The 115,343-nt window shown below is 42.9% G+C and carries 105 protein-coding genes (2 of these 105 cut by a window edge); 56 read left to right on the forward strand and 49 right to left on the reverse strand.

What is annotated here, in order from left to right:
- Positions 1-1,796 carry the 3' portion of a DEAD/DEAH box helicase gene (locus tag CWC29_RS11210; RefSeq protein ID WP_128726930.1) on the forward strand. It extends 10 nt beyond the left edge of the window, so the window shows 1,796 of its 1,806 coding nt (coding positions 11-1,806); the start codon falls outside the window, past its left edge; the stop codon is at positions 1,794-1,796.
- Between the two features lie 54 nt (positions 1,797-1,850).
- Here the strand turns inward: CWC29_RS11210 and CWC29_RS11215 are convergent, their stop codons facing one another.
- Complete coding sequence (locus CWC29_RS11215) at positions 1,851-2,681, reverse strand: M90 family metallopeptidase (protein ID WP_128726931.1); 831 nt, start codon at positions 2,679-2,681, stop codon at positions 1,851-1,853.
- A gap of 105 nt (positions 2,682-2,786) precedes the next feature.
- On the opposite strand from CWC29_RS11215, the gene CWC29_RS11220 reads away from it, so the two are divergent.
- Positions 2,787-5,123 carry a helicase-related protein gene (locus CWC29_RS11220; RefSeq protein WP_138521178.1) on the forward strand — a complete coding sequence of 779 codons (2,337 nt, stop codon included), beginning with the start codon at positions 2,787-2,789 and terminating at the stop codon, positions 5,121-5,123.
- Positions 5,124-5,186: 63 nt separating this feature from the next.
- On the opposite strand, the gene CWC29_RS11225 is transcribed toward CWC29_RS11220, so the two are convergent.
- The 3 genes from CWC29_RS11225 to CWC29_RS11235 form a co-directional block, all read right to left on the reverse strand.
- Positions 5,187-5,432, reverse strand: a complete 246-nt coding sequence (locus CWC29_RS11225; protein WP_128726933.1) for a hypothetical protein — start codon at positions 5,430-5,432, stop codon at positions 5,187-5,189.
- Positions 5,433-5,506: 74 nt separating this feature from the next.
- On the reverse strand, positions 5,507-8,251 hold the full coding sequence (locus CWC29_RS11230) for a TonB-dependent receptor plug domain-containing protein (protein WP_128726934.1): 2,745 nt from the start codon (positions 8,249-8,251) through the stop codon (positions 5,507-5,509).
- Positions 8,252-8,874: 623 nt separating this feature from the next.
- On the reverse strand, positions 8,875-11,211 hold the full coding sequence (locus tag CWC29_RS11235; RefSeq protein ID WP_138521176.1) for a DNA polymerase II: 2,337 nt from the start codon (positions 11,209-11,211) through the stop codon (positions 8,875-8,877).
- A gap of 167 nt (positions 11,212-11,378) precedes the next feature.
- On the opposite strand from CWC29_RS11235, the gene dinG reads away from it, so the two are divergent.
- The 7 genes from dinG (at position 11,379) to CWC29_RS11270 (ending at position 17,081) form a co-directional block, all read left to right on the forward strand.
- Positions 11,379-13,448: an ATP-dependent DNA helicase DinG gene (gene dinG, locus CWC29_RS11240; RefSeq protein ID WP_138521174.1), complete on the forward strand. Its 2,070-nt coding sequence runs from the start codon at positions 11,379-11,381 to the stop codon at positions 13,446-13,448.
- 2 nt (positions 13,449-13,450) lie between these two features.
- Positions 13,451-14,230 carry a TSUP family transporter gene (locus tag CWC29_RS11245; RefSeq protein WP_138521172.1) on the forward strand — a complete coding sequence of 260 codons (780 nt, stop codon included), beginning with the start codon at positions 13,451-13,453 and terminating at the stop codon, positions 14,228-14,230.
- Positions 14,227-14,826: a primosomal replication protein gene (locus tag CWC29_RS11250; RefSeq protein ID WP_128726938.1), complete on the forward strand. Its 600-nt coding sequence runs from the start codon at positions 14,227-14,229 to the stop codon at positions 14,824-14,826. Before CWC29_RS11245 ends, CWC29_RS11250 begins: the two co-directional genes overlap by 4 nt.
- Positions 14,826-15,731 (forward strand): histone deacetylase family protein, encoded by a 906-nt coding sequence (locus CWC29_RS11255; protein ID WP_128726939.1) that lies wholly within the window; start codon positions 14,826-14,828, stop codon positions 15,729-15,731. Before CWC29_RS11250 ends, CWC29_RS11255 begins: the two co-directional genes overlap by 1 nt.
- A gap of 27 nt (positions 15,732-15,758) precedes the next feature.
- On the forward strand, positions 15,759-16,031 hold the full coding sequence (locus CWC29_RS11260) for a late competence development ComFB family protein (protein ID WP_128726940.1): 273 nt from the start codon (positions 15,759-15,761) through the stop codon (positions 16,029-16,031).
- Positions 16,028-16,186 carry a DUF2496 domain-containing protein gene (locus tag CWC29_RS11265; RefSeq protein WP_138521170.1) on the forward strand — a complete coding sequence of 53 codons (159 nt, stop codon included), beginning with the start codon at positions 16,028-16,030 and terminating at the stop codon, positions 16,184-16,186. The genes CWC29_RS11260 and CWC29_RS11265 overlap by 4 nt, the downstream gene beginning before the upstream one ends.
- A 100-nt stretch (positions 16,187-16,286) precedes the next feature.
- Entirely contained in the window at positions 16,287-17,081 is a 795-nt protein-coding gene (locus CWC29_RS11270) for an NPP1 family protein (protein WP_138521168.1), read from the forward strand.
- A 47-nt stretch (positions 17,082-17,128) separates the two neighbouring features.
- Here the strand turns inward: CWC29_RS11270 and CWC29_RS11275 are convergent, their stop codons facing one another.
- A complete protein-coding gene (locus CWC29_RS11275; RefSeq protein ID WP_128726943.1) occupies positions 17,129-17,593 on the reverse strand; it encodes a hypothetical protein in 465 nt (154 codons plus the stop codon).
- A gap of 286 nt (positions 17,594-17,879) precedes the next feature.
- Here CWC29_RS11275 and CWC29_RS11280 point away from each other — a divergent pair, with 286 nt between their 5' ends.
- From CWC29_RS11280 to CWC29_RS11295, 4 genes are all read left to right on the forward strand, one after another.
- Positions 17,880-20,990, forward strand: a complete 3,111-nt coding sequence (locus CWC29_RS11280) for an efflux RND transporter permease subunit (RefSeq protein WP_128726944.1) — start codon at positions 17,880-17,882, stop codon at positions 20,988-20,990.
- A gap of 14 nt (positions 20,991-21,004) precedes the next feature.
- On the forward strand, positions 21,005-22,078 hold the full coding sequence (locus CWC29_RS11285) for an efflux RND transporter periplasmic adaptor subunit (protein ID WP_138521166.1): 1,074 nt from the start codon (positions 21,005-21,007) through the stop codon (positions 22,076-22,078).
- Positions 22,079-22,214: 136 nt separating this feature from the next.
- A complete protein-coding gene (locus CWC29_RS11290) occupies positions 22,215-22,970 on the forward strand; it encodes a Nif3-like dinuclear metal center hexameric protein (RefSeq protein ID WP_138521164.1) in 756 nt (251 codons plus the stop codon).
- A gap of 31 nt (positions 22,971-23,001) precedes the next feature.
- Entirely contained in the window at positions 23,002-23,805 is an 804-nt protein-coding gene (locus CWC29_RS11295; RefSeq protein WP_128726947.1) for a methyltransferase domain-containing protein, read from the forward strand.
- A 12-nt stretch (positions 23,806-23,817) separates the two neighbouring features.
- Here the strand turns inward: CWC29_RS11295 and map are convergent, their stop codons facing one another.
- The 5 genes from map to CWC29_RS11320 form a co-directional block, all read right to left on the reverse strand.
- Entirely contained in the window at positions 23,818-24,588 is a 771-nt protein-coding gene (gene map, locus CWC29_RS11300) for a type I methionyl aminopeptidase (protein WP_138521162.1), read from the reverse strand.
- Position 24,589: 1 nt separating this feature from the next.
- A complete protein-coding gene (locus CWC29_RS11305) occupies positions 24,590-24,790 on the reverse strand; it encodes a ParD-like family protein (protein WP_128726949.1) in 201 nt (66 codons plus the stop codon).
- Between the two features lie 165 nt (positions 24,791-24,955).
- Positions 24,956-27,229 carry a TonB-dependent siderophore receptor gene (locus CWC29_RS11310; protein WP_138521160.1) on the reverse strand — a complete coding sequence of 758 codons (2,274 nt, stop codon included), beginning with the start codon at positions 27,227-27,229 and terminating at the stop codon, positions 24,956-24,958.
- A 200-nt stretch (positions 27,230-27,429) separates the two neighbouring features.
- On the reverse strand, positions 27,430-27,804 hold the full coding sequence (locus CWC29_RS11315) for a rhodanese-like domain-containing protein (protein ID WP_138521158.1): 375 nt from the start codon (positions 27,802-27,804) through the stop codon (positions 27,430-27,432).
- Complete coding sequence (locus CWC29_RS11320) at positions 27,801-28,289, reverse strand: hypothetical protein (RefSeq protein ID WP_138521156.1); 489 nt, start codon at positions 28,287-28,289, stop codon at positions 27,801-27,803. Before CWC29_RS11320 ends, CWC29_RS11315 begins: the two co-directional genes overlap by 4 nt.
- Before the next feature lie 113 nt (positions 28,290-28,402).
- On the opposite strand from CWC29_RS11320, the gene CWC29_RS11325 reads away from it, so the two are divergent.
- Positions 28,403-28,921 (forward strand): hypothetical protein, encoded by a 519-nt coding sequence (locus tag CWC29_RS11325; protein WP_138521154.1) that lies wholly within the window; start codon positions 28,403-28,405, stop codon positions 28,919-28,921.
- 462 nt (positions 28,922-29,383) lie between these two features.
- A complete protein-coding gene (locus CWC29_RS11330) occupies positions 29,384-31,012 on the forward strand; it encodes a methyl-accepting chemotaxis protein (protein ID WP_128726954.1) in 1,629 nt (542 codons plus the stop codon).
- A 188-nt stretch (positions 31,013-31,200) separates the two neighbouring features.
- On the opposite strand, the gene CWC29_RS11335 is transcribed toward CWC29_RS11330, so the two are convergent.
- The 4 genes from CWC29_RS11335 to CWC29_RS23735 all read right to left on the reverse strand — a co-directional run bounded on the left by CWC29_RS11335 (position 31,201) and on the right by CWC29_RS23735 (position 32,608).
- Positions 31,201-31,461: a hypothetical protein gene (locus CWC29_RS11335; protein WP_138521152.1), complete on the reverse strand. Its 261-nt coding sequence runs from the start codon at positions 31,459-31,461 to the stop codon at positions 31,201-31,203.
- A 275-nt stretch (positions 31,462-31,736) separates the two neighbouring features.
- Positions 31,737-32,165: a TolB-like translocation protein gene (locus CWC29_RS23725; RefSeq protein ID WP_235956564.1), complete on the reverse strand. Its 429-nt coding sequence runs from the start codon at positions 32,163-32,165 to the stop codon at positions 31,737-31,739.
- A 6-nt stretch (positions 32,166-32,171) separates the two neighbouring features.
- The gene (locus CWC29_RS23730) at positions 32,172-32,369 is read right to left on the reverse strand and encodes a hypothetical protein (protein WP_235956565.1); all 198 of its coding nucleotides are present in this window, start codon (positions 32,367-32,369) and stop codon (positions 32,172-32,174) included.
- A 74-nt stretch (positions 32,370-32,443) separates the two neighbouring features.
- Positions 32,444-32,608 carry a hypothetical protein gene (locus CWC29_RS23735; protein ID WP_235956566.1) on the reverse strand — a complete coding sequence of 55 codons (165 nt, stop codon included), beginning with the start codon at positions 32,606-32,608 and terminating at the stop codon, positions 32,444-32,446.
- A gap of 351 nt (positions 32,609-32,959) precedes the next feature.
- On the opposite strand from CWC29_RS23735, the gene CWC29_RS11345 reads away from it, so the two are divergent.
- From CWC29_RS11345 to CWC29_RS11390, 10 genes are read left to right on the forward strand one after another with little or no spacing between them, the layout of a single operon-like run.
- Positions 32,960-34,372, forward strand: a complete 1,413-nt coding sequence (locus CWC29_RS11345) for an AMP-binding protein (protein WP_138521150.1) — start codon at positions 32,960-32,962, stop codon at positions 34,370-34,372.
- Positions 34,357-35,442, forward strand: coding sequence for a LuxE/PaaK family acyltransferase (locus tag CWC29_RS11350; protein ID WP_138521148.1), 1,086 nt, complete (start codon positions 34,357-34,359; stop codon positions 35,440-35,442). Before CWC29_RS11345 ends, CWC29_RS11350 begins: the two co-directional genes overlap by 16 nt.
- Positions 35,423-36,637 (forward strand): acyl-CoA reductase, encoded by a 1,215-nt coding sequence (locus CWC29_RS11355; protein ID WP_138521146.1) that lies wholly within the window; start codon positions 35,423-35,425, stop codon positions 36,635-36,637. The genes CWC29_RS11350 and CWC29_RS11355 overlap by 20 nt, the downstream gene beginning before the upstream one ends.
- A gap of 26 nt (positions 36,638-36,663) precedes the next feature.
- Entirely contained in the window at positions 36,664-37,137 is a 474-nt protein-coding gene (fabZ, locus tag CWC29_RS11360; protein ID WP_039496798.1) for a 3-hydroxyacyl-ACP dehydratase FabZ, read from the forward strand.
- Positions 37,134-38,738, forward strand: a complete 1,605-nt coding sequence (locus CWC29_RS11365; RefSeq protein WP_128726959.1) for a GMC family oxidoreductase — start codon at positions 37,134-37,136, stop codon at positions 38,736-38,738. The genes fabZ and CWC29_RS11365 overlap by 4 nt, the downstream gene beginning before the upstream one ends.
- The gene (locus CWC29_RS11370; protein WP_128726960.1) at positions 38,738-39,157 is read left to right on the forward strand and encodes a hypothetical protein; all 420 of its coding nucleotides are present in this window, start codon (positions 38,738-38,740) and stop codon (positions 39,155-39,157) included. Before CWC29_RS11365 ends, CWC29_RS11370 begins: the two co-directional genes overlap by 1 nt.
- Entirely contained in the window at positions 39,154-39,900 is a 747-nt protein-coding gene (locus tag CWC29_RS11375; RefSeq protein ID WP_138521144.1) for an SDR family NAD(P)-dependent oxidoreductase, read from the forward strand. Before CWC29_RS11370 ends, CWC29_RS11375 begins: the two co-directional genes overlap by 4 nt.
- Positions 39,901-39,911: 11 nt before the next feature.
- On the forward strand, positions 39,912-40,757 hold the full coding sequence (locus CWC29_RS11380) for a transketolase (RefSeq protein ID WP_128726962.1): 846 nt from the start codon (positions 39,912-39,914) through the stop codon (positions 40,755-40,757).
- Positions 40,741-41,709, forward strand: a complete 969-nt coding sequence (locus tag CWC29_RS11385) for a transketolase family protein (protein WP_138521142.1) — start codon at positions 40,741-40,743, stop codon at positions 41,707-41,709. The genes CWC29_RS11380 and CWC29_RS11385 overlap by 17 nt, the downstream gene beginning before the upstream one ends.
- A gap of 11 nt (positions 41,710-41,720) precedes the next feature.
- Entirely contained in the window at positions 41,721-42,638 is a 918-nt protein-coding gene (locus CWC29_RS11390) for an AAC(3) family N-acetyltransferase (RefSeq protein ID WP_128726964.1), read from the forward strand.
- 51 nt (positions 42,639-42,689) lie between these two features.
- Here CWC29_RS11390 and CWC29_RS11395 read toward each other — a convergent pair whose 3' ends face one another.
- Both CWC29_RS11395 and CWC29_RS11400 read right to left on the reverse strand, forming a co-directional pair.
- Positions 42,690-43,151, reverse strand: coding sequence for a 3-hydroxyacyl-ACP dehydratase FabZ family protein (locus CWC29_RS11395; RefSeq protein WP_138521140.1), 462 nt, complete (start codon positions 43,149-43,151; stop codon positions 42,690-42,692).
- Positions 43,148-44,122 carry a YhdH/YhfP family quinone oxidoreductase gene (locus tag CWC29_RS11400; RefSeq protein WP_167815424.1) on the reverse strand — a complete coding sequence of 325 codons (975 nt, stop codon included), beginning with the start codon at positions 44,120-44,122 and terminating at the stop codon, positions 43,148-43,150. The genes CWC29_RS11395 and CWC29_RS11400 overlap by 4 nt, the downstream gene beginning before the upstream one ends.
- Positions 44,123-44,264: 142 nt before the next feature.
- Between CWC29_RS11400 and CWC29_RS11405 the strand changes: the two genes are divergently transcribed.
- Positions 44,265-44,507 carry an acyl carrier protein gene (locus CWC29_RS11405; protein WP_039496786.1) on the forward strand — a complete coding sequence of 81 codons (243 nt, stop codon included), beginning with the start codon at positions 44,265-44,267 and terminating at the stop codon, positions 44,505-44,507.
- Positions 44,508-44,561: 54 nt separating this feature from the next.
- Here the strand turns inward: CWC29_RS11405 and CWC29_RS11410 are convergent, their stop codons facing one another.
- Together CWC29_RS11410 and CWC29_RS11415 are read right to left on the reverse strand one after the other, a co-directional pair.
- Positions 44,562-45,866, reverse strand: a complete 1,305-nt coding sequence (locus tag CWC29_RS11410; RefSeq protein ID WP_138521136.1) for a DUF4910 domain-containing protein — start codon at positions 45,864-45,866, stop codon at positions 44,562-44,564.
- Between the two features lie 172 nt (positions 45,867-46,038).
- Positions 46,039-46,581: a hypothetical protein gene (locus tag CWC29_RS11415; protein WP_128725604.1), complete on the reverse strand. Its 543-nt coding sequence runs from the start codon at positions 46,579-46,581 to the stop codon at positions 46,039-46,041.
- A gap of 213 nt (positions 46,582-46,794) precedes the next feature.
- Between CWC29_RS11415 and CWC29_RS11420 the strand changes: the two genes are divergently transcribed.
- The 5 genes from CWC29_RS11420 (at position 46,795) to CWC29_RS11440 (ending at position 51,210) form a co-directional block, all read left to right on the forward strand.
- The gene (locus CWC29_RS11420) at positions 46,795-47,544 is read left to right on the forward strand and encodes an SDR family oxidoreductase (RefSeq protein ID WP_128725603.1); all 750 of its coding nucleotides are present in this window, start codon (positions 46,795-46,797) and stop codon (positions 47,542-47,544) included.
- A 101-nt stretch (positions 47,545-47,645) separates the two neighbouring features.
- Complete coding sequence (locus CWC29_RS11425; protein ID WP_017216260.1) at positions 47,646-47,993, forward strand: phasin family protein; 348 nt, start codon at positions 47,646-47,648, stop codon at positions 47,991-47,993.
- 62 nt (positions 47,994-48,055) lie between these two features.
- Positions 48,056-49,822, forward strand: coding sequence for a class I poly(R)-hydroxyalkanoic acid synthase (phaC, locus tag CWC29_RS11430; protein WP_138521134.1), 1,767 nt, complete (start codon positions 48,056-48,058; stop codon positions 49,820-49,822).
- Between the two features lie 108 nt (positions 49,823-49,930).
- Positions 49,931-50,608, forward strand: coding sequence for a glycine-rich domain-containing protein (locus CWC29_RS11435; protein WP_138521132.1), 678 nt, complete (start codon positions 49,931-49,933; stop codon positions 50,606-50,608).
- A gap of 113 nt (positions 50,609-50,721) precedes the next feature.
- Positions 50,722-51,210, forward strand: coding sequence for a hypothetical protein (locus tag CWC29_RS11440; RefSeq protein ID WP_128725600.1), 489 nt, complete (start codon positions 50,722-50,724; stop codon positions 51,208-51,210).
- Positions 51,211-51,213: 3 nt separating this feature from the next.
- Here the strand turns inward: CWC29_RS11440 and CWC29_RS11445 are convergent, their stop codons facing one another.
- Positions 51,214-51,684, reverse strand: coding sequence for a DUF4920 domain-containing protein (locus tag CWC29_RS11445; RefSeq protein WP_138521130.1), 471 nt, complete (start codon positions 51,682-51,684; stop codon positions 51,214-51,216).
- A gap of 139 nt (positions 51,685-51,823) precedes the next feature.
- Here CWC29_RS11445 and CWC29_RS11450 point away from each other — a divergent pair, with 139 nt between their 5' ends.
- Positions 51,824-54,052 carry a TonB-dependent receptor domain-containing protein gene (locus CWC29_RS11450; RefSeq protein WP_138521128.1) on the forward strand — a complete coding sequence of 743 codons (2,229 nt, stop codon included), beginning with the start codon at positions 51,824-51,826 and terminating at the stop codon, positions 54,050-54,052.
- A 286-nt stretch (positions 54,053-54,338) separates the two neighbouring features.
- Here the strand turns inward: CWC29_RS11450 and CWC29_RS11455 are convergent, their stop codons facing one another.
- The 4 genes from CWC29_RS11455 to CWC29_RS11470 form a co-directional block, all read right to left on the reverse strand.
- Positions 54,339-56,069 (reverse strand): hypothetical protein, encoded by a 1,731-nt coding sequence (locus CWC29_RS11455; protein ID WP_138522603.1) that lies wholly within the window; start codon positions 56,067-56,069, stop codon positions 54,339-54,341.
- Positions 56,070-56,325: 256 nt separating this feature from the next.
- Positions 56,326-58,290, reverse strand: a complete 1,965-nt coding sequence (locus CWC29_RS11460) for a pre-peptidase C-terminal domain-containing protein (RefSeq protein WP_138522601.1) — start codon at positions 58,288-58,290, stop codon at positions 56,326-56,328.
- An 11-nt stretch (positions 58,291-58,301) separates the two neighbouring features.
- Positions 58,302-58,973 (reverse strand): Lcl C-terminal domain-containing protein, encoded by a 672-nt coding sequence (locus tag CWC29_RS11465; protein ID WP_128725595.1) that lies wholly within the window; start codon positions 58,971-58,973, stop codon positions 58,302-58,304.
- Positions 58,970-60,472 carry an ethylbenzene dehydrogenase-related protein gene (locus CWC29_RS11470; protein ID WP_138522599.1) on the reverse strand — a complete coding sequence of 501 codons (1,503 nt, stop codon included), beginning with the start codon at positions 60,470-60,472 and terminating at the stop codon, positions 58,970-58,972. The genes CWC29_RS11465 and CWC29_RS11470 overlap by 4 nt, the downstream gene beginning before the upstream one ends.
- A 185-nt stretch (positions 60,473-60,657) precedes the next feature.
- On the opposite strand from CWC29_RS11470, the gene CWC29_RS11475 reads away from it, so the two are divergent.
- Entirely contained in the window at positions 60,658-62,496 is a 1,839-nt protein-coding gene (locus tag CWC29_RS11475; protein ID WP_138522597.1) for a di-heme-cytochrome C peroxidase, read from the forward strand.
- A gap of 66 nt (positions 62,497-62,562) precedes the next feature.
- Here CWC29_RS11475 and CWC29_RS11480 read toward each other — a convergent pair whose 3' ends face one another.
- A complete protein-coding gene (locus CWC29_RS11480) occupies positions 62,563-63,672 on the reverse strand; it encodes a GNAT family N-acetyltransferase/peptidase C39 family protein (protein ID WP_138522595.1) in 1,110 nt (369 codons plus the stop codon).
- Entirely contained in the window at positions 63,672-65,120 is a 1,449-nt protein-coding gene (locus CWC29_RS11485) for a RimK family protein (protein WP_128725591.1), read from the reverse strand. Before CWC29_RS11485 ends, CWC29_RS11480 begins: the two co-directional genes overlap by 1 nt.
- Positions 65,121-65,454: 334 nt before the next feature.
- On the opposite strand from CWC29_RS11485, the gene CWC29_RS11490 reads away from it, so the two are divergent.
- On the forward strand, positions 65,455-66,282 hold the full coding sequence (locus CWC29_RS11490; RefSeq protein WP_138522593.1) for a hypothetical protein: 828 nt from the start codon (positions 65,455-65,457) through the stop codon (positions 66,280-66,282).
- Between the two features lie 286 nt (positions 66,283-66,568).
- Positions 66,569-66,934: a VOC family protein gene (locus CWC29_RS11495; RefSeq protein WP_138522591.1), complete on the forward strand. Its 366-nt coding sequence runs from the start codon at positions 66,569-66,571 to the stop codon at positions 66,932-66,934.
- Positions 66,935-67,125: 191 nt separating this feature from the next.
- On the opposite strand, the gene CWC29_RS11500 is transcribed toward CWC29_RS11495, so the two are convergent.
- Positions 67,126-68,094: an AraC family transcriptional regulator gene (locus CWC29_RS11500; RefSeq protein WP_138522590.1), complete on the reverse strand. Its 969-nt coding sequence runs from the start codon at positions 68,092-68,094 to the stop codon at positions 67,126-67,128.
- 121 nt (positions 68,095-68,215) lie between these two features.
- On the opposite strand from CWC29_RS11500, the gene CWC29_RS11505 reads away from it, so the two are divergent.
- Complete coding sequence (locus CWC29_RS11505; RefSeq protein WP_138522588.1) at positions 68,216-69,064, forward strand: sterol desaturase family protein; 849 nt, start codon at positions 68,216-68,218, stop codon at positions 69,062-69,064.
- Between the two features lie 4 nt (positions 69,065-69,068).
- On the opposite strand, the gene CWC29_RS11510 is transcribed toward CWC29_RS11505, so the two are convergent.
- Complete coding sequence (locus CWC29_RS11510; protein ID WP_138522586.1) at positions 69,069-69,980, reverse strand: LysR family transcriptional regulator; 912 nt, start codon at positions 69,978-69,980, stop codon at positions 69,069-69,071.
- A gap of 96 nt (positions 69,981-70,076) precedes the next feature.
- Between CWC29_RS11510 and nfsB the strand changes: the two genes are divergently transcribed.
- From nfsB to CWC29_RS11525, 3 genes are all read left to right on the forward strand, one after another.
- Positions 70,077-70,736: an oxygen-insensitive NAD(P)H nitroreductase gene (gene nfsB / locus CWC29_RS11515; RefSeq protein ID WP_128725585.1), complete on the forward strand. Its 660-nt coding sequence runs from the start codon at positions 70,077-70,079 to the stop codon at positions 70,734-70,736.
- Positions 70,737-71,123: 387 nt separating this feature from the next.
- Positions 71,124-72,236, forward strand: coding sequence for a M35 family metallo-endopeptidase (locus tag CWC29_RS11520; protein WP_128725584.1), 1,113 nt, complete (start codon positions 71,124-71,126; stop codon positions 72,234-72,236).
- A 124-nt stretch (positions 72,237-72,360) separates the two neighbouring features.
- The gene (locus CWC29_RS11525) at positions 72,361-73,422 is read left to right on the forward strand and encodes an endonuclease/exonuclease/phosphatase family protein (RefSeq protein WP_128725583.1); all 1,062 of its coding nucleotides are present in this window, start codon (positions 72,361-72,363) and stop codon (positions 73,420-73,422) included.
- A 108-nt stretch (positions 73,423-73,530) separates the two neighbouring features.
- On the opposite strand, the gene CWC29_RS11530 is transcribed toward CWC29_RS11525, so the two are convergent.
- From CWC29_RS11530 to CWC29_RS11545, 4 genes are all read right to left on the reverse strand, one after another.
- Positions 73,531-75,399, reverse strand: a complete 1,869-nt coding sequence (locus tag CWC29_RS11530; protein ID WP_138522584.1) for a DUF885 domain-containing protein — start codon at positions 75,397-75,399, stop codon at positions 73,531-73,533.
- A 245-nt stretch (positions 75,400-75,644) separates the two neighbouring features.
- Positions 75,645-76,331, reverse strand: a complete 687-nt coding sequence (locus CWC29_RS11535; protein WP_128725581.1) for a transposase — start codon at positions 76,329-76,331, stop codon at positions 75,645-75,647.
- A gap of 409 nt (positions 76,332-76,740) precedes the next feature.
- Positions 76,741-76,929: a hypothetical protein gene (locus CWC29_RS11540; RefSeq protein WP_128725580.1), complete on the reverse strand. Its 189-nt coding sequence runs from the start codon at positions 76,927-76,929 to the stop codon at positions 76,741-76,743.
- A 116-nt stretch (positions 76,930-77,045) separates the two neighbouring features.
- Entirely contained in the window at positions 77,046-77,510 is a 465-nt protein-coding gene (locus CWC29_RS11545; protein ID WP_099031581.1) for a CreA family protein, read from the reverse strand.
- Positions 77,511-77,850: 340 nt separating this feature from the next.
- On the opposite strand from CWC29_RS11545, the gene CWC29_RS11550 reads away from it, so the two are divergent.
- The 3 genes from CWC29_RS11550 to CWC29_RS11560 all read left to right on the forward strand — a co-directional run bounded on the left by CWC29_RS11550 (position 77,851) and on the right by CWC29_RS11560 (position 82,960).
- On the forward strand, positions 77,851-80,298 hold the full coding sequence (locus CWC29_RS11550; RefSeq protein WP_138522582.1) for a TonB-dependent receptor: 2,448 nt from the start codon (positions 77,851-77,853) through the stop codon (positions 80,296-80,298).
- Between the two features lie 54 nt (positions 80,299-80,352).
- Entirely contained in the window at positions 80,353-81,837 is a 1,485-nt protein-coding gene (locus tag CWC29_RS11555) for a tetratricopeptide repeat-containing sulfotransferase family protein (protein WP_138522580.1), read from the forward strand.
- Positions 81,838-81,901: 64 nt separating this feature from the next.
- Positions 81,902-82,960: a hypothetical protein gene (locus tag CWC29_RS11560; RefSeq protein WP_138522578.1), complete on the forward strand. Its 1,059-nt coding sequence runs from the start codon at positions 81,902-81,904 to the stop codon at positions 82,958-82,960.
- Here CWC29_RS11560 and CWC29_RS11565 read toward each other — a convergent pair.
- Positions 82,957-83,538 (reverse strand): YqaA family protein, encoded by a 582-nt coding sequence (locus CWC29_RS11565; protein WP_128725576.1) that lies wholly within the window; start codon positions 83,536-83,538, stop codon positions 82,957-82,959. The genes CWC29_RS11560 and CWC29_RS11565 overlap by 4 nt on opposite strands.
- A gap of 142 nt (positions 83,539-83,680) precedes the next feature.
- Between CWC29_RS11565 and CWC29_RS11570 the strand changes: the two genes are divergently transcribed.
- Together CWC29_RS11570 and CWC29_RS11575 are read left to right on the forward strand one after the other, a co-directional pair.
- The gene (locus tag CWC29_RS11570; protein ID WP_138522576.1) at positions 83,681-84,277 is read left to right on the forward strand and encodes an ACP phosphodiesterase; all 597 of its coding nucleotides are present in this window, start codon (positions 83,681-83,683) and stop codon (positions 84,275-84,277) included.
- 72 nt (positions 84,278-84,349) lie between these two features.
- Positions 84,350-86,575: a tetratricopeptide repeat protein gene (locus tag CWC29_RS11575; RefSeq protein WP_328820781.1), complete on the forward strand. Its 2,226-nt coding sequence runs from the start codon at positions 84,350-84,352 to the stop codon at positions 86,573-86,575.
- On the opposite strand, the gene CWC29_RS11580 is transcribed toward CWC29_RS11575, so the two are convergent.
- Together CWC29_RS11580 and CWC29_RS11585 are read right to left on the reverse strand one after the other, a co-directional pair.
- Entirely contained in the window at positions 86,529-87,974 is a 1,446-nt protein-coding gene (locus CWC29_RS11580) for a serine hydrolase domain-containing protein (protein ID WP_138522572.1), read from the reverse strand. The two genes, CWC29_RS11575 and CWC29_RS11580, sit on opposite strands and share 47 nt — an antisense overlap.
- A 104-nt stretch (positions 87,975-88,078) precedes the next feature.
- Positions 88,079-88,462: a rhodanese-like domain-containing protein gene (locus CWC29_RS11585; RefSeq protein ID WP_138522570.1), complete on the reverse strand. Its 384-nt coding sequence runs from the start codon at positions 88,460-88,462 to the stop codon at positions 88,079-88,081.
- 190 nt (positions 88,463-88,652) lie between these two features.
- On the opposite strand from CWC29_RS11585, the gene CWC29_RS11590 reads away from it, so the two are divergent.
- Positions 88,653-89,534: a LysR family transcriptional regulator gene (locus tag CWC29_RS11590; protein WP_138522568.1), complete on the forward strand. Its 882-nt coding sequence runs from the start codon at positions 88,653-88,655 to the stop codon at positions 89,532-89,534.
- Here CWC29_RS11590 and CWC29_RS11595 read toward each other — a convergent pair.
- Positions 89,512-89,898: an MmcQ/YjbR family DNA-binding protein gene (locus CWC29_RS11595; protein WP_010606232.1), complete on the reverse strand. Its 387-nt coding sequence runs from the start codon at positions 89,896-89,898 to the stop codon at positions 89,512-89,514. The genes CWC29_RS11590 and CWC29_RS11595 overlap by 23 nt on opposite strands.
- A 178-nt stretch (positions 89,899-90,076) precedes the next feature.
- On the opposite strand from CWC29_RS11595, the gene CWC29_RS11600 reads away from it, so the two are divergent.
- The 3 genes from CWC29_RS11600 (at position 90,077) to CWC29_RS11610 (ending at position 91,833) form a co-directional block, all read left to right on the forward strand.
- On the forward strand, positions 90,077-90,394 hold the full coding sequence (locus tag CWC29_RS11600) for a hypothetical protein (protein ID WP_099642794.1): 318 nt from the start codon (positions 90,077-90,079) through the stop codon (positions 90,392-90,394).
- Between the two features lie 32 nt (positions 90,395-90,426).
- Positions 90,427-91,161 carry a helix-turn-helix transcriptional regulator gene (locus CWC29_RS11605; protein WP_128725567.1) on the forward strand — a complete coding sequence of 245 codons (735 nt, stop codon included), beginning with the start codon at positions 90,427-90,429 and terminating at the stop codon, positions 91,159-91,161.
- 117 nt (positions 91,162-91,278) lie between these two features.
- Positions 91,279-91,833 (forward strand): hypothetical protein, encoded by a 555-nt coding sequence (locus CWC29_RS11610; RefSeq protein WP_128725566.1) that lies wholly within the window; start codon positions 91,279-91,281, stop codon positions 91,831-91,833.
- Positions 91,834-92,339: 506 nt separating this feature from the next.
- Here the strand turns inward: CWC29_RS11610 and CWC29_RS11615 are convergent.
- Entirely contained in the window at positions 92,340-93,245 is a 906-nt protein-coding gene (locus CWC29_RS11615) for a LysR family transcriptional regulator (RefSeq protein ID WP_128725564.1), read from the reverse strand.
- Positions 93,246-93,456: 211 nt separating this feature from the next.
- Here CWC29_RS11615 and CWC29_RS11620 point away from each other — a divergent pair, with 211 nt between their 5' ends.
- Positions 93,457-94,176 (forward strand): SDR family oxidoreductase, encoded by a 720-nt coding sequence (locus tag CWC29_RS11620; RefSeq protein WP_138522566.1) that lies wholly within the window; start codon positions 93,457-93,459, stop codon positions 94,174-94,176.
- A gap of 434 nt (positions 94,177-94,610) precedes the next feature.
- On the opposite strand, the gene CWC29_RS11625 is transcribed toward CWC29_RS11620, so the two are convergent.
- Entirely contained in the window at positions 94,611-95,642 is a 1,032-nt protein-coding gene (locus CWC29_RS11625; protein WP_138524990.1) for an IS110 family RNA-guided transposase, read from the reverse strand.
- Between the two features lie 379 nt (positions 95,643-96,021).
- Between CWC29_RS11625 and CWC29_RS11630 the strand changes: the two genes are divergently transcribed.
- The 4 genes from CWC29_RS11630 (at position 96,022) to CWC29_RS11650 (ending at position 100,611) form a co-directional block, all read left to right on the forward strand.
- Positions 96,022-96,771 (forward strand): hypothetical protein, encoded by a 750-nt coding sequence (locus tag CWC29_RS11630; RefSeq protein WP_138522315.1) that lies wholly within the window; start codon positions 96,022-96,024, stop codon positions 96,769-96,771.
- Positions 96,772-97,529: 758 nt separating this feature from the next.
- A complete protein-coding gene (locus CWC29_RS11635; RefSeq protein WP_138522317.1) occupies positions 97,530-97,817 on the forward strand; it encodes a hypothetical protein in 288 nt (95 codons plus the stop codon).
- Positions 97,818-97,992: 175 nt separating this feature from the next.
- Positions 97,993-98,430, forward strand: a complete 438-nt coding sequence (locus CWC29_RS11640; protein ID WP_138522319.1) for a hypothetical protein — start codon at positions 97,993-97,995, stop codon at positions 98,428-98,430.
- A gap of 699 nt (positions 98,431-99,129) precedes the next feature.
- A complete protein-coding gene (locus CWC29_RS11650) occupies positions 99,130-100,611 on the forward strand; it encodes a sensor domain-containing diguanylate cyclase (protein WP_235956567.1) in 1,482 nt (493 codons plus the stop codon).
- Between the two features lie 3 nt (positions 100,612-100,614).
- Here CWC29_RS11650 and CWC29_RS11655 read toward each other — a convergent pair whose 3' ends face one another.
- Positions 100,615-100,797: an alternative ribosome-rescue factor A gene (locus CWC29_RS11655; RefSeq protein WP_010606219.1), complete on the reverse strand. Its 183-nt coding sequence runs from the start codon at positions 100,795-100,797 to the stop codon at positions 100,615-100,617.
- 211 nt (positions 100,798-101,008) lie between these two features.
- Here CWC29_RS11655 and CWC29_RS11660 point away from each other — a divergent pair, with 211 nt between their 5' ends.
- Positions 101,009-102,016, forward strand: coding sequence for an alpha/beta fold hydrolase (locus tag CWC29_RS11660; protein ID WP_138522323.1), 1,008 nt, complete (start codon positions 101,009-101,011; stop codon positions 102,014-102,016).
- A gap of 247 nt (positions 102,017-102,263) precedes the next feature.
- Positions 102,264-103,808, forward strand: coding sequence for a basic secretory protein-like protein (locus CWC29_RS11665; RefSeq protein ID WP_138522325.1), 1,545 nt, complete (start codon positions 102,264-102,266; stop codon positions 103,806-103,808).
- Positions 103,809-103,894: 86 nt separating this feature from the next.
- Here the strand turns inward: CWC29_RS11665 and CWC29_RS11670 are convergent, their stop codons facing one another.
- The 5 genes from CWC29_RS11670 to CWC29_RS11690 all read right to left on the reverse strand — a co-directional run bounded on the left by CWC29_RS11670 (position 103,895) and on the right by CWC29_RS11690 (position 108,248).
- A complete protein-coding gene (locus tag CWC29_RS11670; protein ID WP_138522327.1) occupies positions 103,895-104,212 on the reverse strand; it encodes a hypothetical protein in 318 nt (105 codons plus the stop codon).
- A gap of 9 nt (positions 104,213-104,221) precedes the next feature.
- Positions 104,222-104,944: a subclass B1 metallo-beta-lactamase gene (gene bla, locus CWC29_RS11675; protein WP_128725556.1), complete on the reverse strand. Its 723-nt coding sequence runs from the start codon at positions 104,942-104,944 to the stop codon at positions 104,222-104,224.
- Between the two features lie 120 nt (positions 104,945-105,064).
- Positions 105,065-106,195 (reverse strand): sodium ion-translocating decarboxylase subunit beta, encoded by a 1,131-nt coding sequence (locus CWC29_RS11680; RefSeq protein ID WP_138522329.1) that lies wholly within the window; start codon positions 106,193-106,195, stop codon positions 105,065-105,067.
- 10 nt (positions 106,196-106,205) lie between these two features.
- A complete protein-coding gene (gene oadA / locus CWC29_RS11685) occupies positions 106,206-107,987 on the reverse strand; it encodes a sodium-extruding oxaloacetate decarboxylase subunit alpha (RefSeq protein ID WP_138522331.1) in 1,782 nt (593 codons plus the stop codon).
- Positions 107,988-107,999: 12 nt separating this feature from the next.
- Positions 108,000-108,248, reverse strand: coding sequence for an OadG family protein (locus CWC29_RS11690; protein WP_128725554.1), 249 nt, complete (start codon positions 108,246-108,248; stop codon positions 108,000-108,002).
- A 440-nt stretch (positions 108,249-108,688) separates the two neighbouring features.
- On the opposite strand from CWC29_RS11690, the gene CWC29_RS11695 reads away from it, so the two are divergent.
- Entirely contained in the window at positions 108,689-109,201 is a 513-nt protein-coding gene (locus CWC29_RS11695) for a YcxB family protein (protein WP_235956568.1), read from the forward strand.
- A 74-nt stretch (positions 109,202-109,275) separates the two neighbouring features.
- On the opposite strand, the gene csrA is transcribed toward CWC29_RS11695, so the two are convergent.
- From csrA to CWC29_RS11725, 6 genes are all read right to left on the reverse strand, one after another.
- Complete coding sequence (gene csrA / locus CWC29_RS11700; RefSeq protein ID WP_010375935.1) at positions 109,276-109,461, reverse strand: carbon storage regulator CsrA; 186 nt, start codon at positions 109,459-109,461, stop codon at positions 109,276-109,278.
- Positions 109,462-109,551: 90 nt separating this feature from the next.
- Entirely contained in the window at positions 109,552-110,775 is a 1,224-nt protein-coding gene (locus CWC29_RS11705; protein WP_138522333.1) for an aspartate kinase, read from the reverse strand.
- Positions 110,776-110,782: 7 nt separating this feature from the next.
- Entirely contained in the window at positions 110,783-113,386 is a 2,604-nt protein-coding gene (gene alaS / locus CWC29_RS11710) for an alanine--tRNA ligase (protein WP_128725552.1), read from the reverse strand.
- Between the two features lie 4 nt (positions 113,387-113,390).
- Positions 113,391-113,879: a regulatory protein RecX gene (locus tag CWC29_RS11715; RefSeq protein ID WP_138522335.1), complete on the reverse strand. Its 489-nt coding sequence runs from the start codon at positions 113,877-113,879 to the stop codon at positions 113,391-113,393.
- Positions 113,879-114,676: a BPSS1780 family membrane protein gene (locus CWC29_RS11720; protein WP_128725551.1), complete on the reverse strand. Its 798-nt coding sequence runs from the start codon at positions 114,674-114,676 to the stop codon at positions 113,879-113,881. Before CWC29_RS11720 ends, CWC29_RS11715 begins: the two co-directional genes overlap by 1 nt.
- 241 nt (positions 114,677-114,917) lie before the next feature.
- On the reverse strand, positions 114,918-115,343 hold the 3' portion of the coding sequence (locus CWC29_RS11725) for a GTP cyclohydrolase II (RefSeq protein WP_128725550.1). Its footprint extends 201 nt past the window's final position; the window shows 426 of its 627 coding nt (coding positions 202-627); its start codon lies beyond the right edge, outside the window; the stop codon is at positions 114,918-114,920.

The following is a 115,343-nucleotide window of genomic DNA, read 5'->3' on the forward strand; positions in this document are numbered from 1 at the left end:
CAGTCACGTTTGAATCTTTAGACCTTTCTCCTGCAATCTTAAAAGCAGTCGAAGAGCTGGGATATAAAACACCTTCTGAGATCCAAGCTCAATGTATACCGTTATTGCTAGAAAGAAAAGACGTACTGGGACTAGCGCAGACGGGTACAGGTAAAACGGCAGCATTTGCACTGCCATTGTTAAACCAAGTAGACGCATCCGTTAAACAACCGCAAATTCTTGTGCTTACGCCAACGCGTGAGCTAGCTATTCAAGTTGCTGAAGCTTTTCAGCAATATGCTAAATATACTAAAGGCGTTGAGGTATTAGCGCTTTATGGTGGTCAAAGCTACGGCATTCAGTTGAGTGCTCTACGCCGTGGTGCCCAAATTATTGTGGCAACACCAGGTCGTTTGATTGACCATATCAACCGCAAGACGATTGACCTTTCTGGTCTAAACGCACTTGTACTTGATGAAGCAGATGAAATGCTACGCATGGGCTTTATCGATGATGTTGAAAGCATCATGGAAAAAACACCGGAAGAGAAGCAAACTTGCTTGTTCTCTGCGACTATGCCTAAGCAGATCCAATCAATCTGTAATAAGTATTTAGACAACGCCGAACAAGTTAAGATCACTCCGCGTAACTCTACCGTATCCACGATCGAGCAAGTTTACTGGCGTGCAACTGCACACAAAAATAAAGCGATCGTACGTTTCTTAGAAGCGGAAGATTACGACGGTGCTATCGTGTTCGTACGTACACGTAATGACACTGTTCAGCTTGCAGAGCTACTAGAGCGTGAAGGCTTCTCAGCTGCACCGCTCAACGGCGACATGAACCAGCAGGCGCGTGAGCGCACAGTAGACCGTCTTAAGAACGGCTTACTAGATATCGTTATCGCAACTGACGTTGCAGCACGTGGTCTTGACGTAGAGCGTCTAAGCCTTGTTGTTAACTACGATATCCCACAAGACTGTGAAGCTTATGTTCACCGTATTGGTCGTACAGGCCGTGCTGGCCGCCAAGGTAAAGCAATCTTGTTCGTTAAGAACAACGAGCGTTATTTACTTAAGAACATCATGCGCCATACGCGCTCTGATATTGCACAGGTTGAATTACCAAGTGCGAAAGTCGTTGAAGAAAAGCGTATTGGTGCATTAGAGACTAAGATTTCTGCAGCGCTTGAGCACAAAGACATTGAGTTCTTCTCAAAAGTGGCGTCAGGCCTTGCACAAAAGCTAGAGCTGAGCCAAGAAGACTTAGCAGCAGCGCTATTGTGTCTGGCACAGCAACAAACGCCGCTGAAAGTTGAAGATATTCAAATTCAACAGCGCGAGCGTAGAGAGCGTGATGATCGTCGTGGAGAGCGTCGAGACAGAGATGGTAGCCGTGGTGAGCGCAAATCTCGTAGCCGTGATCGTGCATCAGGTCCAATGGATACTTATCGTATCGAAGTGGGTCGTGATCATGGTGTTCAAGTTAAGAACATCGTTGGTGCTATCGCAAACGAAGCGGATATCTCAAGCAAGTTCATCGGTGAAATCCGTCTGTTCAATGAACACAGCACGGTTCAATTGCCGCAGAATATGCCAAGTGATGTACTTAGCCACTTCAAGAGCGTTCACATCTGTCAACGCCCTATGAACATGACTAAGAGCACTCATCCTGCCGACCAAGGTCAGGGTAGAGGTGAAGAGCAAAGAGACCGTAAGCGTAGCTTTAAAGATCCACGTAGTGGCGGTGGTGATAAGCGCCGTCCTGAAGGTCAAAGAAGAGAAAAGCGCGAAAGAAAAGAAATTAGCTTTTCTTAATCGACGCTCTTAAGAAAAAACCGCTCAACTGAGCGGTTTTTTTATTTATATGCTTTAATGTCGTTGCCAATCTCTCGGCTCAAACTGATAGTAGTCTTTTAACAAATTATATAGCTCTGGGTTTTCCTGTTTTAGTTCATGGGGCTTTTCAATAAATGTCTCTGTTACCACGGCAAAAAACTCCGCTTCGTTTGTTGCGCCGTATGAATGAATGGCATGGGGCATATTGTAAGACAGTTGCATTTTTAAGTGCTGGTAAGCCTTTGATAGCACCCTCCCCCAGTCTTGGTAACTCATTCCTACAGGTAACGCAGGCGTTCCATTCGTCGCACCAGTTTGTTGGTCAAGTTGATGGGCAAACTCATGAAACACCAAGTTGTGACCATCCTCAGGTAATCGATTTCCCTCAAGTACATCGTGCCAACTCAGCACTAAAGTACCTCCAGGCCAAGACTCACCTTGACGAACGGCTTGGTGAAAACTAACCAAACCGGCACCATCTCTAGAAGTTTGTGGCGCGTAATAGCTACTGGGATAGAGTAATATTTCTTTAACATTGGGATAGAGTGGCCAAGCTTGCTTAAGTACCAATAAACAGGCATCTGCGGCAATAATTAGGGTCATAGGTCTTGATACCGTTAACCCATCTCTACCCAACACCCGTTTCTCGCCAAGAAACCAGACAATATGTTTTTCTAACTGTAAGCGATCGGCATCTGTCATCTTACGGTAGATAGGCATGTATTTTAGCAATACTTGCTTATCTGACGCGCTCAGCGTTTGACCTTGATATTTCCTTTGCCACTGCAGTCTTTGAATTTTTTCCCAATTCCAATACAGAGAAACAAATAGAATAAGGCCGATAATAAGCACTATTTCTATCATGGCTTTTGGCCTTTATTGAATAAGTCTTCAAATATTAATTGGTACTGACTCCGACTTTTTCAAGCAAACTTTGTTACTATGGCGGAAAAATGCAAATGAACTAGTATGTCTCTACCCATTGAATCTTTACACCCTCAGTTTACGCAAACACTAAGTGAACAAAATGCGATTGTTGTATGTGCGACAACAGGTTCTGGCAAATCAACCCAACTTCCACTTTGGGCCTCACAACATGGCAGAGTATTAGTCATAGAACCTCGGCGTATTGCTTGTACCTCTTTAGCTGAGTATGTCGCGGCTCAAAGCGGCTCACCGCTTGGTGATAAGGTCGGCTTTGCAATTCGGTTTGAAGGGAGGTTTTCACCAGATACTCAGGTAGTTTATGCAACGCCGGGTGTAGCATTAAGGTGGTTTTTTGAGAGCAAACTTGCGGAATTCAGCGTCGTGATGTTGGATGAGTTTCATGAAAGACGCTGGGACATGGACTTATTATTAGCGCTCTTGAAGCAGGCTCAATCACACAAGCTAATTGTTACCTCGGCAACGTTAAACAGCCAAAAGCTAGCCTCTTATTTAGACGCCCCTATCTTAGAATCTGAAGGATTTATTTACTCCGTTGAAGAGTATTTTCACGCCCCTGATCCAAGAACTATGCCCCAAAAAGAGCAACTCGATACTCGAGTTTTTGCAGCTTGCCAATACGCATTGGAACATTGCCAGAGCGATATTTTAGTCTTTTTACCTGGCAAGGCCGAGATCCAAGCAAGCTTAGCTAAAGTGAAAGCGCTGCCAGCGACTACCGTTGGCTTATATAGTGGCTGTAGCCCCGAGGCTCAGCGCATCGCACTAACCGCACAAAATACACGTCGAATTATTCTCGCAACCAATGTTGCGGAAACCTCGCTCACTATTCCCAATGTCACTTGCGTGATTGACTCAGGGCTTGAGCGTCGTACTCATTTACGCCTTGGAAAAACCGTATTAGGCTTAGATGCGATTGCAAGAGATTCAGCAAAGCAACGTCTAGGACGCGCAGGACGTACGCAACCGGGACTATGTATCCGGTTATATGGCCAATATGCGCCTTTGATAGACAGCACCCCGCCTGAGATCCAAAGAGAATCACTGGCAGAGCTTGTACTTGCGGCGGGCTGTGCAACAACAGGCGTCTCGTCTATTGATTTTATCGACCCACTTCCTGAAAGCTCACTAAGCAAAGCTAAACAACAGCTAATTACATTAGAAGCCATTGATGAACAAAATATAGCAACTCCGCTTGGCAAGCTGCTGTACCCGCTGCCCATCGATTTTGAGTTTGGTTATGTGATCCATAAATTGGCTTCAAACACGCTACGTCAAGCGGCTATTGACCTTATTTCGCTACTGTCTGTACCAGCTAGAGTTTACCAGTTACCTAATGATGTGGAGCGCTTAACAAGATTAAATAGCCGATTTACTCGAGGCTCAGATATAGAAATCGCTATCGCGGTGGTGAGAGGACAAACTGAAGAATTAATTGATATTACGCCTGAGGCGCTCACAGAAGCACAGCAATTTAGCGCGCAATTGCGTGAAGCATTCGCATTACCGCCTTTGGATAAGGCAGCCAGTTTTGACCATGACAAACTCGTCATTGAGTTAGCTAAGCTAATGCCACATTGGGTTTATATCAATAAGCAAAACCGTCGCAATGGCTTTAACAATGGCCTAGCTGAAGTCATGCCTTCAAACCATACTCGCGTATCGGAACAGGCAGAAGCATTACTGGTATTAGATACTTTTTCACTCGCAGGTAAGGGTACCAAGCAAGCCAAGACGCTCGCGATGTGTAATGCGGTACTAACGAAAAAGCAATTACTTGAAATGGGCCTTGGCAACCAGACATTACGCTCTGCCCATATTGATAATGATGAGCTTTGGGGTGAGTTTATTACACATTACGGTGACGAGGTTTTAGGCCAACAGACTAAGCGTCTTAACAACCCCAAGGATGTTGTTTCCGCCTTAGTATTACTTATCCAAAATAATACGCTATTTTCAGGTTTGGCCAAGCAAATAGAAGCCAGTATTGAGCAAACAGCATTGTTCTACCAATTTCATGGACGCGATGAACTTGTACCCACACTCAACTCCTTTTTAAGTGAGAAACTCACAGCGCTAGGTGTAGAAAGCTATGATGATGTAGCACTAATCGGCGAACAAGACTTGTTATTCAATGAAGTTGAAGCGTGGGAATTAGCACCATTTGTTGAAAAGTTTCCGCTAACATGGTCAATTCCGGAGCTGACAATGGCAGTAAGTTATAATTTTAAAGGAAAAAGAATCGAGCTTACTCACATCAGCGGTACAAGGAAAGATGCACCAAAAAGGTGGGAATTGCCAGCCTGGAGTGGCTTCAAAATACGCTATCGTAAAGCTAGTAAAGTGGTAGATGTAAAGTAAAAGACAAATCATGAGTATTCAGACAACACACTTGAATACTCACTAGTTTACAATATGAAAGAGCTACCTATCAGTCGTTGCTGTGTTATTTTCAGCATCTCTTATCAGGCGCCGAGCATTTTCTCTCTCATATTCAGCCTGCTTTTTATCAACACAACGTTTTCTCTTAAGTTTACTCCCTGTCATAGAACTAACTTCGCAGTTCATTTCAATTTTTTTATTGGCTACGCTTTGTTCTGCTTGGGAGTTGTCCGTTGAGCTACACGCAAATAAAAATGAAGTAGCAGCTACTATTATTATTGTTTTCATATCAAGTCCTTCTTTATTTTTGGTTTATAAACACAAAAAGCGGGGAAAGTCCCCGCTTTATTTAAGTTTATTAATTAAAACTTAAATGTCGCCTTCGCGTAATATTCACGACCAGTTAGGCGGTGAACACGGATAAGAAGACCATTATCACCACGGCTAACATAAGGAGGCTGCTTATCGAATAGGTTGTTAATACCTAGTGATAGAGTCAAGCTATCCGTCGCGTGATAATAACCAGAAAGGTCATTATAAATTACAGAACCAACGCTGTTAGAAAGTGCATTTTCATTTGGTGCAGAATCATCCACGCCACTTTGATATTGTAAAGTGTGTGCTAGACCCCAGTTATCGCGGTCATACGATGTACGTAGGTTTGCACGCCATTCATTAAACGCACCACGTCCACCATTCGCGATATCCGCACCGTATTTACCTTCTAGCTCATCAACAACCAAACCTTCAGCTTCAAGAGAAGTTTGCTCTAGTAGATGTGTACCTGCTAGTTTAAAGCGAAGATTACCACCTAGCGCTTCTGTCGCGTAGTTAAAGTCGAAGTCGACACCCTTAGAAGTAAAGAAACCAAGGTTTTGTGTCGACAAATCAACACCTACAAGGTTGCCATCTAGGTTACGACGAGGGCTAATACCTTTAGTACCGTAAGCTTCAGGACCTTTGATCAAGTCACAAACTGGTGATGAGAAGTCTTTACTTCCGTAACATGTCTCACCGATAGTTTCTAGCGTTAGGCTTGAAATTACGTTGCTGATTTCAATATCGTAGTAATCAATCGTCGCGCTAAAGCCTTCAACAAAATCTGGTGACCATACAATACCAAACGTCTTACTTTCTGATGTTTCTGGACCTAAGTTTGGATTACCACCCAACCATGAGCCCGATTGCGCATTAGGCTGTGACCAATTTGGTGCAAGGCCATCAGCAGCACAGTTTTCTTTTAAGATTGCATTGTCACTAGCGCCATAGTTTACACATGGATCTGTATATGAATTAGCAGACTGAGTATATGGGCGATATAAGTTAGTGATAGATGGAGTACGGAACCCTTCAGAGTAGTTAGCACGAACCATTAACTCTGAATTTGGGCGCCACTCTAGCGCAACCTTTTTCGTTGTTTCAGCATCGTCAATCAAGTTTACTTCTGTGCGACGTGCCGCAACTGTCAAATCTAAACGCTCAGCAAATGGTAAGTCAGCAAGTAGTGGAATATTTGCTTCTACATAAAACGCTTCAGTGTTGTATTTACCTACAGAGCCACCTGGGGCTGTACCATAAATAGCACCAAGGCCTGATGCACCATCTACGATTGCTTCATAAGACGTTGTAAGGTGTTCGTAACCCACTGCCCAAGAAATCACACCAGCAGGTAGTTCAAAATCACCTGTGTCACCTGCAAGGTTAAATTGTAGCTGTGTATCGTCTGAAATATTAGTATCAGTAAGTGGAACAATTACCCAGTCAAGCATATCTTGAGTTAAGCTATCTTTAACAAACGGGTTCCAGATACCATTTGGTGTACCAGCTACTGCGGCAGTACAATCTGCACTTGCAGCACAAAGCTCTGGATCTACCAGTGTATTCATGCGCTCTCTGTGTACACGGCCATCAATAAATTCGTCTTGACGACGGTGGTTTACACCATAGCTAAAGTCCCAATACCAACCGTTTGAAAGCTCACCTTCAAAACCTGTAGTGATTAGGTACTCATATACGTCAAAATCTGTACGACGGTTGCCTGACTCAGCAAGACGACGGTTTACGTTTAGATCGCCACCGGTGTTGTTGTTAGGATGTGACTCTGGAACATTCATAGTCCAGAAAGTACCAACAGGTGCAAGGTTTGTTGTACTGCTACGGTGAGTAAACATAGACTCAGAGAAAAACTCAATAGAAGTAAAGTCAGTTTCTGCTAACTCGTAACGACCTGCTGCGAATAGGTTATATGATTCGCGTGGTTGATAAAGAATACTTGTAGATGAGTGATTATATTTATCACTTGTAACGAATGGTCTTGGGTTGCCATTCTCGTCCATTACGTATCTAGCCGTACCTTCTCCAGGAATTGTGAACGAAGCTGGATAAGAAGTTGTTGAACCACCACATACAATCTTACCGTTTTCTTCTTCACGCGGACAGCTAGAGAAATCGCGGTCGCGACCATATATAGCATCACGACTATCATAACCTGCCGAGATGATTAAGCTACCTTTTTCACCCTCGATACCAGTTACAAAGTTGATTGAATCAGTTTTACCATCACCTTCTGATGTTTCTTGATAACGGAACTCAAGCTCTGTACCTGTGTAATTTTTCGCTGTAATAAAGTTTACAACGCCTGCAATTGCATCAGAACCGTAAATAGTAGATGCACCGTCACGAAGTACGTCAACGCGTGCAATAGCTGCCATTGGGATTGTGCTGATATCACCACTAAAACGACGACCATTTAATAGTACTAGAGTACGTGTTGAACCCAGACCACGAAGGTTCATAGTTACAGAACCATTACCGCCATTGTTTACGTTGGAGCCGTAGCTACCACCGCTAATTACTGGTAGTTGCTGAACAAACTGCTCAAGCGTAGGAACACCTGAAGCTTTAATGTCTTCCATTGAGAAAGAGCTTACTGGCATTGCAGTTTCTAAATCGGTGCGCTTGATGCGAGAACCAGTAACTTGGATTCGCTCTACGCTTTCAACTGAAGCGTCTTCTTCAGCTACAACTGCTGCACTGAATACAGCAGTCGATGCCGCACCAAACGCTAAACCAAGGCGTACGGCCTTGCTTACTTTATTATTTAACATTGATTACTCCCTGATTTTTTTTATATGAAGCAATGCAAAAATTTATTCCTATTAAACATAGACTTGCTACGCCCCTAATTGGACCAAAACAGAAACAAATTGATACATGACGCAGTTATACTACTTTCAGCACCAACATAGGGTCAACATCCATTTTCATATTTTAAACCAACAAGCCCCCAAATTAACAACAAAACACCAAGAAATAGCCATAAAATACAATGGGTTAAAAAATAAGAAATAAGTTCAATTTTTTATAAAATTTTTCTTGGTGCTAATTTAAAAACACAGAATCGGAACATGGGATTAACAAAAAACAAAGAGATTGGTTAGTTTATGCTCAAACCCATCAATTGTTGATTGGAAAAAGTACACCTGAAAAATGTTGTGAGGGATCTACTTTGATACTGGTGTTTATGATCTCACAATATATAAAGCTTTTTTATAAAAAATTAATTTAACACGTGAGTCATCTGCAATGATGATTTATTACTCGTAAAGGTCGCTATATCGACAAAATTGTTAATAAGCCTTCTTTCCCAGTGAGAAGCAAGGCATATCCTATTTGCTCTAACAGGTAGAAATAGATTGATCTTCCAATTCACTTGAAAGGCAAATAGGCTCTAATGCAAATCGAAGCTTTGTTGTCCATCAGAACGAATTGATAATTTTGAAGCATTTGGAAGCATCTGATATATAGGCAAAATTTGTTTTTCAACGTATTGATAATAATCAATATCTACGAGCTTGCCTTGCTGCGCGAACTTTGGCCCATCAGTACTTAAGTAATACGGTATTTGCGCCCCCTTTTTGGCGGTCTGCAACAATCCATCTTCGATAGCCTGTTTCGCCGCTTTTACCTGAGGAGGGATATTTTTTGTATATAACTCAACAGACTTACCAAGTTTCTTTTTGTAAACGAGCTTTTCGTCTACTTTTCCAGCGAAAATCTGATTTATATATTGGTGGGTGATCTCAACCGTGTCGAGCCCATCAAACAGCGCGCGAATAATTGCTTGTTGATATTCTTTGGCGATTTCCGTCCAATCACTACGCACGGTCTCCATGCCTTTAAAAACCAGCTTGTGCTTGCCAAGCTCTGTGATCTGCCCAACATATCGCTTTTTAGAGCCGACTTCTTGACCACGAATGGTAGGCATAAAGAATGGGCTATAGTGTGTTTCAAACTCTATTTCTAAATGACTGTGGAGGCCAAAGCTTTCCATCAGCAATGCGCGCCAGCGCTCGTTAATTTCCATCATCAACTGCTTGCCTATTGTTTGGCATGCTTCGCTACTCAAAGACTCAGGTAAACAGACGAAAGTTGAGTCAGTATCACCATAGATCACTTCATATCCGAGCTCTTCAATCCAAGCTCGAGTTTGTTGCATTATTTGATGACCGCGCATCGTTATTGAGCTTGCAAGACGTGGATCGTAAAAACGACAGCCTTTTGACCCAAGTACGCCGTACAAGCTATTCATGATGATTTTTATCGCCTGTGAGAGCATCATATCTTTGTCTAATTTGGCTTGTTCACGTGCGCTGGAAAGCGCTGCGACTAATCCCGGTAAATGATGTTCCGTGCGACTAAATTTACCTTTATTAAAGCCATCTATAGCATGCTCAGGATGCTGTAACCCTTCTATCAACCCCATAGGGTCTATGCAAAAAGTGCGGATAATTGAGGGGTAAAGGCTTTTAAAATCCAGCACCAAAATATTTTGGTAGAGGCCCGGCTTTGAATCCATGACATAACCACCAGGACTGTCAAAGTTAATGCCATGCTCAGATAAGTTTGGTGCAATGTAACCGCTACGGTGCAATAAGGGTAAATACAAGTTGGTAAACGCAGCGACTGAGCCACCCATTTTCTCAAGCTCCAGTCCCGTCAGCTGAGTTCGAGCGAGGGCAAATTCAAGTAAGTTTAGTTTACTAAAAATGTCTAACACCAATTGACAATCTTGTAAGTTATACGCCGCGAGCGCAGGTTTATCATGATGAAACTGTCTGATGATTTCCTCAAGCCTGTCATCTTGTGCAATAAGCTTGGTGCGACCCAAAATCTTCTCAGCCACAAAGCTCAGTTTAAATGTTTCAAAGTGATAGGTCGCATTTTTCATCATATCGATGCCATCTAGCATCACTCTCCCCGGAATAAACACCCGGGTATAGTTACCTTTGAAGGTCGACATCGCTCCGCCATCTCGCCCTATCGTAAGTGCGACACTGTTAGCCTGCGCGCGTTCCACAAGTATTGCGGCATCGAACTCAATCACGTTCCATCCGATTAACACATCTGGGTCTAAACGATTCACTTGCTTGACCAGCTCTTCTAGTAACGCAATTTCATCTTCAACCCAAACTACATTGACGGCAGCATGTTGCGCCTCACCTATCATGATCACTAGTTTTTCCGTATCGGTCGCTAGACCTACCGAAAATAAGACCCCCTCGCCGTTGCATTCTATATCGATAGAAAGCATTTCAAGGTGTGGTCTATAATCATCGCAAGCCTTAAATTGCGCCTGAGTAATTTCAATGTAGCCCGGTTTTTGCGTGGCTTTACCTTTGACCCAAGCGGCTCCGCGAATAAAGCGCTCCATTAAATAGCGGTCGGAATGGCGAATATCCTCTTCATATAATGCGACTTTATTTTCAAGTAGCTGTTTTGCGTCATAGAAGTGGCTCAAGGTGCGAAATTTTACAACACAGACGGGGGCTTGATCGAAGTGCTTTAATTGACTTGGCGAGATACTACACTGCAACTGAGCGCGACTTAGCAGCTGTTCTACTTCTGTTTTTTTATCTTGTTTAATGAAAAAAAGTGGCTGCTCATCCTCTACCCACACCTTGAGTAACTGGTGTTGCGATTTGAGCCAATAACACAAGCGCAGTTGGCCATTTACCTGCATCTGCTGTCTCGATAAAACAAAGCCCTGATATATCGCTTGTGCCAACTCCAATACCACCCTAAAATAGACGAATCACTGTAATTATATCCATCTGTTTATTGAACATAAAGTCACAAACAGAATAAAACCTATCCGTTAACGCAGTGATTAACTAAAAATCGAGACTCAAGTGGTAGGCTTGCTTTATATCAGGACTCTAGGCTAAATAGATTATGCTCTCAGACAAACTAAAAAAAACCATCCGCCAAGCACATCAAAATGTCGCCTCTGCTTTAGATGGCTTTCGTCCTCGTCCGAGTCAAAATTATCTGGTCGCCGAAATCGCAAAAACACTCTCAGGTGATTATCACCGCACTCAACGTATTTGCGTGATTGAAGCAGGTACAGGTACCGGAAAATCTTTAGCCTATCTACTCGGAGCGCTTCCTGTCGCACTCTCAAGTAAAAAGAAACTCGTCATTTCAACTGCAACCGTCGCCTTACAAGAACAATTGATCAACAAAGAGTTGCCGTTTTTAAAAGAACATTCAGGCATAGACTTCAAGTTTGACCTTGTAAAAGGTCGTCAACGCTACATTTGTGTACAAAAACTGATGGCTGCCGTCAGCGATGATGAGATGCAAATGTCGATGATGCCGACAACCAGCAGCCCACTTTCTCAAATGGAGCAAAAATGCTTAAGAGAGTTAGCACTTGCATACCAAGAAAAGCGCTGGCAGGGTGACAGAGATAGCTGGGAAGACACAATTCCAGATAAAGTTTGGAATGTTATCGCTTGTGATAAACACGCTTGCCAACGACAATTAAAATCTCACCACTTATGTCCTTTTCATTTAGCGCGACAAAAGATCGCGCAAATGGATGTGCTAGTGATTAATCACGCTTTGTTACTGGCCGACTTAGAATTGGGTGGTGGAACGATATTACCAGAACCAGAAGAAACATTTTATGTAATTGACGAAGCGCACCACCTGCCCCATATTACCAGAGATTTTTCTTCCGCCGCGGCGACGATTAAAGGCACTATCGAGTGGCTAGAAAAGCTACTTAAGTTTAGCGGAAAAATGGCAAATACCGTGGTTTCACAAAAAGCCATTGGGCAGAATTTCAAACTGAATGATGCAGCCAATGACGCTGCAAAGTACCTTAGAGCGGTAAGGGATATACTCGATCAGAGCGACTTTACTTATAACGATGACGATACCTACCGCTTTAGTCATGGCGAAGTACCAGAGGCGCTCACTGTAAAAGCAAAAGATATTGCGGATACCACGCAAGATGCACTGCGTTGTCTTACCAAGATGCATGATGCACTATCGGGCGATGTTTCAGACGGCGATGTGCAAGCTTTTTTAGCCGACCCGTTATTGGTTGAAAGCGGTCAATATATCAACCGGCTTGAGCAACTCAACAAACTCTGGTTTAGCTACGCGCGAAAAGGCGACAGCGTGCCTCATGCAAGGTGGATAAAACGCTTAGAATACAAACATCATCACGACCATTTACTTTGTGATTGTCCGATCGAAGTCGGCTATTATTTGAAGGATAACCTCTGGCGTGAGTGTGCAGGCGCGGTGCTCTGCTCCGCAACCCTCAGTGCTTTGGGCACATTCGATCATTTCGCCCACGAAAGTGGGTTGGCAAAAGAGCCAGGTGTTAAATATATCAAAGCTGATTCTCCGTTTGATTATCCCAATCAAGCGACATTGCATTTGCCAAAAACCCAAACAGATCCAACGGATAAAGCCTTTAGCGATTATTTAGCGGATACCCTGCCAACCTATTTAGACACCAATAAGGCCAACCTTGTCCTGTTTGCCTCTTATTGGCAAATGAATCATGTGGTAGAAAAATTAAGAGGTAAAAATCTTAATATTTTGGTACAGGGTGAGCTTTCCCGTGATGCCTTACTCACTCGTCACAAAGCAAATATCGACTTAGGTCGCGGCAGTATCTTATTTGGTACACAAAGCCTATCCGAGGGGCTAGATTTACCCGGCAAATACCTAGAGAACCTCGTGGTGACTAAGATCCCTTTTGCCGTGCCAACCTCTCCTATTGAAGAGGCTCAAGCGGAATTCGTGCAAAGTAAAGGTGGGAATCCATTTTTATCTATCACTGTACCCGATGCTGCAAAGAAATTAGTACAAAGCTGTGGTAGACTGCTGCGTAAAGAATCAGACTCCGGCCGTATCACCATCTTAGATAGACGTTTAGTTACAAAACGTTATGGCAAAGCCATGCTTGATACTCTGCCACCATACAAAAGGCAAATTGATTAATAATGTTTGAACTCGCTTTAGATCCCACAACTTGGGGGTTACTTTGCTTAGTCGCACTGGCTGCTGGATTTATTGATGCAATTGCAGGTGGCGGTGGGCTGCTAACTGTGCCAGCCTTGCTTACTGCGGGCCTTCCTCCACATTTAACCTTAGGTACTAACAAGCTTGCCGCGAGTTTTGGTTCCTTAACCGCGAGCTTTACCTACTACAAAAAGCAGTTATTCAAGCCTAGCTTTTGGATTGGCTCCATTATTGCCACTGCGATAGGTGCCGTATTGGGCACACTACTTGTCGACTTTCTCAGTATCGAGTTTTTAAACAAGCTTATTCCCGTAATTATCATCGCTGTCGCAATTTATAGCTTGTTCGGTAGGCTAAGCCCAACAGACTCCCATACTTTGCCTGAGGCTAACCGAGCACTCAAAATCAAACAATGGACACAAGGTTTGTCGTTGGGATTTTTTGATGGTATGGCAGGGCCTGGTACTGGCACGTTTTGGACTGCGTCCAACAGTATGCTCTATAAAATGAGCTTACTTTTAAACTGCGGCCTTGCTCGTTCAATGAACTTTGTTTCCAACTTTATTTCGCTTATCACCTTTGTAGCCCTGGGTCATGTTAACTTTATGCTGGGTATCACCATGGGCGCATTTTTAATGTTTGGTGCTTGGCTTGGTGCGCATTCAGCTATTAAGTTTGGCAACAAACTGATCAAACCTCTCTTTAACACTGTGGTTATTGTACTTGCGGGCAAGCTTATTTTTGAGGCTTACTTCTCGTGAGTACAGGACTTATCAAGCTTGAGCAACAAGTCAGCCGCTTAAAGCAACAAGCAGCGCAATTTGACTCAGCAAAATGGTTTGATAAGAATCGTTATATGCAGGCACAGCCCAGCTTATTTGATGCCCGTGTATTTCGCACTAAAAGCTTAAAGCTCAGCGACTATGTTGAAGAAATAGTAGAAGCAATGTCCCATCTGCCGCCAAGCGAACAGCGTCACGCCTTTGCATTCGCCATCGAACGAATAGGTTCGCAAATGGAAGCTGTGTTGAAGGTGTTAAAATCAACCCCTGTCTGGGCGAAAGAAAACAAACTGAATACACCAAAAAAAGCCAAAGTGTATAAGAAGGCAGTGCAGAAGATTATGCAGTCGTCCCATGAGTTATATCAGGAGCTGTCGCAAAATCATGAATTTGAGCGTCGGTTGCAAGAAATGATTGACCTCAGAAGACTACAGATGGATAAGGCAGCTCCCTCTCAGGCTGCCAAACTCAATGCCGAAATATTAGCCCTTCATGCTCGTCTTGGCCGCTGTAGAAAAGCCATTTCGGCCACAGAGCAAAAAATTCAAGAAGTTGAGAAAAGTCAGAGCCGTTAATGCTTTACTACCACCCTATTTATAGCGAGCTAAATCTACCTGAAAAGCACCGCTTCCCTATCAACAAGTATAAAAAATTATACCAACGAATAAACGCCAGTAAGTTTGCTAAATTTATCAAAGAACCCGAGCAAAAAATCACAGCTGATGCGCTACAACTTTGCCACGATAGTAATTACGTTGATGCCTTTTTAAACGGCACGTTGAGCGAAAAAGCCATTAAGAAAATGGGCTTTCCTTGGAGTGAACAACTCGTACAGCGCACTTTGATTTCTTTAGGGGGCGGTCTAGCGGCAGCAAAATATGCGCTCGAATATGGATTTGGAGCAAACTTAAGCGGCGGCTATCATCACGCACATCGCGATTTTGGTAGTGGCTTTTGCATATTTAATGATTGGGCGGTGGTCGCAGCAACGCTCATTGCCCATCAACAGGTTGAGCGCGTGCTAATCTTTGATTGTGACGTGCATCAAGGCGATGGCACTGCAACAATCGTTGCAGATAGAGACGATATCATTACTTGCTCCATCCACTGTGAAAGTAACTTTCCTCGCGTTAAACCGCAATCCGATTTGGACTTTGCCTTGCCTGTGAATACACAGGACGCGCAATATGTGGCAACCGTCCGCGAAGCCTTACAACTGGCAGTTCGATTATACCAGCCAGACATCGTCCTCTATAACGCCGGCGCAGATGTGTATCAAGGTGATGAACTAGGACACTTTAGTGTTTCAAAGCAAGGTGTTAGGGCTCGAGATTCGATTGTATTTGAGTATGCGCATCATCTTAATATTCCATTAGCTTTTGCCCTAGGCGGAGGCTATCAGCGCGACGTTGATCATCTTGTAGATATACATCAACAAACCTTTTTGGCTTTGTTCGATAACCCCGCTATTATGATATAAACTTAAAAGGAATGTGCAGGAGGCTGTATGAAGTTACATGATGATATTCATAATTATTATGAAAAGTTAGTAGTCGAACATATCGTCCGTCGTAAGTTAGATAAAATCTATGATGAGGACGTAATGGCTGACTTTTGTTGTACCGTTTTGAACCAACTGCCATCGCGCTATATTCGCTACGATGTAGACATGGAGTTTTACCTGCCTCAGCCCGAGCGTGCGAAGATGGAGCAAGCGGTAGAGCGTGCAATTGATTTTGCCATTGCACAAATCGCTAAAAAGGAACAATTTCAAGTATGAGTACCCCTTTAGAACAAGCACCAACTCATGTAAAACTTGCTGTCGACCTCATTATGTTGTTGGAGGAGCATGATCTTCCTGCGGAGGAAGTCATTGCTGCACTTGACATTGTCAGATCTGATTTTCAAAACAAACTAAACAACCAAAAAACTTAACATTAAATATACATTTAAGTCATACTTCTATTTTAACCTTAGACTCTAATCGTTAGCGGTTGTGCAAAACGGCACAACTGCATTTATTAAGGAAAGCAGTATGACAACAACACAACTCCCCTTATTGTCCCTCGCAATTGTTGCAGCGTCTACACAATACGCTTACGCCAATGACTTTGCGGCATTAGACGAAGCCCTACCAGCACCCTACATTATCAATGGTACTGAACCTGTGTTCGATTTTGACGGTGATGGTTGCCTCCCGAGTGCTGGGATCAGTAGAACTGGCGTGCAAAATTCAGGGCTAAAGACATCGGGGCGCATCACAGGTGATTGCCGAGATAATCAATTTTTAAATACTTCTAATACTGTGCATCGCTACGCTTGTAAAACCACTGCTAGCGGCGAGTATTGTGGACATTTCTATGCACTTTACTTTAAAAAAGACCAAGTGTTTGATTATTTTGGTGGTGGTCATCGACATGACTGGGAATATGCGGCGGTATGGACTCGAGATGGCATAGTTACACACGGTAGCTATAGCGCACATGGTGACTTATTCACTAAACCCGCCAATGAGCTACCATTCGAGAACGGTCATTTAAAAATTGTCTATCACAAAGATGGTATTTTGACCCATGCACTACGCTTCGCCAAATCAAACGAAATCGCTGAAAATAATTATCATCGCTTTGTTACTCCCACAGTCATTAGTTGGAATAAAATGACTGGGGATGGAATTTCCAACTCCGAATTACGAGAAAAGCTAAATCAGTATGATTATGGCTCCGCCACCCTGCCCGTAAAAGATAATCGTTTCCTCAATAACCTCAATCGCTTTAAACCAGGTGACTATCCAACTTACGCGCAAAGTGATGTAGATAACGCTCAATGATCATTACGAGCAACTTGCTTCGCTGACTGGTGAACTAATTCAATGCGTTAGCCAACATCTTGCTGTTGCCTGCGCATTTTTGCTCGCTCTAGTTTATATTGTGCAAAGAAGATACTATCCATTTCACTCGTTTGCGGATCGATAAAATAGGCGATATCGCTTCGGTGTGGTTCAGGTGAAAAGTGCTTGCCATCTTCCCAATAAAGCACAGCATGTTTAACTAACTCACCAAGGTAGGTGTGATCCCATGCATAATGGCTAAAGCCATAGTGTTCCCCCAAATTAGGTGAATATTCTTTTTCAATATATTTCGCCTGCCCGGTATTTTTGTAATCCGCAAATTGTTTAGCATCTTGCTCCGCCGATTGTGGATCAGTGAAATAGGCAATATCACACCTAGGTGGTAAGGCTTGAGGTAATCCAAACTTATCCGTAACACCACTGCACTTTACGACTATCCATTGCACAAAATGCGCTCCGATAATATGGTCCCATTTTAACGCAACGTACATATAACCTCCTTTTGAACATCATTTATCAATTATTGCTAAGAACTGATCATACTCGGCTAAGTTTAGCCACTTCTATTGATCTTACTAGTACAAGTTCATTTGCCTTTAATTCAGATCAAAAAGTTTTTCAAACTACAAAAAAGCGTTACAAGGTATTACAAAAGTACGTTTTATCGCTGATTTTTGCTAATTTATCGCGAACTTTGGTAAACGTGAAATTCATCTTACTGGCACTTTTTTTACATCACACTACAATGCAGAAAAAGCAAGATTGGAAATATACTAAATGAACGTGACACGCAGTTCGCTAAAAAATCCAGCGAGTGTAATTGTCATCTTGGTGTTGATTATTTTATTTGGGCTGTTAAGTATATTTAAACTGCCCATACAGTTGACACCAGATATTGAGCAACCACAGATCACGATTTTCTCGGGATGGCGCCAAGCAGCACCAGAAGAAATAGAATCGGTGATCATCGAACCGCTAGAAAATGCGGTAAAAAACACACCCGGTGCACTTGAGGTTAATACTAACATCAATCGTGGTAATGGCTCTATTACACTAACATTTGCGGTGGGTGCAAATATGCAACAAGCGATGTTAGATGTGCTAACAAGCTTAAATCAGGCCCCACCGTTGCCACTTGATGCGCTAGACCCAGTCGTTTTCGCCGGCGGTAATAACGGTGAAGCAGCAGCCACTTTGCTGGTCACGCCCAAAGACTATCAGTCAAATAGTCTTGATTTTGATATGGCGCAGTTTCAAAAGCAAATCGACGAGTTTATTGAACCAAGACTTGCACGTATTCCTGGCGTAGCACGCGTTGACCTTGCGAGTGAGCGGCCAAAAGAGCTGCGTATTACTTTCGACCCACACAAAGCCGCCGCGCTTGGTATTAGTTTAGATCAAATCAGTAATGTACTTGCGAGCTCTCGCGATACCTCTGGAGGTCTCGCCAACGTTGGACGTCGCCAATATACCGTGCGATTCACCGGCCAATACGACCTTTCCAGTATGGCCCAAATGCGTGTCGGCTATTCTGGGGACAGGCCTATCTACTTAGGTGATATTGCAAGTGTTGAGCGCACCTTCTCAGACCGTTTGGGCATGAGTGGCCGCAATGGTAAACCGGCCTATTATATTCGGATCTCGCGGGCCAACGAAGCAAATACCGTTGCCTTGCTTGATGAGATCAACCTTGCAATTGATGAACTAAACCAAGGGCCGCTGGCTGAGAATGGCTTATCAATTGAACTCAGCTTTGATGCCTCCGTCCACATTCGTAATGCACTTTCTTTAGTAAAAAGTAATTTAGGCCTTGGGGTACTCTTATCTTGTTTAATTCTGTGGCTATTTTTTAGAGGCTTAAAAGCAACCTTGGTGATTGCAGCTACAATCCCAGTTTCATTGATGGTCGCCTTTTTAGCACTTAATATCTTTGACCGTAGTCTTAATGTGATCTCGCTGGCGGGGTTAGCATTTGCAGTGGGCCTTGTACTAGACGCCGCAATCATAGTCCAAGAGAATATCTCACGCTTAAGAGCAGAAGGATTCGATAACAAAAAAGCCGCCTTAAAAGGAGCAGCACAAGTGACCGGAGCATTATTTGCTTCGACAACCACCAGCGTCGCCATCTTTTTACCTATTCTCTTTATGGCAGGTATTGAGGGGCAACTATTCTCCGATTTAGCACTGACACTTTCGATTGCCGTTATTGCGTCAATGTTGTGTGCTATTACCCTTATTCCACTGGCAAACCATTTGTGGCCAGACTCTGAACTAAAGCCAGATCCTTATCATAAATACTGGCAAAAGCTCACCAATTTCATCATGAAGTTGACCAATAATAGAGTAAAGCAACTTACTTGGATTGCCGTATTATTGGGTGGCTCGGTGGTTACAACCATGACCATGCTGCCAAAAACTGACTTTATGCCAAGAGCCCCCACCGATGGCTTTTTCTTTAGCCTAGTGACACCACCTGGAGGCAACGTACAGTTTATGGAAGAAGAATTGCTGCTGCGTGTTAAAAAGCGCTTAATGCCCTATTATCAAGGCGAAAAAGAACCTGGTATTAAAGACTTTAATTTCTATGCGTTTGGTTCTAATGCAGGGGGTTTTATCTACTCAGCCGACCCTCAACGTGTGGAAGAGTTGATGAAAGTGGCCAAAGAAGAAATCTTCGTTGACCTTCCCGATACTCAAGTGTTTTTCTTTCGCGGCTCCATGATCCAAGTCGCCAACGGTGGCGATGGTCGCGATATCAATATTGACCTTACAGGTCCCAATATGGACGACTTAATCTCAGGTGCGCAAGTGGCTTTGCAAGCAGTACAAACCGCGCTTCCAGAGGCAACTGCCAGACCTCAGCCGCGATTGGATATGGCAGAGCCAGAGCTTAGATTAACGCCTAACGATCGCAGGATCACCCAAGCGGGATTAACCCGTCGAGATGTGTCTCAAGCGGTACAAGCTTATACCGGTGGATTATTCGTCAATGAGTATTTTGATGGTAACGAGCGTATGAACGTTATTCTTCGTGGTATCCCTTGGCAAAGCCCTGAGGAACTAAAAGCCTTGCCTATCGTAACGCCTCAGTCAGGAATTCAAACTCTCGGCGAGTTGGCAAATATAGAACGTACGGTTGGCCCAACGCAACTGCGACGTGTCAACGGCCGTCGCACGGTCAGCATTGTTGTCACACCTCCAGCTGATATGAGCCTGCAGCAAGTGCAAACCATCTTGAGTGAACAGGTAATGCCAAAAGTGCGCGCAAGCCTGCCGGCCAGTGCCGGTGCTATTTTGGCGGGGAATGCGCAAAAGATGAATTCCGCAATGGAAGAAATGGCACTGAATTTTGTCCTTGCGTTGTTCATTTTGTTTTTGTTGATGACCGCGCTATTTAAGTCTGCCAAAGACAGCGCCTTGGTATTGTTAGTGATGCCACTGGCTATCGCAGGTGGCGTGCTGGCTCTGTATATCTTAAACCTCTTTACCTTCCAGTCCTTGGATTTACTGACCATGATAGGCTTTATCATCTTGCTTGGACTGGTCGTAAATAACGCCATTTTGCTGGTGGATCAGACTCGCGTTGCGATGGCATCAGGCATGAGCCGTGAAGCGTCGGTCAGACAAGCGGTGTTACTAAGAGCAAGACCCGTTTACTTGAGCACCTTAACCAGTCTGTTTGGCATGCTGCCACTCATGCTCATGCCAGGCGTCGGCTCAGAAATCTACCGCGGCCTTGCGACCGTCATCGTCGGTGGTATGGCTATCAGTGCACTATTTACTTTAGTGTTGATGCCAAGTTTATTGCAACTTGGGCGGCAAACTCCGCCATCCGAAACAAACAAATCAACGGCCAAAGCCCCGCTCAGCCTAGTTGCCAATCAGTGAGTAGTGAGAACAGAATGAAAAACCCGATAAAACAGACACTTCAGGCCCTAGCACTGTGTGCTGGGATCGTTGCGCCACAAGCCTTCGCCGTCGTGCCAGTCACCGTCGCTGAAGTGACAAAAGCCCCCCTCACGAGCGAAATTGAAGTTAGTGGCACACTGTATGGAAAAGACGACGTGACGCTGACTGCAGGGGTTAGTGGCCGTTTGTTGTACGTAGCAGAACCCGGTACCAGCGTCGCAAAAGACGAAATCTTAGTACGTATGGACACACTCCCACTGGAACTCGATAAAGCCCGCCAAGCCGAATTATTAAATCGAGCCAAGATCAATTTACGCTTATATCAACAAGAATTGACTCGATTAAAGAAGCTCGCAAAAACCAGCAGTGCGGCAGAAAGCCAAGTCGATGAAATGCAAAATAAACATGACCTAGCGCTGTCGGATATCGCCTTAGCAGAAGTCGAACTTAAGGTTATTGACGATAAGTTGTCTCGCGCAACGGTCCGTGCTCCATTTGATGGCGTTATCAGTGAACGTTTTAAGCGCGCGGGTCGAGAAATAAACCGCGCCGATGAACTGCTCACCATATTAGATATCCATCATCTTGAGGTTCGCTTATATGTGCCCGTTAAGTACTTGAAGTTTTTGCAAAAAGGCATAGCGCTGCCAATCCGTTCTGGTGATTTATCGCAGCCAGATAATACGTCAGCAAAAGTCACAGCGGTGATCCCTTCAACCGATCCGCGCTCACAAACCGTTGAAGTGCGTGCAACACTTGCAGCAGATCAAACCCATACGTGGGCAATTGGTCAATTAGTTGATGTCGCAGTGCCGCTCACCAGCAAACAAGCCGTATTGCTGGTTGACCGGGACGCCTTAATATTACGTAAGCAAGGCACCCATATCGTCAAAATAGACGAGCAAAATAAAGCCGAACAAATTCCTGTCACCGTCGGTAATGGCAAAGGCCAATGGGTTGAAATTACTCCCCGCACCAGCGATATCTTACATGCCGGTGATAGAGTCGCGGTTCGCGGCGCAGAGCGTCTACAAACAGGACAAGACGTTGAGGTGACAAACCCTTAATAGCACCAGTTACTAGCCCAATGAGCTCACTCATGGACGAGCGGCTCATTTTTCTTTTCTACCCCCACGATATTCTCCCTTTTTGATCTATCGTAAAACCAGTTAAACTAGCGCTATCTAAGAGTTAGGGGGTGTTATGAAACGAACCAAATTAGTGAATCAATTAACGGAATTACTAAAGCCATTTCAAATTAACGATTACTGTCCAAATGGTCTGCAAGTAGAAGGAACTGACGAAATCCAAAAAATCGTCACGGGTGTTACCGCAAGCCAAGCTTTAATTGATGCCGCTATTGAACGCGGTGCAGATGCCATTTTGGTTCACCACGGCTATTTTTGGAAAGGGGAAGATCAATGTGTCACTGGCATGAAAAAGCGCCGCCTACAAGCCCTGCTTGCCAATGACATCAATTTAATCGCATACCACCTCCCACTAGATGTTCATCCTGAATTCGGGAATAATGCACAGCTCGGTAAGTTACTTGGGCTTGAATTTGAAAGACCGCTTGAACCTTGGAATAAAAATAGCGTAGCGGTAAAAGGCAAATTAACGACGCCAATGACAGCTGTTGATTTTGCCGCTTTAGTTGAAGAGAAACTCGGTAGAAAGCCGCTCTTAAATGTTGCAGGCGATCATCCAATTAGCACTATTGCTTGGTGTACAGGTGGTGGGCAAAGCTTTATCGATCTCGCAGCAAGCCAAGGCATTGATGCCTACTTAACGGGTGAAGCATCAGAGCAAACCATTCATTCATCTAACGAGCAACAGATCCACTTTATTGCGGCGGGACATCATGCCACAGAGCGATACGGCGCGAAGGCACTTGGCGAATATTTGGCTGCACAATATGGTTTGGATGTTGAATTTATTGATATCGACAACCCAGTTTAATACCACTTTGCTTAACTAAGTGACCTCGCACATGGCTAGAAAAAAGCAGCAGCAAAAACCGGCACCGACAGATAGAAACTTTGCTGAACTAACGCACAAGTTTAAAAACAATATCTATGGCACCAATAAAGGTAAAATCAGAGAAGCGGTGCTCAAGCGTGACTTAAGCACACAAGTTAACTGGCTAACGCAATCAAGTGGCAAACGCATATTAGATGTTGGCGGCGGACAAGGGCAATTGGCGCTCTTTCTAGCTTCGCTTGGCCACCATGTCACTGTGATTGATATTTCAGAAGAGATGCTCGAACTTGCCAAAACGCGCGCGAATGAAGCTGGACTAAATGACCACCTTCATTTTATCCACGCGCCTCTGCAAGCGCTCGATACGCTGAACTTAGGACAATTCGACTTAGTATTGTGCCATGCGGTGCTTGAATGGTTGGTTGAGCAACAAAGTGCACTTATGCTGCTAAAGGCGCAGCTAAGCAAAACTGGCTTGCTTTCGCTAATGTATTTCAACCATGAGGCGCATCTGATGGCCAATATGGTGTACGGTAACTTCGACTATGTGCAAAAAGATCTTAAGGTAAAACAAAAAGTAGGTCTCAGCCCCAATAAGCCAATTAGCCAAACTGATATGGCAACTTGGCTTGATGAGGCAAAGCTCAACGTTATTCAAAAAACCGGTGTTCGCTGTTTTCATGACTACTTAAGGGAGTTAAATAAGGCGGATGAAGGTTTTGATGCTTTGCTCGCTTTAGAGCTTAAATACAATCGTCAAGAGCCTTATGCGTCTCTAGGTCGCTATACCCACTTGATGTTAAAAAAAGCGTAAGTACAGCACTGCTTACGCTTCTTCCGCTCTTAGGGTTAACACTTCAACACCGTCGTCTGTGACCAGCACCGTATGCTCCCACTGCGCCGATAGCTTTTTATCTCGAGTTACCACAGTCCAGCCATCTTTTTTGGTTTTAATTTTTGCGCTTCCCTGATTGATCATCGGCTCAATGGTAAAGGTCATCCCCGGCTTTAGCGTCATCCCGGTATTTGCTTTGCCATAGTGCAATACATTTGGCGCTTCATGCATTTCTCTACCGATCCCATGACCACAATACTCGCGTACCACAGTGTAACCGGCTTTCTCAGCCACTTGCTGTACAGCCGCACCGATGTCCCCAAGCTTTGCTCCTGGTTTGACCATTTTTATTCCAGCCCACATCGCTTGGTAAGTCGTTGCCACTAATTTTTTGGCCGGGAGTAATGCTTCAGGCATTACGTACATTTTGCTGGAGTCGCTGATAAAGCCATTTTTCTCGAGTGTAATATCGATGTTTACAATATCTGAAGACTTTAAGATTTGCGATTTACTCGGCACACCATGACACACAACCTCATTTACAGAGCTATTGAGGACGAACTGATAACCATACTGACCAAGGCTGGCTGGACGCGCTTTAAGCTCATCAACAATAAAGTTGTGCACTTTGTCATTAATCTCTAGCGTAGAAATTCCGGGTTCAATCCAACTATCAATGTAGCCAAACACCTGCGTAAGCAATCGCCCACTTTCGCGCATCAATTGGATCTCATCAGCGGTTTTGAAGGTAACCTCTTGCATCTCAATTTCCTTTTGGCTGTTGTAACTTTACTCGTGACATCTCTGCCGCAATGATCTCTGTAAACGTAAGCGTTGGATTACGCTCGGCAAGTCGCCCAATTTTAATCCAGAACTCAGCCTGTGAATTGATTGAACGCGACATCACAGTGCTCGCTTCACGGATCTCATCGTGTAGTTCATCTGAAATTTTTACGATACCCACTTATATAAACCATATACATATCATATATACTTTATATAATAACGAAGTTGCGGAACAATGCAAAATCTAATGCCAATTCGCTTATTATTTTGAAGCAAAAAATTTGAGGCAAAAAAATACACCGCTTCGGCGGTGCATTCCGTATTTCAAGCTTAGGTTGACTCACTAAAAGCTATAGCGCATCCCTAATTGCCAATTGAACGGTTCGCCGTGCATTACGTAGCCGTCCCAAGATGAAATACTGTTGTAGTAACTTTCATCCAGTAGATTGTTGAAGTTAAGCGACACACTAAGCTGTTCACTCACTTCATATCTTGCCATTAAATTAAGTAACGCACCGGAAGATTGTGTGATCTTATACGCCTCACTACCGCCGCCCGGCAATGGCCTTTGTGGTATTGCATAAAAGCTACCTTGCCAATTAATTCCAAGCCCCGCAGTAAAGCCGTCAACAAACTCGCTAAAGTCATAGGTGGTATACAGGTTGATCAGCTCTTTGGGCTGATCCGTTAACAGCTCTTTGCCATCTTTTGATTCAGTTTTGTGGTTTGATAGCCCTAAGCTGATATTCCACTGCTCATTGATAGAGCCTGTAAATTCAACTTCAAAGCCTTCTGTCGTATCGCCTTCACCGCGCTGAATATATGGTCTATTGCCCTGCGGAGTTAGATAGCTGTCTGGGTAATTTGGATCGGCAATTGCAAGTCCATTTTCAACATTGCGATACACCGCCGCCGTAAAGTTCAAGGTGTCATCAAGTAGCTCACCTTTTACCCCTAGCTCGTAGCTTTCGCCTGTGCTTGGGTCAAGCATTTTATCATTGATATCAAAATAGGCCTGTGGCTGGAATGCTTCTGTGTAGCTTGCGTAAACACTATATTGTTCATTAATATCAACCACGAGCCCGGCATAAGGCGTAACTTCTGTATCCACCTTTTCATGATAGCGGTTACGAAGAAAATTACCGTTGTTAGGATCATAAAGGTCAATATCGTACTCCCAATTGGTGATCCTAGCACCAACAATAAGCTTAACATCATCATGCGGGTTAACACGCACGGCCACAAACCCACCACTGGAGTCTGTTACCGTCAAACTATCACGGCCTAAATCTTTAAATGGATAGCGCGGCACGTCACCTGTCCAATCATGAAAATTTAACCCTTCCAATGAAATCGTGGTTTGGTCGGCTTCATTACCAAATGACGTACGCTCTCGCTTGAATTGGTTATAGCTAAAAATAACATCATGCGTACGACCAAATAGCTCAACTGGGCCTTGGAGTGACAAGTCTATTGTCTTTTGTTCATCTTCAGAGCTACTTATTACAGCACTGTATCCGAATCCATTATCGCTGCTGCCATCTGGGTTGATAGGCCCATCAGGATAGACGAAAAAGAGCTGCCCACCTTGCATCTCAATAGTATTGTAAGTCGCGATGGCATGGAGTTGCCAATCGTTTTCAAACGCGTGATCAAGCCCAACAAAATAGGTGTATTCTTCGATTGGCCAGCTACTCCATTTTGCCGTCATCCCGGTGTCACCACGGCGTCCCTGATAGCGACTACCATCAGCGTAAAAGTAAGGTTGAGAGTGGCTATTTATCGCCCCTTTCGAAGCGGTATCAGCATATTCTACACCGAGTCGTAATAAGGTGTAATCGGTCAGATCTGCCTCAATAGTAGAATATATGGACGTCTTCTCTTGGCTATAACGCTCAATGTAAGAATCTCTTTCATAATGTGCAGCAACAAAGCGGCCACGAATACTGCCTTCTTGGTTTAACCCACTCGCCACATCCACCTCTGCTCGGTAATTATCCCAACTACCAGCCGAAACCGCCACGCTGCCCTTAAACTCATCGCTTGTTGCACGTTTTCTTACTAAGTTTACGGTGGCGGTTGGGTCACCAACGCCAGTTAATAAACCATTTGCACCACGTACAATCTCCACGCGCTCATAAGCAACCGCATCCCCGTTTACATTCGGTCTTCGGCCACCAGGAAACTGTTGCACACCGTCGATTTGGATTAAATTGACATCACCGCCACGTACAGAAAAACGTGTCCTATCAAGACTGGCTCCCCGCTTTGCATAAAAGCCAGTTGCATGTTCCAAGATCTCATCAATGTTAACCGTTTGCCAATCTTGCATCATTTGATTTGTGATAACGGTCACCGCTTGAGGCGTTTCACGCTGTGATAAAATCATTTTTAATGCCGCTTTGTTTGCAGATTCAGTGTAATTTTTTACACTCGTACCTGTCACATAAATATGTTCTAGTTCCTGAGCCCTACCGTCACCCGCAGCATCAGCTGCTAGCGCATCATCGGCAACTTCAGCAGCATGTGCATTGCCATGTAATGAAAACAGCACAAAAGTGGCGCAAAGAGAGAGTTTTAAAGAATGGTTTAGTGTACGTGGAGATGAAGATCGCATCGTTTTTCCCTAAATTAACTTCATTACGAAAACGATAGTGATTATCATTTATATTAATGTTTGTTTCAAGTCCCTATTTTAGTTATGTGGAGTTATTTTAAGCACAATAAAAATGTGGCAGCGACCAACCTCTGTTAAACTTTACCGCCTCCCTTTTGTTTTTTACTCTCTGCTATTGACTCAAAAAAGTAGGGAATCCCCTACTTTTTCACCACAGGTAGAGACTCTGCCAACCACTTATTCATATCACCTTCTAGGTGTTTTAAGGTGTAGCCTTTTGGCGCTAGTGCCTCAATAAAGATGCCAGCCCTACTTCCAGATCGGCAATACACAACGAGTGGTGTATTTGTCAGTTTAGCTAGCTCTTCCTGATGTGTCTCAATCTCATTAAAAGGAATGTTTATTGCCCCTTTGATATGTCCTGCGGCAAATTCTTCAGGGCTTCGTACGTCCACTATGGTGTAAGCGTCTGCAGACATTTGGTTTATCATCAGCGCTTGCTGTGTGATCGTTTCCGATTGTGCATAGCAAACACTGCTAACAAACCACATAAAGCCAATAATCAATTTACTCATTTTTTAGTCTCCTTTTTGTATAATCCATCAAATACCATTTGCCACTTGTCGGTGCCTTGCTTACTCTGCCAAACCTGACGTACGGTACCATCTGGATTCGCAGTCCATGTTATCTTATCCGTCACCTTAATACCTGCTGCATTTATTCTATCCCCTTGTAATACCATTTTCCCTTCATGAAACTCACCATCTAACTGTAACAATAACCCACTATTATCCACCCAAGTTTGATGCCAACGATGAGTGGATACATCATAAATATTTATACTCTCACCACGATACCCAAGCTCTGTGGTATAATTCTCTTTAATGACACAACCATCGTACTCTCGGGTAATGCGATTACGTCCAGACTCAATGCCTCCTACGCTCGTTACCGACCAATCTCCAAGCCAAAAGTCAAACTGCCTAAATCCTTGATCTTCACATTTAGCTAAGCTACTGCAGCTAAAAAACAAAATACTACTAACCAGCCATATCTTCATTTCACTAACTCCTTATACCTGACTTTGTTAGCTTAGCGGGGATTAACCAAACAGCTAAAGAAATCGGGAAATACTCCGATACAGTTAGCAATAGAGATAACAAGGATAACGTTATGGAAATTCAAATGAAGCCACATCACTTTGCCGGCGCACAAGACGCAAGTAGAGAAACACCTACTTCCACGAGTAATTCCACAGAAGAAACGGAAGAAAAACCTACAAATGAAGCCATATTGACGGAGTTTATGGACAAAAAGGCAAAGAAATACAAAGACAACAACCCAAATTTTAAGCAACAATATGAAGCGCTAGAAGAGTCAGAAGCCCTATTAAAGGATCAGGTAGAGCATTTACAGCAGCTTATTTCCGAATTGATGAAAGCGCCTTTACAACGAACAATGAAAATATCCGATGAGAGTAATATCGACACTCCTTCACAGCACGACGCCACGCTCAGATACGAGCATACCGGTGCCAAACAATATCGCGACAAAGAGACTGAAAAACAAATCGAGGTCTTAACCCGTCAACTTGATGAGCTAAAAGCACAATATGCAGATGTAAAACAACAGATGATCCAGATGGTTCGAGACGAAATGACCAGACAGCGCGATAAAAGATACGAAACCTAATATCAGTTGTTCATCACTTTTAACTTTTGTTCATTTAAGTATGGCTGTAGTCGCGGCAGGCAGTTTTTTACTGAATCGCTTCCCCTGCGTGGTTACTATACCAATTTTCACAATTAAAATTGCCGCTGAATTTTTATTCACAAAAATTCAGCCACCATTTTATCCACTAAAAATAAGTTATATAAAAATCATACGGTTAAGAAAAGCAATACAAGCGTCCATGTGTATTATGCGCGAACTTAAGTACGTTTTAATAAAATAAAACCATTAAAAAAGAATAAAAAACCACGTTGATTTTTTACTCAAAAACACAAAAAGCTAAAACACAAAACTTGGTCAACAAATAATACAAAATGAAAACATTGGCAAAAAATATTTAATTATAAAAACCACTGACTTTTCAAATACAATACCGCTTCTTTAAATAGCAACCATCATCCACGGATTCATTGAGCTCCAATAATGCAGTTAAAAAAACTATCTATCTCTAACCAAATAACGTTAAGTTTCACCTTACTTTTTGTCATTTTCATTGGTGTTGGCCTGATGAGCTACCAAGGAATGAAAGAAGTAAACGCCAACCTGAACGACATAGTCAGAACCAGCATTCCATCAATGGAAACCATCAAAGACATTAAAATTGACTTAGCAACGATACGAAAAGATGAGTTTAGTACTGCGCTAAACCCTGAAGATCCAGAGGTGCATAACTGGCTCACTATTTTAAGAGATTTGAAAAAATCACTCAATGATAAGGTAGCATTTTATCAATCATTACCTGTCAGCAAAGAAGAAAAAGCTTTGTTCGGTGCCTTCATTACCGCTTGGCAGCGATACGCCAATGCCACGTATAGTTATGAGAGCCTCATTCTAAGTGGTAATGCCAAAGAAGCAAATCGAATTATTTTGGATAGTTACCCACTGTTTGCCAACGCCATGTCTGAGCTTAGCGAATTGGAAGCTTTGAATGATAGTAGTGTTGAAAAGTCCGAGCGCTCGGCTATATCGGCAGTTAATAGTACCCTATTCACCTTGGCGATTTCCGGAATACTCGTTGCAGTGACCATAGTAGTTATCTGTATGCTGCTGAGTAAAACGATTAAAACACCGCTTGCTTTATCCGTGGATCTTGCAAGTAAAATAGCCCGTGGTGAACTAAATCACGCGATTACTGTTGAAGATACAGGTAAAAACGAGCTCGGTTTATTGACCCAATCTTTGGAAAAAATGCGTTCACAGTTACACGCTTTGATCACCATAATCAATGATTCAGCCATCCAATTAACCGCTGCGGTGGAAGAAGTGAATGCTATTTCTTACCAAAATGCACAAGGTATGAATGTACAACAGAATGAATTGCAATCCGTCGCATCCGCGATGACACAGATGCAAGCGGCAATTAGCGAAGTCGCTAAAAGTACAGAAATGGGCGCTGAATCAGCAAATCAGGCGAGCGAAAAAGCCAGAGAAGGCAGCGATGCACTTAAATCAAATATCAATCATATTTCAGAAGTTGCACAAACGGTGACATCTGCAGGCGAGCTTGCCAATAATCTCGAGAAAAACTCACACAACATTAATGTGGTTGTTGACGTGATCAGAGAAATCGCGGAGCAAACAAATCTATTGGCATTAAATGCCGCCATTGAAGCCGCTCGTGCAGGCGCCCAGGGACGTGGTTTTGCCGTTGTTGCGGATGAAGTTCGCTCACTGGCCCAACGCACTCAAGATTCAACCACACAAATTGTTGAAATCGTCAACGACCTACAAACCAAGTCGAAGGAAACCGGTGTGGCAACCAAGAGCTGTGAACAAGGTATTGCACTTTGTGTTGAGCAATCAGAAGTCGCTGGTAATATGATACATCAAATTGAATCTCAGATTGATAGCATCGCAGCAATGAGTACGCAGATCGCGTCAGCTTGTCATCAACAATCAGTTGTTTCTGAGGAGCTGAATAAAAATATCGAGACTATCAATTACTCGGCCGTTGAAATGACCGAAGGCGCTAACCAAACCGCAACGGCGTGTAACGAAATGAGTAAACTTGCCCACGACTTAAAGTCACAAGTCGACAAATTTACGCTTTAGTAACTGGGCAAATTTTTGCTATTTTAGTGGCTCTAAATGAGAGACCTTTAACACAGTTAGCATCAAATTTGCTCTTTCAGATTGAGTCAGTATTAAGACAAATTGGTATCACAGAAATGTGTAAAACCAGAGCTTGAACACAAGCTCTGGTTAATGGAAATTAGCCTCACACAATTTAGTGCTGAATGCTAGTTTCCTGCCTGTAGGCTTTGATGATTAGTTTGACATTCAAGGTCGTCTTTTAACAGAAGTACTACTAAATACAGCACTCCTAAGGGTAGTGCAAATGTCAACATTACTCCGATAAACGCAGCAAGTTTAGGTTGCTGTGTTTTGCGCTTGCCCAAAAAGTACGACAGCGCGCCCATAACCACAAACGGTACGAGCAGCAGAAAAAGCACACTCAAATCCCACACAAAATAACCAGCTAAAGTATTAGATTCATCCATATTAATTTCCTTATTTTTACAATCGCGATCAAATTATACACAGCTAACTCTAATTTGCATCTGTAAATTGATTTGCGTTATCGGGTTTCTACCGATTTCCTTTACGTTTCAGGTCCCGTTCCCCCTTTGCTCACTTAGTTTTTTGTAGATAAAGTTCAAGACTACATACTTCAAACGTTATTTGAGCATTTGTAGCATGTGTTAGCCTCCGTTTCACTACACTTAAAGAGTAAAGCGCACACCAAAGTAGTCACTGTGCGCTGCATACCAATCCGCTAATTGGCAGGTTTTAGCGTTTCGATTACCTGAGCATCAACCCAAAAAATATCAGCATTTCTTGGAGGTGTTGTACGATTAAAGAACAGATATTTGCCATCGGGCGTTACGCTCGCTGACGCCTCCCGCGCACTCGTGGTTACTTTGTCTCCCAAATTAATCGCTTCGCCCCAACTACCGTCTTTCAAACGAAAACTGATATAAAGATCTGAGTTGCCAAACCCTGAATCTCGAACCCCGTCCCATATAATGTAAGAATCATCGGGCGCGATAAATGGATGCGCATTATATAAGTCAGTGTTAATTTCAGGACCTAATTTAACCGGTCTTTGGCGTTGACCGTTTTTCACCTCAGAGATCCTAATAACATCGCCGCTTTTATTATCGTCAAACACATACGTACCACTCGAAGATGCACTTAACCGCATGATCCCCTAGCTTTCTTTATCAAACATAGGGCCTAGACTTTTGGCTTCAGACCAGCTCCCCTCTCGACGCGTCATAACATATTTACTCATATGCATGGTCACGCCATCTGGTGCTAATAATGGCCTGCCAACTCTTGGACCAACAACCGTATCATGCCACTGTTCTCCTCGCAGCTCGTACACAATTAAACTCCAACGGTTCACGTTCAGATCCTTTCGCGTAAAGTAAAAGTTTTCATATCGGGAGAGAAAAACGCATTGTGATCTCTGTGCTCTGTTTACACCGTGCCAAGCGCAAATACTTGAGGTGTGTCCCCAAGAGGTGTTTGACCAAGATAAGGACCTATTAAAGATACTTCTGCGTCTTGAGCGAGGCTCTTGCTGACCATTACTAAAGTTACGAATAGTATCAACCATTCAGACGTCAATAATTTGTTATCCATTTTTAGCTCCCTATTACTAACTAAACTTTTGAAATCAATTACAAAGGGTGCTCAAGCTAGCAGTTAGTGAGAGTGATGCCATGAAATTTGGATGAATTTTCGCTGATTTTAACGTTATACTTTTCTATCTTCTTCTTATAAGTTAATGTTTTTGTTTGTTTAAGCTAACATTACGGGTGTTATAGGCGCTATTCATGGAGTTCATATCAGTTTTAAACGTACCGCTATATTTTATTTATATGTTCACGTTGAGCATGTGATACTCATCTGATATCGGCGCGATTTTTGCAGTATTTTTATTGTAGAATAAACGTAATGCCATTAGCAGTTTTAACGTCAAAAGTTTAGCCCATGACCAAGATTCAAAGTGTAATCAACAAACAGTATCCAGAACACATTGCCGTGATCACTGAAAACGGCGAATCCTATACTTATCGAGCGCTGCTTGATGATGTTGCAAATGCAGCAAAACCCTTACAGCAAAAGGCTTTACTTTTTATCATCGGAAATAATGATTACCCTTGCCTTGTTCATTACCTCGCAGCAATAGAGGCAGAAGTCGTAGTACTGTTTTTAAGTGCAAATATGGCAGTAGAGCAGCTTGAAACGCTAGTGTGCACATACCAACCTAACTATGTTTTAACCAAAACAGAGAAAGCAGGTATTTTCTCTAAGTACACAGTTTTAAGCTCACAGGGTCAATATCAACTACTATGTAGCCCGTTAAATAAACCTCACACTTTACATCCCCAATTGGCATTTTTGGCTTCAACCTCAGGATCGACCGGCTCACCAAAACTCGTTAGATTTTCTAGACAAAACCTATTGAGTAACGCGCAAGCTATCAAAGAATATTTATCTATCACCCCATTAGAGCGCGCTATTGTACATTTGCCTATTAGCTATTCTTATGGATTATCTATTGTAAACAGCCATTTACTTGCAGGTGCCTCAATTTATCTTACAAATGAAACGATAATGGACAAGTCATTTTGGGAAAATATGACGACTCACGAAATTACCAGTTTCTCAGGAGTACCATTTCATTATGAATCACTACTGAGAATGAAGCTTGATACCATGAAATTGCCCCATCTTAAAACGATGACACAAGCAGGTGGTAAATTGGCAGAGCGATATTTGTCAAAGATACAAGCATTGACGAACACAATGGGTATTAATTTTTGGGTGATGTACGGTCAAACAGAGGCTTCACCTAGGATATCTTATATGCAGCCTAGTGATTTGAATACGCACCTTGGCAGTATCGGTAAAGCAATTCCGAGAGGAAAACTATGGCTCCAGGATGAGAACGGTAACGATATCACAGAGTCAGGCGACATAGGCGAGCTCGTCTATGAGGGAGATAATGTATGCTTAGGTTACGCTGAAACTATTTTCGACTTATCTAAAGGTGATGAAAACCAAGGCATTTTGAAAACAGGCGATTTAGCAAGCTGCAAACAGGGCTATTTCTATATAGAGGGCCGTTTAAAGCGCTTTATCAAAGTGTTTGGAAATCGTATATCTCTGAGTCATGTTGAAGCAACGTTGCAAGAATTAGGGTATGAAAGTGTCGCCTTTGGCACTGATGATAAGCTAAATATTGCCATTGTAGATGGCGAAGAAATTGATCTACGAACACTTAAAAAAACGTTCGCTGAACTATTTTCCATTAATTATACGGCCATCAAAATTCAAACTGTTTCACACATTCCTAGATTAGAAAGTGGCAAGGTAGATTATCAATGTCTTATGAAGTAGATGAAGTAATATTATCTGATTGGCCACCATACGCATGGCCTAAGCAGCAAAAGCAATCTGTATTAATATCAAAGTTGGCTGAACTAGATCAAATTCATTTGTCTCAATGTCCGCCATTTGCAAAGCTTAAGCAGTCGATGCCTAATATTGACTTAAATGGCCACCCATTTAGTCCGTTTTTTCCTCTGCCAGTCAGACTATTTAAATCTCAAGAATTAAAAAGTGTACCACAAGAAAGTATTATTAAGACGATGATGTCTTCGGGAACCTCTGGACAATCCGTTTCCAAAATCTATCTCGATAAAAGAACATCAGCGCTGCAAGTAAAAATACTCTCTAAACTAGTTACTCACTTAATTGGTAAACAGCGCCTTCCAATGCTAGTTATCGACTGTCCGTCTACCGTCAAAAATAGAACAAAGTTTTCGGCTCGTACTGCGGGTATCTTAGGGTTTTCAATGTATGGGCGAGACATCACTTACGCATTGAATGATGATATGACAATAAACTTTGATGCTCTCAACGCATTCATAGACAAATATCAAGGACAGAAAAAGTTTATCTTTGGCTTTACTTATATAGTTTGGCTTCATTTTGTTGAAGCCTTAGAGCAATTGAGCAAAAAAATTGATTTATCCGAAAGCATTTTGCTTCATGGTGGTGGCTGGAAGAAAATAGAAGCAAATAAGGTAACCAAGTCACATTTTAAGTCTAGATTAGCTAACGTTACTGCAATCCAGAGTGTACACAATTACTACGGTATGATTGAGCAAACAGGGTCTATCTTTATGGAGTGTAAACAGGGTCACTTCCACTGCTCATCATGGTCTGAAGTAATAATTAGAGATTTTAAAACATTACAACCAGTTAAAGATGGTAATTTGGGGCTTATTCAATTAATTTCTGCACTCCCTCATAGCTACCCTGGACACAGTATCTTAAGTGAAGATATCGGTGTAAAGCTTGGAGAAGATGACTGCCAGTGCGGCTGGAAAGGTACCTATTTTGATGTGCTGGGTAGAGTAAAACAAGCGGAAGTGAGAGGGTGCAGTGATACTTATTCCAAATAACATTCAAGCTCACTTTACAACCTTAGTTGGCTCATCATCTGATTTTCATATTCAGCCAACAAGGGCTTGGGAAGAGCAGACCATATCGTTTTTAAATACACTTTCAGCAAGGCTACGACGACATCCAGAGGCAAATACGCTGCCAGATCTAATGGCGCTCGCGTTTTGGCTAAGAAAGGCCAACCTTTTATCAATGAAAACAAGCTCCTACTCAAACAGGCTATCTATAGGGCTAGGCTTAACCTTTCATATCTGCCCAGCAAACGTACCGATAAACTTTGCCTATTCACTCGCATTTGCGCTACTTGCAGGTAATAGCTGTGTTTTGCGCTTGTCATCTAAATCAAACCACAGCACAGATATTGCTTTACAAACTCTCTCGCAATTATTATTAGAGTCTGAGTACCAACCAATCGCACAACGAGTTTTTCTTATTCGCTATGAGCATAATGATGATGTCACTGCATTTTGGCTCAGCCAAGCAGCAGGAAGAGTGATTTGGGGCGGTGATCATACCATTAATAAAATGCGCCAATTTGCCACGCCTCCTCGCTCTAGAGAAATAGCTTTTGCAGATCGCTACTCTCTATGTTTGCTTGATGCTACCTATATTAGCTGTTGTTCTGACGAGCTTATCAATACCCACTGCCACCATTTTTATAATGATATATATCAGTTAGATCAGGCGGGTTGCTCATCACCTCAACTGTGTGTCTGGCTTGGTGATGACTCTTCGGTTATAGAAGCAAAAAGTCGACTTTGGCAATGCTTAGCTGACATTGCGGCAGATAAATACGCGATTGAAGACATTCAGGTACTAAATAAATTTGTGGATACTTGTAATGCAGCTATTGACCATGAAAATATCGCCAATATTGAAATTGCTTCACCTGAACTTACTCGGATTGAGGTAAAATCCATCAATATATCTCAACAAAGCTTCCGTGGTACGAGTGGATTAATCTACGAAACCAGAATTAAATCGATAGCGCAGCTTGCCCCGCTAATCAACGAGAAAGTGCAAACTTTAAGCTATTTAGGCGTTGAGAAAAGTACTATTGCTGAGTTTATCTATAGCAATGGCTGTAGCGGAATTGATCGTATAGTCCCCATAGGTAACGCACTGAATATGCACAATTTATGGGATGGATACGATATAATAACGACATTATCCCGAATCGTAACTATCGACTAAGATATTTAAACAAGGCTCTGTAAAAAATGGAAAAATTCAGTTTAAACTGTGTTGAACTACAAGAGTATCAACCTAACCGCTACCCTTTTCTCATGATTGACCATGTTGAGGAAGTTATTCCCGGGAAATATGCCAAAGGCTATAAAAATCTAACCATGAATGAGTGGTACTTCCCTGTACACTTTCCTGATGGTCCAAATATGCCTGGCGCCTTGCAACTCGAAGCGTTAGCGCAAATGCTAACGGTCGCGATTACTACTCTTCCCGGCTTAAAGGGTAAAGTGACACATGCCTTGCAACACACCGTGCGCTATAAAAGAGAAGTAAAACCAGGTGAAAAGTTTGAAATTGAAACTGAAGTACTGTCTTGGAAAAGAGGTATTTGTAAAGGCAGGGGTGTGGCAAAGGTTAATGGCGAAATAGCCTGTGAGGCCGATATGATGATTACTATTCCGGAAATCCTCGAGCAATATCTGCCAAAAAAGAAAACTGAGTTATGACCGCTAAAGTAGATATTATTATTGTTGGATCTGGTGCAAGTGGAGCAGCCGCTGCTTGGCGTCTCAGCCAGGATAGCAACCTATCTATAGTTTGTATTGAACAAGGTCGCGAATCTAACCCAGCTCAATACCCTACGACCAAAGCGGATTGGGAGCGAGATAAGCAACGATCGGCGAGTTTTGACCCAAATGTTAGAGCTAACAAGGCTGATTACCCAATTGATAACAGTAATTCAGCTATATCTCTTGCCAATTTTAATGGCTTTGGTGGTAGTACCATCTTATATTCAGGGCACTTTCCGCGCTTTCACCCTTCTGACTTTGCCACATATAGGCTTGATAAGGTTGCAGAGGATTGGCCATTTGACTACCAGACGCTCACTCCTTACTTTAATCAAAATGAAGAGATGATGGGCGTTGCAGGGTTAGTTGGAGATACTGCATACCCTGAATATGAAAACTTATTGCCGCCGATCGCGATGGGGCCAGGTGCGAAAAAATTGGCTCAAGCTTTTAATCGGCTTGGCTGGCATTGGTGGCCATCATACAGTGCTATCAATACTAAAAATCACCAAAATCGACCTCCTTGCATAAATTTGGGCCCGTGTAATACCGGGTGTAGCCAAGGTGCCAAAGGCAGCGTTGATATTACTTACTGGCCGCAAGCAAAGTTACAAGGCGTTCAAGTAATGACTGAATGCCGTGTTTTTGATATTCCAGTTGATAAAGAACAAAAAGCGACAGGAGTAAAATATTATGACAAACATGGAAATGAGCAATTTTTAGCCGCCGCCCTTGTCATTCTCGCTTGTAGCGGGATAGGTACACCTAGATTACTACTAAATAGTAAATCCGAACTTTTCCCTAATGGGCTATTAAACAACTATGACCTTGTTGGTCGCAATTTGATGTTACATCCACTCGCATATGTCGAAGGTGTATTTGATGAACCTCTAGATACAAGCATCGGTCCACAGGGCTGTAGTATTTATTCTCAACAATTTTATGAAACGCAAGAAGATAGAGGCTTTAAACGCGGCTACACATTGCACGTATTAAGGGGCTCTTCAGCAGTAGATAGCGCGTGCTCCGGATACATAACGAGAAGAATACCTCTTGGAAAAAACCATCATCAGGCTTTTTCGCAATATTTTAACCATAATATGGGCATTGCCGTCATTTCTGAGGATTTACCAGATCCCGAAAACCGTATAGAGCTTGATTATTCGAAAACGGATAGTTTTGGTATGCCCGGTATCAAAGTGCACTATTCTCTACATGAAAATACAAAAAAAATGCTCGAGCATGGTATCGAACAAACTAAAAAGTTATTCGCCGAAGCCGGAGCGAAAATTTCAGCAGCTCATTATCCTGTGAAACATGCGGGTTGGCACCTAATGGGAACAACCAAAATGGGAGCAGATAAAACAAATTCAGTGGTCAATGAGCATGGGCAAGCACATGAGGTAAGCAACCTTTTCATCGTCGACAGCAGCGTTTTTATCACTTCAGGAGCTGTCAACCCAGTCGCTACCGCCCAAGCTTTAACTCTAAAGTTTTGTGACCACATCAGTAAAAATATAAAGAGTTGGGTAGTATAATGAGTTTATCGCAATTTCTAGATGTTATTTTACCCTCAGATACAAGCCTTAATATGCCCTCTGCGACGGATCTGCATATAGATAAGGCTGTAGCAAACCTTTTAGAACCACAGCAAATTGAAGAGTTTTTATTCATTTTGAATAATGTTGCGCAAGAAAAGTTTTCGAACTCATTGTCCTGCCTTGATGAAAAAAGCTACTTACTTTGCATTGAAAAAGCTAAGCGAGTGGATGTTTATTTAGTCAATTATATCGTCCAACAATGTCTTACTGCCTACTACACTCACCCTAGCGTGTTAACCAAAATTGGTTCAGGCGCGGTGCCTCCTTTTCCTGACGGGAACTCTTTGGAATGTGATGACTGGCTGCTGCTTGAGGATGTGTACGAACGTGGGCCTATTTACAGGAAAGTCATATGATACCTTACATTGCAGGGCAACTTGCTAGAAATAAAGTTGCCGTTGTAACTGGCGCAAACAGGGGGATCGGCAAAGCGATTAGCGAGACCTTGTTGGCACATGGTTGCACGGTAATCGCTGCTGTCAGAGACATTGAAGCCGCAAAGGCAAGTTTGACACATCAAGATAATCTGCACTTTGTGAAATTAGATCTAAACCATGAAGATAGTGTCAAATCCTCGATAAAAGATATTAGAGCAATTTCTAAAACGGTCGATATATTGATAAATAATGCAGGAATTGCAATGGGTGGATTGTTTCAAATGACTTCAATGCATGATGTTAAACAGCTATTTGAAGTGAATTTGTTCAATCAGTTATTGCTAACTCAGCAGATTTCAAGACTAATGCAGCGACAAAAACAAGGGTGTGTAATCAATATTCTTTCAAGTGCAACGCATCAAATTGATCGCGGTACACTAGCGTACGGTAGTGTCAAATCTGCATTTGAGCGTGCAAGTCTAAGTATGGCAGTAGAACTTGCAGATAGCGGTATTAGGGTGAATGCTATTGCGCCAGGTGTCACTAGCACCGATATGGCTGAAGAGATGGATGAACAAGCAAAAATAGACTTAGTCGCTAAAAGTTTACTGAAAAAGGCTGCGATACCTCAAGATATTGCAAATACAGCTTTGTTCTTATGTAGTGATTTAGCGACGCACATCACAGGCCAAGTGCTCAACGTTGATGGCGGTTTAATTTAAAGAGGAATGTAATGAGTTATCCAGAATTAACTGAGTTTGCACGTACCATGAGGCAAAAGATACTCGATATTAGCTACCACAGTGGCACATCTACTCATATTGGTGGTGCTCTGTCTATGACTGATGTCATGGCGGTACTCTACGGAAAAGTACTTAATTTTGACGCCCAAGATCCTCGCTGGCCAGAACGAGACCGTTTCATTTTAAGTAAGGGCCACGGTGTACTTGGATTTTATCCTGCACTGCTTGGCGCAGGCATCATTTCTCAAGAAGTTTTTGATACCTTTCAACAAAATGGCAGTGATCTAATCGCCCACCCCGTGATGAATCTTGATTTAGGGATTGAGTCCTCTAATGGTAGTTTGGGTCACGGCATATCAATGGCGGTCGGAATCGCTTTCGCGGCTAAAAAACAAGCAAAGCCTTTTCATACCTATACATTAGTTGGTGATGGTGAAACCAATGAAGGCTCCGTATGGGAAGCTGCAATGTTGGCATCCCACCTAAAACTGGACAACCTAACCGCTATCATAGACTACAACAAACAACAAAATGATGGCTTTGGAAAAGATGTACTTCACATCGACAATATGGCAGAACGATTTCGTGCTTTTGGCTGGCATGTTATTGAAGTTGACGGTCATGATATTGATGCCATTGTTGAAGCTTTTGAAGAAGATCCTCTAAATAAGCCTAAAGCCATCGTCGCTAATACGATTAAAGGAAAAGGTGTTTCTTTTATGGAGGGCGATAACTCATGGCATCACAATCGTCTAACTAAAACTAATTACGAAGCAGCTGTCGCTGCCCTCAATAATTCAAATAACGAAAGGAGCGACAATGGAAATAACGTCTAAAAGTGCACGTCAGTGGGCAAGACTCGGTCCGAGAGGGGTGTATGGTCAAGCTATTCTTGCCATAGCAGATAAGCACGATGACCTTATGGTAATGTCAGCTGATTTGGCAAGTTCATCTGGGTTAGAACGTTTTCGCACGACCTACCCAGATAAGTTTCTTAATGCTGGTATTGCAGAGCAAAACATGATTGGCGTAGCAGCAGGACTTGCAAAGGAGGGGTACAATGTTTTTGCCTCTTCCTTTTCACCCTTTATCGCCATGCGGGCAAGCGAACAAATTCGAATGAATTTGGGCTACATGGAGCTAAATGTTAAAGCTGTCGCAATCGGTGGTGGAATAAGCATGGGCTTTTTGGGGAACTCTCACTTCGGAATCGAAGATATGGCGGTCATGCGTGCTATCCCAAATTTAACCGTTGTATCCCCTGCAGACTGTGTCGAAGTCGTGAAGTTAGTAGAATCTGCTGCCAGTTTCAAAGGCCCCATGTATATACGCCTCACAGGCACAGCAAACTGTCCAATCGTCTACACAGATGATTATGAATTTGAAATAGGAAAATCAATTCTGCTTAGGGAAGGGGCTGATGTAACTCTTATCGCTTGTGGCTCAATGGTTTACCAGTCTTTGCAGGCCGCCGAATTACTCGCGGAGCAAGGAATATCGGCATCCGTCATTAACATGCATACTATCAAACCTTTGGATGAAGCTAGACTGCAAGAAATCATCGCAAAAGGCAGACCTATTATCACCGTCGAGGAACACTCTAAAATTGGAGGCCTTGGTAGCGCCATTGCTGAATATTTATCGCCTCTGGGCTGTGGTATTCGTCACCTCTCTGTTGCCCTACCCGATGCATACATAAAAACAGGTGATTACGATTATATGCTTGGCGAGCAAGGGTTGGACGCAAAATCAATAGCTCAAAAAGCAGAAACATTTCTCACTAAGTAATTGGATTAAAGATGCAATTTGAACATAATCATCATTCTGTCACTCAAGCGCTTGATAATATCGTATCAGCAGTACAATTGAGCTTTAATCAATGTCAAAGTGATGTATATTGGTTGTCAGTTGATTTTCGTATGCTGATTGCTGCAACAGGTGTAAAGCACACAGAAGCACACAAAGCGGCAATATATATTGTTGATTCATTGGTAGCACAACTCAAACCTAATGAGTCTTTACTTGTTTCGTCGTTTTACTTTAGTTTTCCTCACAGTAAAGCGTTTTCTCCCTACAAGAGTGAAGTACAAACCGGTGCTTTTGGTGCAATGTTGTTAGCCCAATATCCGCAACACAGAGTTCAACAACCATTTTATTCATTTTTAGTTTTTGGCCACGCCTACCCCTCCCTCACACAAAATTATATCGCTAAAAGCACTGGACCCGATTCCATTTTTGAGTGGGTGATAAAAAACAACACTCAGCTCACCTGTGTTGGGCATCACTATGTAAAATCACTCTCAAGCATTCACCATGCTGAGCATTGTGCCGATGTTGATTATCGCTACGTCAAAACATTTTCAGGTTCACTGCTCTTACACAACACCAAAGAGCAGCACATTGAAACTCAGTTTTATGTTCGAGACTTAGATACCTGTGACTTTTCTTCTTTAACCCATACTGGAGATAGAGCTTTTAGAGAAGCAGCAGTTATTGAATCCCAACTCTTATCCACACTAAAAAGACCTCTTCTCATTCACAGCATCAACCTACTCTGTGCACATGAAATGATGTTGCAAGATCTAAATAGTGGAAACAATCGATATGTTGATTACTTTGGACCGATGAAACAAGAGCATGAAGTGATCACCGGAAAGGTCGCAGATAAACTGTATACCAAAGAGTTAAACGCGCTAATTAATACCCAAAGCTGCTGATAATTAATGCCCTTTTACGACCAACAGTTAATTCAGGCTATTGGTCGTAAATCATTCAGCTGACTTAGGTACCGCCATTAAGTGTGGAGAAGCATAACTAAATGTGCCTACGCAAATTTTTGTGCCGTCACACAAAGCAATTACTTCGCCCTTACATATCCCCCTTCTCATAGAAAGTATGGTTGCTTCATAGCGCAACTCCGAGCAATTGGTCACTGTGACTGCCTTCATCAGTTTAACGTTAATATTGTTTACATAAGCCCGATGCTCTCCGTGCTCAAAAGAGTCGTAAATCAGTAGCACCAACGTTTGTAACATACCTTCGATTTGCAATGTGCCTGGCATGACTCCAGATTTTGGTAAATGACACTCAAAAAACCAATCATCAACTGAGATAGACTTTGTCGCAATAGCCGTTTTCCCTTTCTCAATCAACTCGTAATTATCGATCATTAAAAAAGGGGGGGTTATATCCAAAGCGGTAGATATTTGTTCCGCAGTTTTCATCATCATTTAGCCTCCATATCCACTACAACTCTGCCATATATATTCTGCTCCTTAAAGTTTTCAATAGCACAACTGACCCCTGCTAATTTCACTTTTTTGTAGACATCGCAAAGCGCAGAACTTCGCCAAATTGAGGCCAGTTTTATCAGTAGACTTTTTCTACTTTCGACCGAGGTTCCTTCCGCGTTGATACCTATTAGGCTAATCCCACGAAGAATAAAAGGTAATACATTTGTCTCAAAATGCGTCCCCGCAACAAGCCCTGTGCTCACAACAATGCCATTCTCTGATACCTGCTTTAAAATACAAGCGAGCACATCTCCACCAGCCACATCTATGACTGCCTGCCACCTTGAGGGCAATAAGTTTTGTGTCGTCTTCACATCTGACGCATTTAAATCAACAACAGCAGTGACCCCTAAATTCTCAAGGAAAACTTTACCATTTTCCCGAGTTACACTCACTTCAACGTCATAACCAAGATGCTTGAGAAGTAATACAGCGATACTGCCAAGACCACCGCTGGCTCCAGTTACCAGCACCTTACTAACTGACTTGTCGATACCATGCTTTTCGATTGCTTCAACGGCAAGTGCCGCTGTATACCCAGCGGTTCCATATACCATTACTTCCTCTAGGCACATATTTTCTGGCAATCGGATGAGCCATTCAGCGGGTACGCATATATACTCTGCAAGACCGCCCTGATAATGCATCCCCATTGGTGTGCAAAACACAGCTACTCTATCGCCTCTTTTAAAAAGAGCTGAATTTGATTGCTCAACTACCCCACTTGCATCAAGCCCCGGAGTATGAGGGAAGCGGCGAGTCACAGCAGGATTGCCCTGGCAGGATAAAATATCTTTATAATTTAAAGAGGAATAGTGCACTTTTACGAGTACTTCAGAACTAGGTAGATGTGTTACTGGCAAGCTTTTAACTCGATATGCAAATTCTCTTGGAGGTTTTTTTTCCACTACGAGTGCATTATAGTATTCTGTCATGGCAAGTGTGTTTTAATATATCAAGATACAGACATTCTTTTATAGATGCTATTGATAGTCAACGAATATTCTTTCACAATAATAGTCATTGCTCGTCGTCAAATAGGAACAATAAATGAGTAACTTAGAAAAGTACAATCAGGCCTTTATTACAGCTTTTGACATCACTGAAGCACAGCTCACCGATGACTTCGGCTATCAAGCAATTCCAGAGTGGGACTCAGTCGGTCACATGGGACTAGTTGCAGAATTAGAAGATGCATTTGATATCATGTTAGAAATGGAAGATATCATAGACTTTAGTTCATACGGAGAAGGGAAAAACATACTTAAAAAGTATGATGTTGAAGTTGTATAATAACTAGTTTAAAAAATGATAGCACAAGCTTAAAGCCTGGCTATCATTCCGCTTCTAAAGCATTTCAAGAACACTTTGTTGCTCCAGTTTACTGAGCGCACTTTCCATATCTACTACACTACAACCCGATAAGTTCGCAATATCTATTGTGTCATGCTTTCCATCGCTATAATTGAGTAGCATCCTGATATGATTCAACTCTTCTAATTGGCCAACTCTTTCTTTGCTGAAAAAGCTCAATGTCGGATACAGCCCTCGCTTGCCTAAATTTGGTTCACCATAAGGAAACTTGTTCTCGAACGTTGCTGTCTGCTCCAACGCAATAAGAATCTTCTCAAGTTTGTCGATACTATCCAATATCGGTTTAATCCCCATATTTTCTTTATCGTCTAACGAAGTATGATACTCATTGTAACCTGCATGAAAACATCGACTCACGCAACATACTGGAAATTGAAAACCTGGCGAATTGTATTGACGCTCATCTGAACCACTTAATGGACTGAATGGAATGTTTTGGTGGTGAAAGCCATGTTCATTAAGGTGATATAGCAGTTTATCTAACAATCCATTATCGTTACGACTATGCTTGAATACTAATTCTTCAGGCTCACCACCCATACAGTTAATTACAAGACCTGAAACTAAATTTTCCTTTAAGTAATCGCCCTCTAAATGAAGCAACCCTAAACTACCAATTGTTTCTGGATGCAAAGCAAAGCGATACGAATAACGTCGCTTTGGCCAGTGCTTAATTCGGTGATATAAACCGAGCAGTACCAAAGGTCCACTGATTTCATTATTTGCCATTGATGGATGACATAAATAAGAACTAAGCAGGATTTCCTTTTTTGACTCTCCCTCAAGGACAGTCTGTGCAATATCCAAATGACCATCAACAAATTCGCTGTCAATGACCGCTTTATATATGCCGGGTTTTAAATTATCCCGAATATTCTGAGATACACAAAACCCCCACCTTTTTTTGTAATAGCTGGTCACATATGGAATGGCATTCGGTAATTCAGGAAGGCTGTAAAGGTGGTTTTGTAATTCTTCGAGCTCAATCTCAGTATTTACAGGCTCAGAGTAATTTACCACTTCCAGATTTAAACGTTTCATATCGGCGACTTTTTGCCCATCCGGATCTAGAAGGTATGCATCATTACAGTGCCACTCTTGTGGAACTGTCCAATCAAACACCGAGGTACCTGTCGGGATAGACTGAACTGTCAAGGGCATATAACGAGAGAAGATATCATAACTCTGACGCAAGCCTGGTCCCGTAATTGAACGTAATATGGGGAAAAGCTCATCAAAAAGGCCACTATAAAACAACTCTGACTCTTGATATTGCACGTTCTAAACTCCTTATTTCCCGAATATGATACACTTTATTTTTCTGGTGCGCTTATTGTTCTAAATGGATATAGTTGGCACGCCACACACTATTTCCAAAAAAATTATCCAACAAAATATAACTCTCAAAAATTACTTATACAACATACTGTTACCTTTTAGTGGTAAAAAGTTACCGCTTTCCTTTACGTTTGAGCTCCTCTAATCGCTCTCGCTCCGCCAAAATCATCTTTAACATCTGAATGCGAAGCTCCGCTTCTTGCTGTTTAAATTCGGAGAGCTGTTCTTCAAGCACTTCCACTTCATCCACTGTTGTTTGGTCACGGTACTTTTTGCTACCTACGTGTTCGATTACAGCTTGCTGCTCATCATTAGTCGCGTCGGGGTGTTGTTCGACTCTTAAAAAGCGCTGTTCTTGGGATTGCATCAGCTTATTAATTCTTTCTTGGAGTTTACGAATTTGCGCTTGAATAAGGTCCATTGCCTTTTCTAAGTTTTCATAATCCTCTTTAAATACAGGGTTATCTTCCTTATAACCTGCTGCTTCATCATCAAGCTCTTTGGAGAGCATCGCAGGTATCTCTTGCTTTTCTTCCGTATCACTTGGTGATTTCGTCTTTATCTGGTTAGCAGCAACTTGAGCTGAGCCTTGTGATTTCAATTCAGTCTGTTGCTGCAACGGTGGTAAGCCACCTTGATGTATTTGAATATCCATTTTCACTCCTTGGGATAGACACTGTTTGCTATATATCGGAAAAACTGAATAAAACTTAATTAAATTTATGTTGTGCGTTCCTAATTTCGTTTCCGCTGTCTTCAAACTGACATCAACTCGCGACCAATTTGTCATAAATACCAGCAAAAATACTAATTAAGCTAACTCGGCTAGGAAGTATGTTGGTATAGCCTCTTTTTTCGCGGGAGCGTTATGGAAAACAAACAAATTGCGGTGGTGACTGGTGCCTTTGGTGGGATTGGTTCTGCTATTACAAAAACACTCATTGAAAAAGATTTTTTTGTTGTCGCGATAGCAAGTGAAAGGCGTAATGAGGCCGACTTTGACCTCTGGCTTAACACGCTACAAATAAATCCAGCTGCGGTAAAACCCTTATTTTTGGATGTAACGCACGCTGAACAATGCCACACAGCGATGGTTCAGGTTCTACAAGAATTTGGTAATGTCGATCTACTCGTAAACAACGCCGGGATCACACGCGATTCAGCGTTTAAAAAAATGACCCACGCGCAGTGGAGCGAGGTGATCAACACCAATTTAAATTCCCTCTTTAATATGACCAACCCGGTCTTTGCGGCAATGTGCGCAAAGAAGCGAGGTCGTATCGTTAATATCTCTAGCGTTAATGGCCTAAAAGGTCAGTTTGGGCAGGCTAATTATTCCGCCGCAAAAGCAGGCATGATTGGGTTTACCAAAGCACTGGCCTATGAAGGTGCAAGAAGCGGTGTTACCGTCAATGCTGTAGCACCGGGCTACACAGAAACGCCTATGGTAAGCGCCATGCGTGAAGACGTGCTAAATAGCATAAAAGCACAAGTACCGATGCAGCGTTTAGCCACGCCTGACGAAGTTGCAGCCGCAGTTGCGTACTTAGCATCAAAAGAAGCCGGTTACATTACTGGCGAAACCCTGTCGCTCAATGGCGGCCTATATATGCAATAACCTAAATACCACCGAGGGAGCGAGCTGTACCTGATGTTCGGTGGTGCTAACTGATCACTATCATCCATTGTGTTAATTTAATCGATAACAAGGAAAAGACCATGTACAGCGATTTATTCAAAACATTCAACGAACAAACTGAGCAATTTTTTGCACCAGCGGTACAGTTTAACCAAATCGTGGCAAAAAACATCGAAGCACTATCCAAAATTCAGCTGCACTCGGCTGAGCAGATCACTAAAACATCCATTGAGCAGCTAAAGCAAGCGACTGAAATCAAAGATGCAAAATCTATGATGGATTTCAACGCAAGTCAGCTGAACGCGTTAAACGCTCTAAGCCAACAGATGATCCAAGATGGTCAAAAGCTTTCTCAATTAGGTCAAGAATTTAAAGACAGCTTAGAATCTCTTGGTAAAGAAACGCTAAAAACAGCGAAAGCGCAATAACCTGCAATTTTGGGCGACTTAGGTCGCCTTACCCGTTCAAACAACACAAAGGATCTACCTGTATGGGCACTCAAGAAAATATTGGGCAAGGGTTAACTGCGTGGTGGCAATATAACCAAGAATTGTGGCAGCTCGCAGCGACAAATTTTGGTAAAGAGAATCCATTACAAAATGCATTAAATGAGCAAAACCAAGCCGACTTACAAAGTTGGCTCAGTGCACTCAATCAGCAACCGGAAACCTTTATTAAACAGCAAAATGCGTGGTGGCAAACTCAGTTTGCTATTTTTCAAAACAGTTTTATGCCACAAACTGCCGGTGAGAAAGAAGACATTATTAGCCCTGAGCGTGGAGACAAACGCTTTATAGACCCAGATTGGCAAGAAAATCCTTGGTTTAACTACCTTAAACAAAGCTATCTTTGGTTTGGACAATCGCTACAAAACACCATTGAAAATACTCCAGGTCTCGACCCAAAACTTAAAGAACGATTAGCGTTTTTTGCAAGACAGTCCGTGAATTCAGTATCACCGAGCAACTTTGTTTCAACTAATCCAGAACTACTTAAGCTGACGCTAGAAAGTAACGGGCAGAATCTATTCGATGGACTGGCACGCTTAAAAAAAGATTTAGCCAAAAGTACTGAAATGCTTCGAGTCAGCATGACTAATGAAAATGCGTATACACTTGGAGAAGACCTTGCTTGTACGCCAGGTAGAGTGGTATTCCAAAATCACTTATTTGAACTGATCCAATACCATCCAACTACAGAGCAAGTGCACAAGACTCCCCTGCTTATCGTGCCGCCATTTGTGAATAAATACTATATTTTGGACTTGAGAGCAGATAACTCCTTGGTTAAATGGGCACTTGAACAAGGGTATACCGTGTTAATGATGTCATGGAAAAACCCTGATCCAAGCATGGCAAATATTGCATTTGACGACTATGTCGTAGACGGTGTGCTATGTGCTTTAGAGCAAACCGAAAAGCAAACAGGTGAAACGCAAATCCATACTGTAGGTTATTGCATCGGCGGTACTCTACTCACTACATGTATGGCCTATATTGCTGCTAAACGCATAAAACAAAGAGTAAAAAGTGCAACCTTACTGACCACGATTTTAGATTTCTCGCAGCCAGGTGAACTTGGCGCATTTATCAATGAGCCCACCATTAACGCACTAGAGCAGTATAATAATCAAAATGGCGTGATGTCAGGGCATCTGCTCGGTACTTCTTTTAGTATGCTGAGAGAAAACAGCTTGTATTGGAATTACTTCGTTAATAACTACCTCAAAGGCAAAGCGCCTGCCGACTTAGATTTACTCTACTGGAATAGTGATAGTACAAATCTAACCGCGGCCTGCCACAACTTTATTTTACGAGACTTATATCTCAATAATCAGCTTATTGAAGACAAGTCTGTCAGTATTCGTGGCACTAAAATTGACCTCAGTAAAGTAAAACAACCTGTCTACTTCCTATCTACCCGTGACGATCATATTGCGCTGTGGCAAGGCACTTTTGAGGGGGCTAAAAAGCTCAGCAGCCCACTCACCTTTGTGCTTGGGGAGTCTGGCCATATTGCCGGAGTGGTCAACCCGCCAAGTGCAAACAAATATGGTTATTGGTTTGATGGACAAGGCCAAGAAAACCCCGCCCAGTGGCTTGCTTCGGCAAAACATGAAAGTGGATCATGGTGGTCACACTGGGCACAGTGGCTACATCAAATAAACCCAGAACAAGTGCCAGCCCGTGCCGCACAAAGTGATGAACAACCAGGAATTTACGATGCCCCTGGAGAGTACGTCAAACAGAGTATTTAAGAAACTTACAATCGATTAGAGGCAAGAAAACTTGCTTCTAATATTTCCCGTTATTGACACATTCTATACATTCGGTCAGTCTAGGACGCAAAAATATAGGGAAATAACATGATTGGCTTTCTTATACTTGTCGCAGCATTTGTGGTCTTTGTTGGTGTATTACAATATCAAAAAGTAAAAACGATAGCTCATAGACGTACGTTTATACAAGATTACGACCTCACGCATTTAAGACCCAAACTCAGTCACCATTATCCTGAGCTTACCGATGAGCAACTGACACAGGTTGAATTTGGTCTCAAGCAGTTTTTCCAAGCGAATTTATTGCTCGAAGATCAATCCTTGGCTATGCCCTCTCGGGTTGTCGATGCGCTGTGGCATGAATTTATTTTACACACTCAAGAGTATCAATCCTTTTGCTACGAAGCTTTTGGCCGTTTCTTACATCATTGCCCATCAGAAGCGATGAAAGGGAAAAACAAAGCGCAACTCAGCCTACGTAAGACATGGCGAGCCTGTTGTAGCATCGAGCGCATATCCCCGCGTAGGCCAGCTGCTTTACCAATATTATTCGCACTGGATGCCTTACTCAACATCCCAAATGGGTATTACTACTCAGCAACTGACTTTCGTGAACCTGTTACCAAGGGCGATTCCAGCAGCACAACCTATGCAGGTCACATCGGATGTACTTCAATGGATAGTGGCGACAGCTCCTCATCATCAAGTTCTTCAAACTCAAGTTGCAGTAGTGGCTCAAGTTGCGGCAGTGGCTGTAGCAGTTAGGCTTAATACTTAATGAAGATACCTTTTACATTCGTTAACGTTCGGACCTTATATTGATGCTAAAGATTAGCTAAAATTTGTACCGATTTGACGAGTTTTGATTTGGTGTTCAAGTGTCCATTATCCATAAATATTACAGCATTATGTTTTCAGCTCTGCTGATATCAGGATGCCATCAATTGGCAGAAGGGCAGTCGCTATGGAAAATTGCCTCAGAAGGGATCATCTTTAATGGACAGCTGCAAACTCACCTTTCAGCTCCCTCAATTGCATGCGAGCAATGTGTAGTTAAACGCCAAACGGATATTCGTCCGTCAGGCCCTGCTAACTACACCTTGGTTTCTGAAAACCAAAAACTAAAAGCGATATGGGGCAAAAGTAGTAATGCCGCTTTGTATATTCCAAATAACGCCGGTAGAACCTTAATAAACTTGGCTCCGGATACCGAAACGGGTGTCTGGATTATGGACTTAGAGACTACGCCAAAGCCACTCAAGGTGGGTAAGGTTAATTATGTAATGCTTGGCGCAGAAACTTATCAAGTGGTTATCAGTCCAAGCTCACAGCGCACAAACTTTGAGTACGCTGTACTTGTAAAATAGCATTTATTTAGTTGCTAGAATAGTTACTGCATTAGGCTTAAGCCTAACTAAACTCATTCCCTCGGTAACTTCGCTTTCATCAAACACCTCGCCATTTTCGTGTGCTCTGTGGGCTAAATAACGCTTGGTTTTCTCAATATTTAACTCAAACTGCTCAAGGACGCCGGTCGCATAAGCGCGCTTACCAATGGCAGACATTGGGAAAACCATATCGCCATCACGTACCTTTACGTTTATCTCCTCGCCATTATCTACTTTCAGCGTCATCCAACAACCACGCTTTTTACACACTTTGACCACTTCACCTGATAGCGTGATCTCACTTCCCGTATACCGCTCTGTGTTTTTCAGTACGTCTGCAGCTGTAACGAGCTTGTTCATGTTCGCACCACCGCCAAATTCATTTGTTTTAGCGTCTGCTGTTGATACAAAAAGTGTGACAACGAAACCACAGAGTAATTTGTTTATCTTCATATTTTTTCCTTAAAAGTCAGAATAGTAACGCCTTTAACTATATAACTATAAGTAATTATTTATTGCAATTAGATCTTATAACAACTAACATCCACGCCGCAACTGCAAATAGTAATTGTTTTTATTAAGGATTAATAATATGAAACTCTCTACTCTCTCTTTATCCATTCTTGCAACGTTCTGCGGCTGGAATACATATGCTGAAGCGCCTTCGTCGACCAATTCCGATATTGAAAAAATTGAGGTATTGGGACATAAATTAGCAACATTGAACCATGATGTTGCCGCGTCAGTTTCTGCGCTAACAGAAGAGCAAATAGCACGGCAACAAGCGTCAGATCTAAACCAATTACTCAAGACTCTCCCCAATGTTGAACTATTTGGTAGCGTGACTCCGCTCTCTGGACAACCCGCCATTCGAGGACTGTACGGTGAACGAATACACATCTCTGTAGACAATGTGAAGCGCAAGATTGATTCCGACGGCAGCCAAAATATCGCGCAAATTAATTCTTTGGGAATAAACCCAGATCAATTGAAGCAAGTGCAAGTATTACGAGGTGCCGATTCTTTAACCGTTGGCTCTGGGGCAATCGGGGGAAGTATACGTCTGGTTACCAAGAACGCTGCTGATTATCTAAATGATCAGCATGGCTTTGGCGGCAAAGCTTCGGTCACACATTTATCTGTGTCGGATGCCAACGATATTAACGTTAGTCTATTTCACCTAAATGATCAGAGTGATACAGTCCTGTCTATTGGCCAAGTGGAGTTTAACGATATTGATGTAGTGGCAGACACCAAAGCCACAGAAGATGATAGTATCCAGCAGATCAGTAAAATAAAGAATCAGTCAAAACGTCAAAACCTCGCGCTTAAAAATACATGGTACATCGATGAATACCATACTTTGAGTAGTAAAATTGATTACAGTAAAACCGAGTCAATCGATCAGCCGTATGCCCAGCGCATCGATTTAGCATTGGCCTATCCTACGCTTGCTGAAGATTACAAAAATGACTATTTGGAAGGAATGCTCAACTATACATATCAAGGAGCTAGCGAGCTGATCGACTTGGATGTACAAGCATTCTATTCGCGCAAAACCTATGATGAAATCACCAAAGGTTATATTGAACGCGGCAGCAACAAAATTAACTATGATGGTGAAAAAAATGGAGAAAGTACGCGTAAAGGCCTGAGAGTTGCTAACTTGGCTACCTTCAACGGCAAGATAAAGCACAAATTAGCCATTGAAGCGCAGTACGAGTCCGAAAGCTTCGACCAACAACAATGGGACGAAAACCCTACTAATAAATCAACTTACTATGGCGATAGCGATGCCTCGAATTGGTCTATTTCTGTTATCGATCAAAGTCAGTTTTTAAATGAGAGATTACTCCTGACAGGTGGTGTGAGATTCGATAAATACACCCGTTCAAGTAATCACTTTGTCGCCTATTCCGATAATGATGATTCTGAGCTCTCTAGCGAGTTGGGAGTAACTTTTAAAGTCGTGGATTATCTTAATTTTTACGCTAAAGCCGCAGAGGCATTTCGAGCCCCTTCGCTCCAAGAGTTGTATAAAAAAGACGAGTGGAGATGTCATATTGGTGGAAAAATTTGCTTTAGCGAACCACAACCAGATTTAAAAGCCGAAGACTCTCAAAGCTACGAAGTTGGTTTTGGTTTGAGCTGGCAGGACTTATCCTTCGCGGATAATTTCAGCGTAAAAGCCATGTACTTCGATAGTGAGATAAATAATTACATCGACAATGTACCTTTTATGTATTACATCGATGAAAGCGGCAATAAGCAACTCGGCTCACCCGGTCCTAAGCCCAGCAATGGTGTGCCTGTCGCCACACATCGTGACTACAGTGCAAAAAATATTGGTAAGTTATTCAGTCATGGTATTGAAATTGAAGCACAGTATTCATTCAAAAAATTAGATATCTACCTTGGGTACGCCTCTATGAATATGGATGTCGTCGGTGTACCTAGTTTCTTTTTAGGCACTATTGACTATACGCGCCAACCATATTCTGAAGCACCAGCAGATAAGCTTACTTGGAATACCAATTATCAATTGAATAGTAATTTAAATCTGGGTTTTCAATTATTACACTACAGAGCTCAACAGCGCCTTAGCGAAGATCTCATCACACGCGGATACGGTACCGGTACCTATACTATCTACAACCTCAACGTAAAATACCAAGGCGAGGGAGTATTATCAGGTTTCTCTGCCCGACTTGGTGTAGACAACCTAACGGATAAGCGTTATTTGCGCGCGCCAGCAAGTGAAGCGAACGACCCCGCAGAGCTTGGAAGAAACATTAAAGCAACAGTGAGCTACCAATTTTGACAAAGCAAATGTGGTTTTAGAACAAAAATGCCGACTTTACGTCGGCATTTTTAACATCATTTTAGTTTTTGCTAGTTATACCAATTGAATTAATTCTCTAATCAATTTGAAGGGTGAAATAGCATATTAGCTTCGTTAAAAATTTCTCATTTAGAACAACTAAATAGCAAAATTTTTGCCTTGCCTATATGGATATAGGTACCTTAGCGGTAGCAGGACGCGAGAGCGGTGCTACTAAAGCTATTTCCCCACTTCAAGATAGATCATTTACTTAATACAACTGGTATTATAGTTTTTTCAGCTTCATATCTGTGCCAAATACAAGACCATGGTCTGCCACATCCATACTAAACTCAAATACCATATTCTGCTGTAAGAAAGCATCAATACCTTCAGGCATTGGTTGACCAGTTGCTTTTGCCGCTTCTAATAATGGAGCTACGAAAGCCTGCATATCCATGCTGAAATGCGTCATGCCATTACTTTCTAGCACTTGGCTTGCCATTTTCTCAGCAATAACAGTCGCCTTTTCACCCGTATATAACACTAAGTGATCGCCTTTAACCGCCAGCTTAATATCCATGTCTAATGGCTGTGGAGACGGAATATATTGGTTAATTGAAACCGGTGTACCATCTTCTGGGATTTGAATTTGCCCCAGCATAGGTGCCAGGCCTTTTACCGTATTAACGAGTACTAACGGGTCTTCAGCAGACAATGTAACTAGAGCATCAAACGTTTTAGGTTCCGGCGTGCCTTGGTCGTTTGGCTCCATAACAAGATCGAAAACCGATGCACTCACGCCTTTAACCGAGTTTGCCATGCCTGTCATCATCGCAATAGCCATTGGGCTATTTTGTTTCGCTTGCTGCTGTAATGCAACGAGTTCAGAACACTTGAATTCAGCTTTAGTAAAGCGGCCCCAAAGGGTGTTTACAAGCGGCGCAACTTTTGCGACATCAACACCATAGCCAAACCCTAGTACTTTTTCTTCGCCGTTGGTGACGTGCGCAGGAATAAAACCACGGATCGACCCAAGTGCTTTCATCAGTTCAGCATCTTGACCCACCACTACAGTATCAACTTCAAAGTCGATTGCGGAATTAGTAAATTGGATATTCTTGGTGCCCAGCACAGTTGCAGGCCACAAATTCGCGATTTCACTGTAGTCCGCCTGACACTCAGGGGCACGTACCGCTGCTAATTTCTCAGTCCCACCGCCTAGCTGCAAGATGTTATCTAGCATACGAGTAAAATCAGACTGCTTATTTGCGGTTATACCATCGACGATAGCCACATGGTTCAAAAATGCAATTGACGAACCATCAAAGCCAAACTGCGTATTATATTGCTCAAGCTTGCCAGATTGTGCCAATGACTGAGCTGGTTTGGTGATACCCAAAGCAACTTTTAGATCTGCTTCGGTATTAATTGGCGTGTTAAATGTCGTCGTAACCCATTGACCCTGCACGGAAGTGATAAGCTCAATTTTAGCTTCTGGCGCGAACTCAAGCTGATAACGCGTTAACGCGACACCATCTAGCGTATCTTCTCGATATGTAATTTCGGCATCTTTTGCAGCCATTTTTATCGTACGTTGAAAAGCCTCAGGATCCGCCAGTTCATAGCGCAATGTAGGCAGTAAACCAACTGTGTAGAATACACTTCTAACTGTCTCACCCATGCCTAAGATAGCTTTCATTTGTTCAGGTGAAGTCAAAGCTAAGTTGTATTGCTCTAGTAGCGTTGCTACAAAGTCCAAGTGCTTATCATTTTCTTTTCTAAGCAACCCAGTTATCTCTTCGATATTTTGAACCTGTCTAAGCTCTTTAGGCATGAAAGACAAATATTTTTGTTGCTCAAAAGGCGTTAATTGCCCCCAAAATACCGCGGTATCAGCCGGAACATATTCCAGTTGTTCCATCGCGATGCTTGAAGAAGATGATGATTGAGTGGTTACATAAGCACCAACGGCAATAGCCACAGCACCTAAGCCAACGAGAAGTTTTGTATTCATAAAGTGATCCTTGTTATCACCACGGAACATAGCCAAACACGTGGTAAATTTATTCTTCCCTACGAACCGCAACGATTGCGCGCGTCAGAGGTCGTTGCATCAAAACACCTAAGTGTCCAAAAATGCAGCGCTATTGTACCTTGATTATTGTCTCAATTCCATTAATTGTGCGCGGTTAAGTTACTCTCAATATTCGGTCAGTTTAAAAGTGAACTTGATCGTTACATCAATAACCACCAAGCTCTCATTTACAGGATTATTGACTTTCTGCTTGTAGATTCACTCCTGAAAAAGCAGCGTAACCATAGAGCCCAATATGCCAAGTTCCCGCATTTGGATTGGTGATTGTGCACGTTTCATTATTGCCATTTTCATAAGGCCGACATTCGTAGGTATTACTATTTGGTTGTTGACCAAAACGCAGATATAAATCAGCATCTCCAGTACCACCCGATGCCTTTACTTGCAGGCTCTGTGTTCCCTGTGCCACGTCAAAAGTATAATACTGCCACTGACCTTTACTGGCGGATTGATCCAACCATTGCTGGCTATTACCTTGATCTGGAGGAGTGTCAGTATAAACCGTAGCCGTTAGCGCAACGCCCGAATAACGCTCATAGCCATCAAGCATGACATAGTATCGGCCTGTTTGTACTGGAGTAATCGTACAGACTTCATTATTACCTGATTTATAGGGTCGACAATCGTAGTTTTGTGTCGTTGGTTCCGCATTAAAGCGCACGTACATATCTACATCACCACTGCCGCCCGCCGTTTCAACTTTTAGCTGTGTTGCTCCTGCTGGCACATCAATGTAATAAAGTGTCTGAGAAGACTTAGCGCCAGTGACATTCGCTTGTGTTTGACCACTGATAAGTTCAATTGCAGCTGGCGGCTCAATAATGGGAGTTTCTATCACAGATAGATTATTGCTTGCTTTGATCAGATTCAGTTCATCACCAATTTCAGCGGCATACCACCATGTCATATTCATAGGTAACGCGAGCGGATCGGCATCTCGCTGCGCTTTAGATAAGGCAGTTGCATTGCTTGAAAACTCAGCAGTTCGAACAGTAAGCTTATCATTTGTCACACTCAACACTTTAAACTGTTGAATACTCGCAAGGTCGATAGTCCAGCTTTTTGGATCATTGGCGCTTCTTGCCGGTGCACCCCAACTTCCCTCACCCACATAAACGGTGCCGCCTTGGGTCGTTGCCGTAAAGCCATTGCTGGTAGGCGTTAGTGCGTAAGTCAGTTTATTGATATGAGTATCGGACTCTACCACTAAGTTCATCGCATTATTATAGAAGTCTTGTGCCCACCAAGAGTGTAATATGGAGTTATCTGACTTACCTGAATAGTGAGGATACATCGGCTTGTGATACTGAGCGATACGCCACGTTGCGCTGTTACCCTGAGACTGTAAGTCGCTTTTCAGCCAATTGTTCATCGCTGTGGCATAGCTCGACCAGCCACTATTTTTAAATTGGCTATTTAAGGTATAAACCCTTAAAAGCCCCGCCACGTTAAAAGCACCATAGGTATCTTTTGCTGTACACGCACCATCTTGGTCATAATCTACGCCAAATACTTGGCATAGCGTTTTGTAGTTATCGTCTTCGTGATTGCCATGTGTTGCTACAAATGGATAAATTCGCTTGTATGCAAGGCCATCAATCAAATCATCCGAAAAGGTTAATTGCCAATCTTTTAAGTATTCACGCATTTCAGAAACGGAGTTTGCATTGGTGTAATCGCCACCATGCATAATAAATAGCGGTCGAATTTTAGCGATCAACTCATTGCCTTTACGGCGCGTTGTCCAACCTGTGCGCGTATCACCACCAGCTACAGCAGTGATCCCTGATGCCGTTTGCGGCGCAGTTCTGAACCACAAACGCTGACCGCAACCTTGTGAATCACAAACACGATAATACACCGCACTATTTGGGGTTAAGCCGGTTAATTTCACAAATGAACTTGAGAGGCCCCCATCAAAAGTATGCGTTGCGTTGACCGCTGCGCTTTGCCAGCTCTGTTCATCTGTTGTGCTGCCATATTTAACAATATGATTAGTGCCTGATGTGGGTGTAAATCCTATTGTTGCTGAAGTGCTTGGACTGGTGTCCCACACAAGACGATGGTAGTCACTCGCAGCAAAACTGCTACAAGATAAACCAGCTGCAACCACAAAAGTTGCCATTTGAGTATATTTCATTTCCTTGGTTCCTAGTTTAGAGTAACAGGCTCAGCACGACTTTGAGCCAATGAGAGTGGTGTTGACGGCGTAGCCACCAACATGACGAATGCGGCGTTTGCATAAGGGAGCGAAAGCGTCTTTGCAGATTGAAAATTCACGGCCGTTGCCCCTAACTTTTCACGCTTGAACGACTTGGGTAACGGCACGCCAGCCTCACCACTCCAATAGTCACCATTTTTAATGTGTGGGAAAAAATCACTTGCGATATGGGGTTGTCCGGGACCATTTGGCGTTTGAATTAAAGAGCGCAGCTCATCAGATGTAGGTAAGCGCCACTCGGCACTACCACATAATCTAGCTTGGTTGGTTCTACGGATCAGATCTTGGCTATCGCAGTGGGATGCTTCGAAGTAACAATCACCTTGATCAGCATGACCAAACTGACCGTCATACCAAGAGTAACTCCAATAGCCATCGTGAATAGACTCATCATCTCGTTTTACTTCCCAGAGCAGATTAAGCTTTTTGTCATAGACGCAATGCCAAGGGCCTTGCCATACAGACAAAAACTGCATGTCATTAGTGACTTTAATAAAGCGTGCGTGAGTTGGAATTTCTCGCTCAGAGGCGCTGAATAACAAGTAGCTAATCGCCACAGTGGCAATCGCTAAACTAAGTATTAAACGTGAGGCAACGGTCATAACATATACCTCAATTGGATCGCTCTGTGGTGACGAGTATGCGCGATTTGTGCGTGATCGAATGCGGAGACCCACATGCAAACACCTGAGCGCAGTTCAACATCAAGGGGAGAATGCGTTTGGTGTTTACGTACCAGCTCTAGCGTCCAATAACCATCGCGCCACTCTCCCCTAGCCCTAACATCGGCTCTATCTCCCTCAAAGCGATTTGAACGGTACAACACGGACGGTAACTGTTCGCCAATTTTCGCCATGTCTCGTTGAGGGTTGTAGGTTTCGCTGGCAAACCAATCAAGGACTTTGCGCTCGGTGATATCTGGCGATGGGATTGGCATTCGCTTTGGCGTAACCTCAGTCGGTGAGTACCAGCGCCAGTTCATCACATAAGCACCGCTTTCTTTGCCATCAGGTTGATACCCTGCGGTGTAGCGTCTTTGCCCAAGTGCAACGCTTTGAGGTGGCCCAAAAAAATTATCATCGGCCAAGTACATGTCATTAGTTCTCAGCGCTTTCCAGTGCCATAAGTCTCGTGTGCGGCCGTCCGTACTTGCATGATAGCCCTTGCCGTGCCAATTACGGGGTTTGTCTGCAAGCGGCGCATCGCCGTATTGAACGGTGCCATCACCTCCTAGTTCACAGGTTGTCGATAGCATGATGGCAAACTTATCTTCGTAATAAGTGCGCTCGTCAAAGCGATAAAAGCCATTTTCTTGTACTTGCCAACCGTCCGAGGTTTTTTCCAGCGGCAGATGCTCTAGGCTTTCGGTCGGATCTTGCCAGCGGATCAGAAAGAAGGTTTCATCATGGTTGCTCAACGCTTTTATTTCGACCTCACTACTCCCATCCAAGAAGTTTGCACCACCAAATGTCGTTAACTTAATAGGCTTGGCACGCAACCATTGTGGCTCGTCTCCTTTGCCGTCTATTTCAAGGTGGCTTTGCGTTGATAGCGGCGCAACTTCTAACCGTAAATGCTGTTCTGCAACGATAAGGCGTATACCAAGGCCACAAAAATACACCAGAGCAATACTGCAACAGAGTAAAATAAGCGCATTTCGGGGCACTAATACACTTAGTACTTGCTTACCCTTAAACACGGTGTGCTTTATGCCATGTAACACCAAATACAAAAAAATGCCTGTCGCTGATAACCCATGAATGACTAAACTTAGACTCTCTGGATTGAGCCAAAGTAACCATCCTGTGACTATACTCAGCACGATAACCAGATACCCAAAGTAGTTAACGGCTTTATCAAACTCGCTTGGAGCGCTGTGAAACGGTGCGCGAATAGTTGCCACAGTAAAAGCAATCGCAATCAAGGTGAGTAAGCAACCAAATAACACATGCATTGACAGCAACGCACCTTGTGGAAGCAAAGGTGAAAGAAACGCCAGAAAGTCATGATTTATAATGCCCAAGCGAGGGCCTGTCAGTAACCCAACCAAGATAACTATTACCGCCATAACATGAAAAATGGCAAAACTACTTCGACGCACAACCGCTCCCAAAACAAATAAAGTAAATTTAGTGTAAACAAATAAATTTACATAAATATTTCATGTTTGGAAAGATGAGACTTTCTCATCTTGGTAATGAAAGGCACATGTAATGTCGTGTAACTTGATTGTTAATAGCTTTGTACTAAGGTAGTTGATACTTCCACCGTCACGGACAGTTCAACATGAACAATAGACTAGTAATAAAATATGTAAGTACGGCAGTGGCTTGCACACTGTTTCTCGCAAGTTGTAGCTCACCAAGTAAAAAACCTTCAGTGCCCAAAGAAACGCTCGACCAAGTCGCAGAATCTGGTCAAGTGCCTGAGCGAGTTTGGCTCAATCAAGGATGGTCAGATAAACTTCGGCAAGACTTTTGGTTCACAGGTCAAGGGTCACAAATCATTCCCTATACTTGGTTTACTTGGTTAGAGCAACCCAACAGTAAAAAGCTCTTTCGCGATAGCGAACATATGGAAATGCTGCGCTATCTACCCAGTAAAACCGCCGCCAATAACCCTTCAGGTTTGCCCATCGGCTTTGCCGTGCATAACAATCAAACCACAGGACAAGCTTGGGTCGGGATGACCTGCGCCGCATGCCACACCAACCAAATTGATTATAATGGTACAAAAATTTTGGTAGAGGGTGCGCCCACCCTCGCCAACTTTGTACTCTTCTTTAGCCGCCTAAATGCCGCATTAGAAGCGACCCTCAACGATAATCAAAAGTTTAGCCGTTTCGCGATGCGGGTATTAAAAGAAGGAGCATCGCAAGAGTTGATTGATGATTTACGAGAGGATCTCAAGCACGTGGCGCTTGCAACCGCCGAGCGACAAACCGTTAATGACTTGCCCGAAGATTATCCAGACGATTTTACCAGCTATGCTCGACTTGACGCGTTTGGCAATATACAAAACGCCGGCACGGCATTTGCGCTTGACGACCTTAACAATAAAAATGCGCCCACCGCGCCCGTCTCCTATCCATTTTTATGGGGTACACACCAGTCCAATGTAGTGCAGTGGAATGCCTCAGCACCAAACGTACCTGTAATTGGGCCTCTGGTTAGGAACATAGGTGAAGTGGTGGGTGTATTTGGTTCGTTATCCATTGAAGAAGCACCGGTTTGGCAGCGTGTTTGGGGGAAACATGCGCGTTACAGCTCAACCGTTGACTTGCAAGGATTAGGACAATTAGAAGCGTGGGTAAAAACGCTACTTCCTCCCGCTTGGCCGGAACAATACTTTCCGGGAATTGACACTAACAAAGCGGCACAAGGAAAAATGTTATTCCAAGCAAACTGTGCTAGCTGTCATCAATTAATTGACCAAAAAAATCTACTTAAAGATTACGAAGCAGTCAAAGTGCCAGTAAAAGAGATAGGTACCGATCCTACTATGTCTAATAACGCCAGCTGCCATATGGCAAAGACCTTATTTTTAGAAGGTACTAAGACAGACATTCTTATTGGCGACAAATTCCAAGCGGTAGATAGCGCTATTGATATCCCAGTAAATGGCGTTGTGGGTTTGGTGTTAAAAGACCCTATCAAAGCAATCGAAGCAGGCCTAATAGCAGAACGCACCGGGCCAGATGGTAAGAAAACCACTGTGAAAAAATCCATTGAAGAGCGCCTTAAAGTCTACCTAGAAAATAGACACAAATTGAGTCCGAACACTAATGAAGATTGTGTGGATGGTTTCTACGACGCGGGTGTCTACAAAGCAAGGCCGTTAAACGGAATTTGGGCAACCGCGCCTTATTTACATAATGGCTCAGTGCCAAACCTATGGTCACTATTACAATCACCAGAGTCGCGCCCGGATACCTTCTGGGTTGGTAGTCGCGAATTCGACCCTATCAACGTTGGCTATGTTACTCATCAAGGCATGAACGAGTTCAAAGTGAACAAAGCCAATGGTGAGGTTATGCCGGGCAACGATAACAGCGGTCACGTTTACGGCACTACCTTGAGTGACAATGAAAAGTGGCAAATCGTTGAGTTTTTGAAAACGCTATAAACGCTATTTAGCGCTAAAAACAAAGGGCCGAATACAGGCCCTTTGACTTATAACCGAAAACGTTATTTAAAATGACTCGTGCAACACCACCAGCGCACTTAACTTGCTTGCGCCAAACGTCATCATTTTTTCAAAATCCGACCTTGCGATGGGAACTTGCTGGCAGTCGATAGGATTTTGGTCGTCCTCGACATCAGGGTCATTAAGATATAAACACAATTCATCCAAGCCCGTAATAAGCACCCAATGCGGCGCTTTTTTACCGTTTAGTCTATAGGTGCTGATCAAAGCCAATACCGCACTACCCTGTAACAACCATTGTTCAACCTGTTCAAGCTTTACATCGGCTTGGTGAATAGCAATATCACGATATTCACACTCTTGACGGAATTGCTCATGAACTAAGGTCATCACCTGTTTTTTCTGCGCGCTTCTAACGCCATCTAAAAATAGTGGGCCCGCCGTATTCACCATCACCTCTGCCGCAAAACCACGGCGCTCCGCAGCCAATGCCAAACCAAATGGGTGACAGCCGCCGTGACCTGCAGTCATAAAGATGGTGGTCGCTTCACGCCATATTTCAAGCTCTAAGGCCTGATCGCCCATACAGCCTGGATCTATACTCGCCATTGCCATCATCAGTGACGCCGGTCCGCAAGTAAAGTCTGTCGTTTGCTGATACCAAGGTGCCTGATGCAACACCGCCTTTTGCGACAGTTTACGTACGCATTTTTGCATTCTTAGCGCGTCATCATGATCCGCGTAATAGTTTTGATACTCGCCAAATACACGATAACCCATGCGTTTATATAAGCCGATGGCCGCGTCATTGCGTTTAGCCACTTCTAAACGCATATACAACCAGCCCATTTCACCCGCTCTGGCCTCAAGCTCTGACATCAGTTGACGTGCGATCCCCTTACCTTGATGATGAGGCGATACCGCCAATGAATAAAGCCTGGCCAGCCGCGTTCCTTGGTGCAACCAAAGCAATCCATAGCCCACAAGTTCCCCTGCTAACTTTGCAGTAAGCAGCAGGCTATGTTCAAAACTGATGTAATGCTTGAGTTGGCGACGACTCAGTCTATCTGCACTGAAGCAGCTTTGCTCCAGCGCATTCAGTGAATTCAAATCCTGCAGTGTCGCCTTTTCGAGCACCAACGCGGCTTGCAACATTACTTTTTACCTCTCGCTTCAAGACGCCTTGAAAATTCAGACATCACCTGCATGTACAGCTCGTCACCGAGATACTTGTCTTCAACCCCTTGGTCAATATTCGGATTGTCGTTTACTTCAAGCACGTAAGCTTTGCCGTTGTGCTCTTTAATATCAATACCATACAAACCATTACCCACAACTGCCGCCGCTTTTAATGCTGCACGTAACACCGCCTTTGGCACTTCAAACGTTGGTAACGTGTCAAACCCACCCGAGAAATTACGTTTTGACTCGTGGTTATAGATTTGCCAATGGTTACGTGCCATATGGTAACGGCATGCATAAATTGCACGGCCATTTAGCACCCCAATACGCCAGTCGTAATCTGTGTATAAGTAAGCTTGCGCCAACACAATCGCAGAGACGCTCATCAGCTCTTGTAACCGCTCGCCAAGTTCTTCTTTGGTTTTTACCTTAAATACGCCTTTTGAGAACGAACTCTCAGGCATTTTAAGCACCATAGGTAGCGATAACTCAGCAATGAGTTTATCGATTACTTGTTCATTACACTGGCTCACAAATCGCGTTTCTAAACTTGGCACCTTCTTGTAATTAAAGGCATCATGTAAAAACACCTTATTACAACAGCGTAGGATCGAGCTTGGGTCATCAATTACCACTAAATCTTTTTGCTCTGCTTCTTGCGCAAGGCGATAAGTATGGTGATCAATCGCTGTGGTTTCACGAATAAATAGCCCATCGTATTGGCCTAAGTTGTATAACTCAGCCGCTTCTAATGGATGTACTTTAATGCCAAGCTTTTCACCCGCTTTTACAAAACGGCTGATCGCCCCTTTATTACTTGGCGGCAACTTTTCATCGTGGTCCACCAACATCGCAATATCCCAGCGATACTTTTTGTGGCTCTTACGTTTGTTCCACTGAGTGGCATGCACATGACCTAATACTTGAGTACAAAACTCAAGCTGCGCCACCTGCAGAGTCGAAAAGTCGCGACGCTGCACCTGCACGCGCACGCCTTTGTCTTGCTGCTGTAATGTCACTTTTAGTAAAGGCGCTGGAAATTGCTGAAATAAATACGCCGCCAACTTACTAAACTCAGGCTGTTGGGTTTCGCCCATACAAATGATCAACTCAGCGTCATCGGTAATCGCGATCCCACGCTTATCAAACCAAGCTTGCGATAAAAACAACACATTATCGCCATCACGTAAACCGTTAATAACTTTTAGACTCGGAAGTACTTGGTGATTACGCGCTTCAGCAAGTAAAGAGCAGTAATAACCTTGACTTAAATAACGATCACAGTCACATAAATTAATCACTCGAAGTTTTGATTCACCGAGCTTTGGGTACTCTTGCAAATACGTTTCAAACGTCACTACGTTATTTGCCAAAGGCAGTACATCTGCATTTTGATCAACAACGAATAGAGTAGATAGCATCTAAATAATCCTTAGGTGGCGATGCGTTGGCACATCATTACATGATGGTTTAGGCACCCCACGATTTAACATAGGGTTAGTGGGCAAATTCAAGGGCCCACATTAAAGTGGAGTAGTTGTAATCTTAAATATAGCACTTAGCAATTGAGTAATTTTGATTCTCAAGATAAATCTTTTTTGCTGTCGAAAACTCAAAGAAAGGACTTAAATTTCATACAGTTAAAAGTTTAAAAGGTTCAATAAATAAGATTAATGCTAACGATTAAGAAAAATTGCATTATCAGTAAAGTTTACAATACTTAATTGATTAAAAATAAAACAACAGGATTTCCTCATGCAAAGGAAAGCAAACCTTCTGGCCCGACTTCGTATCGCATATGAAACAACTAAAAAAGAACTACTAATATTTTTATTGTTGCTTGCAGTCGTTGTTGACATGCTGCCAACTGAATTATTTTTTAGGGTTGAAGTAGCTAACACTATCAAAACAGGGTTGATGTTACCTATTGCATTTATCTTGCTGGAGCTTTTGTTCAAAATATACGATGCCGTTTTGCACAATCGTAGAGAGGTAAAAATCATTAAATCCAATGACCTGTTAGGAGACATTGGTCGACTATGTGAATCAGAACGAGAAATAAACATTAAATATATCGGTGTCGCAGGAAGACATGGCTGGAGTACTGTAATTGCCAGATTTTTAGATCCAAGCTCAGAGATGTGTCTGTTGAGTAAAAAGCAAATAGTCATAGAGATAGCTTTATTAGCACCTCAACAAGTCGGCTCTATCGATGGTGGTACGGAAAGGTATTCTGTAGTTCAGTCGGTAATAAAGGAAATAGAATTTACCAAACAGAGATTGCTAGCCGAGGGAATGAAGCACGTCACGATCAAAACCTACCTTTATGAACATACTCCTAATTTTCTTGGTTTTTTAGTTAATGACAATTATTTATTCACTTCCTTAACCTATTGGGAATATGTTGGCACCGGAGAGAAGTACCTTAGAGGTGGGGGCACTGATTACATTGTTTATGATAAGAACGATGGATTCGGAGGAGCTTATTACCTCAAACGTTTTGAAAGCTGGTTTTGTCATTGCATAGAAAGTACGCATCAAGAGTCATATTGCTCTGAAGAAGCAAAGCATAAAGAGGACTAGCGGTTTAACATGATAAAGGAGAACAGCCAACTGTAGCTGACGAGTGCATTGTGTCACCCTCGCGACAGGTTTAGACGCCCGTCCATAAAAATACAGGCTTACCCTAAAGAAAAAGAAACCATACAGATACTACAAACAGTTAAGTCAGCCTCACCTTCCACCTCTGGAGAAACAAGTGACACCTATCACTATGTGTACTCCAACAAGCAACTGTTAACACAAACCGCGTGTCTCATAAATACTAAAGTGTTAGGCTACAAACAGTACCCGCAACATGGACAAAAACATGGCAAACCTGAATACCGTAGAAATAAAGTCTTTTGTTCCAGCTAAAGACTTTGAATGCTCCAAACGCTTTTATCAGATGATTGGCTTTGAAATGGCTTTTGAAGCTGGAGATATCGCATATTTTAACTCTGGCTCTTGCTCTTTTTTGCTCCAAGATTTCTATGAGCCATTGCACAGCAACAACTTTATGATGCACCTTTTAGTCGAAGATGCCCAAAGCTGGTATGAACATGTTTTAAAACTCGAGCTGGACAAAGCGTTTGGCGTAAAGGTAACTGAGCTTGTCGAGCAGCCGTGGGGAATGCTCGAATTTTGTATTACTGACCCAAGTGGCGTGCTGTGGCGCATCGCCGAGAATCAGTAACCTAACAAAAAGATTGTGGCGTCAATAACTGACTTTATGCTTTGCCGATTTCCAAATTAATCGAATTGGATATGAACAGATAGCACCATTCACTACGTTTATCACGATAGGGAATCGATGATACCCAATACATATTTGCACCGAATCTGGGAATTTGACTAACAAACCAAACCTTACCTACCTTCGGTTCTTCACTTTAGCTTTGACGGTGGCTTCCCATACCATTTTATACAAACTTTATTCAGCGCACTTTGCTCTGTAAAACCGAGTGCATCGACAATATCGAGCAATTTGGTGTTGCCGATAAGTTGTTCAAATCGATGCTTTCGCTCTTGGTCAAGTAAGGTTCTAAAGCTGGTGTGTTGTATTTTTAGCTTACGCTGCATCGAACGCACACTCATGTTTAATGCCTTAGCAATACTTGCTTGGTTGACTCCAGCCAGAGAGTGCTTTGCCGCTAGTAAATTGGCAACACGCGCTTTTAAGTCATGATTATCACAGAGCGCTGATACGCTTTTTGCAACCACTTGCTCAATATGTTCGTGCATTAGGCTGTCGACGGTAGCGACTGGCATGGTAAGAAAATCTAACGGAAAAGACAGTGCATTTTCAGGGCAATTTTGTGATACGGAGCAGCCAAACCAAGTTTGTAAACGTTGTAACTCTAGGTCACACACGCTAAAGCTAAGCTGGAGTTGGTTAGGCGATAAAGTTGAACGCAAAAGCTGCCGTGCAGCGCTCACCCAAGCGGTCATATTACGCAAAATGGCTTGCTTACCCAGCGGGGTTTTTGGTTGCCAAGTTAACTTGGCATTGTCGCTATCACTTGCGAATACAGCGAGGCCAATATCGGCGACAATGGCGTCGTAATGCAATAAGGAGGTAATAGCTTGCTGTAAGTCTTTACTGGTTTCGACCAAATAACCAAGCGCCCCATAATCATGCAGCTGAATGGCTTTACCCAGTTCAAAACCAATTAAGGGATCGCCGCTCAGCTCCTGTCCTACCTCAAGCAATCGCTCATACTCAACGAGTGCTACACGTTCAGGGCGTGACGCTACTAGCTCAGCAAACTCGCCTCGCAGCTTCTTGTCATCGGTAAAACGGTCATGGAGATATACCCACGCACTATAAAAATATACAAACGAAGTGGAGTGCATTGCAGTTCCTTTTGTCGTATTTGGACAAATTGTTGGCGCAGTTTGGCAGGATTGTCAATGGCTAACCCGTTACGCTAGTGCATATAAAGTACCAAAGCTTTGGCTAAAGAAGGAGCTGTATATGGTTGATGTATCGCTAATTTTACTGGCACTCAGTCCCATCTTTTTACTTTGTGTTGCCTGGGAGTATATCAAGCACCACGAACACTATGATTGGCGAGATTCATTACTCAATGCCCTACTCGCCTTGCTCCACCAAGGCAGCGACGCGCTGGCTTTGCTTGTACTGATGCCGCTCTTTTACTGGCTTCATCAATTTGCCTTATTCACAATCGAATTAAATCTCCTCACTTTGCTTTTTGGGTTTATCTTGCAAGATTTCTTGTATTACTGGTTTCACCGGGCATCACATTGTATTCACTGGCTTTGGAGTGCACACGTAGTGCATCACAGTTCGAACAACATGAACTTTACCACCGCATTTCGCCAAAGCTTGCTATACCCTATTGTCGGTATGTGGCTGTTCTGGCTGCCTATGATACTGCTTGGATTTACCCCGACCTTGGTATTTGCCATCGTCGCAATCAACTTGGCTTTTCAATTTTTTGTCCATACACAAACGGTTAATCGGTTAGGAGTGGTTGAGCGGATCTTTAATACGCCTTCCCACCACAGAGTCCATCACGCCAGTAATCCTGACTATATAGATAAAAACTTTGCTGGGGTGCTGATCATTTGGGATAAGCTTTTTGGCACCTTTGTTGAGGAGCGTGAGGACATCACAATTTGTTATGGAATAAGAGGTGCGGCACCAAAGCAGACCCCTTTAGATGTAAACTTTGCTCAGTGGCGTCATATGTTCCACTGTTTTGCACAAGCAAACACCTTAAAGAGCAAATGGTTGGCGCTATTTGGTTACCCAACCCACTTACCCGAAAAGCCTAAGAATACAGCTTCAGTCAAGCCCTAGTGCGTTATTTATACCGCTCGGCCTTTTCTACAAGCGCTTGGCAGTACACTCTTAGTTTATCGCGCAGCACTCTCACGCTTGGGTTGATCATTTGCTTTGACGGGCAGATCAACCACAACGGCTTACATTCAACGCGGTAGTCATTTAATATACTTTGCACCACACCTTGTTCTAGTTGGTCTGCTACATCTATCGCGGAGCGCAATGAAATACCCGCTCCTTGCGCACACCAGCGCTTTACCACATCCGCATCATTACTGGTTCTACGCCCTTTAAGCACCACTTTGTAAGTTTGTTCATTTTTCGTCAGTTTCCACGTATCAAACTTACTGCCTCTGATCAAAAAGAATAGCCCTTGATGCTCACTTAGCTCCTCATGATCCTTTGGCGTGCCTTGTTTTTCTATGTATTCCGTAGAGGCACAAAGCAGCAATGGCACATCACAAATTTTAAAGCCGTAGAAGCTACTGTCTTCAGGCGCGCCATAGCGCAGCGCGATATCAACACCGTCACGATAAAAGTCGAGATTGTGATCATTAAGAATAAGCTTCAAGGCAAGTTTGGGGTATTCATCAAGTAATTCGTCTAGCCAAGGTAGGAGAATATTACGGCCAAAATCTGACGGTGCGGTTAATCTTAGCTCACCGTCAATTTCGTTGTCGTTATCAAGCACCTGTTTTTTGCCATTATCCAAAAGCGCAAGTGCCTGCTCGCAAATTGGCAAGTAAGTTTCACCTTGCTTTGATAGCCTTAAGCTACGCGTAGAACGCACAAAAAGTTGAAAGCCAAGGTGCTTTTCCACTCGCTTTATCGCGGCGCTCGCTGTAGCAACCTGCATATCTAACTGTGCAGCCGCCGCACTAATATTGCCAAGCTGAGCCGTTTTCATTACGACGATTAAATCTTGTGTATTCATTTTCAAAAAATTTTTGAAACTATTTAACTCATTATCATCTTTTTATTGATTATGTAAATCCATATTATGTCTTTAAAGCAATTTTAGGAGTCTGATATGTACACATTACGCGATGCAATTAACAATCGTTATTCCACAAAAGCCTTTGATCCTAATAAAAAAATTAGTGATTCAGATATTGACTTACTCAAGCAGGCGCTAAGACTAAGCCCGTCTAGTACCAACGTTCAGCCATGGCATTTTGTCATCGCAAGTACTGAGGCAGGCAAAACTCAAGTGGCTAAAAGCACACAAGAGAATTACAAATTTAATGAAGCAAAAGTACTTAACGCGTCACATGTTGTTGTATTTGCTGCAAAACAAAATATAGATGATACGCATTTAGATAAAGTGCTTGCCAAAGAAAGTGCCGATGGCCGATTTGAAAAAGGCTCTGAGATTGAGGCACAAATGAATAATGGCCGTCGCTATTTTGTCGGCTTAAATCAAACCAGCGATGAAGCAATCAAAGCATGGACTGGCAAACAGGTTTACTTAAATCTTGGGCAATTTTTGCTAAGCACTGCATTACTAGGTATAGATTCTGTGCCAATTGAGGGATTTGACGCCGATATTCTCAGCAATGAGCTTGGGTTAACTGAGCAAGGCTTTGACGCTCTTGCTATTGTCGCATTGGGCTATCGAGACGAAGGTGATTTTAATGCTAAATTACCTAAATCTCGCCTCGCAATCGAAGACATCATTAGCGAAATCTAAGACCCAGTTTGGCACTGATAATGGCTAGCTAGATAACGTCAGTGCCACTCCAACTTCGGTTGGAATACCATTTCAAACATCACAATGTAAACCAATGTGAATGAAACAATAAATTCACAACTACCCTCTCCTCAGTTTTGTACTAAATTTATCCATATTTTTCAATAACATTACATTTATTTGAAATTATTGGTAATTTTCAAATGTAAATTTTTTAGCTCTGTTGTGAAAATTCTGCTTGAAACATCGAATATATTATTGTTAATTAAAAGTGAAGATTGAATTCATCTTTAAAAATAACGAAATGACAACAAGTAAACTCAGTCCTCACTACTGGTTTTGTACCTGCCAGCCGAGAGACTGTAGCAACCTCAACAGGAAGAAATAATGAAGCTACTATCACGCACACTATCAACAGGGTTACTCGCGGCAGCCGTAACCGCATCACTGAATGCTCAAGCAATGAATAAAGACCTAGCGGTAAGTGTTGATGTCGACACAAAAAGCAACGGCGATGTTATTGCGACACTAAATATCACCAATCAGGGTAAAGGTAATCAGAAAATTCTAAGCTGGTATACAGATCTTGAAGAAGAGCATATTTTCAAAATTACGCGTGATGGTAAAGAAGTTAATTTCTTTGGTCCTCACTACAAACGCCCGGCTCCTACTGAAGCTGACTTTATTAAGTTAAAGTCTGGCGAAACACTCACTAAATCATTTGAGCTTTCGGGCCTTTATGATCTTAGCCAGCCAGGTAACTACGAAATTAGTTATGATGTTGAGTCATTTGACCTTTTCGGTAAAAAAGAAATGCCACGTATGGCTGCCAGAACGATGGGGCAGCAATCAATGATGCGTGCCGATGTAGCAGAGCTCAGCTCAAACTCGGTAAACCTGTGGCTTGAAGGCGTTGCGATGACGAAAGGCAATGTTCAAATCAATGCAAAACCAAGCGCCCGCGCTGCTGACTGCACTGATGGCACTTGTTTTACAGGCCGTTGTAGTAACAGTGAAAAAACCAGTATTTTGTCAGCACTAAATGCTGCAGATCAGATCACTAATGACTCTGTTGCCTACCTAAATAGCCACTCAGCAAGCAACCCGTCTACGCGTTATCAAACTTGGTTTGGTGCAGCGACAAGCAGCCGTTATGCAACCGTGAAATCCAACTTCAATGCAATCAATGATGCAATCGACAACCAAGATCTCACTTTTGACTGTAGTTGTAACAAATCATACTTTGCTTATGTATACCCAAATCAACCATACAAAGTCTATCTATGCCGCGCATTTTGGAGCGCAAATGAGCTGGGTACGGATTCACGTGCAGGCACGATTGTTCACGAGCTAAGTCACTTTAACGCCGTGGCGGGTACAGATGACATCGTTTATGGTCAATCTGGCGCGAAAAACTTGGCAATTTCTAACCCAAGTCAAGCAATTCAAAATGCTGACAGCCATGAATACTTTGCGGAAAATACCCCATATCAAAACTAATCTCGACTAAATATCCCTGAACGAGTATCGGGTTTAGGCAACCGTCCAGACCCGATGCTATTCACAGCGATTTCAGCTAACATGAAATATACTTCTTGAATTCACCTATTTGCTGAGGAATTTCATGACTTGGGTTATCGTCGCGCTGTGTGGTTTTATCCTACTTGCTACGTTATTGCCACTTGCTAAACATCCGCACTGGAGTGTTAGAGCAATGGAGTTCCCGCGACTTCAGCTCGTTGTTATTACTGCATTTACGCTACTGCTGTCCATTTTCTACCTTAATCTTCAAAGCGTAGCCGCGCTTGCTGTCATTTCTTTATTAGCCTGTTTAAGTTTTCAACTGTGGTGGATTTTACCCTACACCCCGCTTTGGCCAGTCGAGGTAAAAAAAGCGACAACCAATACTCACACAATCAGCCTAATCACCGCCAATGTACTGCAAACCAATCGACAGTTTAATCTGCTATTGGAGCAAGTCCGAGTACATCAACCTGATATTTTAGTCACGTTAGAGAGTGATGAGATATGGGAGCAACAATTAGACTCGTTGTTAGATATACTGCCCTACAGCGTTAAATGCCCGCAATCAAATTTATATGGCATGCATGTTTATTCTCGCTACCCGCTAGACGAGGCAAAATGTGAATATATCGTTGAAGAAGGTGTACCTTCGATTCATGCAAAACTCAAGATCGCTCCCCATATCATGATCCAAGCCCATTTTTTGCACCCAGCACCGCCAAGCCCCACCGAAAACGAAACGGCCATTGAGCGAGACGCAGAATTGGTGGTTGTCGCCAAACGCGTCATAAATGAGCCTTTGCCTACCATAGTCACTGGCGATCTCAATGATGTTGCTTGGTCTCCAACCACGAGATTATTTAGGAAAATAAGTGGGCTTCTTGATCCACGAGTTGGCCGAGGCATGTTTAACACGTTTCATGCACAGTACCCGTTTACACGCTGGCCGCTGGATCATTTGTTTTCGAGTCACCACTTCACAGTAATCGATATTAAAAGGCTAGACAACATAGGGTCGGATCACTTTGCGCTTTATGCAAAACTCGCTTATCAACCGGTCAAAAATGAAGATGAAGCAGGACTTGAGCTGAAAAAGAAAGATATACATCGCAGCAAAGAAATTATTGAAAATGCCGTGGCAAAACCGAATTGCAAATTATGATCATGAGTTTAAGTACAGTAAGTGTGAACGAGTGCTAGAAATAGCGGTTTGTAGATAACTTCAGCTTGAAGCCAGCATCGTTCACTGACTTCAAGCCGAAAAGTATATTTACGACTTCAGAGAATTAATCCAAGTCTTGATATCTTCTTCAACAAGCGCCATTGGCCTTGCGCCTTTTAGCAACACTACGTCGTGGAATGCTTTAATATCAAACTTATCACCTAGCTGCTGTTTAGCGTACTCTCTAAGTTCAACTAATTTAAGCATACCTAACTTATAACCAAGCGCTTGACCTGGCCAAGCGATATAACGGTCGATAGCCGATACCACATCACTCATAGCCGTACCAGTTGCATCAGCAAAATAGGTGATCGCTTGGTCGCGTGTCCACTTTTTATAATGCAGGCCCGTATCAACCACCAGTCGAGCAGCACGATATGCCTCAGCTTGCAGGCGACCTAAGTCTCCAAAAGGGTCGTCCTTATACATCCCCATTTCGTAAGCCAATAGCTCTGAATACAGCGCCCAGCCCTCAACATAACCATTAAATGAGGCATTTTGACGCATCAAACCAATTTCTGTTTGCAACATATTAAGCGCAATTTGGAAGTGGTGACCAGGGACCGCCTCATGATACGTTAAGGTTTTCATGCCAAAGCTTGGTACTGCTTTCATGTCTTTTAGGTTGATTGAAAATACCCCAGGACGACTTCCATCAAGCGATGGACCGTTGTAGTAACCACCCGGTGCACCCGCTTCCACGGCTTTTGGTATACGTTTAACTTCAACAGGTTGCGGTGGAATAGTAGAAAAGTAATCTGGCGCTTTTTGTAAAATGCTCCCTATTTCACCACGCAAGAACGATAATAACGCTTCACGACCTTCGTCAGAATCCGCATATAAGAATCTCGACTCTTCATTGAGCTGCTTCATCCGGTCGCCAACAGTGCCTTGTGAATAGCCGTTTTGCTTGAGGATTTCGTCCATACGCTTTGAAATACGCTCCACCTCAGCAAGGCCAATTTGGTGGATCTCTTCCGCGCTCATATCAGAGTCCGCCAAATAGGTGATCTCATGCTGGTAGAAAGCTTCGCCATTTGGTTGGGCCCAAATACCGACATTTTCAGGCGCTTTACTCTCTAGAGCGTGCATAATCGCAGACACATTTTTAAATTCAGGATAAAGCTTTTGCTCAACAATTTGCGTTGCCTGTGCAACATAATCAGCGGCGGCTTTATCCGTAATACCGTCAAGATCTGCAAGTTTATCTTTAAACGATGCAACCAAAGGGTGTTCTGCACCACTTGGCGCCGTGAAGTTATCTAAATAGCCTAGCGTGTTTGGAAACAGTACTTTTGGTAAAATTACGCCTTTATTGGCATCCGCTTTTACCTTATTTGCAACTTGTTTCGTGACTTCAACAAAGGCATGTAGGCGCGCAACATAGTCTTTTGCATCTTGCTCACTCTCTATTCCATGCTGGTCTTTAAGCACATTTGGAATATCCAGCAATGGGCCGGACAATTGGTTAACAATATATGGCAGGTGTCCGCCCCAAGTATCAATATAACCTGCCGAGAAGCCTTTATCCCCAGCATAATAACATGCAATAACTTCATTTACTTTAAGGTGCAACAAGTCGTCAGCGTTCGCCACGCCCGATTGTAATTGTTTTAATTTATCTGCGGCTGCGTTCATATCCACCTGAAGCGCCTGCATTCCGACAACCGAGTAATCCGGTAGTCTATTAGCATAGTGACCATATTCACTACTTGATAATTTAAGCGAAGTGGCAAGCGCGGGTTGGTGGTTAATAAATTGCTTGGTGTACTGCTCTACGACTTTGTCGATTTCTGCACGAGAGAGAGTTGGTTCAGTGGTTTTAGCAACAGATATCGTTTCTGTTGTTGGCTTGTCTTGAGCACATCCGCTCAAACCTAGCACGACAGAGAGTGCTACCACGCTTATTTTATTCATTATTACGCCGCTCCATTAGGGTTGTTGTCAAAGCTAAAAATACCAGTGCAGATCTGGTTGCTGATGGAATAGTCATACCAATTTGAAAAAGCAAATGGATATAAGCACTTTATTCAGAAATGAAGTGCTCATGCTATTCTCATAGATGCAACTACAAGTAACATATTTGCGTTTTTGTTACAGCTATAAAAGACGGAAAATTGCGAATTAATTGACTTTTCCCGCACTTTTGCAAACTAATTTGCTTAGCTTTCGAGCACTAGAGATTTTGGCGTGTCGACGCATTCCGGTGGTAACTCAACGATAATACGCTGTACACGACCTGTTGACTTGTCAAACAAAAAGCAAGCGTGTGGCCTTTGCTCCAGCTGTAAACTGATGGTGATACTCAAACTTTTAGGTAAAGCCTGCGCTATCACATCTCTCGACGCTTCTGTAAAGAGTACTGATTCAGGGGTAAATTGATAAAACTGCCCAAACTGTAAATCACAATGCTCACCTTGCTGTAAGTCCTTCCTATATTCATATTGGTAGAGCTTGCATCCACAACCTGGGCCAAAATAATTGGTCGTCAATGCCGTAAAATTATAGTCCCGTGCCTGCGGAACAAAGCAGTGTTGAGAGCCCCGCTTTGGTGTTGGATGCCAAATCTGTGCACATACTTTAAAAAATGGTCGTTTATTTTCATAAAGTACATAAAGATCATCATTGTCCAACATCCCTCGAACGTGGTGCTGGTAGTCACTGCTACTCGCCACTTGTGCCGCGAGAAATTGCTTATTTTGTGATAGTCGATACAACATTTCAGCAAGTAGTCTTAGCGTACTGTCATCCAAGCAGTCTGGACCAGTATATAAGCTAGAAACGCAATTAATAAAATCACTAAAATTAATTGCCCCATGACTATAAAAGTTATCGAATTGGCGTGCCATATTTCTTCCTTGTGTTTGAGCGTTTTAGTCAGACGAATAGTGAGTACGTCAGCTAAAATTCGTATTTTTTAAAACAGAAACTTGCATATATCCGATTGCAAACTGCGCTGCTTTTTTCTTAGTCCCTAATTAAAGCTAATGCAGACTGGGGAGAACGCAACAAATTAATTACAATTTTAGTGACAGCCTAGTTAAGACTATTAATGAGATGAGTCAGAGATGGCAGTTTAGAGTTTATACGCTATACAGAGCGTAAGTGAAGCATGAGTAGATATCATAAAAACTTCATGCAAATTTATGCACTTAACACTACGCGCAACAAAGACTGAGCCGAGCGCAATATTTATATTAATTTTTCATCGTTTCGAATGACATTAATCAGCAAAACAAGATAAATTACGATCCAAACTTACTTAGGTTCGGACTCGGTAATCACCTCGTCTTGGCTAAACATCTCAGCCTGAGTTGCTTGAGATGAGATGCTATGAGCATCAGTTGTTAACGTTAAAATAACAAACAATACTGTCATCACTGCAAATGCAATATTGACCGTTTTCCCTAAAAAGCGTGTTTTTAGCATCACGATTTCTCCTAACATTATCACTACTAAGCTTAGTCGAAATCGTGAGCAAAAAGGTTTAATTCAAACAAAAAAATAATTTACTTAATGCAATTATCGAAACCTACGGGTTTATGTGCTAGCCAACATTCGAGTTAATTGGTTTTAACGTCTTGATAAGCTTGAGTTCCCCATAATGGCACTGTTGATAAGCTATGCTTAAAGCTACCAGAGGTTTCCTTAGTGGTATAGGCTAAGTACATCAAGGTTTGGTTTTTTGCATCAAAGATCCTTCTCACTTTCATTGATTTAAAAAATACACTTTTTGATTTTTTAAATACCACTTCGCCAGAGTCACTTTTATCTATATTCGCTAGCATTGCAGGTGTTATTTCGCTCGTTTGACGACAAGAGATAGAGCTATCGCTTGGGTCCGAAAAACTCAAGTCGTCTTCAACACTCGCCACATGACAGGTCACACCCGTTACAACAGGGTCAACCATAGAGTCCAGCTTTATATCTTTGAGCGTAAATAGACCTAGTGACACATCACCAACTTCACTGTCAGAGCAACCAAGTAACGTACAAGATGCCAACAATGCAAACATCAGCTTTTTCATTGTTTTTCCTTAAGATAATCGACGTACAAAAGAAACATACGGAGTTAATACTCTAAGCTATTTGAAAATTTTCGCAAACCATCTCACTTGAAAAAGAAATAACCATTCAAAAAAACAAAATAATTATTCACAAAACAAGAATAAGCATGTTAGCATGCGCCGCAGTTTCAAGGTGGCTAAATTTACCTAAACCATGAACAAAACATGGCAAGTCAATTCACCACCGGTTGTATGAAATTCTTTCTAAACTCGGGACAGAAATGCACCGCCTGCATAGTTACCCACTTCTAAAGATTGAAATTTCGTCATGTTTAATTCTTAATTTGAGGTTTCACCATTCATGAGTAAGCTCCATCCAAGCTTAGTCGCACTAGCAGTTAGTTCGAGTTTTTTTGTTGTTAATCAATCACAAGCTGAAGAAAGTAAGATTCAAGAAAAGTCAATTGAACGAATTCAAGTAACAGCCACTCGGCGCGCCGGCACAGTTCAAGAAGCGCCATTAAACATTACTGCCGTCGATAGCGATGTGATGAGCGACCAAAATATTGGCGACCTTGAAGATGTAGCAAGATGGGTTCCTGGTTTGACAATCACAGAACAAGGTGGCCGTGAGGGCTCACCTATTATTGTTCGTGGCTTGAATACTAATTCGTCGGAACGTGCCTCTGACTCGGGCACTGTAGCAACTTACCTCGGCGAAATTCCAATCAACGTAGATTTGCGACTAACCGATATCGAGCGTGTTGAAGTCTTAATCGGCCCACAAGGTACGCTATACGGTGCAGGTACGCTTGGTGGTGCGATTAGAACCATGCTAAAAGCACCTGTGCTTGATGTCATTGAGGGCAAACTCAGTGGCGACGTATTCAGTATCGATGAAAGTGACAGTAACGGTCATGAAATCGGTGCTGTCTTCAATATGCCTATAGCGATGGATGAGTTGGCCGTTCGTGCGAGCATTAACCGCTATCACAACCCCGGCTTTATGGATTATAGCTATGTGGTTAAGCAAGCTGGCGTTTCAAACCCAGACCCCGACTGGTCCAATGCTGAGAATGTTAAAGCGAATATCAACTCAGTGGCGGATGCAAATGATGAGACCATTACCACCACGCGTGTTTCTCTACGTTGGTTGGTGAGTGAGAATATCGATACCACACTGAACTATTTCCATCAAAAACAAGAAAATGGTGCTAACTCGATTTCACAGTATCAAAGCCTTGGCGCACAACACCCGCTTGCCGACTCTATTAAACCATACGAGTCAGCCTATCGCGTGCTTGAACCTAATGAACAAGAAGACGACCTGCTTAGCCTTGAAATCAACGCCGATTTAGAGTTTGCTGATTTAGTTTCGGCATCCGGTTGGTCAAGCAAAGAACAGCAAGGCCAACGAGATCAAACCGATCTCCTTTATGATATTTGGCCAGGTTACGCGGACTTTCCTAGTTTTACCGCTTTGACTAAAGACACCACAGATCAAGACACGTTTACCCAAGAGATCCGGTTAGTCTCTAAAGGGGATGACGCACTAAATTGGATTGCAGGGGTATATTACAGCAAACAGGAAATTAGCTCGGACGATAGAGAGTACACGCCAGGGCTCACGGAGTTTTGGGGCGACGAAATCAACAATATTGAGCAAGATCTTGAATATATTGCACTGACCAATGCCACCAGCAAAGAGTCAGCATTGTTTGGCGAAATTGGCTATGCATTTTCAGATGATTTTAATATCACAGTGGGCGCTCGTTTCTATCGCTATGATGTTAAAACTGAGTCAGCGGCTGAAACCCCGCTCTATTCTGGTGGCCTGCCAAGCCTTGAGCAAATTTCATTTGAACAAGTCAGTGCCAAAGACAATGGTAGTTTGTTTAAATTTAATGCCAATTACACTTGGCAAGATGGACTGCTGACGTACTTCACTGTCAGTGAAGGATTTAGGTTAGGCGGTGGCAACGGTTTGGAGTCCTGTCCAGAAACACTACCTGAGCAACAGATCATCTGTGCACTGCCGCATGAGCTTAGCTATAAACCAGATACCACCACTAATTATGAGCTGGGATTAAAATCTACATGGCTGAATAACAAGCTGCATTTTAATGCCGCATTATTCAGTGTTGATTGGGAAGATGCACAGATCTCATCCGTGACGGTAAACGGTCAAGAGATCATTACCTCCAATGCAGGCTCTGCGAACTCTACTGGTATCGAGTTATCAACCCGCGCTATGTTGAACGACCATTGGACGGTGTATGCAACCTATTCTTATGCAAAAGCACAGCTAACTGATGATGCACCAGCCCTGTTTGCGGTATTCAAAGAAGGTGACTATAGCGCTGAAGAAATCGCGCTTTACCAGCCGTATTATGACGGTACAGACGGCGACCGCTTACCTGGCGCCCCAAAACAGCAGTTCTCATTCGGTTTAAGCTACGAACAAGAAGTGTTCGACGACAAAATGCTTAACGTTAATTATGGAGTAACCGCACAGAGTGACGTATACACGAAAGTCGGACTCAAAGCTGACGGAGAGGTATTACCAGGATTTGCCTTGTCTAACCTCAGTGCGAAGCTTTCAAGCGAGCAATGGGCCGTCACTTTTTATGTCGACAACCTGTTTGACAAATTTGCTTTCACCTCGGTAAGACGCGACAAGTCTTGGGCTGGTGAAGCTAAATTCGCGGCGTTAAACAAAGCCTTGCCTGAGCAGCAGCGAGTGTACGGACACTATGTCACAACACCTCGTACCGTTGGGGTCAAGCTTAACTACCAGTTTGAGTTATAATCAGCAAAAAACTAAAATAGAGAGTGAAGTTACCTTCACTCTCTTTACGTTGCGATGACATCATACAATCAGATCCAAAGCTATATTCAACAGCGTCAATTTCAAGCGGCGCATCACGCATTAGTCGCTCGCATTAATACCAATGCCAACGATCACCACGCGTACGCCTTATTGGCCGAATTGAATATCGCTCTCGGTAACCTCAGCAAAGCACTAAAAATTTACGACAAGTGCCTAAGTTTATTTCCCTGCGCATTTTACTCATTGAGCGCTGCCAAACTTGCGCTGTTCACACAATCACCATTAGCTGCAAAGCGCTATATACAGCATTTGCTAGGCAGCACACAATTGTCGGGATCTGAGCACGATACCCTCGCAAATATATTACTGAGATTAAATCAATATACTGACGCTGGTTGGCATTTTAGCCATGCCTATACACACTCACCACACTGTCCTGAAATCGCGCTCAACTATGCAATGCATTTAAAGATGTCTGGTGAATTAGCACAAGCGCGGACACTGCTTGCCTCTTTAGTGCAAGCAAACCCAAGTAATGCAAAGTGCCAGTTAGCCTACTCAGAGCTTACTCCTGTAGAATTAGCATCGACTCGCATCACTCAATTAGCAACTGAAATAACAGCGCAAACTACACCACTTGCATTACAGCGGCTTCACCATGCACTGGCACTCGAATACGAAAAGCAGGAAAATTATCCCAAGGCATGGCAAAGCTTTATTGCCAGTAAACAAGCGGTCAGTGCAGAGGTCTCCTATTCATCTAAACAAATGACAGGCTATTTTCAATCACTTCGTAAACTTCTCGACAAACCTATTGAATTTGCACCGGAGCAAACGCTTGCACCAATATTTGTCGTTGGGCTGCCGCGCTCAGGCACTAGCCTGATGGAGCAAATTTTAGCGCAATTGCTGTTACAACCGCTGGGAGAGACCAGTATATTGCCTCAAGCACTTAGGGTTTGTCATGACTATAACAGCAATATTCAACATCTCAGCCGCGCCTATGAAGAGGCTAACGCCATTGGGCAATATCGTCTCTTTAGCTCACAATCCGTTGATGGTGAGCAACGTTTTATAGACAAACAACCATTTCATTTTTTCTTTATCGATTTGCTCGCAAAGGCGTTTCCACGCGCGAAGTTTGTCGTGATGAAGCGAAACAGAACAGATACTTGTATCGCAAACTTCCGTCAACTATATCAAACGAACAGTCCCTTTCATGGCTACTCATACCGGATACAAGATATTCAAGCTATGTATGATGATACTTATACGTTTTTGCAAGATGCTGCACAAAAACATCCGACTCAAATTAAGTTTGTGAATTATGAATCGCTGGTAGAAAAGCCTCAGGCTGTGATGAGAGAAGTCTGTCGATTTCTCGAGTTGGATTGGCAAGACGGCGCACTTCACTTTTATAAGCAGGGTTATTACTCAGCAACAGCCAGCAAAATGCAGATCAGACAGCCATTAAATAACTCCAGTGTGGGTAAATATCGAAATACATACTCCATCTAGGAATATTGCTCCACTTCCGTGATGGTGCTAACGTTAAGCAAAAGGACTACAAAATAATAACGATATGAAGCAACTACTTCCTATTATATTTCTAGCTGCGTTAGCGGCCTGTACGCCATCAGAAATCACCAAAATAGAGCAAGAATTAACCCTTGCTCAACAGCAACGAAATTTAGATGCTCAACTTAACGCGCTCAAGTCGCTCAATGAGTATGATAGTAATAAGTGGCAAGCGTTATATTTAGAAACATTAAATGCCTCCACTTTGCTATCCGATGCACAACGCGCCTATGACAACGGCAACATTGTTACAGCTCAAATAGAGGCTGGACAATCCAAAGGGGTTAATAACTCATTGCAAGCGGATACATTGCTGCGTGCGTTATCTATCGACTACCCTTTGACTGAATTGATCGATGAATTAGTCCAATTGCAAACGACAGCAAGTAAAAATGAAATATCGTTCACCCGTTTTTTTAACCAGCCTCCTAGCAAGTGGAATACTATCGAAATCAATCAAAAGCTGCTTGCCATAAATACTAAGATAAAAACAATTACTGAGCTGATTGAAACACTGCAAAATACTCAAAGACAATCTCAGAGTTACCAAACGGTATTAGTAGAAGCAAAACGGCAACGAGGTTTACTAGCTGAACAGGAAGCGATTTTTTTACGCCACTTGCAACAACAGTTCAGTGTTTTACATCAAGCGCAATTTGCAAAGATTTATCAAACAGTGGTCGAACAACTTAATAACTTTGAAGAACGAGTGGTAGCCTCGATGATCCGCCAAGATCAAAATAAGTTAATTGAGACAATGCAGCACCAAAGCGAGCTGCTGTACAACATTGATCTCATGTTAAAGCAGACAGGCTCTGCAAGACATGCTGAGTTTGAGCCTTTTTACCTTGCTTATATTCAACTGCTGAATAAGTCCAAAGATTACAGAGAGTATGCTCGGCAAGGTGAAGCAGCCCTCGCATTATTTGAGCGCGCCGGAGCGCCTCATCACTTTTATCAACAGTATCAAATGTTGATGTCAGAGCCACTAGCACTGAGCGATGATTTACTCGCTTTTGCACGATCACAAAATGAATCAAAGTTTTTGTATAGAAAATACTAGCGACTAGCTATCCACCATGCGAGCAGCACAATGGCCGTTGTGAAAATGACGGCTTTTATTTTATGTTGTTTAATTAGCTTTTCAGCCTGATCACCAGCAAAATAAACGACCGCCGCCAAGCCAAAATAACGTAGTGAACGGGCAATACAGGTTGCAATTAGAAATTGTAATAGTGAAAATTTTGTGGCGCCAGCTGCTAACATGGCAATCTGAAAAGGTACTGGCGCAATACCTAAGGTCAACACAAACCAAAACCCCTGACTTTGCATCTGTGCTTTCACCTGCTCAAACTGAGACTGGCTCGATAGCAGCTCAATAACGGAGTCCCCTACTGCATCAAATAAATAATAACCCAACGCATAACCAAATAAGGCACCCATCACACACCCAACCGTTGCCATTAACGCAATTAGCCATAGTTTTTCTCGCCTTGCCTGCATAAGCGGCACCATCACAGCTTCAAGCGGAATCGGCACTATGGTTGACTCTAAAAAAGAGGCAACCGTGATCCCTTTGAGCATATTTTTTGATTCTACTAGTCGCTTGGTCTTTTGCTTCAATTCAGCCGTTAACGCCATCACACTTCCCCTGATGTTCACAGTAATGGAGACAAGCATAACCTAAGCTAGGTTTCTCCTTCCTGAATTAAATGGCTGGTATTTGTATGTGCGGACAAATGCGATACTCTGTTGTAGAGTGAATTATTGGGGGGATGTTTCTGTGAATTATTTGGCGCATTTGTACTTTGCCAAACCGACTGCCGCATCGCACTTTGGCAACTTGCTCGGTGACTTTCAAAAAGGCGTGAATATACAAGTACTGCCCAAACCTGTGCAACTTGGTCTACAAACACATAGGCAAGTTGATAAATTTACTGATAGCCACTCGATTACAAAATCTGCTAAACAACTTTTTTCGCCCGCGCGTCGCCGTTTTGCAGGCATTGCACTGGATGTGTTATATGACCACTTTTTGATTAAACACTGGCAGCAATATCACAGTACCTCGCTTGATGACTTTAAACGTCAGAGCTTTTCATTGCTGCACGATAACTTGCACATCATGCCTGCGCACATGCAACGAGTCGTTAGCGCAATGACACAAAATGATTGGTTTGCCACCTATGAATCCGTAGCTGGTGTAGGCCACGCGCTGGACAACATCGCCAAACGAATTCGCTTTCAAAACCAATTTACAGGCAGTGAAATGGATATAAAAAAGCACTACCACCAGCTTGAATCTGGATTTCAAACCTTTTTTCCGCAGTTGGTTGAGCATATGCAGCACCAGCCCACAGAACATGACAATTTAGAGTAAATACTTCTGCATATTTACTCCACGATTATCAACTATAATGCAAATATATTTGTTGGTTATGGGCTTTTTGCAGTGTTGAACATAGTTAGGTTGCTATTTACCCAAACCGTATTTACGCTATTTTTACTTTTAGCTTCATTTTCTACCCAAGGCAGTGCACTATTACCTACACTTGAAACGTTAAAGCAGCTGTTATCTGATAACCCTTCCGTTGCGCTTGAAGAAATTGACACACTCTTAAACAAAAACACAACTCCAACTTATCTCTCAGCAGCCTGGTTTAAACTCAGCCTAATGAAGATTGAAGCCCTCTCCTTGCTTGGCCATTATGAAGCTGCCTATCAAGCGATAGATGAGCTCAATCAGGTGTTAGATAAGGTCGCAGGCCCTAATGCCAAAAGTAAATTACTATTGAGTCACGCCACTGTGCTACTTAGTCAAAATCGTGCGACAGAGGCAGAAGAAAAACTTGAGCTGGCACTCAACACCACCTCTCAGGCTGATGAACGACTCATTGCCGACATTCATGGTCGCCTTGCTCATATTAATCGCTTTCGAGCAGACTACCTCAGCGCGTTAAATCATGCCGAGCAGGCCATCCAACTTGCAAAACGCATTAATGATGTTTCGCGACTCGCAGACTTCTATAACCAAATTGGCATTGTTTACGATTACATGGGCCAAATTGAGCAAGCCATCAGCTTTCATGAGCAATCTCTTATGCTACAGCGCAAACGCAATAACCAGCAAGGGATCTCCAACTCACTGTACAACATCGGCGAACTCTACCGTGATTTAGAAGAGTTTCCTCTTGCACTATCTCATTTTGAACAGGCACTCAAAGTCGATAAGTTATTAGGCAATCCGCGTCATATTGCCAACAGCTACGGTAAGATTGGTCAAGTCTTATATCAACAAGGAGAATATAAGCAAGCTCAAGTGTTTATTCTAAACGGCCTTGCCCTGACCAAGAAAATGGAAGCCGACAGCGATACGGCTTGGCAATTAAGCAATTTAGTCAATGTCCAACTTGCTCAAGGAGATGTGAATGATGCCTTAGATAGTGCAAATGAAGCGCTTACACTTGCGATAAAATCTGGTGCCAACCGAACCGAACGCACCGTTAGGCTGGCACTTGCTAATGTCTATTTGGCCCAAGATAAGAGTGAAGACGCCAAAGAACAGCTTGAACTATTGCTAAAGCAGCCTCAGCTTGGCACTCAAACGCAAAGCGATATTCACAAACAGCTGGCCTCAATTTATCAGCAAGCAGGCGAGTTTGAAGCCGCACTTACTCAATTAAAACAATATCAGCACGCACAAACTGAGCTAAAGAAGGTAAGCGATAAAAACAAAGCGTACAAAATGGCATTAAACATAGAGCTGGTGAAAAAAGAACAAGCGCTTAGCCTGTTACAAAAAGAGCAGTCACTGCAACAAGCAAATTTAGAAAACCTAAAGTTACAGCGAGGCTTGGCTATTTCCTCAGCCCTATTGCTGCTCGCAGGGCTTGCCATATACTTTTTAAGACAACGCCAGAAACAAAAACTAGAAGCCTTAGAGCAGCGTATGGCCGCGCGAGCTTTGGAGCAAAAAAACCAATTACTCGCCGATATTTCTCACGAGTTGCGTACCCCGTTAACTGGACTAAAACTGACAATTGAGGCGATGCAATTTAATATTGAGCCTGATATCGATGTCGCTTACAAAAAAGTGAACGGTAAAATCAACCAGCTGGACACCTTAATCTCAGATATTTATCAATCCGCTCAGTTTGACAATAATGTGATATCGTTAGAGCTCAGGCCGCTTGATATTAATATCATTGTTAAGGATTGCTGCGCAGAACTCGCACCCGTCTTTGCGAAAAAGCAGCAATCTCTGCAATGTGATTTAAGTGAGCTAGCCTTGCAGATAGAAGGCGACCCTCAGCGCCTAAAACAGGTCATCCTGAATCTTTTGCGAAACAGCCATTTTTACACCGATGCAGCGGGAACCAGCCTGATACATACACGCTTAGTCAACTCATATGCCATTATCACAGTGGAAGATTCAAGCCCAGGTGTAGCCACCTCGGAGCTGGATAAAATTTTTGAACGACTTTATCGCTGTGAACACTCTAGAAGTCGGGATCTTGGTGGCTCGGGGCTTGGACTTGCGATTAGCAAACATATTGTATTGGCACATCATGGTTCTATCCGCGCCAACCACAGCCCGCTTGGCGGGCTACTCGTTGAAGTGAAACTTCCGATTAAATCCGCTCAAAACGATATAGGCTACGCCAAATCACCGCAGTGATCTCACCTTTGTCATTCGTTTCAATGGTGACATCCGCGCCCCCTTCAAGTTCAATCAGGGTGTCTTCCTCAGTGGCGACAAATGCCATCAGGTTATCGCGGGCCATATCTAAGACGTTAAATCGCGTACCATCTCGGGTGATTTTCATTTTAAACTGATGATCTTTATCATAAGCATACAAACCTTCCAACTGCTTTGCCCGTTCCTCAGATAATGTAATCGCAGTTATCTTTTTACTGCGTATAAAATCCCAGCCGTAATGTTCGCTGATGGCAATGCGAAGCTCACCAAATACGGTACTCGCGGAGTCACCATTGGACATCAACACCATACCCTCACCTTTTTCCACAAATGCTTCAAAACGGTTGCTAAAGCCTTTATTTTTACCGCCATGGGTGAAGACAAGCCCTTGCTCACGCTGTTCAAGCTCTGGTCCCAAACCCCATACGTCATGATGAACTTCAAGCATTTGCTTCGCCAGCTCAGGCGTGATGGGCCCCACAGTATTGCCGGCATATGCTTGTTGTACGGCCATAATATATTTAGCGAGATCCACCGGAGTGGTCCAAAGACCAGCAGCGGCTTGTTCTGGATAAACATGCCAGTCTCCATCGACTTGCTCGCCCTTATCGTCAAACGCGGCACTGGCTTTTGACCATAACGTTTTAGGTAGCGGTTGCGCATAGGTACTGTTGTGCATCCCTAGCGGAGTTAAAATTGCCTGTTGGACATACTCTTCAAATGGCATTTTTGTCACATCTGCCACGAGCAATTCCATTACCGTGTAGCCACCGCCAGAATAGCGCCAAGCTTTACCTGGCAAAGTGTCAACTGTCACTAAATCGGTATTGCCTTTACCCATTAAGACTTCAACGTCAGTTGGAATTTTACTGCCACGCACGTAGCCCGGAAAACCGTGTTGAGTGAGCCCCGAGGTGTGAGTCATTAACTGCCTTAAAGTAACGGGGTTGGCTTTGGTAAATTCGTTTGTTGGTACTTTCCAAGAGGTGAGATATTGATTAACGTCAGCATCTAAATCGACTTTTCCGTCTTGCGCTAACTTTAATACCGCGAGCGCTGCAACGGGTTTACTAATTGACCCTGCCTGAAACAGCGTTTCAGTGGTCACTTTACGATTTTGCTTTTTATCTGCAATGCCATAACCCTCAGCCCACACCACTTTACCATCTTTGATCACGGCAAGGCTTAAGCCCGGTAAATGCGTTTCTTGAAGACGCGTCTGCAAAGCTACAGGTTTATATTTTTGGCCTTCTAATTGCACTCTAGGTAAAAGGTTTTGTGCAACTTGTTGAACTTGATGTTGAGCCGCGTCAGTGGCGAAGGATGTCTGACTTAGCAAAGACGAGCAAAATATGGCGCAGTACAATAGTTTCGACATGATATTTCCCTTGTTATTATCGTTATTCACTCACTTTACACATTGATAAATGTGCGGTGAATGAATAACAGTATAATCATGAGATGAAGAAAAATGCACCTACATCAACTTTGTGCCTGAGACACTCGGCGATTAACGGGGTAACGCTCGAAATCCTCCCAGTAATGAATTCCACCTATCATCTCTTTTACTTGATAGCCCATTTTAGCAAGCTTACACGCGGCCTTTGTCGCACCGTTACACCCTGGGCCCCAACAATAAACCACGATTGGCGTGACCTTGTCATACTTAGCCATCGTCAGTTCGCTTATGTTTGCGCTTGGCATATTGACTGCGCCTTGAGCATGACTTTTGGCAAAGGCTTCATTCGACCTGACATCAAATAGCACAAAATCTTGCTGTCCTGTTAACATCGCCTGATAAACATCAGCACAATCCGTTTCGCAAGCCAGCTTCATTGCAAAATACTGTGATACATCTACTTTCATCTTCTAACTCCTATTTAAATACCTTGGGTCCTAAATAACCAGAGCTGCGGATAAATATTTAACCTCACCCGAGGTCAACTAGGTTACGCACTTGATAGGCGTTAATGAATTCATATTTTTTGAAGGCGATGTTCATCATTTCGGAATAGGCAATCACAGCAAGCTCATTTAAACTGGTGGTATTCAATACGTGATTGAGTTTAGTGCAATGGAGTTTTACCATTTAAGGTCGTTTGTTGCGGTTGCAGAGGCCCAAAATCTAACGGCAGCAGCGAAACGACTGTACACCACACCACCTGCTATCAGCGCCCATATCAAAGCGCTTGAGGAAGAACTCAATACCGTATTGTTTCATCGTTCTAGCAAAGGGATGCAGCTCACAGAGCAAGGTAAGATCTTGCTAGACAAAGCTAAGTTAACGCTTGCAAGTGCAAATGATTTAATGCACACCGCAGCGCAAGCCAAAACAATGCTCACAGGCGAGTTCAGACTTGGCTTGAACCACCCTATTGGCACCTCGAGCGAACTTAGCACACTAATAAAAACCCTCAACCAGCATTTTCCAAGTCTTTCTTTTTCGCTGGAATTACTCTCAAGTGGTGTCATCGTCGACAAACTCAGTGATGGCCTACTTGATGGTGGAGTTATTTATGGCGAAGTACCTGCACATTTTAGCGCTGTACCGCTCACAGAAGTTGCAGTTACCACCGCTTATCCAGCATCTTGGCCTACGCCATCACATAAAGCAGAATTGGCACAGATGACGTGGATACGTATGGGAAAAGGCTGCCCTTTTGATAAGCAACTTGATCAACAGCTAAGCGAAGTAAACGCGGTAAATATTAATGCTGCGGATGAGCGCTCCCGCTTGGCTTTAGTTAAGGCAGGACTCGGCGTGAGCTTTATTGAAGCCAACGCCATTGCAGATCAAGGAGCAGAGGTTGCCTTGTCTAGTTTGCTAGACTTTTCGCTCCCCGTAAGTTTTGTTGTGGCAAATCAAACGCTCACAGAGCCTAAAGTGAACGCTGTGTACCAAGTCGTTTGTGCATCTATTGATGCTGCGCAAGGATAATACCCTGCTGCTTTTTCGGCATTTTTTCGACTACAAGGCGAAATGAGTTATCCATCATCCGCTCAAGTTCTCCTGTAGGAATGGAGCCATCAAGCACCACCGTGTTCCAGAGCTTTTTATTCATGTGGTAACCCGGTAACACCGCACTAAAAATGTCTCGCAGCGCTTGCGCTTCATCAGGATCGCATTTGAGATTTACGCGCCAATGGGGATGCTCGTCATCTTCTTTGCCCATTTTACCAAGCGCCAACGTCGCAAACATTTTGTCCTTCACTTTATATACATCAACGCCTTCACCAAAAGGCTGACTTACGCTGGTATAGGGTTTTGCAAGCAAGTAGTCGTGTACTTGTTGATGGTCCATTGTGCAACTCCTGTTTTATAGAACGAGACGACCCGATATAGTTTGAACCTAATCACTCATAGTGTATATCAACCCATGTTTGGTATCTCATCTATAACACTGTATATTTAAACACTACTGACACTCCCTGACACACCATCGTGGTTTACTCTTTTTGAACTCAAAAAGGAGAAAGACCATGCAACAAAATGTCGTAGAGATTGTAAAATTTAAATTGGCTCTTGGTGCTACAGAGAGTGACATTATGGGTGTAAACCCAGCTTTTACCGAGTGGGTTGAACAGCAACCTGGGCTACTATATCGTTCGTTGACTAAAGACAGTCAGACTGGCGAGTATTTAGATATTATTTATTGGCAATCGATGGAACATGCAAAAGCGGTTTCGGCGCAGTTCCCAAAAACCGAGGTATGCCAAAGGTTAACGCAATACATAGACAGCGAGAGTGTCACCATTAGTCACAGTAATGTACTCTCTCAAACGCCATGTAGCGGTTAATTAATCTGAGATTTGAATAACAAGGAAAACTCGTGCATAAATCCGAACGTCTCTTTCAGTTAGTGGATCTGCTCAAGGGTCGACGATTAGCGGTTACCGCTAAGTCATTGGCCGATCACTTTACGGTATCTGAGCGTACGATTTATCGCGATATTCAGGACTTACAAAGTTCTGGCGTGCCAATTGAGGGGGAGGCAGGTGTCGGCTATATTATTGGTGACTACCCACTGCCCCCTATGATGTTTAGCTATGATGAACTCACCGCACTGTTACTTGGCAGTAAAATGGTTGGAGCGTGGACGGATCCCGAACTAAGCGCGCATGCAAAAGCAGCAATTGCCAAAATAGAGGCCGTGCTACCCGCCCACCTCAAACAACAGCATGACCACTCCCCTTATTTGGTCTCGAGTTTTAAGCACGGACCACAACAACAATCCTTTAGCGCTACACTTAGGCTCGCTATTGCGGCTAAGCAGTGTGTACAACTTGAATATCAAGACGTTGCAAAGCAACAAACCCAGCGTATTATCGAGCCACTCGGATTGGTTTATTGGGGTGGAAAATGGACGCTGGTCGCATTTTGTCAGCTCCGCAGTGATTACCGTGAATTTCGCTTGGACCGTATCACCGCGATACATAAAAGTGAGCTGACCTTTACCGTAAATCCTGATAAAAACCTCAATCATTATGTTGAATTAGTTAAAGCCAAATACGCCGAAGAAATTGCACAGTACCAATGCCAAGCGCCGGATAAAAGTGGTAACTAATTCTAAGCTCACTGCCCAATTCATATTTTGTTACTAATACTTGCGTATCTAAAACCAACCTTTTCAAACTGCACCGCGACTAATTCTGTAAATCAGACATACTCCTTCGAGGTGCTTATGAAAACCACAAAATCAATACTCATTATTTCGGTAACACTAGCTTTGAGTGCCTGCGTTGGCTACTCCAATGCAAATCCAACAGAGCCGCAAACACAAGGTAGCTACCAGCTTATCGCTTACCAAGACTGTAACCCAATAATCAAACACACCATGGACGCCGAACAGGTTGCCGCATACAAAGTGCTCAAAGCAGCAGAGCTTGATATGTCAGCTTCTGAGTTACCAATGAAAGATATCGAAGACAAGCTCGCATTACTCAGCAAAGAAATGGAAGCCATTAGTAAAGAGGCTGTACAAGAAGACGACGATCAACTTGTGATCAATAAAGCACTACTGGCTAAACAAGAAGAAAAGGCCAAGCAGATTGAGGCGGTAATTGAAAGCCACGCTGCTAATTTTGATGCCATTGACGACTATGCAGAAAAAATCGAAGCGGCAGCAAATCGTTTTGATAAAGCTTTAAAACCCATAATCGGTGACTTAAAAGAGGTCAATATTAATATCATCGAACCCGGTGACACCCAGAGTGTCCAGTGTCTCGCTTCAAGCTAAGCAAGTTGAACTAACGAAATGGAGGAAAATATTCCTCCAACTGTATTTGCTCATTGCTGTTATCACCGTTTAGACAAATTGATATGGACTTTAGCTGGCTTGCGGGTGTGAGTGTTTTAACTCCTGTCACGATATGAGGAAAGTATATAGGTAGCGAAAAACCATATAACTTGCTATTCATATATAATGAATATGGACACACCTTTTTACAAAAGAGGCAAGTGCTCTTTGACTAAATCTTTAAGTATCATGGAAAAGAAAGAAGCAAGTATCCCAGACTGGGTTAAAGATATCGATATTGGAAGAGCAACAGAGAACCTCCTCATGGGACTTCTTGTTTAGACCTCAGCGAGTTAGGGATGAAGCCTTATCAATCTAGGCTGACAGTCACCGATTGAAAAACGGGTAACTGTCAGGTCAAGTCTGAGCTAGTACAAATTATGCTACGCAAGCTTCCTCTTCTGTATAAATGGCACTCTAACTACTGCAAAAACAGACTTGAAAGTTCAATAGGTCCTAAGATAATTTACGAAGTTTTTGAGCACGAAGTCTCTAAACACTTTTATTCTCATAGGTTGATGTTTGTCCTGTAGATAGACTAGGGATAATGGCGTTGATTTAGGTTGCCAATATTCAAACACAGGCACTAAGCTTCCCTCATCACGCTCTTTTCTACAATAAATCTCTGGAACCCGAATAATGCCATTCCCACGCAGTGCTGAGTAGAGCATTATTCTCCCATTTTTACATACAAGGTCACCTTTTACCGTTACTTCTTGAATAACTTGGGATTCACTGTTTTTCAATGTCCAAGTATTCATACTTCCCACTATACATTTATGTTCAACTAAATCTTTCGGCTCGCTAGGCTGACCATATTGTTTTACGTACTCCGGGCTTGCATATATACCAATAGAAAGTTCGGTCAGCTTCCTTGCAATCAATGCTGAATCCGCTAACTCTCCCATTCTAAAAACAAAGTCAAATTCACCTGAAACCAAATCAACTCTCCTGCTACTAAAATCGAGTAACACATTCATTTCAGGGTTTTCCTTCATAAAATCAGCGACCAATGGGCCAACAATATTTTCCCCTATATACCCACCCACACAATTAATCTTTATTTCACCCGAAAGCTCGGTTGCGCTTTCCATCGCCCTGTCAATGGCATGTTCTATACCATTGAATGAACGTTTGCATTTTTCGTAAAAGAGTTCGCCAGATGGTGTTAGGTGTTGAGTACGTGTAGTCCTTACCAACAGACTGACACCTAGGTTAGCTTCTAGTTGAGATAACTGTTTCGATACTTGTGAGCGAGAGCAAAGTAGCTTGGCAGCTGCTTTAGTAAAGCTTCCTTCTTCAACTAACACAATGAAGCTCTTAATATCAGAATAATTAATGTCTCTCTTCATGTTTCATACCAAGTTGAGTTCAAGTCTATAATAACTATTCGATCCTTTTTGTAAACAGTAGTGTGAATTAGAAACTATATATCATCAAAAAGATTTTGAATAGAATTTCTCCTGTAGCTTAAATAGTAAGTTTATTAATTCAAAAAAACATCATGAATAAAATTAGCGATGCTCAATACTTTGAACATCATCTAATATGGAGAGAATGATAATGAAAAAATTGGTTGTTATTACTGGCGCAAGCTCAGGTATCGGTGCAGCAATTGCCAAGCGTTTTAATGCAGCAGGTTATCCTTTACTATTAGTTGCGCGACGTATAGAAAAGTTAGAAGCGCTCAACTTATCCAACTGTTTATGTGAACAAGTTGATGTAACCGATAGAGAGGCTTTTTCTATAGTCATTGCAAAAGCTGAAGCACAATATGGTCCGGTCGAATGTTTAATCAATAATGCTGGAGTGATGCTACTTGGACAAGTAGACACTCAGGACAGTGATGAATGGCAAAAGATGTTTGACGTTAATGTGTTGGCCTTACTTGGCGGTATGCAAGCCGTTTTATCACCCATGAAGAAGCGTAATAGCGGAACTATCATCAATGTTAGCTCCATAGCCGGTCGAAAGACTTTTAGCAATCATGCCGCATACTGTGGAACTAAGTTTGCCGTTTCTGCAATATCTGAAAATGTAAGAGAAGAAGTTGCAGACTTTGGCGTGCGTGTTTCTACAATTTGTCCGGGTGCGGTGGAAACAGAGTTATTGAGTCATACAACGTCTGACGACATAAAAGATGGTTATGAAGACTGGAAGCAAACGATGGGAGGAGCATTAGTTGCTGATGATATTGCTCGTGCAGCGCTGTTTATTCAAGAGCAACCTCAACAAGTTTGTATTCGTGAGTTATTAGTTGCAGCAACTCGCCAGCAGCCTTAAACACTCATTAAGCGATATCCGTACAAAGTAAAACGCTGACATATATGGACGCTCTGCTGCTGTCAAGTAATACTCATCCAACAAGGTTGTTTTAACAGCCTTGTTGCTTCTTTTATTTATCTCTCATTTACTATTTGTATGTATTGATAAACAGTCACTTTGAGTCACCCTAAATAAGGTGCTGCTCTGACATATATTCGGGCTTAACTGACTTTCAGCGCCCCTAATGAGTTTCGAACCTAGCCACCCAAAAAGTAGAATACACCCACGCGGCATTGAATGCCTTGCCTATAACGGGTTTAACTAGGTAGGTTTGACCTTTTGTTCATCGTTATGTTTACAGCAATGAGAATATGGCTATCAAGGGCTCATAAACACCCACTCGGGCTCGAGGCCCTTGTCACGACCGGGCTCCTTAATAGCCATAATTTGAGTCATGATTGCGCCTCACTTTGTGTATATTGGGCTTTATAAGGTTCATTTCTTTGTAGCAATATCCACATTAAGCGAGCCAATCGGTGGGCCGTGGCCACCACCGCTTTATTTTTACCGCGACGTTCTACCAATGCGTTGATCCATTTGTTTAAATCATCCTGCTTTTTGTGCGCATGATTGACCACTGTACGGGCACCATGAATGAGTTGTTTTCTTAGATAACGATCACCTCGTTTGGTGATCCCTCCCATCTTCTTGGTTTCACCCGAAGCATATTGACGTGGTGTGATCCCAAGCCACACAGCCAACTCCTTTTTATTAGAAAATGCTTGCCCTTTATCTATTGTGGCACTCAATGCCGATGCGTTGATAATCCCAATTCCGGGGATGGATTGGATAATTTGAGCAGCTTGGCTCTGTTCATTAAACTGCTTAAATTGTGCCTCTACATTTTTAATATTGGCGTCTAACTTTTGCATTTCTTCATAAACGTCTCTGAGGAGTAGATTTAAAGCTCCATGTAAATTACGGTTGAGCAGATCAGCAATGGTTGCACGAAAAGACTTTAAGCTCTTCTTGATGACGATGCCAAATTCAAGTAACAAACCACATGTTTGGTTGATGCAGGCAGTTCGATTATGTATGAGCCGTTCCCGATAACGATGTAGTGCTAGGATTGCTTGTTGATGCTCTGTTTTTACAGGAACAAAGCGAATGTTAGGTCGAAGGCTCGCTTCATAAATCGCCATACAATCATTTTTATCGTTTTTATTGCCACGGACAAAAGGGGTAACATGTTGCGCAGGGATAAGCTGAACTTGGTGCCCAGCTTGTAAGCAGCAGCGCCCCCAATAATGAGACGTTGAGCATGATTCCATAACAACATTACAAGCAGGTAATTGGGTCAATGTTTGCAAGAGCTTTGCTCTATCTAACCTTCTGGAAAAACATTTATTACCTTGCTTATCAAACGATAAAAGTTGGAATACATTTTTTGCTAGATCAATTGAAAGCGTGCTAACGTTATTCATGATGGACTCTCCTAATAACTGTGTTTGCAACTATCAGTTTGGCGCATTGACGCCGATTTGGGAGCGTCCATCTCATCACCCACCATTATTGCCACTGAAGTTTGAGGTGGGTGTCCGATTGACATTATCTGATTTAACTACTTTATGGGCTTCCAATTTAACTTCTATGCTCTATTGAGTTAAGTCTATACGTTGTTGGACTCATCGCTTTAAGTCGCAATAGCCATTGGAAAACAGAAACACCATAAATCATAGTTTTGGTGCGCATTTTGCTCTATATATTTGCTTGCAACTTGGAAGGGATCTCAATACCTCACGCAAGCAACCCAAATTGCGGTAGGAAACTACCCATTCATTTTTTACTAAGGAGTAGAGCAAAATGAAAAAACTGTTAACCTCAGGCGCTTTTATTATCACCTGCGTTCTAAGCGGTTTTGCACACGCCAACGATATCAATCCGCAATTACAAGCAAAGCTAGATGAAGCAAATTACTTATATGAGTCTGGCCGCTATCGAGAAGCGTTAGATATCATTCATTGGCTTGATAAGAAGGGGGTGGCAATTGACCACGATTTTTATCCAGTGCGTTTAGGCACACTTTTGCCGCTCTGGAAAAGATTATCCTCAACATACAACCCTGCGCGAACTAGTTATAATTCAAAGTTAAAAGTCACCATTTTTAATACGATTAATAACCCTCAAAATTGCACGAGTTATGACGACACGCAAGTAATGCTCGATATCAATGGCAGCTATGATGAGTTTATTACTTTACTAGAGAATAAAGAAGTTGATTACCCGAAGGTGTGGCAGCGTTGCTGGGATCAAGCTAGTACGTTAGCAGCAGTGGAACATGCTTCAAAACCGCTAATCGAGTCATACTTAGTTGACTTATCTGATCACTTTGACTCTCATTTTGTGCCATTAATTGATGGCTTATACATACAATGCTCAGATTATGATGGTGATGAAGAAACGGAGTGTCAAGACGGCGTCAAAGACTATCTCATGGGTATCTCTTTATCATACCAAAATGCGGCTATGATCCATTATGGGCTATCAGAGGCAGGGAGTATAGGTGGATCGACCTTAAAGCTACTTTTAAAGTGGCAAAACTTAGAACTTTAATTTCACAAACTAACTAACGTGAAAGCGCGGGGATCTCCCTGCGCTGCAAGCTTCACACCCTATTCCTTCAAGCACTATATTACATTTATCGTTGTTGTTTTATTCACAATGACTTCGCACTTATATGTGCCTTTTACCCCCCAACCTTCTTTGTGAGATTACTTATACATTTAATTACCGGTAAATACCTACAAGCAGCATCACTAAAGTGGTTGGCAATAAAACATCGAGATGCCAAAGAAGAGCCCTGCAGTTTATCCAAACGAACATACACCGAACTAACTCGAACATCCAAGACAACAGATTGACGTGCTTTGAATGTGCTTTGCCATAATCCCACTATTCTTACTATTGATATATTGAAAAGCAACGAAGAATCTAAACGCTGACACTTAGCATTATTCGTAGCTAAACCCTTGGATGTGTCGAAGTTAGTGGTGATTGCCTGACCCATATAATATCAGGATAGTTACATTCAAAATAACGAACTCGTTTTTAGATGGCAATTTTAAAGCATAGTGCTCTAGCAAAAGATACAAATTATGCTCCGCTATAGCCTTCAAGACAGGCTACTGCGTTGTATGTTTTAGTGTATTAAATCAGATACAAAGTATGTTATGTTCGTTCATGCTAGCCTCAGCTGTTTAACTATTCAACAAATTAATTATGGCTTTGCTTTATATTAAGCTAACCCACAAAAAAGAGAAGGCGAGCATGGTGTGGGGGTCATTGTATCTATATATTTCGGAGGGTCGGCAGTGAATGATATTGAAAAGAATAAGTTAATCAAAACAAGCTGGGATTTACATAGTTTGGTAGAAAATAGCTACCTTGACAATCCCGCTACCAAAGGCGATGAAGAATGGCTAGAAAAACAGCGTATTCTGCTAGCTGACATGACCATTCATTTATTACAAACAGCTATTAAGCCAGGTAACATAGAGCTTGATAAATTAAAAAATAACCTGCACTCCATTCTAACAATCACAGATCAATTTTTACCCCACTCAGGGCTTAAAGAAGCAACAGAGAAACTTTACAAGTAAATATATAAAAACACTGAATCTATTAGAACTATTTTTAGTAGGTAATTTACATAAGCAACACTCAAACCGATCTGGTTTAAAATTGAAAAAACAGTTTAAATAACATTTTTGTTGAAAAAAATATAAAACCAACATAAAATTCAAAATGTCAAAATTTAAATTAAAGGATTTATATATGAAAAGTATAGTTAATGTTATTATAGCTCTTATTCTTTTGACTTCGTTTTCAAGTTTTGCTGGTAGTGGTAAAGCCATAGTACCACTATGGAGCGCAGGACCAAACCATCATACTTTTATTGATATTTCAAATATTACTGATAACTCACTATACGTCGAGCTCACAGTGTACCGACGTTCAGGTGATGTTGTGCCTAGTTCAAACCTTACTTTTGACAATATTAATGCATCGACTGGAGAAATTGCTCCTAATAACACAGGCTATATACTCGTTTCAGGTTTTTCCCATGAAGAATATGGTTACGCCACGATTTCATGGAAAAATAAAAATGGCGATGATGTAGTTGGTCTAGTTTCCCAAGGTGTAAGAGTAATAAATCCAAATGGAAATCGTGCCGAATATGCTGTTATTGTAAATAATGGTATGCCATTCTAGAATAAGCCTCAGTAGCTTTGATTAAAACTGGCAGTTACTTTTGCTAAGTTTAGTAGCTGCCATCCTACATTTCATTTCAACCAAAATAAGCATAGAAACTACACAAACATTTTTTCTACCACTTGATTGCTCTACAACTAATTTCTCTTCGAGATAAACTTTTACCCTTGCGTTATTTTGCTTCTTAGTTGCGCTTAATTTTCAGCTTTACTATCGCAAAAAAAATCAAAAATAACGTATTAGTATTACTGTGGTTTGGTTTTCTGTTGTAGTCATGTTTTACACTTGATTATAGCGATAACAGCCGATTTTATTTATTGCACTACTGATACTTTTGCATATTGAGCAAATGACAGGACAATTCTGGCTTGTGCTTAATACCGTGTTTGTCGCTGCAAGATATTGGCTCAGCTACGAGCACATACTAGTCAGTAATTTACGGTTGCGAACCCTATTGTTTCGGTTAAGTAGCTTTTGCTTGTTTTTTGCCTGGTTTAGCTTCTTGTTCGACAAAGTGTAAAAAGTCTCAGATTAAAGGGTTTTACACTGGCTAAGTTACGCACAAGTTTGTTACATTAACTACAACAATAACCTTAGGTTTTGGTTGTGCTGCAGTCTAGGTTGAATGGCGTCAAAATACATAGCAACTTTAGTGGGAAGCTTACGCTCCTACTCGCTGTTATTTACGGCGCCGTATTTTTGTTTAGCCCCTCAATTTTTGCGCTTGATGACAATTGCTCACTCACGACCACTCACGGCAACTCGATTTCGCTTGCTATCAATACCACGTCTTATCGCAAAATTGAGCGCGGCAACAATACCGTCTCGATAGCCTGCAATTTAAATGAAGACAGCGTTTTTTCATTTGTAGATGTTGGCCTTAATCACTATCAGTGGCAAGTCAACGCCCCTTCGCCCGTTAAGTTCTCACAGCCCGCATTTATCATTCCAAAAGGTCAGTACACAGCAGCCTTAAGCTTAGGTTCTATGCAAATTCATACGCCAAGATTTAGGCTGATGAGCATGGAGAAATTTATTTGGGAAAGTCAAAAAAGCAGCCTAGTCATGGGCGCATTTTATGGCCTTTGCTTTACCTTGATTTGCTATGTATTGATCATGGGGAGTCGCCTCAATGATCCTATATTTAGGCTTTACGGCGCTTATATCTTCTGCCTTTGTGGATTTGTATTATTCCAAGAAGGGCAATTAAATCTTTTTGTTTCATCTCAGTATAAGCCATTACTCAAACACGCATATTTACTTAGTATTGGTCTCACTGTGGTTTCAGCAACTTGGTTTATGTTGAGTATCCTACTTGTTGACAAACAGTGGCCAAAACTCGTGTTGTTACTTAAAAGTGCCGCGGGTATCGTGATGCTCCTGAGCATACTTAAAATTCCCACTCAACAAGCACAATTGTCCTACTTATTAAGCCAAATTATGGCCTATATCACCCTCGTTATTGTTGCCACTATCTTTGTGCTATCAGCTCTTCAAACCAAGCGTAAAATTGGCGAAGCAAGTTTGGTTTTTGCGGCACTGAGCCTAGTATTAGTCGGTATGGTATTTCGCGTGCTGTTAGTGGGATATAGCCCATTTATGCAGCGCTATGCACTTATTTTTGCGTTTGCCATTGAGTCTTTACTGCTTGCCGTTGCGGTATCTAAACGCATCGGACGACTCAGACAGCAAAAGCAACAAGCTGAAAATGAAGCAAATTATGATCAATTGTGCGGCATTTTTAACCGTCGAGGCTGGTACAAACAAGCCAACGTGCTAGTCGAGCAGTTTAATAAGCGCGGTGGTGTTTTGGCATTATTTTACATTGACTTAGATAAGTTTAAGTTGATTAATGACCAATTTGGTCACGATGCTGGAGATAAGGCGCTTGCCCATGTTGCGACGTTTTTGTCATCAAGTATCAGAAAACAAGATATTGTAGGACGCCTAGGTGGTGATGAGTTTGCAGCGCTCTGCTTATTTGACGACACACAATCTGCAGAAGAAAAAGCACAACAGCTGCAACAACAACTCAATACCTTGCAATTTAGTCATGGAAAACAAGAGGTAGCAATTCAAGGTAGTGTCGGGCGAGCATTTTCCCAACACCCGATAACAGATATCAGCGACTTAATCGCACAAGCTGACAAGCAAATGTATCAGCAAAAAACCTTATCTTAAAGCTTAGGCTGCCTTAAGGTAAGGCTCTTGGCCTTTGTGCTTTACGCTACGTTGATAACTACCTTTGCCTTTTTTGCTCTTTTCAACTTTCGCCTTAAACAACGGGCTGGTTACCAACGCTTTTAGTGCGTTGTCTTTGATTTCACCACGCTGATGAGCATGCTGAAGTTTGCTTTTTTTAGTCATGACTTACTCCAAATAAGAATCGTATAAATTGATAGCGTTGATGCATAATTTCCAACCATCAACAAGCGCGAATATTAACCTAAATGCTTTAAAGCGCAATGGCTTTTAGCAATAAATTTTCGTCTTTTTGACTGTTATTTTAAAGTTAAGTTCATACCCACGCTCTATACTTAAATGCAGCCCTTTCAAGTCAAGCTAAACATTCGCGACAATGACCGATATCAAGATTGCAACCGGGATCAGCATACATTATCAGGATGAGGGTGCGCCTCACGCCCCCGTTATTATCTTGATAATGGGTCTTGGGGCACAAATGACAATTTGGCCAGATGAATTGTACTTTGGGCTAGTCAATAAAGGTTTTCGGGTGATCCGTTTTGATAATCGCGACACGGGATTATCGAGCCACTTGGATCATCTAGGTTCACCAAGTGTGATAAAAACCATGCTGAGCAAAAAACTTCCCATTCGCGCTTCTGTTCCCTATACCCTAGAGGATATGGCCGAAGATGTTGTCGCTTTGATGGCAGGACTTAAGATTAAACGCGCCCACCTAGTTGGTGCTTCTATGGGCGGGATGATTGCACAAATCGTTGCTGCTAAGCATAAAAAGAAAGTGGTTAGTTTGACCTCAATTATGTCAACCTCAGCGTATCCCAAGTTTACCGCAGCAAATGTAAAAGTCATGCTGCAACTGGCAAAAGCACGGCCAAAGTCAGACTGCCACCAATCTGCCATTCAATACAATATAAAACTCAACCAGCTGATCGGCAGTCCCGCTTACCCTCAAGACGAAGGGACGCTACATCAACAAGCCAAACACAGCATTGAACGCGCGCATAACCCGCAGGGATTTAAGCGTCAGCTTGCGGCGATTGTCGCAAGCCAATGTCGCAAGCACACGCTGGCACAGATAAAAACGCCAACACTTGTGATCCATGGTACCGACGACCCTATTTTTCCCGCAGCCGCTGGTCAGCAAACCGCCGCAACCATTCGCAAATCCAAACTAAAGTTGGTCAATGGGATGGGCCATGACTTCCCTCCAATGCTCATGCAAAAAATTGCCAAGTGGGTGGCAAAGCACGCAACTAAAGCAGAGCGAAAGCGATTAAAAAAGAAACAACGAAAACAAAATGCGACCCAAGAGACTGCGAATGAAAAAATCCCGAAAAATCAATCAAACACAACCCAACAAAATACAGTTCACAATAAATAACATCCCCTAATATTACCCCCGTAAAGCCTGATGCCGCTCGCCTTCGCAGCGTAATTCAATCTAAATGAGAAGCAACAATCTCACCTTTATCGTTAAATTAAAGTAAATTACCATTTGACAAACGCACATAAAAGCAACAACAATTAAATCGTTCCAAACACATTTGGACGAAAAATGAAAATAACCATGGATACAACATCAACAGATATCTGCCCACAAAAAGTGGAACGATACAAAAGAGGTCAACATGAGCATCATTATAGCTAAAACGCGATTCCAACGTTCTTTTATAGCAGCCGCTTTAGTGAGCCTGGGCTTAAGCTCGGCGCACGCAAACAGCGATCTGACTACTGCCAATGCCGCTGCTATCAGCGTTTCAGGAGAAAACCAGCCCTATGAAGGCAAAGTCAACGCATTTGATAATAACCACTACAGCAAGTGGCTTACTTTTTCAGCTTCCGGTTGGATAAGCTATGCGTTTAGCGAAGCAGTTAATTTAACAGCTTACACCCTCACTTCCGCGAACGATGCGCCACAAAGAGATCCCAAAAATTGGACGCTTCAAGGCTCTCAAGACGGTCAAGTGTGGTTCACTATAGATTCGCAAAACAACCAAAGTTTTACTTCAAGACATCAAACTAAGCAGTTCAATGTCAGTACCAATCAAGCGTACCGCTTTGTGCGCTTAAATGTCACCGCAACGCAAGGTGCCAATTTATTACAGCTTGCAGAAATCGAATTTATCGGTGCTCCGGCAAACGGTGGTACAACCTTGCCATTTAACCAAAGTGGTAGCGTTACTCCTGGTCAATGGGCGCATTTTGGGCCATTTACAAGCTCAGCTCCTATCACAGCAACCTTGACCGGCAGCGGTGATGCAGATCTATACCTAAAAGCAAATAGCCAACCGACCACCGCAAGTTATGACTGCCAAAGTATCAATGATGCTAGTTCCAACGAGCGCTGTGATATAAGCTCAAATGCGCCGGTTTATGTTTCTGTATACGGTTTCCAAAGCGCCAATTATGAATTAGCCGTCAGTAGTGAAAGCACACCACCAAACGACACATGGCAACGTCCGGAAGTAAACTTTGTTGATGTTAACCCTGAAACACAAGGCTCGGCATTATTTAAACGGATCATATCAAACCCAGCCGCGCATATGGCCGAACGCTGTGTGGATGTAGCAAAAGTGCTATACCGCGACGCCAGTGAATCCCAGCGTTTTAGAAAATTGCAGTTTGAGCTAAGAGCCAAAGATCATTGGGGTAAGGATTTCGTTGCCTATAAGATGGGACGAGACGGTTCAGGTGAGATGACTATCGTCGTTAGCACCGCGCATTTAGAACGTATTTATCGCGATAATAATAACAACGATGCCGTGATCCGTGATGAAATCGACGGAATTTTATTCCATGAGGTCACCCATGGTTACAATAACTCGCCACTGACTCATGACAGCTATGGTGATGGCAAGGCAAACTGGGCATACACCGAAGGTCTAGCTGACGCAGTGCGGATCGGTGCGGGTTTTCATAAATCACGCTCACCAGATATCATCAACGCTAAACGCTGGCTTAGTGGCTACACCACAACTGGGTTTTTCTTGCATTACGTCAAACAACAGCACGACTCAGAGTTTATCTACAAGTTTAACAAAGCGGCGAAAGATATGGGCAATTATACCTGGTCATTTGATGCTGCATTTCAACACATCTTGGGCCGAAGTGTTGAAGATGTTTGGAACGAATATGTCGCCTTTATCCAAAATGGTGGACAGCTGGAGTATTAATTTTTAAATAGTAACTCCGCCACGTAAAAGGGTCTAACAAATTTCTCTGAGAAACTCCTCTATAAGACTCCTTTACGTGGTATTCGTTATTTTTGTAACGCCTGCTCGTGGGACATTGTTTTTAGTTTAATCGCGAGGCCACAGGAGAAGTAGATCTTCACCACTCCAACAATGATCAAATGAAAGTTTGGGTGGGAAAGCAAATCTAAGTCATAGATATAGGCTGCTTTTATCGGCGCGTCGCCATTCTCTATCATGGCGATTAGCCAATGATAGATTGCAATCCCCTCTTTGATAACTCCAAGCACTATCAAGGCTACGCCCGTTAAAAACAACAAGCGACAATACCACAGCGCAGTTTCTAAACCCGGACAGCGTAAATTACGAAACGGAATTAATTTCATGTCAGTCCTTTATTTACCTTTTGATTGCTCGATTTTGATTAGCTTAACGGTATGGTGCAACAAAGATAAATCCCCTTCTTTACCATGCCCTGGGATAACCATGTTTGCTTCCGGATATCGGCTCAATACCTTGTGTATAGACGCTTGCCACTCATCAACTGAAGCATCCTCCAAGTTACCTAAATTTTTACTTGCCACACTTTTCACAAAGCATCCTGCGAATAAAGTTTTAGATTGTGGCAGCCACACGACAATATTGTCTCTCGAGTGCCCTGCACCTGGGTAATAGGTTTCAACGACACCAGACTTTATCGCTGCTGAGGCTTGCGGCAAATTATGTAACGCGATTGCGCTGTGTTTTTGGGCTAATAGATGATTAGTTTGGGCTGATGCATAGGTTGGGATCTGGTGTTTATTTAATACCGCTAGGCCACCGCTTGCATCTTGATGATAATGCGTGACCACCGCCCCTTTGACATTGAGCTTGCGGTCCTCAGTCCATAATAGCAACGCTTCTGTGTCTTGCTCGGTCCAAGGTGTATCAACAATGTACGCGTCTTGACCGTCGACCACAATCAACCCTGAGCCTGACACTAACCCCCAGGGTTCAACGCGTAGCGAAGATTCATGTTTATAAACATGCTCTGCAATCGGCGTTACCACTAAAGTCGACACTTCCGTTGCAACTGTCACGCAGGACAACAAGAATAAGAAAGGAGCTAAAAACTTCATCTGAAGTTGTTCGTGTTAATTAAAAGTGACGAAAGACTATCAAGTTCAAGAATATAAAGTCCAGAAATAAAAATGCGCGGCAACCTAAAATCGCCACGCAAATGGTTGGAGAAGTGTAACTTAGCCTACCAGTGCAAGCAAAATACCAGCAGCAACCGCACTGCCTAATACACCCGCGACATTGGGGCCCATCGCATGCATCAGCAAGAAGTTATGTGGATTACTTTCAAGGCCGACCTTATTAACCACACGCGCAGCCATTGGCACTGCAGACACCCCAGCGGCACCAACCAGCGGATTAATGGGCGTATCGCTAAACTTATTCATAGTTTTAGCCATTAACACTCCTGTTGCTGTGCCAATTCCAAATGCCACGGCACCTAACGCTAAAATCCCCAACGTCTCAACCGTTAAGAATTGATCAGCTGCCAACTTTGAGCCCACCGCCAATCCGAGGAAAATGGTGGTGATATTAATCAATTCATTTTGTGCTGTTTTACTCAAACGATCTACTACGCCACACTCTTTCATCAAGTTACCCAAACAGAACATACCAACCAAAGGTGTTGCAGCAGGTAAAAACAATATCGTCAAACCTAGTACGGCCAGAGGAAATAAGATTTTTTCGGTTTTTGATACATGGCGCAGTTGTGGCATCGCAATCTGACGCTCCTGCTGCGTCGTGAGTGCTTTCATGATTGGTGGTTGAATAATTGGCACCAACGCCATATATGAATAGGCCGCCACCGCAATTGCCCCTAGTAACTCGGGTGCAAGCTTAGACGCGAGGAATATCGCAGTTGGTCCATCTGCACCGCCAATAATAGCGATTGCTGAAGCGTCTTGCAGGGTAAATTCAAAGCCCGGAATATAATTCAGCAAAATAGCCCCAAACAAAGTGGCAAAAATCCCAAACTGCGCAGCGGCACCAAGCAACAGCATCTTGGGGTTGGCTATCAAGGCACTAAAGTCTGTCATCGCCCCCACCCCCATAAAGATCAGCAAGGGGAATACTCCGCTGTCTATACCAATGTAATACACGTAGTACAACAGTCCGCCTGGATCGGCAAGCCCAGCAACAGGAATATTCGTGAGTATGGCACCAAAGCCAATCGGCACCAGCAGGAGCGGCTCAAAGTTTTTGGCGATCGCAAGATACAAAAGTCCGCAGCCTACAGCCATCATGCAAAGTGCTGGCACTGTGAAGTTGGCAAGCCCTGTTGCTTGCCATAAATTAAGTAACCCTTCCATCACGACACCCTTATGCTAAAGACATGATGGCATCGCCAGCACTGACGGAGTCGCCTTCAGAGACGAGTAGCTCCGCGACTTGGCCACTGTGTGTTGCACGCACCTCGGTTTCCATTTTCATGGCTTCCATGATGAGTACCACATCGCCCTCTTGTACTTCATCTCCTGCCCGCACCATAAGCTTAAAAATATTGCCGGCAAGTGGCGCATTCAAAGTTTCACTGGAGCTCACAGAGGTTGATTGCGGAATAAGCTCACTGTCTTTGACTTGTACTTCTTTGAGCTCACCACCCGGCGCAACCACTACATCGTATACTTTACCATCCACCTTTACGCTGTAACGCTCAGCAGCTGATGAATTGGCTTTAGCAGGCGTCGCTGCAGCTTTTTGTTCTTTACTTTCAACAAGCGTCGGCTTTGGCTCAAATGCATCTGGATTATTGCGATTTTTCAGGAATTTAAGACCAATCTGAGGGAATAATGCATAGGTAAGCACATCATCAATAACCTCATCTGCTAGGTTAATTTGCTCCTCTTTTGAAGTGGCGACTAACTCGCTTTGTAAACTATCCAACTCAGGTTCAATTAAGTCAGCAGGACGGCAAGTAATAGGCTCTGCGCCTTCAAGCACGCGTTGTTGCAAAGCTTGGTCGACTTGCGCTGGTGTCGCGCCATATTCGCCTTTCAGCACGCCAGCAGTTTCTTTGGTTATAGACTTGTATCGCTCACCAGTCAGTACGTTTAATACCGCTTGCGTCCCAACTATCTGTGAGGTTGGTGTTACGAGCGGCAGATAGCCAAGCTCTTTACGCACACTTGGAATTTCTTTTAGTACCGCGTCAAGCTTGTCACCTGCACCTTGCTCTCGAAGTTGATTTTCCATATTGGTTAACATGCCACCTGGCACTTGTGCAGATAGAATACGACCATCTACCCCTTTCAAGCTGCCTTCAAAAGCGGCATATTTCTTTCTCACTTCACGGAAATAAGCTGCAACTTCTTCAAGCTCAAGTAAGTCAAGCCCTGTATCACGTTCTGTGCCTTCCACAATCGCCGCAATAGTTTCTGTTGCGCTATGGCCATAGGTCATACTCATCGAAGAAATCGCCGTATCGAGCATATCGATACCCGCATCTATGGCTTTTTGATAAGTTGCGGTGCTGAGTCCTGTGGTTGCATGGCACTGCATTGCGATAGGAATCGAGACGGACGCTTTAAGCCCAGAGATTAATTTTTCGGCATCATAGGGTTTCAGTAACCCAGCCATGTCCTTGATACAAATAGAGTGACAGCCTAAGTCTTCAAGCTGCTTAGCTTGCGTGAGCCACATTTCCAGCGTATGAACTGGGCTTACGGTGTACGAAATCGTCCCCTGCGCATGCGCGCCCACTTTAATGGCCGCTTTAATGGCCGTTTCTAAGTTGCGCACATCGTTCATTGCGTCGAATATTCTAAATACATCTACCCCGTTATGGTGGGCACGTTCAACAAACTTTTCGACAACATCATCAGCATAATGACGATAGCCCAATAAATTTTGGCCACGCAGTAGCATTTGCTGTTTGGTTTTCGGCATCGCAGCTTTCAGTGCACGGATCCGCTCCCATGGATCTTCGCCTAAATAGCGAATACACGAGTCGAAGGTTGCTCCCCCCCATGATTCAACAGACCAATAGCCCATATTGTCGAGCTTCTCAGCGATGGGAAGCATATCTTCCAAACGCATTCTGGTGGCGAGTAATGACTGATGCGCATCGCGCAGCACTAATTCGGTTAGCTTTAACTGTGACATGCAAAACCCCTATTAATTGTTTTTTCTGTAGGCTGCAACGGCAGCACTAATGGCTGCAATATGTGCCTGCGGCACACCCTGTGACGATGTTGCTCTGGTAGTTTTTGATCTTGTGGTACTTGGCGCTACTTCTTTAAATTGAGCAGCAAAGTTGGCCAACAGCCGCATCGCAAAAATCAAAATGGACAGAAAAACAAAAACACCAACCATGCCGGTCAGCATGAGATTTCCTGCTTGCAGTAGCTGCGCTCCAATATCCATTTTTACCCCTTACTTGCTGTTTGGTTTTCCTATTCGATGTTAACGAACTGGTATAAACCTTCACTTTTTGTAGATATTTATTCACCTTATAACAAAAAATGTTCCAATGTAAAGCCCATTGTAAATTGGTATTACCAAAACACTTAACTTACAAATAATCAGTGAGTTAACTAGGAAAGTACTAATAAATATAGAAAATTAACGTAATAAATATGAAAAATATTCAAAATAGCGTCAACTAATACTGAGATTTTAATGAATATAGAATGGATTTTTGATTACGCAAGGCAAATTGTAAATTGGACAGACCAAAACGTAACGTTTACGTAAACGTCACCCTGTGTAGCACGTATTTCGCTGGTTGTAGCAAAAGGCAGCTGCAAACAATTTATTCGCATTACAGCTTTTTCAATACAGATGGGTATAATAGGGGGAAATTTTTGCCAAAACGAACGTCTATGCCCTCCCTTGAACAAAATGAAAATTTATCTTTTCAAAGCCAATTTAAGTTAGATAAAGCCTACTATCGAGAGTGTTTTGAAGAATCTGAAGCTAATGGGCTTGCGGTTAAACCGAAATATGGTCTCCTTGTACTGCTAATTGCGTTGGGGCTGTTTGCAATTTACGGTTTGCAAGAGCATTACGTCGGAAACTTTCTTATTTTACTAGCTGTGGTTGAATGCGTTGCTTTCTATTATCGCAAAGCGTGGTGGGTGATAAGGCAAGCATATTCTCGCGCAGCTGGTAATACCGTTGAAGTTTCAATCACTAAAACTGGCATTAGTACCAAGGCAACACATGCCGAATTTTCTTACCCATTTGACGACTTAGATAAACTCGTCGAAACAGACAGAGGTTTTTTGGTGTTTCACCAAAATAAACCGAGCTATATCAGTAAATCTGGACTTAGCGAAGAAGCAATTACCTTTTTATCTGGGCAAAGCCAGAAATAAAAAACCCCGCAGCCGCGGGGTTTTTTTGCTAGTTAACATGATTTAACTAGCATCGTAATTCAGTATTTGGTCAATTACATATTGCCTGGGCTAGATTTTTCAGCCTGAATTCGCATGTAAATTTCTTCACGGTGAACTGAAACATCTTTAGGCGCATTTACACCAATACGTACTTGGTTACCTTTAACACCTAGTACTGTTACAGTCACTTCATCACCAATCATCAGGGTTTCACCTACTCGACGAGTTAGTATTAGCATTCTCTTGCTCCTGTTATTCCAAAATTTAAAAGATTCCGCGTCAAATCCATTTTAAATAAAAGTTCCTAGAAAAGTAAGCAAAAACTTCTTTTACTCAGTACTTTCCAATCCGAATTTGGCATGTAAAGCCCGAACAGCTAGCTCTAAATATTTTTCTTCTACCAGTGCCGAGATTTTTATCTCTGATGTGGATACTAATAGAGTGTGAATATTTTCTTCGGCCAATGCCATAAAAAAGAGACCAGCAGCACCTGAATGAGATTTCATCCCGATGCCAACCACTGAGATTTTTGCCACGTTAGCATTAACCTCTACGGTTGCGCCACCTAAATTTTGTGCATGTTGCGCTAAAACTTCTTCCGCCAGAATACAATCATTTGTGTGCACAGTAAAAGCATAGTCTATTTTTTTCTCACTGTGGTTCAAATGGTTAATCATATCGACTTCAATATTATGCTCACCAAGAAGCGAAAGTACATTGGCAAGATTACTAGGTTTTGCATCGACATTGTTAACTAGGATAAGTGCTTCGTCTTTGACACTCGCTACCCCAGAGACCACTTTAGTGTTTTTCATCTTACCTTCCTCATAGCTAATTAAGGTGCCGTTATCGGGAGAAAACGAAGAAAGTACGCGCAGTGGTACATTGTATCGACCGGCCGCTTCAACCGAGCGGATCTGCAAAACTTTAGCGCCAACACTTGCCAGCTCCAACATCTCAGGAAAAGTAATATGTGATAAACGCCTTGCATTTGGCTCTATTCGTGGATCGGTAGTGTACACACCGTCGACATCAGTATATATCTGACATTCGTCTGCTTGCAAAGCCCCTGCGATTTCAACTGCTGAGGTATCTGTACCACCACGCCCCAACGTGGTGATATTGCCTTCTTCATCGCGTCCTTGAAATCCGGCAATAATGGTTATTCGGTTATGCTCAAGCTCTTGCTTTAAGCGGGTCGTGTCTATTTCCGTGATCCGCGCTTTAGAGAACATGTTATCGGTTTTAATACCAACCTGATCGGCAAGTAAGCTCACGGCAGAATGCCCACGCTTAATGATGGCCATCGCCAATAACGCGATAGAAACTTGTTCGCCAGTGGTGATCAACACATCTAGCTCACGAGAACTTGGACGTGCATCAATTTGTTGGGCAAGGGAAATAAGACGGTTTGTCTCGCCTGACATTGCAGACAACACGACCACCACTTGGTGGCCTTGTTGTTGTGTTTTGATAACGTGTTCGGCAACAGCCTCAATACGCTCTACCGAACCTACCGAGGTGCCACCAAACTTTTGTACAATCAGCGCCACTTGCTGATTACTGCGTTACTTCATTTAACCAAGTTGGAACACTGTTTAGTGCTGCGTCTAGGTTTTCTGGTTGTGAGCCACCAGCTTGTGCCATATCAGGACGACCGCCACCTTTACCACCGACTTGAGAAGCCATGTGATTAACTAGCTCACCTGCTTTAACTTGACCTACTAAGTCTTTTGTTACGCCAGCGATTAGGCTTACTTTATCGCCATTCGCTACACCCAGCGCGATAACGCCTGAACCAATCTTGTTCTTCAGATCATCTACCATGCCACGCAGTGCTTTAGACTCGGTTCCTGCAACGTTTGCAACGAGTAATTTTATCCCATTCACTTCCGTAACAGAGTCAAGCAGCGTTGCACCCGCTGCACTTGCTAGTTTGTCGTTTAGCTGAGCAACTTGCTTTTCAAGGCCTTTTGACTTTTCAAGCAGCGCTGATACTTTTTCTAGCACAGATGAGGTATCACCCTTAACCAAAGCCGCGATTTCAGAAAGCACCTGTTCTTGCTCATTAACATAAGCGATAGCATCAGCACCTGTTACTGCTTCGATACGACGAACACCTGCTGCGATACCCCCTTCTGAGACAATTTTGAATAGGCCAATATCACCTGCGCGTTTCACGTGTGTACCACCACAAAGTTCAATTGAGTACTCTCCGATTGATACGACTCGAACTTCATCGTCATACTTCTCGCCAAATAGCGCCATCGCACCTTTGTCTTTAGCAGCATCGATATCCATCAACTCAGTTTGTAAAGCAAAGTTGCGGCGGATTTCTGCGTTCACTGCATCTTCTACTTGCTGCAATTGTGCTTTAGTGACGCCTTCAAAATGCGAGAAGTCGAAACGAAGACGATCTGGTAATACTAGCGAGCCTTTTTGTGTTACGTGATCGCCCAGTAAATCGCGCAGTGCTTTGTGGACCAAGTGAGTTGCAGTATGGTTTTTCTTCACTCTCTCGCGACGCTCTGCGTCAATACGTGCATCGGCTTTATCGTTAACACCAATACGGCCAACCACATGGCCATGGTGTGCAAATGCATTACCTAGCTTTTGCGTGTCAGTAACTACAAACTCGCCGTTAGCTACTTTTAGTACACCCGTATCACCAACTTGGCCACCTGACTCAGCATAGAAAGGCGTGCGGTCAAGGATAACCACACCTTGTTCACCATCTTCTAACGTATTGGTGTGTTGGCCCTCTTTAAAGATTTCAACCACAGTGCCGGTATAGTGCTCAGCGTCATAGCCTTTAAAGTCAGTGTTTTTATCAGACTTCAAGCGCTCGTTGTAATCTGCACCGAACTTGCCAGCCGCTTGCGCTTTTTTACGCTGCTCTTCCATACATGCTTGGAAGCCGCGCTCGTCTATCGTCATAAAACGCTCACGCGCCACATCCGCAGTTAAGTCCGCAGGGAAACCATAAGTATCGTAGAGTTTGAACACCAGATCGCCTGGAATAACGTCGCCTTCAATACCTGCAAGGCTATCTTCTAGGATAGTCAAACCGCGGTCTAGAGTTTTACCAAACTGATCTTCTTCAATGCGTAATACTTTTTCGATAATCGCTTGTTGCTTCACTAGTTCAGGGTAAGCTTCACCCATTTGCTCAGCGAGTGCGGCAACTAGTTTATAGAAGAAGGCCCCTTTTGCACCGAGTTTATTACCGTGACGAACTGCACGACGAATAATACGGCGCAGCACGTAACCACGGCCTTCATTCGATGGCATAACGCCGTCAGCAATAAGGAACGCACACGAACGAATGTGGTCAGCAACCACACGTAATGATTTATCTTCTAAATCTTGTGCATCTGTTACTTTTGCAGCAGCTTTTATCAGCGCTTGGAACAAGTCAATCTCATAGTTTGAGTGCACACCCTGCATAATTGCAGAGATACGCTCAAGGCCCATTCCGGTATCGACCGACTGCATTGGCAGCGGTTCCATGGTGCCGTCGGCATGACGGTTGTACTGCATGAATACTAAGTTCCAGATCTCAATGAAGCGATCACCGTCCTCTTCTGGTGAGCCCGGAGGTCCACCCCAAATGTGCTCACCGTGGTCATAAAAGATTTCAGAGCAAGGACCGCAAGGACCCGTGTCGCCCATTGACCAAAAGTTATCCGCCGTCGCAATACGGATGATCCTGTCTTCTGGAACACCAACTTGTTTTGACCAGATATCAAATGCTTCATCATCTTCATGATAAATGGTGACCAATAGCTTTTCTTTTGGCAGCTTAATTACATCCGTGAGGAAACCCCAAGCAAACTTAATTGCGTCGGTTTTAAAATAATCACCAAAGCTAAAGTTACCTAGCATTTCGAAGAAAGTGTGGTGTCTTGCGGTATAACCTACGTTTTCAAGGTCATTATGTTTACCACCCGCACGAACACAGCGCTGTGAACTAGTTGCTCGCGTATAAGGGCGCTTTTCCGCTCCCAAGAAAGCATCTTTAAACTGCACCATTCCAGCATTGGTGAACAGTAAGGTGGCATCATTACCCGGAATTAACGAGCTTGAAGGCACCACTTGGTGCTGTTGTTTAGCAAAGAAATCTAAAAAGCTTTGCCTGATTTGTGCGGTAGTCATATGCTGCATGTGATCATTCACCCTTTATTTCTTCTTGCTCTGCTGCTGTCATTGCAGCTTCAATTGCAAAATCTATTTCATCAAAACTAAAGCCACGATAACTCATGTAACGCACGCGCTTAGTTTTTTCTTTATATTCTATCGGTTGTGCGCAAATACCGTACTTTTTTTCATAGGTTTTTGCGGCTTGCATGTACCAATCAATTTCGCGCTCAGCAATTAGTGTATGCAGAACCTCTCGGCTCACCCCCTTTTGCCCTGCATCCATTAATACACGCTTTTCTCCAAGTCCTTTTGCAATCTGGCGGTTTAGAAAGCTCTCTGCATAGCGGTCGTCATTAACGTAATCGAGCGATTTTAGCCAAGACACCAATTGCTCTGCGACTGCCGCTGTAGCCCCTTTCTGCAGTAGTTTTTGCGTCAATCCTGACTCAGAGTACTCTTGTCTCGACAATAACCAAACCGCATAGTTTTTTAGCTTTTTAATTTCTTGTTCGTCCATCAGGCGTCAAAGCGTCCTGAGTCAGACTGAGAGATGTCAGCGTTCTCATCATTTTCTTTCTTTTCAACGACGATTGGCATAAACATCGCCTGAAAAGAAACAAAAAAACCTATCATCGCGACCGGCATGATTATAATTGCAGGGATCATAGACAGCGGTATAGACGCGACGATAAGTGCGGCGACGACTAAGCCGTAAATACTCAGCGCAGCCATATTATGATAAAAAGCGGCAAGCGAGCACTTCATCGCGTGAAAAATACGTTTCTCACCCTGGAAAAAGACCTGCGGCACGACAAAAGCAAAGGCCATCATAATGACCGATTGTGCAATCACAAATACTGCAACTTCGGCAAAACTAATATTGCTCGCGATGAGTCCGATAAGTTCATTCGGATCCGTGTTTGGGCCAACACTCTCGAGCGCAGTCGCTACATCACTGAATAGCACACCGGCAACCATAGTCAGCAACAGTGCACCTGCCATTTGATATATACCAACGCGGAACAAATTTAATCGCCGCCCTTTTGCTGCAAAAGGCTCAAAGATATCAGCCAATTTTATGGGTTTATCGATCTGTTTATTGATGACAGCAAGATAGAAACCAGCGCTTAAGAAAGGACCAGACAATGCAGCGATAATATGAAAAATAGGTGCGAACAGAGGCAATAAACTTACTACTGCCATGAAAATATACATCAGCATGAAAGTCATAGGCTGGGTTTTGAAAATTGCCCACCCGGCTTTTAGCCACTGCACGCCCATGCTTGCTTTGAATGTTCTAATTGGTGTCGACATAGTCCACTTAATTTAAGCTATAACGCCTTCGATTATACTGATTACCACGTCGGGTGAAAAGCCATGAAAGGCGTATTTATCAGCGCTTTTTCGCATATTTTAGGTAAATACTGACAGTTAACGTAACCTATTTAAACATCTTGAGTTTGAGGAGTTAAAAATGAAAATTAAGTGTTTGGTGCTTCAAGCCAACCGGAGCAGTTATCTAGTTGGCTTGTAATAATGGTTTTATGCGATTGGGCTAATCAGCTTTTGATATCTTTTTGATATCGAGCATGTGGGCACCATGTTGAATCTTAGTTTTTAGATATTGTTCATTACCAGAAACCCCTGCTTTAACATGCGCCTGAGTGCCGACCACTTCATCGACGATAATACCTGCATTTCTCAACGCCTTTAGCTTTCTAGGATTATTCGTCATTAACTTAACGTGGTTTAATCCGAGCGCCTGAAGCATCAACACGGCATCAGAGAAATCTCTTAAGTCATCTTCAAAGCCGAGGTGGTTGTTTGCCTCGTAGGTGTTCATCCCTTGTGATTGCAATACATAAGCATCGATTTTATTGTATAAACCAATGCCACGACCTTCTTGGCGCAAGTATAGTAATATGCCGCCCTGTTTATGCATCGTCTCGATGCACTCATTTAATTGTTCGCCACAATCACA

Origin of the sequence: Pseudoalteromonas galatheae (assembly GCF_005886105.2) — a bacterium.
Classification (GTDB): Bacteria; Pseudomonadota; Gammaproteobacteria; order Enterobacterales; family Alteromonadaceae; genus Pseudoalteromonas; species Pseudoalteromonas galatheae.

Coding starts and splice junctions, on each gene's coding strand:
- CWC29_RS11215 (WP_128726931.1), bottom strand. CDS start 2,681: ATGATAGAAATAGTGCTTATTATCGGCCTTATTCTATTTGTTTCTCTG.
- CWC29_RS11220 (WP_138521178.1), top strand. CDS start 2,787: ATGTCTCTACCCATTGAATCTTTACACCCTCAGTTTACGCAAACACTA.
- CWC29_RS11225 (WP_128726933.1), bottom strand. CDS start 5,432: ATGAAAACAATAATAATAGTAGCTGCTACTTCATTTTTATTTGCGTGT.
- CWC29_RS11230 (WP_128726934.1), bottom strand. CDS start 8,251: ATGTTAAATAATAAAGTAAGCAAGGCCGTACGCCTTGGTTTAGCGTTT.
- dinG (WP_138521174.1), top strand. CDS start 11,379: ATGCTCTCAGACAAACTAAAAAAAACCATCCGCCAAGCACATCAAAAT.
- CWC29_RS11245 (WP_138521172.1), top strand. CDS start 13,451: ATGTTTGAACTCGCTTTAGATCCCACAACTTGGGGGTTACTTTGCTTA.
- CWC29_RS11255 (WP_128726939.1), top strand. CDS start 14,826: ATGCTTTACTACCACCCTATTTATAGCGAGCTAAATCTACCTGAAAAG.
- CWC29_RS11260 (WP_128726940.1), top strand. CDS start 15,759: ATGAAGTTACATGATGATATTCATAATTATTATGAAAAGTTAGTAGTC.
- CWC29_RS11265 (WP_138521170.1), top strand. CDS start 16,028: ATGAGTACCCCTTTAGAACAAGCACCAACTCATGTAAAACTTGCTGTC.
- CWC29_RS11270 (WP_138521168.1), top strand. CDS start 16,287: ATGACAACAACACAACTCCCCTTATTGTCCCTCGCAATTGTTGCAGCG.
- CWC29_RS11275 (WP_128726943.1), bottom strand. CDS start 17,593: ATGTACGTTGCGTTAAAATGGGACCATATTATCGGAGCGCATTTTGTG.
- CWC29_RS11280 (WP_128726944.1), top strand. CDS start 17,880: ATGAACGTGACACGCAGTTCGCTAAAAAATCCAGCGAGTGTAATTGTC.
- CWC29_RS11285 (WP_138521166.1), top strand. CDS start 21,005: ATGAAAAACCCGATAAAACAGACACTTCAGGCCCTAGCACTGTGTGCT.
- CWC29_RS11290 (WP_138521164.1), top strand. CDS start 22,215: ATGAAACGAACCAAATTAGTGAATCAATTAACGGAATTACTAAAGCCA.
- CWC29_RS11295 (WP_128726947.1), top strand. CDS start 23,002: ATGGCTAGAAAAAAGCAGCAGCAAAAACCGGCACCGACAGATAGAAAC.
- map (WP_138521162.1), bottom strand. CDS start 24,588: ATGCAAGAGGTTACCTTCAAAACCGCTGATGAGATCCAATTGATGCGC.
- CWC29_RS11310 (WP_138521160.1), bottom strand. CDS start 27,229: ATGCGATCTTCATCTCCACGTACACTAAACCATTCTTTAAAACTCTCT.
- CWC29_RS11315 (WP_138521158.1), bottom strand. CDS start 27,804: ATGAGTAAATTGATTATTGGCTTTATGTGGTTTGTTAGCAGTGTTTGC.
- CWC29_RS11320 (WP_138521156.1), bottom strand. CDS start 28,289: ATGAAGATATGGCTGGTTAGTAGTATTTTGTTTTTTAGCTGCAGTAGC.
- CWC29_RS11325 (WP_138521154.1), top strand. CDS start 28,403: ATGGAAATTCAAATGAAGCCACATCACTTTGCCGGCGCACAAGACGCA.
- CWC29_RS11330 (WP_128726954.1), top strand. CDS start 29,384: ATGCAGTTAAAAAAACTATCTATCTCTAACCAAATAACGTTAAGTTTC.
- CWC29_RS11335 (WP_138521152.1), bottom strand. CDS start 31,461: ATGGATGAATCTAATACTTTAGCTGGTTATTTTGTGTGGGATTTGAGT.
- CWC29_RS23725 (WP_235956564.1), bottom strand. CDS start 32,165: ATGCGGTTAAGTGCATCTTCGAGTGGTACGTATGTGTTTGACGATAAT.
- CWC29_RS23735 (WP_235956566.1), bottom strand. CDS start 32,608: ATGGATAACAAATTATTGACGTCTGAATGGTTGATACTATTCGTAACT.
- CWC29_RS11345 (WP_138521150.1), top strand. CDS start 32,960: ATGACCAAGATTCAAAGTGTAATCAACAAACAGTATCCAGAACACATT.
- CWC29_RS11350 (WP_138521148.1), top strand. CDS start 34,357: ATGTCTTATGAAGTAGATGAAGTAATATTATCTGATTGGCCACCATAC.
- fabZ (WP_039496798.1), top strand. CDS start 36,664: ATGGAAAAATTCAGTTTAAACTGTGTTGAACTACAAGAGTATCAACCT.
- CWC29_RS11365 (WP_128726959.1), top strand. CDS start 37,134: ATGACCGCTAAAGTAGATATTATTATTGTTGGATCTGGTGCAAGTGGA.
- CWC29_RS11370 (WP_128726960.1), top strand. CDS start 38,738: ATGAGTTTATCGCAATTTCTAGATGTTATTTTACCCTCAGATACAAGC.
- CWC29_RS11375 (WP_138521144.1), top strand. CDS start 39,154: ATGATACCTTACATTGCAGGGCAACTTGCTAGAAATAAAGTTGCCGTT.
- CWC29_RS11380 (WP_128726962.1), top strand. CDS start 39,912: ATGAGTTATCCAGAATTAACTGAGTTTGCACGTACCATGAGGCAAAAG.
- CWC29_RS11385 (WP_138521142.1), top strand. CDS start 40,741: ATGGAAATAACGTCTAAAAGTGCACGTCAGTGGGCAAGACTCGGTCCG.
- CWC29_RS11390 (WP_128726964.1), top strand. CDS start 41,721: ATGCAATTTGAACATAATCATCATTCTGTCACTCAAGCGCTTGATAAT.
- CWC29_RS11395 (WP_138521140.1), bottom strand. CDS start 43,151: ATGATGATGAAAACTGCGGAACAAATATCTACCGCTTTGGATATAACC.
- CWC29_RS11405 (WP_039496786.1), top strand. CDS start 44,265: ATGAGTAACTTAGAAAAGTACAATCAGGCCTTTATTACAGCTTTTGAC.
- CWC29_RS11415 (WP_128725604.1), bottom strand. CDS start 46,581: ATGGATATTCAAATACATCAAGGTGGCTTACCACCGTTGCAGCAACAG.
- CWC29_RS11420 (WP_128725603.1), top strand. CDS start 46,795: ATGGAAAACAAACAAATTGCGGTGGTGACTGGTGCCTTTGGTGGGATT.
- CWC29_RS11425 (WP_017216260.1), top strand. CDS start 47,646: ATGTACAGCGATTTATTCAAAACATTCAACGAACAAACTGAGCAATTT.
- phaC (WP_138521134.1), top strand. CDS start 48,056: ATGGGCACTCAAGAAAATATTGGGCAAGGGTTAACTGCGTGGTGGCAA.
- CWC29_RS11435 (WP_138521132.1), top strand. CDS start 49,931: ATGATTGGCTTTCTTATACTTGTCGCAGCATTTGTGGTCTTTGTTGGT.
- CWC29_RS11445 (WP_138521130.1), bottom strand. CDS start 51,684: ATGAAGATAAACAAATTACTCTGTGGTTTCGTTGTCACACTTTTTGTA.
- CWC29_RS11450 (WP_138521128.1), top strand. CDS start 51,824: ATGAAACTCTCTACTCTCTCTTTATCCATTCTTGCAACGTTCTGCGGC.
- CWC29_RS11455 (WP_138522603.1), bottom strand. CDS start 56,069: ATGAATACAAAACTTCTCGTTGGCTTAGGTGCTGTGGCTATTGCCGTT.
- CWC29_RS11460 (WP_138522601.1), bottom strand. CDS start 58,290: ATGAAATATACTCAAATGGCAACTTTTGTGGTTGCAGCTGGTTTATCT.
- CWC29_RS11465 (WP_128725595.1), bottom strand. CDS start 58,973: ATGACCGTTGCCTCACGTTTAATACTTAGTTTAGCGATTGCCACTGTG.
- CWC29_RS11475 (WP_138522597.1), top strand. CDS start 60,658: ATGAACAATAGACTAGTAATAAAATATGTAAGTACGGCAGTGGCTTGC.
- CWC29_RS11480 (WP_138522595.1), bottom strand. CDS start 63,672: ATGTTGCAAGCCGCGTTGGTGCTCGAAAAGGCGACACTGCAGGATTTG.
- CWC29_RS11485 (WP_128725591.1), bottom strand. CDS start 65,120: ATGCTATCTACTCTATTCGTTGTTGATCAAAATGCAGATGTACTGCCT.
- CWC29_RS11490 (WP_138522593.1), top strand. CDS start 65,455: ATGCAAAGGAAAGCAAACCTTCTGGCCCGACTTCGTATCGCATATGAA.
- CWC29_RS11495 (WP_138522591.1), top strand. CDS start 66,569: ATGGCAAACCTGAATACCGTAGAAATAAAGTCTTTTGTTCCAGCTAAA.
- CWC29_RS11500 (WP_138522590.1), bottom strand. CDS start 68,094: ATGCACTCCACTTCGTTTGTATATTTTTATAGTGCGTGGGTATATCTC.
- CWC29_RS11505 (WP_138522588.1), top strand. CDS start 68,216: ATGGTTGATGTATCGCTAATTTTACTGGCACTCAGTCCCATCTTTTTA.
- CWC29_RS11510 (WP_138522586.1), bottom strand. CDS start 69,980: ATGAATACACAAGATTTAATCGTCGTAATGAAAACGGCTCAGCTTGGC.
- nfsB (WP_128725585.1), top strand. CDS start 70,077: ATGTACACATTACGCGATGCAATTAACAATCGTTATTCCACAAAAGCC.
- CWC29_RS11520 (WP_128725584.1), top strand. CDS start 71,124: ATGAAGCTACTATCACGCACACTATCAACAGGGTTACTCGCGGCAGCC.
- CWC29_RS11525 (WP_128725583.1), top strand. CDS start 72,361: ATGACTTGGGTTATCGTCGCGCTGTGTGGTTTTATCCTACTTGCTACG.
- CWC29_RS11530 (WP_138522584.1), bottom strand. CDS start 75,399: ATGAATAAAATAAGCGTGGTAGCACTCTCTGTCGTGCTAGGTTTGAGC.
- CWC29_RS11535 (WP_128725581.1), bottom strand. CDS start 76,331: ATGGCACGCCAATTCGATAACTTTTATAGTCATGGGGCAATTAATTTT.
- CWC29_RS11540 (WP_128725580.1), bottom strand. CDS start 76,929: ATGTTAGGAGAAATCGTGATGCTAAAAACACGCTTTTTAGGGAAAACG.
- CWC29_RS11545 (WP_099031581.1), bottom strand. CDS start 77,510: ATGAAAAAGCTGATGTTTGCATTGTTGGCATCTTGTACGTTACTTGGT.
- CWC29_RS11550 (WP_138522582.1), top strand. CDS start 77,851: ATGAGTAAGCTCCATCCAAGCTTAGTCGCACTAGCAGTTAGTTCGAGT.
- CWC29_RS11555 (WP_138522580.1), top strand. CDS start 80,353: ATGACATCATACAATCAGATCCAAAGCTATATTCAACAGCGTCAATTT.
- CWC29_RS11560 (WP_138522578.1), top strand. CDS start 81,902: ATGAAGCAACTACTTCCTATTATATTTCTAGCTGCGTTAGCGGCCTGT.
- CWC29_RS11565 (WP_128725576.1), bottom strand. CDS start 83,538: ATGGCGTTAACGGCTGAATTGAAGCAAAAGACCAAGCGACTAGTAGAA.
- CWC29_RS11580 (WP_138522572.1), bottom strand. CDS start 87,974: ATGTCGAAACTATTGTACTGCGCCATATTTTGCTCGTCTTTGCTAAGT.
- CWC29_RS11585 (WP_138522570.1), bottom strand. CDS start 88,462: ATGAAAGTAGATGTATCACAGTATTTTGCAATGAAGCTGGCTTGCGAA.
- CWC29_RS11595 (WP_010606232.1), bottom strand. CDS start 89,898: ATGGACCATCAACAAGTACACGACTACTTGCTTGCAAAACCCTATACC.
- CWC29_RS11600 (WP_099642794.1), top strand. CDS start 90,077: ATGCAACAAAATGTCGTAGAGATTGTAAAATTTAAATTGGCTCTTGGT.
- CWC29_RS11610 (WP_128725566.1), top strand. CDS start 91,279: ATGAAAACCACAAAATCAATACTCATTATTTCGGTAACACTAGCTTTG.
- CWC29_RS11615 (WP_128725564.1), bottom strand. CDS start 93,245: ATGAAGAGAGACATTAATTATTCTGATATTAAGAGCTTCATTGTGTTA.
- CWC29_RS11620 (WP_138522566.1), top strand. CDS start 93,457: ATGAAAAAATTGGTTGTTATTACTGGCGCAAGCTCAGGTATCGGTGCA.
- CWC29_RS11625 (WP_138524990.1), bottom strand. CDS start 95,642: ATGAATAACGTTAGCACGCTTTCAATTGATCTAGCAAAAAATGTATTC.
- CWC29_RS11630 (WP_138522315.1), top strand. CDS start 96,022: ATGAAAAAACTGTTAACCTCAGGCGCTTTTATTATCACCTGCGTTCTA.
- CWC29_RS11640 (WP_138522319.1), top strand. CDS start 97,993: ATGAAAAGTATAGTTAATGTTATTATAGCTCTTATTCTTTTGACTTCG.
- CWC29_RS11655 (WP_010606219.1), bottom strand. CDS start 100,797: ATGACTAAAAAAAGCAAACTTCAGCATGCTCATCAGCGTGGTGAAATC.
- CWC29_RS11660 (WP_138522323.1), top strand. CDS start 101,009: ATGACCGATATCAAGATTGCAACCGGGATCAGCATACATTATCAGGAT.
- CWC29_RS11665 (WP_138522325.1), top strand. CDS start 102,264: ATGAGCATCATTATAGCTAAAACGCGATTCCAACGTTCTTTTATAGCA.
- CWC29_RS11670 (WP_138522327.1), bottom strand. CDS start 104,212: ATGAAATTAATTCCGTTTCGTAATTTACGCTGTCCGGGTTTAGAAACT.
- bla (WP_128725556.1), bottom strand. CDS start 104,944: ATGAAGTTTTTAGCTCCTTTCTTATTCTTGTTGTCCTGCGTGACAGTT.
- CWC29_RS11680 (WP_138522329.1), bottom strand. CDS start 106,195: ATGGAAGGGTTACTTAATTTATGGCAAGCAACAGGGCTTGCCAACTTC.
- oadA (WP_138522331.1), bottom strand. CDS start 107,987: ATGTCACAGTTAAAGCTAACCGAATTAGTGCTGCGCGATGCGCATCAG.
- CWC29_RS11690 (WP_128725554.1), bottom strand. CDS start 108,248: ATGGATATTGGAGCGCAGCTACTGCAAGCAGGAAATCTCATGCTGACC.
- csrA (WP_010375935.1), bottom strand. CDS start 109,461: ATGCTAATACTAACTCGTCGAGTAGGTGAAACCCTGATGATTGGTGAT.
- alaS (WP_128725552.1), bottom strand. CDS start 113,386: ATGCAGCATATGACTACCGCACAAATCAGGCAAAGCTTTTTAGATTTC.
- CWC29_RS11715 (WP_138522335.1), bottom strand. CDS start 113,879: ATGGACGAACAAGAAATTAAAAAGCTAAAAAACTATGCGGTTTGGTTA.
- CWC29_RS11720 (WP_128725551.1), bottom strand. CDS start 114,676: ATGTCGACACCAATTAGAACATTCAAAGCAAGCATGGGCGTGCAGTGG.